The sequence below is a fragment of the Roseiconus lacunae genome, assembly GCF_008312935.1.
In the GTDB taxonomy this organism is placed as follows: Bacteria; Planctomycetota; Planctomycetia; order Pirellulales; family Pirellulaceae; genus Stieleria; species Stieleria lacunae.
In genome coordinates this window covers 57,672-173,014 of sequence record NZ_VSZO01000001.1, presented here as the reverse complement: position 1 = coordinate 173,014, position 115,343 = coordinate 57,672, and the positions used below count along the sequence as shown (strand labels likewise).

73 protein-coding genes, 1 tRNA gene and 1 pseudogene (2 of these 75 cut by a window edge) are annotated in these 115,343 nt (G+C 54.4%); 21 read left to right on the top strand and 54 right to left on the bottom strand.

The genetic code is table 11. The features are described from left to right. Positions 1-642, top strand: partial view of an SGNH/GDSL hydrolase family protein gene (locus FYC48_RS00560; protein ID WP_230627413.1) — the 3' portion only. It extends 93 nt beyond the left edge of the window; the window shows 642 of its 735 coding nt (coding positions 94-735); its start codon lies off the left edge, out of view; it ends in the stop codon at positions 640-642. Positions 643-989: 347 nt separating this feature from the next. On the opposite strand, the gene FYC48_RS00555 is transcribed toward FYC48_RS00560, so the two are convergent. Continuing rightward, on the bottom strand, positions 990-4,724 hold the full coding sequence (locus tag FYC48_RS00555; protein WP_149494763.1) for a CHAT domain-containing tetratricopeptide repeat protein: 3,735 nt from the start codon (positions 4,722-4,724) through the stop codon (positions 990-992). A gap of 741 nt (positions 4,725-5,465) precedes the next feature. Here FYC48_RS00555 and FYC48_RS00550 point away from each other — a divergent pair. After that, positions 5,466-6,023, top strand: coding sequence for an FKBP-type peptidyl-prolyl cis-trans isomerase (locus tag FYC48_RS00550; protein WP_149495761.1), 558 nt, complete (start codon positions 5,466-5,468; stop codon positions 6,021-6,023). 236 nt (positions 6,024-6,259) lie between these two features. On the opposite strand, the gene FYC48_RS00545 is transcribed toward FYC48_RS00550, so the two are convergent. Beyond that, entirely contained in the window at positions 6,260-7,057 is a 798-nt protein-coding gene (locus tag FYC48_RS00545) for a hypothetical protein (protein ID WP_149494762.1), read from the bottom strand. 465 nt (positions 7,058-7,522) lie between these two features. Here FYC48_RS00545 and lpxD point away from each other — a divergent pair, with 465 nt between their 5' ends. Continuing rightward, the gene (gene lpxD / locus FYC48_RS00540; protein ID WP_235034006.1) at positions 7,523-8,563 is read left to right on the top strand and encodes a UDP-3-O-(3-hydroxymyristoyl)glucosamine N-acyltransferase; all 1,041 of its coding nucleotides are present in this window, start codon (positions 7,523-7,525) and stop codon (positions 8,561-8,563) included. Between the two features lie 71 nt (positions 8,564-8,634). Then, positions 8,635-9,528 (top strand): LpxI family protein, encoded by an 894-nt coding sequence (locus FYC48_RS00535; RefSeq protein WP_235034102.1) that lies wholly within the window; start codon positions 8,635-8,637, stop codon positions 9,526-9,528. Positions 9,529-9,828: 300 nt separating this feature from the next. Here the strand turns inward: FYC48_RS00535 and FYC48_RS00530 are convergent, their stop codons facing one another. Next, the gene (locus tag FYC48_RS00530) at positions 9,829-11,028 is read right to left on the bottom strand and encodes a 3-keto-disaccharide hydrolase (RefSeq protein WP_149494759.1); all 1,200 of its coding nucleotides are present in this window, start codon (positions 11,026-11,028) and stop codon (positions 9,829-9,831) included. Positions 11,029-11,332: 304 nt separating this feature from the next. Here FYC48_RS00530 and FYC48_RS00525 point away from each other — a divergent pair, with 304 nt between their 5' ends. Further along, the gene (locus FYC48_RS00525) at positions 11,333-12,919 is read left to right on the top strand and encodes a sulfatase family protein (RefSeq protein WP_235034005.1); all 1,587 of its coding nucleotides are present in this window, start codon (positions 11,333-11,335) and stop codon (positions 12,917-12,919) included. A gap of 248 nt (positions 12,920-13,167) precedes the next feature. Here the strand turns inward: FYC48_RS00525 and FYC48_RS00520 are convergent, their stop codons facing one another. The 10 genes from FYC48_RS00520 to FYC48_RS00470 form a co-directional block, all read right to left on the bottom strand. Further along, positions 13,168-14,628 carry a sulfatase-like hydrolase/transferase gene (locus tag FYC48_RS00520; protein WP_160149248.1) on the bottom strand — a complete coding sequence of 487 codons (1,461 nt, stop codon included), beginning with the start codon at positions 14,626-14,628 and terminating at the stop codon, positions 13,168-13,170. 260 nt (positions 14,629-14,888) lie between these two features. After that, positions 14,889-15,149, bottom strand: coding sequence for a GlsB/YeaQ/YmgE family stress response membrane protein (locus FYC48_RS00515; protein ID WP_149494757.1), 261 nt, complete (start codon positions 15,147-15,149; stop codon positions 14,889-14,891). Positions 15,150-15,679: 530 nt separating this feature from the next. Beyond that, positions 15,680-17,014, bottom strand: coding sequence for a DUF1501 domain-containing protein (locus tag FYC48_RS00505; protein ID WP_149494755.1), 1,335 nt, complete (start codon positions 17,012-17,014; stop codon positions 15,680-15,682). A 14-nt stretch (positions 17,015-17,028) separates the two neighbouring features. After that, positions 17,029-20,715: a DUF1553 domain-containing protein gene (locus tag FYC48_RS00500; protein ID WP_149494754.1), complete on the bottom strand. Its 3,687-nt coding sequence runs from the start codon at positions 20,713-20,715 to the stop codon at positions 17,029-17,031. A 232-nt stretch (positions 20,716-20,947) separates the two neighbouring features. Beyond that, complete coding sequence (locus FYC48_RS00495; protein ID WP_149494753.1) at positions 20,948-22,390, bottom strand: DUF1501 domain-containing protein; 1,443 nt, start codon at positions 22,388-22,390, stop codon at positions 20,948-20,950. Positions 22,391-22,519: 129 nt separating this feature from the next. Further along, a complete protein-coding gene (locus FYC48_RS00490; protein ID WP_149494752.1) occupies positions 22,520-25,795 on the bottom strand; it encodes a PSD1 and planctomycete cytochrome C domain-containing protein in 3,276 nt (1,091 codons plus the stop codon). Between the two features lie 43 nt (positions 25,796-25,838). Beyond that, positions 25,839-27,647 carry a FecR domain-containing protein gene (locus FYC48_RS00485; protein ID WP_149494751.1) on the bottom strand — a complete coding sequence of 603 codons (1,809 nt, stop codon included), beginning with the start codon at positions 27,645-27,647 and terminating at the stop codon, positions 25,839-25,841. Further along, positions 27,644-28,243 carry a sigma-70 family RNA polymerase sigma factor gene (locus FYC48_RS00480; RefSeq protein ID WP_149494750.1) on the bottom strand — a complete coding sequence of 200 codons (600 nt, stop codon included), beginning with the start codon at positions 28,241-28,243 and terminating at the stop codon, positions 27,644-27,646. Before FYC48_RS00480 ends, FYC48_RS00485 begins: the two co-directional genes overlap by 4 nt. Before the next feature lie 148 nt (positions 28,244-28,391). Next, complete coding sequence (locus FYC48_RS00475; RefSeq protein WP_149494749.1) at positions 28,392-29,330, bottom strand: ThuA domain-containing protein; 939 nt, start codon at positions 29,328-29,330, stop codon at positions 28,392-28,394. 387 nt (positions 29,331-29,717) lie between these two features. Next, entirely contained in the window at positions 29,718-30,386 is a 669-nt protein-coding gene (locus FYC48_RS00470; RefSeq protein ID WP_149494748.1) for a GntR family transcriptional regulator, read from the bottom strand. Positions 30,387-30,550: 164 nt separating this feature from the next. Here FYC48_RS00470 and FYC48_RS00465 point away from each other — a divergent pair, with 164 nt between their 5' ends. The 3 genes from FYC48_RS00465 to FYC48_RS00460 all read left to right on the top strand — a co-directional run bounded on the left by FYC48_RS00465 (position 30,551) and on the right by FYC48_RS00460 (position 32,240). Continuing rightward, a complete protein-coding gene (locus tag FYC48_RS00465) occupies positions 30,551-31,846 on the top strand; it encodes a metal-dependent hydrolase family protein (RefSeq protein WP_149494747.1) in 1,296 nt (431 codons plus the stop codon). Positions 31,847-31,934: 88 nt separating this feature from the next. Further along, positions 31,935-32,051: an alpha/beta fold hydrolase gene (locus FYC48_RS28750; protein WP_390622094.1), complete on the top strand. Its 117-nt coding sequence runs from the start codon at positions 31,935-31,937 to the stop codon at positions 32,049-32,051. Between the two features lie 3 nt (positions 32,052-32,054). Next, complete coding sequence (locus tag FYC48_RS00460; RefSeq protein ID WP_149494746.1) at positions 32,055-32,240, top strand: alpha/beta fold hydrolase; 186 nt, start codon at positions 32,055-32,057, stop codon at positions 32,238-32,240. Between the two features lie 158 nt (positions 32,241-32,398). On the opposite strand, the gene ilvB is transcribed toward FYC48_RS00460, so the two are convergent. Next, complete coding sequence (ilvB, locus tag FYC48_RS00455) at positions 32,399-34,177, bottom strand: biosynthetic-type acetolactate synthase large subunit (RefSeq protein ID WP_230627378.1); 1,779 nt, start codon at positions 34,175-34,177, stop codon at positions 32,399-32,401. A 222-nt stretch (positions 34,178-34,399) separates the two neighbouring features. Between ilvB and FYC48_RS00450 the strand changes: the two genes are divergently transcribed. Then, complete coding sequence (locus FYC48_RS00450; protein ID WP_149494745.1) at positions 34,400-34,789, top strand: fluoride efflux transporter FluC; 390 nt, start codon at positions 34,400-34,402, stop codon at positions 34,787-34,789. Next, positions 34,789-37,614, top strand: coding sequence for a hypothetical protein (locus FYC48_RS00445; RefSeq protein ID WP_149494744.1), 2,826 nt, complete (start codon positions 34,789-34,791; stop codon positions 37,612-37,614). The genes FYC48_RS00450 and FYC48_RS00445 overlap by 1 nt, the downstream gene beginning before the upstream one ends. Here the strand turns inward: FYC48_RS00445 and FYC48_RS00440 are convergent. The 14 genes from FYC48_RS00440 to FYC48_RS00375 form a co-directional block, all read right to left on the bottom strand. Next, on the bottom strand, positions 37,608-39,719 hold the full coding sequence (locus FYC48_RS00440; RefSeq protein ID WP_149494743.1) for a tetratricopeptide repeat-containing sulfotransferase family protein: 2,112 nt from the start codon (positions 39,717-39,719) through the stop codon (positions 37,608-37,610). The two genes, FYC48_RS00445 and FYC48_RS00440, sit on opposite strands and share 7 nt — an antisense overlap. Before the next feature lie 187 nt (positions 39,720-39,906). Continuing rightward, positions 39,907-41,946: a matrixin family metalloprotease gene (locus FYC48_RS00435; RefSeq protein ID WP_149494742.1), complete on the bottom strand. Its 2,040-nt coding sequence runs from the start codon at positions 41,944-41,946 to the stop codon at positions 39,907-39,909. A gap of 145 nt (positions 41,947-42,091) precedes the next feature. Further along, a complete protein-coding gene (locus FYC48_RS00430; RefSeq protein WP_149494741.1) occupies positions 42,092-45,160 on the bottom strand; it encodes a serine/threonine-protein kinase in 3,069 nt (1,022 codons plus the stop codon). A 264-nt stretch (positions 45,161-45,424) separates the two neighbouring features. Then, entirely contained in the window at positions 45,425-46,018 is a 594-nt protein-coding gene (locus FYC48_RS00425) for an RNA polymerase sigma factor (RefSeq protein WP_160149247.1), read from the bottom strand. A 621-nt stretch (positions 46,019-46,639) separates the two neighbouring features. Continuing rightward, entirely contained in the window at positions 46,640-47,752 is a 1,113-nt protein-coding gene (locus tag FYC48_RS00420) for an alkene reductase (RefSeq protein ID WP_149494739.1), read from the bottom strand. Positions 47,753-48,610: 858 nt separating this feature from the next. Beyond that, positions 48,611-49,987, bottom strand: a complete 1,377-nt coding sequence (locus tag FYC48_RS00415; protein ID WP_230627366.1) for a sigma-54-dependent transcriptional regulator — start codon at positions 49,985-49,987, stop codon at positions 48,611-48,613. Between the two features lie 84 nt (positions 49,988-50,071). Next, on the bottom strand, positions 50,072-50,476 hold the full coding sequence (locus FYC48_RS00410; protein ID WP_149494738.1) for an ANTAR domain-containing response regulator: 405 nt from the start codon (positions 50,474-50,476) through the stop codon (positions 50,072-50,074). Then, complete coding sequence (locus FYC48_RS00405; protein WP_149494737.1) at positions 50,473-52,362, bottom strand: PAS domain-containing sensor histidine kinase; 1,890 nt, start codon at positions 52,360-52,362, stop codon at positions 50,473-50,475. The genes FYC48_RS00410 and FYC48_RS00405 overlap by 4 nt, the downstream gene beginning before the upstream one ends. A 398-nt stretch (positions 52,363-52,760) precedes the next feature. Further along, complete coding sequence (locus FYC48_RS00400; protein WP_149494736.1) at positions 52,761-54,533, bottom strand: arylsulfatase; 1,773 nt, start codon at positions 54,531-54,533, stop codon at positions 52,761-52,763. Between the two features lie 242 nt (positions 54,534-54,775). After that, positions 54,776-56,278, bottom strand: a complete 1,503-nt coding sequence (locus tag FYC48_RS00395; RefSeq protein ID WP_149494735.1) for a DUF1501 domain-containing protein — start codon at positions 56,276-56,278, stop codon at positions 54,776-54,778. A gap of 64 nt (positions 56,279-56,342) precedes the next feature. Continuing rightward, positions 56,343-59,174, bottom strand: a complete 2,832-nt coding sequence (locus FYC48_RS00390; RefSeq protein ID WP_235034004.1) for a PSD1 and planctomycete cytochrome C domain-containing protein — start codon at positions 59,172-59,174, stop codon at positions 56,343-56,345. 219 nt (positions 59,175-59,393) lie between these two features. Further along, positions 59,394-61,010 carry a sulfatase gene (locus FYC48_RS00385; RefSeq protein WP_149494734.1) on the bottom strand — a complete coding sequence of 539 codons (1,617 nt, stop codon included), beginning with the start codon at positions 61,008-61,010 and terminating at the stop codon, positions 59,394-59,396. Positions 61,011-61,059: 49 nt separating this feature from the next. Further along, a complete protein-coding gene (locus tag FYC48_RS00380; RefSeq protein ID WP_149494733.1) occupies positions 61,060-62,769 on the bottom strand; it encodes a LamG-like jellyroll fold domain-containing protein in 1,710 nt (569 codons plus the stop codon). Next, positions 62,762-63,430, bottom strand: coding sequence for a sigma-70 family RNA polymerase sigma factor (locus FYC48_RS00375; RefSeq protein WP_149494732.1), 669 nt, complete (start codon positions 63,428-63,430; stop codon positions 62,762-62,764). Before FYC48_RS00375 ends, FYC48_RS00380 begins: the two co-directional genes overlap by 8 nt. 160 nt (positions 63,431-63,590) lie before the next feature. Here FYC48_RS00375 and FYC48_RS00370 point away from each other — a divergent pair, with 160 nt between their 5' ends. Then, the gene (locus FYC48_RS00370) at positions 63,591-65,087 is read left to right on the top strand and encodes a hypothetical protein (protein WP_149494731.1); all 1,497 of its coding nucleotides are present in this window, start codon (positions 63,591-63,593) and stop codon (positions 65,085-65,087) included. Between the two features lie 14 nt (positions 65,088-65,101). On the opposite strand, the gene FYC48_RS00365 is transcribed toward FYC48_RS00370, so the two are convergent. The 3 genes from FYC48_RS00365 to FYC48_RS00355 form a co-directional block, all read right to left on the bottom strand. Beyond that, on the bottom strand, positions 65,102-66,673 hold the full coding sequence (locus FYC48_RS00365) for a sulfatase family protein (protein ID WP_149494730.1): 1,572 nt from the start codon (positions 66,671-66,673) through the stop codon (positions 65,102-65,104). 348 nt (positions 66,674-67,021) lie between these two features. Next, a complete protein-coding gene (locus FYC48_RS00360; RefSeq protein ID WP_149494729.1) occupies positions 67,022-68,452 on the bottom strand; it encodes a DUF1501 domain-containing protein in 1,431 nt (476 codons plus the stop codon). A gap of 7 nt (positions 68,453-68,459) precedes the next feature. Next, positions 68,460-71,603 carry a PSD1 and planctomycete cytochrome C domain-containing protein gene (locus FYC48_RS00355; protein WP_200836505.1) on the bottom strand — a complete coding sequence of 1,048 codons (3,144 nt, stop codon included), beginning with the start codon at positions 71,601-71,603 and terminating at the stop codon, positions 68,460-68,462. Positions 71,604-71,891: 288 nt separating this feature from the next. Here FYC48_RS00355 and FYC48_RS00350 point away from each other — a divergent pair, with 288 nt between their 5' ends. After that, positions 71,892-72,644 carry an AraC family transcriptional regulator gene (locus FYC48_RS00350; RefSeq protein ID WP_149494728.1) on the top strand — a complete coding sequence of 251 codons (753 nt, stop codon included), beginning with the start codon at positions 71,892-71,894 and terminating at the stop codon, positions 72,642-72,644. Positions 72,645-72,952: 308 nt separating this feature from the next. Further along, positions 72,953-73,510, top strand: a complete 558-nt coding sequence (fae, locus tag FYC48_RS00345; protein WP_149494727.1) for a formaldehyde-activating enzyme — start codon at positions 72,953-72,955, stop codon at positions 73,508-73,510. Between the two features lie 117 nt (positions 73,511-73,627). On the opposite strand, the gene FYC48_RS00340 is transcribed toward fae, so the two are convergent. The 3 genes from FYC48_RS00340 to FYC48_RS00330 form a co-directional block, all read right to left on the bottom strand. Next, the gene (locus FYC48_RS00340) at positions 73,628-74,860 is read right to left on the bottom strand and encodes an alpha/beta hydrolase family protein (protein WP_200836504.1); all 1,233 of its coding nucleotides are present in this window, start codon (positions 74,858-74,860) and stop codon (positions 73,628-73,630) included. Between the two features lie 323 nt (positions 74,861-75,183). Then, positions 75,184-77,034: a glycerophosphodiester phosphodiesterase family protein gene (locus tag FYC48_RS00335; RefSeq protein ID WP_160149246.1), complete on the bottom strand. Its 1,851-nt coding sequence runs from the start codon at positions 77,032-77,034 to the stop codon at positions 75,184-75,186. Positions 77,035-77,254: 220 nt separating this feature from the next. Beyond that, positions 77,255-78,712 carry a hypothetical protein gene (locus tag FYC48_RS00330; protein ID WP_149494725.1) on the bottom strand — a complete coding sequence of 486 codons (1,458 nt, stop codon included), beginning with the start codon at positions 78,710-78,712 and terminating at the stop codon, positions 77,255-77,257. Positions 78,713-79,022: 310 nt separating this feature from the next. Here FYC48_RS00330 and FYC48_RS00325 point away from each other — a divergent pair, with 310 nt between their 5' ends. Continuing rightward, positions 79,023-80,267 (top strand): DUF4832 domain-containing protein, encoded by a 1,245-nt coding sequence (locus FYC48_RS00325; RefSeq protein WP_149494724.1) that lies wholly within the window; start codon positions 79,023-79,025, stop codon positions 80,265-80,267. A 356-nt stretch (positions 80,268-80,623) separates the two neighbouring features. Continuing rightward, positions 80,624-84,064, top strand: coding sequence for a hypothetical protein (locus FYC48_RS00320; RefSeq protein ID WP_149494723.1), 3,441 nt, complete (start codon positions 80,624-80,626; stop codon positions 84,062-84,064). Between the two features lie 60 nt (positions 84,065-84,124). Here FYC48_RS00320 and FYC48_RS00315 read toward each other — a convergent pair whose 3' ends face one another. Further along, the gene (locus tag FYC48_RS00315) at positions 84,125-85,216 is read right to left on the bottom strand and encodes a coiled-coil domain-containing protein (RefSeq protein WP_149494722.1); all 1,092 of its coding nucleotides are present in this window, start codon (positions 85,214-85,216) and stop codon (positions 84,125-84,127) included. A 230-nt stretch (positions 85,217-85,446) separates the two neighbouring features. On the opposite strand from FYC48_RS00315, the gene FYC48_RS00310 reads away from it, so the two are divergent. Beyond that, positions 85,447-85,520, top strand: a tRNA-Arg gene (locus FYC48_RS00310). Positions 85,521-85,526: 6 nt separating this feature from the next. Here the strand turns inward: FYC48_RS00310 and FYC48_RS00305 are convergent. The 6 genes and pseudogenes from FYC48_RS00305 to FYC48_RS00270 all read right to left on the bottom strand — a co-directional run bounded on the left by FYC48_RS00305 (position 85,527) and on the right by FYC48_RS00270 (position 92,240). After that, positions 85,527-87,017, bottom strand: a complete 1,491-nt coding sequence (locus FYC48_RS00305; RefSeq protein ID WP_149494721.1) for a tyrosine-type recombinase/integrase — start codon at positions 87,015-87,017, stop codon at positions 85,527-85,529. Positions 87,018-87,924: 907 nt separating this feature from the next. Next, positions 87,925-89,856: an ATP-dependent nuclease gene (locus FYC48_RS00295; protein WP_149494720.1), complete on the bottom strand. Its 1,932-nt coding sequence runs from the start codon at positions 89,854-89,856 to the stop codon at positions 87,925-87,927. Continuing rightward, positions 89,853-90,506, bottom strand: coding sequence for a hypothetical protein (locus FYC48_RS28225; protein WP_235034118.1), 654 nt, complete (start codon positions 90,504-90,506; stop codon positions 89,853-89,855). The genes FYC48_RS00295 and FYC48_RS28225 overlap by 4 nt, the downstream gene beginning before the upstream one ends. A gap of 230 nt (positions 90,507-90,736) precedes the next feature. Continuing rightward, positions 90,737-90,913, bottom strand: a pseudogene (locus FYC48_RS28220) (ATP-binding protein); the annotation flags it as partial. Positions 90,914-91,075: 162 nt separating this feature from the next. Next, entirely contained in the window at positions 91,076-91,414 is a 339-nt protein-coding gene (locus FYC48_RS00280) for a hypothetical protein (RefSeq protein ID WP_149494719.1), read from the bottom strand. Between the two features lie 301 nt (positions 91,415-91,715). Next, complete coding sequence (locus FYC48_RS00270; RefSeq protein WP_235034003.1) at positions 91,716-92,240, bottom strand: transposase; 525 nt, start codon at positions 92,238-92,240, stop codon at positions 91,716-91,718. Positions 92,241-92,647: 407 nt separating this feature from the next. Between FYC48_RS00270 and FYC48_RS00265 the strand changes: the two genes are divergently transcribed. Together FYC48_RS00265 and FYC48_RS00260 are read left to right on the top strand one after the other, a co-directional pair. Next, the gene (locus tag FYC48_RS00265) at positions 92,648-93,106 is read left to right on the top strand and encodes a hypothetical protein (protein ID WP_149494717.1); all 459 of its coding nucleotides are present in this window, start codon (positions 92,648-92,650) and stop codon (positions 93,104-93,106) included. A gap of 324 nt (positions 93,107-93,430) precedes the next feature. After that, positions 93,431-95,170 carry an SMP-30/gluconolactonase/LRE family protein gene (locus FYC48_RS00260; protein ID WP_149494716.1) on the top strand — a complete coding sequence of 580 codons (1,740 nt, stop codon included), beginning with the start codon at positions 93,431-93,433 and terminating at the stop codon, positions 95,168-95,170. 120 nt (positions 95,171-95,290) lie between these two features. On the opposite strand, the gene FYC48_RS00255 is transcribed toward FYC48_RS00260, so the two are convergent. The 5 genes from FYC48_RS00255 to FYC48_RS00235 form a co-directional block, all read right to left on the bottom strand. Then, entirely contained in the window at positions 95,291-96,901 is a 1,611-nt protein-coding gene (locus tag FYC48_RS00255; RefSeq protein ID WP_149494715.1) for an alpha-L-fucosidase, read from the bottom strand. Positions 96,902-97,040: 139 nt separating this feature from the next. Beyond that, positions 97,041-98,549: a sugar MFS transporter gene (locus FYC48_RS00250; protein ID WP_200836503.1), complete on the bottom strand. Its 1,509-nt coding sequence runs from the start codon at positions 98,547-98,549 to the stop codon at positions 97,041-97,043. Beyond that, entirely contained in the window at positions 98,546-99,577 is a 1,032-nt protein-coding gene (locus tag FYC48_RS00245) for a zinc-binding alcohol dehydrogenase family protein (protein ID WP_149494714.1), read from the bottom strand. Before FYC48_RS00245 ends, FYC48_RS00250 begins: the two co-directional genes overlap by 4 nt. Before the next feature lie 2 nt (positions 99,578-99,579). Continuing rightward, on the bottom strand, positions 99,580-100,527 hold the full coding sequence (locus FYC48_RS00240) for an aldo/keto reductase (protein ID WP_149494713.1): 948 nt from the start codon (positions 100,525-100,527) through the stop codon (positions 99,580-99,582). 9 nt (positions 100,528-100,536) lie between these two features. Then, positions 100,537-101,784, bottom strand: coding sequence for a tagaturonate epimerase family protein (locus FYC48_RS00235; protein ID WP_149494712.1), 1,248 nt, complete (start codon positions 101,782-101,784; stop codon positions 100,537-100,539). 103 nt (positions 101,785-101,887) lie between these two features. On the opposite strand from FYC48_RS00235, the gene FYC48_RS00230 reads away from it, so the two are divergent. Further along, the gene (locus FYC48_RS00230) at positions 101,888-102,772 is read left to right on the top strand and encodes an AraC family transcriptional regulator (protein ID WP_149494711.1); all 885 of its coding nucleotides are present in this window, start codon (positions 101,888-101,890) and stop codon (positions 102,770-102,772) included. A 109-nt stretch (positions 102,773-102,881) separates the two neighbouring features. Here FYC48_RS00230 and FYC48_RS00225 read toward each other — a convergent pair whose 3' ends face one another. The 5 genes from FYC48_RS00225 to FYC48_RS00205 all read right to left on the bottom strand — a co-directional run bounded on the left by FYC48_RS00225 (position 102,882) and on the right by FYC48_RS00205 (position 107,609). Next, on the bottom strand, positions 102,882-104,006 hold the full coding sequence (locus FYC48_RS00225; RefSeq protein WP_149494710.1) for a hypothetical protein: 1,125 nt from the start codon (positions 104,004-104,006) through the stop codon (positions 102,882-102,884). Positions 104,007-104,099: 93 nt separating this feature from the next. Beyond that, a complete protein-coding gene (locus tag FYC48_RS00220) occupies positions 104,100-104,756 on the bottom strand; it encodes an arsenate-mycothiol transferase ArsC (RefSeq protein ID WP_200836502.1) in 657 nt (218 codons plus the stop codon). A gap of 40 nt (positions 104,757-104,796) precedes the next feature. Then, complete coding sequence (gene arsA / locus FYC48_RS00215; RefSeq protein WP_149494709.1) at positions 104,797-106,620, bottom strand: arsenical pump-driving ATPase; 1,824 nt, start codon at positions 106,618-106,620, stop codon at positions 104,797-104,799. A 46-nt stretch (positions 106,621-106,666) separates the two neighbouring features. After that, on the bottom strand, positions 106,667-107,035 hold the full coding sequence (gene arsD, locus FYC48_RS00210) for an arsenite efflux transporter metallochaperone ArsD (RefSeq protein ID WP_149494708.1): 369 nt from the start codon (positions 107,033-107,035) through the stop codon (positions 106,667-106,669). 247 nt (positions 107,036-107,282) lie between these two features. Further along, entirely contained in the window at positions 107,283-107,609 is a 327-nt protein-coding gene (locus FYC48_RS00205) for an ArsR/SmtB family transcription factor (protein WP_149494707.1), read from the bottom strand. Positions 107,610-107,894: 285 nt separating this feature from the next. On the opposite strand from FYC48_RS00205, the gene FYC48_RS00200 reads away from it, so the two are divergent. Then, entirely contained in the window at positions 107,895-108,683 is a 789-nt protein-coding gene (locus FYC48_RS00200) for an SDR family NAD(P)-dependent oxidoreductase (protein ID WP_149494706.1), read from the top strand. Between the two features lie 9 nt (positions 108,684-108,692). Here the strand turns inward: FYC48_RS00200 and FYC48_RS00195 are convergent, their stop codons facing one another. Together FYC48_RS00195 and FYC48_RS00190 are read right to left on the bottom strand one after the other, a co-directional pair. Then, positions 108,693-110,345 carry a SulP family inorganic anion transporter gene (locus tag FYC48_RS00195; RefSeq protein ID WP_149494705.1) on the bottom strand — a complete coding sequence of 551 codons (1,653 nt, stop codon included), beginning with the start codon at positions 110,343-110,345 and terminating at the stop codon, positions 108,693-108,695. Between the two features lie 253 nt (positions 110,346-110,598). Continuing rightward, entirely contained in the window at positions 110,599-112,500 is a 1,902-nt protein-coding gene (locus FYC48_RS00190; RefSeq protein WP_160149244.1) for a mucoidy inhibitor MuiA family protein, read from the bottom strand. A gap of 385 nt (positions 112,501-112,885) precedes the next feature. Here FYC48_RS00190 and FYC48_RS00185 point away from each other — a divergent pair, with 385 nt between their 5' ends. Beyond that, a complete protein-coding gene (locus tag FYC48_RS00185; protein WP_149494703.1) occupies positions 112,886-113,590 on the top strand; it encodes a hypothetical protein in 705 nt (234 codons plus the stop codon). Here FYC48_RS00185 and FYC48_RS00180 read toward each other — a convergent pair. Continuing rightward, positions 113,584-115,343: the 3' portion of a DUF255 domain-containing protein gene (locus tag FYC48_RS00180; protein ID WP_160149243.1), read on the bottom strand. The gene runs 655 nt beyond the window's last position; 1,760 of the gene's 2,415 nt are visible here — the last part of the coding sequence; its start codon lies off the right edge, out of view; it ends in the stop codon at positions 113,584-113,586. The two genes, FYC48_RS00185 and FYC48_RS00180, sit on opposite strands and share 7 nt — an antisense overlap.

The following is a 115,343-nucleotide window of genomic DNA, read 5'->3' as shown; positions in this document are numbered from 1 at the left end:
CTCAGTAAGGGTGATGTCATTTTGTTTCAAGGCGATTCGATTACCGACGCGGGACGCAATAAGAAGTCGCCCGTCGCAAACGAAGGGCTCGGAAACGGATACCCGAAGTTTATCGCCCAGTCACTTCAGAAAGACTATGCTGATCTGGACCTGCAAATTCATAACCGCGGGATCTCGGGCAACAAAGTCCCCGATCTCGACAAGCGTTGGCAAGACGATTGTATCGCGATCGAACCGAAGATTCTCAGTATCTTGATCGGTGTTAACGATATTTGGCATCGCCTGAACGGTCGTTATGACGGCACCGCAGAAACCTATCGAGATGGTTTCGCGGCACTTTTAAAGCGAACGCGAAAGGCGCTCCCCAAGACGACGTTTGTCATTTGCGAACCGTTCGTCTTGATGAGCGGAACGGTCAAGGATAACGAGGATCGTTGGTTTCCCGAATTTGCCACTCGCCGCGACTATGCCAAGCAGGTTGCGACCGAAGCCGGTGCGATCTGGGTGCCTTTTCAAACGATGTTCGACAAGGCCGTCGCCGACGGCACCGCACCTCAAGACCTCGCACGCGACGGAGTCCATCCGACCCAACAAGGTCATCAATTGATGGCCCAGACCTGGCGCGACGTCGTTGGCATCTAGTATCAAAACCAATCACCGCCCCGCAGCGTCAACGTTGCGGTCGCTTTTAGCATTGAAAGCGGAAACGCAACTGTCGAATTCGCAAGATGAGGTAGGGTAAGTGGAAATACCTTCCGCATCCTAAGATGCTGAGCCTTGGTTAGATCGCTTGGAAATCATGCAACGTCGCAAGCTAAGCAGGTGGTCGGAAGTTTTTGGGTTTGGTAATTTGACGCGAAAGCGAGGAACGAACCGGCGAAAAAAGAGGCCCCTCGCTTACGCATCGGGTTGCCATTTGTCGTAAGATTTCTATCCGCCTACTTACAACAAGTCGCAGTAACAGATTTCAAAAAACAGCAGGCTGCAAATCACTCTTTAATCTGGCCATAGATCACGAAGGGGGCCCACGTCTGAACCGGAAGGCGTTCGGACGGGTATAGCTTTCGATCGGTGTTCCGTCCGCCTTGAAGCATTGCTATTTTTGCAAGTCGCAGTGCCTCCGCCGCATTGTATTTTTCGGTGAGCGCGTAGTGATAGAAATGGTCAATGAGATCAATCGTGGATCGATCGAAGACGGAACTTAGCGTTGTAATGGATGCACCTGCACCCGAAATCGCAAGAGCCCTTTGGATCCCCAGTTGCCCTTCGTTCAAAACGCGAACCCCTGGTGTTGTTTCACACGCAGCTACAAATACGATCTCGGCACTTGTTAAGTCACACATGGCAAGTTCGTCGACCCACATGATCCCTGGGGTGGGATTGGTTCGTGCAAAGACCAAGTTGGCACCGGAAAGGGCAATTCCACTCATCCCGAGCGAAGCGTTCGCCCCAGGGCGATTAGGGGTAGCTCGTGTAGCTAGAGAAAAACCATGAGTATCAAAATGGATATGAGACTTCCCTGAAAGCGAGTTCCCAACGGTCGTCTCGTCTGCATCACCCCCGACGAGCCGCAAGATACTAGCCGATGGATGTCGTTCGCGAAATTTCTGAGCAACTGAGTTGATCGATTGCGGGACGGACGCAAGTGGTGAAAATAAAGGCTCGTGGTCCGCGTTGCCTTTCGATTCCCCGTAATCGATGTCGCTAACGATCAACATCGATTTCGCTTCACTCTTCGCATCCTGCTTAATCGCCGGCGAACCAAGTAGTCGCGGAGCGATCGTATACGAGATCGAAGTTGATTCAAGAAGATATGAGCCTGCCTTTGTACCCGGCAACGCCGAAAAAGGGCAAGCAGCCAGAGGGCCGTCGGGTGAGACAATTAATCGTCGCGGAAGCTCTGATACTGAGACAATCGGATCTAGAACCAACTTCCGAAGGTTGCGTCCAAGTCGCTTTACTTCATGCCGTGTAAGCGCAGCGGATGAACCCCCGTAATCGCTAACCTCTTGATCCAAGGCGTCTAACCATCGTTCTAGTGCCTGCTTGATCCGTTTCGATCCACCTAAGTCGGCGAAACGTACAGAGCCATCGTGCGACAACGCAAACGCACATAGCATGCGATCATTCGATAGAGCAAGAGTGTCGTTTGGATTGGAGTACTCGATGAAATCGACGAGCACTTGGTCCGATTTAAGGCCTCCAACGATCGACGCGAATCGAGCATCCGGCGATTCAGAAATCGGCGGAACTTTGATAGAGATTTGTTTTTGCAGCGTTTTTCGCAATTGCAAAAGGTCGTCTACGGATTGCTCACCTACAGGGACACCTTCCATCAAAATGGAGGTGAGTTGCTGGTTCACACTTCGCAACTCAGCGGCAACCTCGGAAAGTTCCGGGGTCCGTCGTATCAACGCATGCCTTCGTTGATATTCCGTGAGTATTCCCTTAGCCATAATCAGGTTTTTGTAGGCATCTTTGCATTCGATCAAATCATGGCTTAACAATAGAAGGATACGGTTGATCTCATCTCGTTGACTCGCCGAATGGGCAAACTGTTCGGACTGCGAATAGATACCGAAGATCGATTGGTTCCGGAGGTGATCAGATTGACTCAAATCGTTGAGTAACTTTCCTGCTTCGACTCTATTGCCTAAGTATGTTTGGGTCAGGAACTTCGAGTGCTTTACTGCATAGTACGGTCGGCTGAACTCACCATAGATTTCGATAGCAGCTTTTTCTGCTTCATCTAGGGATCTCAAGGCTTGCTCGAATTTCTTATCACGCAACAACTGAATACCCTTTGAAAAGGCGATGTTATACGCCGCACCGCCACCTAGGTTTGATTCTCCAACGCTGGATTCGCTTTGCGCGATCATTCGCCTTGCCTGGGCATCATCGCCGACGGCTTGGTACGCATCGATCAAAGCAGATCGAGTCGCGTTAATTAGACCTGGGTCGCCGAAAGTGCTGGATTCCAGAATTTCCAACGCGTGTTCAAGTTGTTGCCTCGCGCGATCATTTTCTCCATCCTGCTTAAGGTGTCGACCGAAGAGCTGTAGCCCATAGGCATAAGCTTTCGATTTTGTAATCCCAAGGTCGTCGGATGACTTGAGCGCCTTTGTGAACCATCGATCAGCCTCCTCCTTCCTTTCCAGAACACTATAAGCAAATCCCAGGCGAAACATCGTGAGAATAACGCGAGGATCTTCGTTACCAAATTTTTCGATCGATCGTTTCAAAAGGTTTTCAAGGATCTCGGTTGATTCTCCAGCCATTCCCCGGTTTCCAAGTACTATCGCCAGGTTTGACTCAGCCCAAAGGGTTCTTGGATGGTTTGCTCCAAGAAGTTCGAGGCATTTGGTAGCCAGCTTCTCAATGGTTGAATACCCGTCGCTAGAAAGTGATCGAATCTCCAATTCACTCTTCATGCTCAATTGATCGATCTCGATCAACTTTCGCCGACGATTTTCGTCGGCGGTGGAGATATCTTCTGCAAATTGAAATTGTTCAATTTGCTCGTAGTAGTCTCGATCCGCATTTTCGCCATGGCGAAGCCTGAGCAGCTCAATCAGTTGTCTTGCAAGAGCCCCATACGTGTCATAGTTCTTTTCCTCTCTGCACTGCCTTGCATTGAGGAAGAGAATGTTGATGCCCAAGTCGACTCCTTGTCGAGAGTGTTCGCACACACTTCCAGCAATATCCAGCATCTCAGAGAGCGTTTGACGGACCTTCAAAAGGTCAGCCGACTTTGGGTCGAGACGAGCCATGATATCGCTCGCAAGAAGAAACGTGCGAAGCGTTTCGGGGTGCTGCGGGCCCAGCGACTTTGCGAATACACGTTCCGCACGTCGATAGTGCTCAATCGCCTGTTGCGGTTTGGACTGCAAGTCCATGCATGTTGCCAGGTTTTGGAGCACGAGTGCGCTCCCATAGTGGTTCGATCCTTTATTGGCTTCACAAAGCTTGAGTTTCTTTCGTTCGGCATTCTCCCACTCTGAAAGCAAATTTTGTGACCGGTAGCGGGTCGCTTGCGAAGAAAGCTTTGTGAATTCCCTCCAAAACTCTTCGTCTTTCTGGGTGGAATGTACAGGGGTTCCCGACACAGACCAAGTGTTCAAGATGATCGGTGTCTTTGGCTGGGCGACTGCTGCCGCGTGACAATGCGCTCCAAGAATTCCACTAAAAGCAGTCCCGATCGCCTGATTACCAAACGAGACTTTGATCACTCCAAAGTCATAGGCGATTTTCCAAAGTTCGCTGCTTTCTAGAGACTTGAATACCGGGAGTTTCCTAAGCGATACGACCTCAAAAGTCGGAAGGCCTGATTGTGGTCTCAGTTCGATCAGTTCAGGCTGACGCACCCATCCTTCCGACGTGAGTCGCCGGTGTAGAACAACAACGATCTGACGATTGTTGCTAAAAAGCAATTGAATATGCGTGACATGTTGCTGCGACTGCTCAGTGGGTGAGATCTCAACCTCGAATTGAAATTTCGCAGCCGACAACACTTTGCGTAGAATGGATGAACTTGCACCAAGCTTGATCTCACCTGGGGACCACTGAGTTTGGCCAGAAACTTCATTTGCACGTTTGTCATTGATCGAAAAGTCATCGCTGAAAGAGCACTCACGTTCGGCAGGCTTTTCCGCATGACAGAGAGGCGGTCCGCCGTCGATAATACAAAACGTCAAAAAACAGGTGATGAGACCTAATCGATACATACTACGATTCGTTAGACGAATGGGAAAAATCTAAGCAGCTAACCGAAAAGTGACATACGGCAACGCCTGAGCCGACGGCCGTCGCACGTCTCATGGTTTTCGGATGCTGTGATGCAGGCTGGACACCCGTGTATTCGGCTCCTGGTATCGGAAAACCGGGCGACAGACGCTGCAAGTATAGTGCACCCCGCCAACCTGAGTGGTCTGTTGGCGAGTCCATTCCAATAATCGTTGCAACCACGTAGTTCTGTAGCGGTTAACCACCAGGACGCTCGCGGGATCTCTGATAAGCTGAAGTCGCGTGTGCTTTTTCGTGATCTCCAATTTGTCCGGGTAGCTTCCAGTTGACTCGACACGAGGAGAACAGGGGGTAAGAAAAGTCACCGAATTGTGTTAGCATGCCATAGAAATCAATCCGTCTATCCCACAAGGCACGGCTAGGCTACGTGCAAAAGCAGCGAATTGCTGGAATGGAGACAATGTTTCCATTACCAGTGACGCCCGCTCTTTCGAAGTCCAAGAGAAGTGCTCTGTTCCACCTGGTAACTTCACACTGTCAGGAGCGAAAGCGAAGGACAACGAAAGTCCGATCCAGACCTTGCGAGATTGATACATCGACTAGTCGGCAAGACTGTCTTTCGGACGCTGACGGGATTCGCTAGTCTGCCCAAACCGATCGGAGTCGTCTCTTTGACGGTCGATGTATTGAATTGTGGCGGGATGCCAGCCTGGAGTGCGAAGATGGCGGATAAAATAAGTTTGGTATGGTGCTCAGCGGCCTTGATGCTCATCGTCTCGGGGTGTCGTTCGAACGCAAAGCGAAGCCCGGACATCGTTGCCGACATCCCGATGCCAGAAGTCGAAACGCCACCCGCATCGGCATCGCCATGGGAGTCTTTGACGTTCGTCCATCGACCAGAGTTTCAGCAGGGTACCGGGCCAATTGACCCGGGTGACTTGCCAGGCTTCACGGCGACCGATTCCGGACTGAGATATCGTGTCTTAAGACAATCTTCTGGAAAGAAGCCCAGTGCTGACGATACCGTGACAGTCAACTATCGCGGCTGGCTCAATAGTGGAAGGGTGTTTGACAGTTCTTACGAACGCGGCAAACCAACCACATTTCCACTGGGAAGCGTCGTCGCCGGCTGGACCGAAGGACTGCAACTCGTCGGTGAAGGGGGAATGATCGAGCTTTGGATTCCGTCCAAACTTGGCTATGGTGAACGTGGTTCCCCAGGCTCGATTCCTCCCCATTCGCATCTCCACTTCATTGTCGAATTAATTGATGTGGAATAGACGTGCAAGGATGCACGCTTCTAAGAAAATCTCGGCGTTACGGTAGAACGCAATGCGGTTTGTCACCGACCGGGCGTCGGTCGCGGGACCCGCTATCACCAAGCCAAAACCGATGCGAGCATGTTTGACGGTTCACTTGAGATTACCTCTGAGTGGTCGCCCCCGGAGCCGGAAGACGACCAGTCAGGTTACAGCAAGCCAGGACACACCCTGCGATGTGGCCTTCGAGCGGACCTTTACATGCGTTGTAGAATTGCACCGACGATCGCACGACGCAGTTCATCTTTGGCCGACCGTTCGATAGTCGGTGACTTACGAGGATCATGACGTCGTTGCAAGTCGGCTCCGATCCCGTAAGCTGGGTGCGTCCCTGCGCGTCCACTTGGTCGGTGATGATCGTGAGGGTGAGCGACGTTGCCCCTGTGACGGCTGTTCCAATCTCCGAAGTCGTTCCAGTTTCCCGCGGAGTTGGGACCTCGATTCTGGTGAATCGAACCAATGTGAGGAGGCGTTACCGGAGGCTTGGCCAGCGATCGTACCGAGATCGACGGGTTTGAAACGTGAACACTTACCCCGCCGCGGCTGCCGATGTTGCAAGTTCCGATCGGGCGCCCCAGTTGCAATGCATTTAGTTCACGAACAACGCCGGCGAAGTGAAAACTTACCAGGCGCCACGATGCTTCTAGGCGTGGGCAGTACGGGTACCGGCCTTGGTGGAAGAAGACGCTCTCAACTTGACGATGTAGCGACTCTGTTTTCGCAAATTTCTCAAACAAACGATCGATTCGCCGTAGGTCTCTCGATGCCGAACGCAAATGACTGGTGCTGTCTTCCAGGTCGTCGACTAACCGCTCGTCGCAACGCTCGACACCATCCGTTCGCAACACCAATCGTTCAAAATCTTTAACCGCGTCGCGGTAATGGTCTGCCGAGTCGTAAACGAGCGATTCGTGTCCCGCCCGCGCCGGGGTCGAAATGATCATTCCGAGGGCCAGTGAAGCAACAGCGGCAAACGTTTTGGCAATTTGATTCATCCTGGAGTCTCCAGTGCAATGGGGGGCGTGTCTATGCCGCAATCCGGCGGCAATGATTGGTGCCAGTTTCACGACATCTATAAAGCATCCGCTGTGCCAAATTTTCTTTGGAGTCGATAAGTCGCTACCAGCAAAGCACTTAACGAAAACGAAGTGAATTGAACACGCCATCAGCGCCATCGAATCGACACAGCATGTCGCTGCAGCGCAGTCTATTTGACTCGGTCGATGTAGTTCGCGGTGGCTTCCGCAAGGGGCACAACCTCGGGGGGATTCCTTAGGAAACCATGTCACCGGGCCCAACTGTCAGCCCCACAGCAGGGCGAGCACCCGAATCGGGATGGCCGCGAAGGCAGGGGATTCATGGAAAAGCGATTTGGAGCATTTCTCTTGTCATCAAATCGCCGTTGCCGCTATCCTCCAGCGGATCTTCATTTCAGATGCAGCAGCGAAAAGGAAGTCGCCATGGCAATTCGACTGGACGAGCTAAGCCAATTGGTAGGTGGTACCCTCCACGGCGATGGAACTGCGCTATGTCATGGCGCGAATCCGTTGGAGTTGGCCGCCGCTAACGAGATCACCCTGGTTGTCCAACCGACACCGCAGGTTCGTGAGATTGCGGCGTTGGCAATCGTGACCGCCAAATTGATCGAGGAATGCGAGTGTCCTCAATTGCTCGTGGATGATCCTCACGCCGCGTTTGCCCAGATCGTAAGACAATTTCGACCGCCGCTTCCTGTCCAAATTTCGAACGAAGGAACCGCGTCGAACGCTCGCATCGCAGATTCGGCATCGATTCACCCCAGTGCCACCATCGCCGCCGACGTGGTCGTCGGTGAGCGAACATTAGTGATGCCAGGTGTGGTGATCATGAGCGGTTGCACGATCGGATCGGATTGTGTGCTGCATCCGAACGTCACGCTTTACACGCACACTCGAATCGGCGACCGAGTACGGATTCACGCATCTTCGACGCTGGGGGCCGACGGGTTTGGTTATCGATTTGAAGGTGGACGCCACGTCCCAGCATCCCAGCTTGGGTACGTGGAAATTGAATCAGACGTTGATATCGGCGCCGGTGTGACGATTGATCGGGGGACTTATGGCGCGACACGAGTCGGCGAAGGGACAAAGATTGATAACCAAGTCATGATCGCGCACAACTGTCAGATCGGTCGGCACAATCTGATTTGCAGTCAAGTCGGAATCGCAGGTTCGTGCCAAACCGGTGACCATGTGATCCTTGCCGGACAAGTCGGCTTGAAAGATCACATCCGACTCGGTGACGGAGCCATCGTCGGCGCCAAGGCCGGCGTGATGGACAACTGCGACGGCGGCCAGGTTTACTTGGGGGCTCCCGCGATGCCACAGCGTGACCAGATGCAGATCTTCGCATTACAACGCAAGCTTCCGGAAATGCGACGTGAGTTAAAAGCAATGCGAAAACAGATCGCGACGCTACAGGCGGCGTTACCGGAGTCCGGATCCAATGAGCGAGCGGCTTAATGCGACGTCGTAGTTATGGGCGGGATCTCCTTGCCGATGTTTTCTCGCGATGGAAAAGTGACACGTCAAGGATGCCGCCGCCAGTTGGCTTGATCGCCGGCTGGGGATCGTTTCCTGTCGAAGTCGCTCAACAGATCGTGATGTCCGGCGGTCGTGTGTGTTGTATCGCGATTACCGGCCATGCCAGTCCCGAGCTTGAATCGATTTGTGACCATGTGAAGTGGTCTGGGGTCGGAAAGATTGGGGCCCACGTGCGTTACTTTCGCCGGCATGAGGTTCGTGACGTGACGATGGCCGGCAAACTGTTTAAATCGGATCTTCTATTTCAGGGGAGTGTCTGGATCAAGCACTTTCCCGATCTCACGGCGATTCGAACCTTCGGCCCGTGCCTACTGGGAAAACGTCGTGATTCGCGCGACGATAGTTTGTTGTCGGCCGTTACCCGTACCTATGCAAGAAGCTCAATGAATGTCTGCCCGGCAACCGATTTCGCTCCAGACCTGTTGATCAAAGAAGGCTTGCTCACCGGGTCCACTTTGGACGAACACGAACAACAAGACGCTATGGCCGGATGGCAAGTCGCCAAGCAAATGGGCGGCATGGATATTGGCCAATCGATCACGATCAAAGACGCGACGGTGTTGGCCGTCGAAGCTGTCGAAGGAACCGACGCATGTATCGAGCGGACCGGACAGCTTTGCCGTCGCGGTGGCTGGACCCTGGTCAAGGTCAGTAAGCCGAACCAAGACATGCGGTTCGATGTTCCGACCTTTGGACCGCAAACCATTCAGCGTGTTGCCGAGAACGGTGGCAAGACAATTGTCATCGAAGCCAACAAAACGATCCTCGTCGAACGCGAGGAGACGATTCGTTTGGCGAACAAACATGGAATCAAAATCGTCGCGTTCGATGCCGCGACGATCGAAAACCATCTTCCGACGGTGCGGCACATCACGGCCGCATGATCAGAAGGCAGTGCTACTAAGCAATTGAATACGAATAATTCGGCTTAAGTCATTTCACTCTCCCGCTGGGGAGTCGGGCTTTCAGGCCCGGAGGGGGCCCCCTCCCGCAAACGAGAGTGTGTTATCCAAATGCTTAAACCGAAAGACTCATGTTTACCTGCTTAGTGCTTCATTCTGTTTGAGGATACTGGTGCAACCCTTCAGCCGACGGGCATCAGTCCCGGTTGCTGCACCAAAACCGTAGCAAACGCCAATCGGCTAATCCTATAGTCGAACTGGAAAGTAGTGCTGGCGGCAGCGTTACTGGTCACTGCCCGCATCGGAAGATTTCTCTTCCTGCGTAGCTTCTGGTTTGGCGTCCACATCGGACTTCTCTGCCTGCTCGGAATCATCCTCGGCGGCTTCTTCATTCGAAGTTTCGTTCCACTCCAACGCTGCGGCTTCTTTGCGTTCTTTGGGCGAGGTAATGACTGGGAACTCTGCTTGGCTGATCCCACGGTCGACGATCCAAATGTTTCGAAAGCGAACCGGGTCACCGTGATCTTGAATGTTGATTGGCAACAACAAAGGCTCTTCCGCTTTACCAGCACCGGTTTTACTCGGCAGGGCAACGTTATCTTGAACCTTAACGCCGTTGACCCAACTGGTGATGTGGGCGTCACGAATCTTTTTTCCGTCGGATGCCCAGCGTGGTGCGGTAAATGACAAGTCGTACGTTTGCCAAACCAGCGGTGGGAATGCCATGTTTAGATCGGGAGCTTTCATTCGGTAGAGGGCACCAAGGCCGTTGAACATCTTCTCGGTACCGAACGAATCGAGTACTTGGCATTCATACCGGCTTTGCAGGTACAGCCCGCTGTTGCCGCGTTGCTGCCCATCGGCAAGGGGCATGTATGGCAAGCGAAACTCAACGTGCATGTCGAAGTCCTGGAACATTGGCGAAATCAACGCGCCTTCTTTCAGTAGGCCGTTCTCGGTCATTTCGCCTCCGACAAAGTTGTCGACCGATTGGCCATCGAAGATAACCACGGCGTCCTTGGGCGGTTGTGCACCCAGGGTGCGGCTGACGCGATTGACGCGTTTCAAACGCCCGAGCAGTTTTCCGCTAGACGCGACGATGTTGCAGCCCTTGGGGTCGACAAAGATGCCCCACGGGCCGCCCGAAAGCACGACGTTGTCGCCGGAACGCAGTCCGATTAACCGCATCTCTTGGGTTTCGTGGCCGTCTTGACCGGGAAGTCCTCCAAAGAACGCGATCGCTTGGAACTGGTCGCCTTTGATGGGGCGAATTTGAATCGCGAGTGTTTGCCCCTTGTTTTCGCCCTGCTTCAAACGACCGGCAAATTCACCCATTAGGTGGTAGTTGGCATCGTCTTGCGGCGGTTCGGTGTAGGCAGGGCCCTTGCCGTTGTTCTCTTGTGCCGCTGCCATTGAAGCACCGGCGAGAAGAAGAATCGGAAGCGCGGTCCGGATTAATCGAAGCATCGAAAATCGAATCATGGCAGGAAATATCAGGGGGGGACTGTTTTCTAGAAAGGGGCAAGTCTAATTCGCCGTCTCGGTCGGCTCCAGCATCGGAACCCCGATCGTAGCGGTTTCGTGCCCCAATTTGGACGAATATGCCGCTGTCGGATTTCGTCAACGCTCGGTCGGACGCCCAATGAGAGCGAATTTGGAGCACCGCGAAGAATTCGATCCCGAATTTGTCCGCCGGTGCGGCGGCGGGTACGATGTGCCCTCAGTTCCCCGTGTCTGTTCCGAACGGGAATCTCGCCCCTAATTCTCTCACCCATCGACGATCCTTATGCGAATTGCAGGAATTACTGATGCCTGCCGGCAGCTCGCTTGCTTGGCACTGCTCGCTCTTTCCCCACTGGGGATGTTCATTGGCAACGTCCGGCAAGCTCATGCCGCAGACTGTCCGAACATTGTCTTCATTTTCACCGACGATCACTGCACCCAGGCGTTGAGCGCATACGACCCGTCACGAATCTCGACGCCCAACATGGATCGAATCGCTCGCGAAGGCATGCGTTTTGATCGATGCTATGTCACTAACGGAATCTGTGGACCAAGTCGAGCGGTCATCCAAACGGGAAAGTACAGCCATGTGAACGGCTTCATCCGCAATGGCAATCGATTTAATGGTGATCAGCAGACGTTTCCAAAGTTGCTGCAGAAAGCGGGCTATCAAACCGCCGTCATCGGCAAATGGCACCTCGTCACCACGCCTCAAGGCTACGACTACTACGACGTGCTAAAAGGTCAGGGACCGTACTACAATCCACCAATGATCACCGAGGGTGAAAACGGTGAACCGGTCACGCGAAAACACACCGGCTACACCACCGAAATCATCACCAAGAAAACCCTCGATTGGCTGAAGAAAGATCGAGACGATGACAAGCCTTTTATGGTCATGTACCAACATAAGGCGCCGCACCGAAACTGGCGCCCTGCACCGAAGTACCTGAACTGGCTCGATGATGTGACTGTCCCCGAACCAGAAACACTATGGGACGATTACAAGGGCCGTACACAAGCGGCAAGCAAACAACAAATGACCGTTCGTGACCATTTGAACGCGAACGATTTGAAGTTGTCCGGATACGGCAACATGAACGAAGAGCAGAAGAAGGTGTGGGATGCCGCCTACCAACCCAAAAACGAAGCGTTCCTGAAAGCTCGGGACGCGATGACCGAAGAAGAGGTCATCAAGTGGAAATACCAACGTTATGTCAAAGACTATCTTCGCTGCGTCAAAAGCGTTGACGATGGGATTGGCGAGATCCTTGATTATTTGGACGAGTCCGGCTTGGCCGAAAACACCGTCGTGATCTACTCCTCCGATCAAGGTTGGTACCTTGGCGAACACGGTTGGTACGACAAACGCTGGATGTATGAGGAATCACTGCGAACACCGCTACTCGTCCGTTGGCCGAACGTCGTAGAGCCCGGATCGACGAACGACGACATTACTTCCAACTTAGACTTTGCCGAAACGTTTCTTGATCTTGCCGGTGTCAGTGTTCCCGACGATATGCAGGGTCGTTCTTTGGTGCCGCTGCTGAAGGGCAACACACCAGCCGATTGGCGTGACGTGTTTTATTACCACTACTATGAAAATCCTGGGGCCCATAACGTCGCACGGCACTACGGAGTCACCGACGGACGCCACAAGTTGATTCGCTACTACGCGCTCGAGGGAAAGAAGATTGACGACTGGGAACTGTTCGATTTGAAGGCCGATCCGAACGAACTGCAAAGCGTTTATGGCAGCACCGATTATGAGACGGTCCAGCAGCGATTGAAGGATCAGCTTGACGCTGCCCAACAACAATTCGGTGTCCCCGAAGACACTAACCTTGGTCGCCCCCAACGTCGTCGCTAATTGACAAACGTCACTTTTCTTTTTAGGCGAAGTCGCTTCGCGAACGTAACAAGGGCTCCGACTAGACCAAGTGTTCGGATTCGACTCATCAGCCGACGGGTGTTAGCCCGGCTATTAAATGGCAAACGTGGCTAACACCGTTCGGCTAGTCTTTATTTCGGGTGTGGAAGAACAGTCCACGGTTTGTAGATGCGGCGGTTACTGAATTTTGGAATCGACGCTACCGCGTACGGCTCAAATATTGATCCTCAGCGATTCCAACCGCCGGGTTGCTCAGTCGCTGATTGCTGCGTTTCTGCGTACCAAGTCTTGAGCTCTTCGAGCATTCGCTTCGTGCGTTCAGGCTCACGTTTTGCAACGTCGATTTCTTCGGCGGGGTCGTTTCCCAAATGGTATAGCTCGGCATGTTCGTTCTCGAACGTTCCTGGGTCGGCCTTTGGATGCTGAACCACCAACTTCCATGGCCCATGTCGCATCGCTTCACTCCGCTGGCCTCGATTGGAAAGTGATGCCCAAAAGAGTTTTCGGCTCGGCAGTGTTTGTTGTGCAAAAAGGACTGGTGAAAGATCGACTCCGTCGAGTGGGCGACCGCCTTCGGGAGTAACGCCAGCGACGGCGAGTAGGGTCGGCATCACATCTAAGCTGATCAGGCACTCGTCGCTATGCGTCCCCGCTTGAATCCGTCCCGGCCACCAAGCAAACGCGGGGACTTTGTGGCCACCCTCATACACTGTGCCCTTGCCGCCACGCAGATTCGGACTGCCACTGGGAAAGTCGCCGGCTGGGCCATTGTCTGAAAAGAACAACAGAAGCGTATTTTCGGCGATGTCAAGTTCGTTTAATAACCGTCGCAGTCGCCCCATGCCATCATCAATCGGAAGAGTCATTCCCTTGTATTTTGCAATTCGCTCCTCGGGTGAGACCTTTCGCCAGTCCCATCGGTTCCATTCTGATTCGGTGCGTCGGACAGGATCCCCCGGAACTTGGACCGGATTGTGAATTGCTTCGTGGGCGACGTACAAGCAAAACGGTTGCCGTTGGGCTGCGTGCTGTCTGACAAAATCGACTGTCGCATCATTAATCAGGTGCGTCGAATAGCCCTCCATTTTTGTCTCTTCGCGACCGACCCACCAGTCATGACGATTGTGGTCGCCGATGTGACTGACGAAATCAATGTTACCACTGTGATAGCCGATGAAATGGTCGAACCCGTGGTTGTCGGGATGATACTCTTCGGAATTCTGCGGATACCCTTGATGCCATTTACCGATTAGCCCGGTCACATAGCCAGCTGCCTTTAATTTTTCGGCGAATGTCACCTCGCTGATCTGCAAGCCTTTGCGATGCTCCGGATGATCCGAGTGCGGGTGGATCACCGCCTCGATCCCTGCGCGTTGTTGATAGCGCCCTGTCAGTAGTCCTGCGCGGGTTGGTGAACAGACGGTTCCGGAAGAATGAAAGTCGGTCAACCTAATTCCCTCTGCAGCGAATCGGTCGATTTCAGGTGTTTCGAAGTAGGGGTTTCCAAAACAACTGATCCCTTCATACCCCATGTCATCAACCATCACGACAATCAAGTTGGGGCGTTGAGCCGTAACACGATCGTCGGCACACAGATTCAATTTGCTGAGCAATACGACAAGGAACAGACAGCCGAATATCTTGACACAACGCGGCCCTCGGACCAACCGAATGACGGTTGCGGGCATGCGAGGGCGAACTCTAAATCGCGTGGCTGACCGATGGCACGGAGGGACTGTGCCATGGTTCATGCCAAACGCTCGGGCTGGTTGCGCAGAAGACAGTGACCAGCGTGTAGATAAGTGAACCATGAGCGGAAACCGGTTCGAGGAGAATGTATCGGTTTCCGCTGATTGTAAGAAAAAATGGTCTAAACGTGGGCATGCACCGCACGCGTTCGCCGCTAAGCCGAGCGTTCAGATTGCAAATACGCTACATCGTTGTCGTATCAAACCGTTGTGCGTCGACTCGTTCGTTGGGCAATCAGCAGAAGAGCGACGGCACCGATCAACGATCCAATCCAGCCAACCGCTTGGAACGGCGTTCCGCCAAAGATTAGATAGGCGACGAATCCGCCAGTAAACGATCCCGCGACGCCCAATAGCATGGTCATCAACAGTCCCATTGGCTGTGGACCTGGAACCAGCAAACGAGCGACCGCGCCAATCAACAATCCGAATAGCATCCAGCCAATAATTGGAATCAACATCTTTCTATGCCTCACTTTGGTTTTGTGGAACGAACAGCATGGTTCTTCAACAAAACGGCAGTGATGCGAATCGCATGCCAATCCTTTGGCGCCCATAACACGCTTGGTGTTGGCTGATTTTCGATCAATGAGCGAGTGACGATCCGTGCGGAACCTGCCCGATAGCAGTTTCAGAATAAACACTGCCACAGCTTTTACAGACAAACCGGTGTGTTCGGGAGCGACCGATAGGAATCAGTGGAATAAAGAAGAACGTCATGTACTTGGCGATGATGATTCGTCCGCAATCGGTTGATTTCCGACAAGCCGGACACTGGAACTCGCCCACTGATTCCACCGCTTGTTTACTGGTGATCCCAAAGATAATCATGATCGTCGACCTGGTAAGAACGTTGCACTGGTAGCTTGGCGTGGGCAACGCTCGGCTTCGGTATTGGTCATTGCGCATTGGTGCATCAATGACCAAATCTTGTCTCAGCCGTTCGTTGCGACTGGCCGATCATTCATCGCAAACGTTGTACCGAATCAGCTTAGCTGAACAGATCGCTGATCGGTTGACCGCGGTCGGTGATCGGAACCGGGCGATCGCCGGCATAAAGATTTTTCCGGTAATCGACTGAGACGGCGGCACAGAGCGTGGCAAAGAAATCAGGCACGCCGACCGGATCCGCTACGATCTTGCGGGAAAGTTCATCGGTTTGCCCATAGGCACCGCGGTGATTCAACCCACCACCGGCAAGGACGCAGGTAAACGCCGTACCTTGATGACCGCGCCCGCCACCGGAATCGAATCCTGGTGGTCGACCGAATTCAGTCGTGATCACGATCAAGGTCTTGTCCAATAACTTCTTTGAATGCAGGTCCTCGATCAATGTCCCAACCGCCAAGTCCAGTTCTTGAATCAACTGGTGTTGTTGCAGGATGCCCCCGTTGTGAACATCCCAGCCCGAACCGTTCAGGAAATTCAAATTGTGTGATACTTCGATAAATCGCACGCCGCGTTCAATCAATCGTCGGCTGAGTAAACAGCGTTGACCGAACTCGCCACCATATCGATTTCGAAGCGAATCGGGTTCGCGATCAAGTTCGAAGACGCGGTTAAATTCTGGGCCGCTTAATTTTAAGCTCTGTTCGATCGCTTGTTCATAATCCGCGACCGCTTTGTCGATCGCCCCTTCGTTGCCGCGACGAAGAGTGGCAAGGAATCGTTCTCGACGACTTTGCCGTTTGTGAGTCACCCCCTCGGGACGCGATAGACCCGCGGGACCTTTACTGGTGTCGGTCAGATATAAATACCCATCGCGAGCCCCTAAAAAGCCCGGACCACGAGTGACGTTGGGGTATCCGATCAGGACATACGGTGGAGCGGTATCTGAATTGGCACCTCGTTCGTGCGCGATGATGGATCCGATCGAAGGATACGTGATCGTTCCGCTGATCGGACGACCGGTATGCATTCGATTGGTGGCCGCGGCATGTTCGTCGATCATGTCATGATGAACACTGCGAACGGCTGTCACATGTTCCATTAGCCCCGCCATTTTCGACAGGTGTTCACAGACCTGGACGCCCGAGACCGATGTTTCAATCGCATCATAGTAGGCACCGGGACGTTTACTTTTTGGATCCCCCTTGGCCTTCGGGTCAAAGGTATCGATCTGCCCCATGCCACCACCAAGCCAAATCGAGATCACATGATCGGCTTGACCCCGAATCAGCCCCTGATCAGATTGATCGGACTGAATCGATTCCTCACCATCGGTCTTTGTTGAGGTCAGCAACCCACCGCCAAGTATCGCGCCGCGTTGCAGCAAGCGACGACGGTTTAACAAGTTTGCGCTGTAATAATTGGACGATTGATTCATCGGTCGTCGTTCCCTTAGGGCATCCAGACAAATTCACTGTGATTGATCAGACTCCAAACCACATCTTCATAGACCTCGCGCCATAGAGGATCCAAACGAGGATCCGCAGGGGGGCCGGCTTGGACACGTTGTTCGATTTCGAGCTGAATCTCATTGGCGCGAGGACGCAGGTGATTGAACCAATCGACTTGGGGCAACCGCGGTGGTGTTTCGATTGATTTGACCTGATCACCAGGCCGTTGACGCTGCTCGAACCGATCGGACAACGCTCTCCCAAAAACTTCGCGTTCTTGCTCAGTCGGTAAACGGGTTAGGAATCGTAGGAACAACGTCTCGACTAATTCATCTGCCGACGCCGCTTCACAGGCCAGATCGGCGAGCGAGCTTTGATGGGCGGCCCTCGTTAGCGAAACAGACAGCGTCCCGTTAGCCAACACCCCCGGCTGCAACACGTTCGGTTCAAGATCACGTTCATGGATGGGACGTTGTCTCGATCCGGTCCAACCGAATGCTTCCAGTACGTCGGCAACCGCACGGGCCCGAGGCAACGAAAGGCTGGGGCGATCGCGTTCATTTTTCAAGTCACCGAACATCCACGCACGTCGCGGAATCCCCAACGTCTGGCGGGCTCCCAGGGAACGACGTCCGTCATGAACGAAGGTCAGTTCTTCGACGTTGATGCTTTGGCCGGTTGCCACATGCAGGCAATCGACGATTTGTTCGGCACTCATACGTCGTCGATCCGGAGCGGCGAAAAACCTCAATTCAGGTGTCGCCTCCGCATTCTCGCCGACCGCCTTGCGTTGGTACAGCTTCGACGAAACGATCCGTTGGACCAAGTGTCTGAAGTCATAATCATGCGCGACAAAGTCTCGCGCGAGCCATTCGAGCAATTCGGAATGACTGGCTTGCTGCCCTTCCCAGTCATGGACCGGTTCGACGAAGCCAGTCCCAATCAAGCGTTTCCAAACATGGTTGACGATGACTTTAGGAAATCGGTGGTTTTGTGGCGCCGTTAGCAGAACTGCCAAACGCTCTCGACTGTCGTTTGATTTCCGAACCAATGAATCGACGTCGGGACCGTCGGAAACGCCTGTGATGTCGGCGAAGGGCCATGTCGGTTCAACCGCTTGTCCGACGGGCAAAGTTACTTCGATCAGTGACTGGCGTCCTTTCTGGTCGTCAAAGAATGCATCGGGAACACGGCTGGTGGCGGGTACCTTGACGGGTTTTCGACTGAACATCGCAGCCAGCGAATAAAGATCTTCCTGCGTCGTACTGTGATACGGCGAATCATGGCACCGGGCACATTGCAATTCGATTCCTAAGAAAGCCGATGCCACGATATGTCCTTTGGCGGCCATCGGTGAATCGTTCTCACCGGCTAAACCAAAGCCCGCGCTACCACCTTCGGCCGCCCCACCACGCAACATTACCAACTCGGTGGCCATGCGATCGATCGCTTTATTGTCGCGTAGTGAATCGTATAAAAACCAACGAAACGGCCCAGTGCTGTTTAATGACGCGTTCAACAACGAAGGATTCTCGGCTAAGCGATCGAGCCAAAAACTGATCCAATGATCCGCAAAGCGATCGTCACGAAGGAGTTTTTCAGCCAAGTTAGTTCGTTTGCTTGGTGAGGAATCCTCGATGAACGAACGAACCTCATCCGACCCCGGAAGCACACCGATGGTGTCGAGTGAAAGACGTCTCAGATAGGCCGCATCGTCTAAAGTCGGAGCGAGAGAAACTTGCTCCGGGGCGATCGGTGGCGCCGGCCAAGCGGCCCCCTGATCAATCCATCGTTTCATGGTTTCGATTTGCCGGTCTGACAAACCGTTTTCCGTTGGCGGCATGTCACCGGAAACGACTCGGGCGATCAGTTCACTTGCGTCGCTATTTCCTGGTACGACCGCAGGAACCTCCGAATCCCCCGCCGCTAGGGCCGCATCACGGGAATCGAGTTTTAATCCTCCCTGGCTCTTCTCGCCGTGGCATCGGAAACATTGTTCACGCAGCAACGGTAAAACGTCTTCGTGAAACGCCGCCGCTTGTTCGGCGTTTTCGCCACTCGCAGTTTCAATCGCCGCTTGAATTTTTGACTCGATGAAATAGTCGACCGGATGAGTCCCATCGGGCACGACAGGTTGTGCGGACTGCTCTGAAACCCATTGCCGTGCCGACCGGTGTCGATGATCCCAATAGGCTTGCACGGAATTCATCGCATCTCGCCGGCGTTGATCGTCAAAGTCAGCGAGTGCACTTTCGATCGATCGCAATTCAGGTTTTACCGCTGCGTCCGTTAGGGGCACGCGTTCGCTTGCGGGGGCCAAAATGGAATAGCGGTTACCATCGGGTGACAACACCGCCACACAAATTTCGCCGGTCTCGGTACGTCGAGCGTTGCCACCGACGATCACTTCGAACACGACGCGGCAACGTTTGATCGGCTCGTCCGAATCCTCGCCGGCGGCTTCGATCATGACTTGGCCGATCGATTCCTGCTGTCCATACCGATGGGGACGAGTGCCGGCGATCGGTGGTTTGGGCAGTGGCGCGACGGGTTCTTCGCCATCGGGCGGCTTGCGATTACTCGCATCGGTACGCGCGACAAGTTTGCCATCGACCCACAATCGACTTTGTCCGCGAGCTCGAATTAAAAATTGTTGTTGTCCCGGCTGAAGATCGACGTCCCCGATCATCCGAAGCAACAGTGGGGCTTTCCAAGCGTCACGAACACCGACTTCGTCATAATGCAGCGGCAACCTTGGTAACAAAAAAGAGGAACTCTCAAATCGAATTGCTTCATCCGGCCACCGTTCGCCTTCATTGAGCCAACGTTCATCGGAAGGCATCAATTCGCAAACTTGCACCACCACTTGGTTGTCGGCGACGGATGCGATCTCAGGCATGACCTCCGGTTGCGGTTCGATCACACGTCGTTTGCCAATCCTTCGGAATCGCGACAGCATGATTTCGTCAGTCAAAACTTGGCGGTGTATCGCGACGTCATCGAGTCGTCCGATAAAGCGACTTCCCACACGAATCTCGTCATCGTCGACAATCGGAGACTCCTTCGTCGCACCTCCCATGTCCCAGCGACCATCGGTAGCTTGCCCATTAATCCAGCCTCGTACCGTGTCGGGGGCACCGAACCGATAGGCGACGGCAACATGATGCCAGCCCGTCCCCACAGGGAAGCTTTTGGTTGTCGTCCAGCGATGCCAATGTCGATCGCCCGAACTTGGTGGAGTCGCAAAGAGAAAACTAAGGTGTGCTTCGCCTTTGCGGCTGACGATCCGTAAGGCCCAGTTCTGATTGTCGCGGCCGAATCCCGGACGCCCTGTCCGGCCTTTGCCGATCACATACAACGGTTGGCCCTCGGCCGCTTGCGTCGGATTCACCCACGCTTCGATCGTGATCTCATCACCGTTTGAAAAATCAAAGGGGCTGTTCGTTCCGGGGTCTGGCAATGACAAGTACGCATTTGCATCGACTTGCGCGGCGGTGTTCTCTGGCGACATCTCCGGAAATTCGGGCGGTCGAGGTCCGGCGATATCTCGATAAACATTCCCTTTCTGCTGCAGCTTTTCCGCGAAGGGATGTTGCGGGTCTTTGGCGTCAAAGTTCCAACGTACGACCGGTTCGTTTCCCAGCTGCATGATCAACGCGATCAAGACGGTTGCGGCAGTCGATGGCATGGCAATAGGTGTTGATGGTTAACGGTGAGCTAACAGGAATCCGATCGGCGATTTCGATCGAGGAACCTTTTCGGGGTAGGTTTTTAGACGTCCGATTCGATGCGGAACGCGTGACTAACGCTTTTGAAATTAGGATTCGCCGGATGGTGTCAGCCACGGTTTCGGTGCAATAACCGGGGCTAACGCCCGTCGGCTGATGAGCCGAACTCGAACATTTGTTCTAGACGGAGCACTAGCCGTTGGCCAGGATGTCACGGTAGAACTCGCCTTCGTTCAAATCGACTCGTTCGGGACGGCCTTTGTGCATATAGATGACTTCGGTGTGATCCATCCCTAACAATCCCATGATCGTGGCGTGGATGTCATGGACGTGAAGTCGATCTTCGACCGCGTGAAGTCCGATTTCGTCGGTCGCACCAATCGCTTGCCCGGCTTTGACCCCGCCACCCGCCATCCACATGGTAAACCCGGTCGGGTTGTGATCGCGTCCGCTACCTTTTTCGCTCATCGGTGTTCGACCGAATTCGCCACCCCAAATGACTAACGTGTCTTCCAGCATGCCACGTTGCTTAAGATCTCGAATTAGTCCGGCGATCGGTTTGTCGACGTTGCCACACAAACGCGAGTGATTCGATTCGATATTACTGTGGCTATCCCACTTGCTGCCGGCCCCCGAATATAACTGCACAAACCGGACACCGCGTTCGACCAGGCGGCGTGCGAGCAAGCACTGTCTTCCATAGGTCTGTGTTTCTTTTTGGTCTAAGCCATACATCGAACGAATGTGTTCGGGTTCGTCATCAACATCGATTGCGACCGGGGCATCAGCCTGCATTCGCGCCGCCAACTCGTAACTTTGGATGCGTGCCTCCAATTCAGTGTTGGAATTGCGGCCTTCGAAGTGCTGTCGGTTCAGTTGATTGATAAAGTCCAGCTTGCCACGTTGCTGTTTCGACGTCACACCGGCAGGATTATTCAGGTTGCGGAGCGGTTCGGGACCGGTTTCGAACAACACCCCTTGGTGCATTGACGGCATGAATCCTGCCCCCCACGCTCGAACGCCGTTGACGACCATCGATGAACTATCTTTCATCACGACAAACGTCGGCAAACTTTCCGATGGATCGCCCAAACCATAAGAAACCCAGGCCCCCAGCGATGGACGTCCGCCGAATACCGCGCCGGTATTCATCTGGCAAACTCCGCCGGCATGGTTGATCCCATCAGAGACACACGATCGTATCACACATAGTTCGTCTGCAATTTCATGATGGTGTGGTAACCAATCTGAAATCATCAATCCGCTTTCACCACAGCGTTTCCACTGCCGTTTGCATTCCAAGATGGGCGAATTAATTTCGCCCATCGCCAGTACCGGACGCTCGAAACTGTCCGGCAATGATTGACCGGCGAGTTCGTTGACCACCGGTTTGTGGTCAAACAAATCGATGTGACTTGGTCCGCCTTCCATGAACAACCAAATGACATTTTTGGCCTTTCCTAGTCGCGCGGGGATTTTTCTTGCGGCTGAATTTTCGGCGATACCATTGCCGATCGGCGCCCCGACTAGTGGTTCACCGCTGATCGCGGCATAGGCCAACGCACCGAATCCACCTCCGGCGCGAGCGAGGAACTGGCGGCGGGAATCTAGCCGATCAATGTGATTGCAGCTCATCTAATTCTCTGTCGTATAAGGCGGGACACTCGTGCTCGGGATCGATGGCGACCGATTGGGCTGCGGTCCACACACGACCCAACCGTTGTCCGTCAACCGATCAAGCCGACGGATCACCAAAGGAAAGCATCAGTGCAAGTACAGGAACTCGTTTGAATTGAACAACGCATGACAAAAGTCTGTGACTGCCGCATGCATTTTGCTGACGTAAGCATCCGACGATGCTTTGGGTTTCTCTCGTAACCAAGAGGTCTGGGGCGCGGGCAGCTCGCCATCGGAGCCGCCGAATTTCCAGTCGACGAGGGCTTCGTTTGTCGAACCATCATCATGAACCAAAAGTCGATTCGAATCGACGATGCCCGGGCTGATTCGCAAGCGTGCCAGTTGCCCGTCCCACAAATGTCCCTTCGCCAACCGACCGCCAACGACGACGTTCAGTTTCGGGTGCTGGACATGACTGACGACTTCCGTTTCGACCGTGGAAGTTTGCAGCGTTGCATTGGGATCGGATAAATCCTGCATGTAAAACGTGACCGTCCCATGGGTTGGGTTGTCATCGGATGTCGTCGCAGAAACGGCAGCTCCAAGGTACACCGGCTTTCCGAGCGGAAACTTCAGCCCCGAGGCAACCACTTCGTATTTAGGCTCGTCCTGAAAGGTGCGTCCGACTAATTGAACGATGAAATTCTGGGGTGTGTAAGAAGACCCCTTGCTGGTGATCCCGACATTCCATCCTCCGACACTTTTATTCCCATCCCAGCGTGAGGCCAACGTGTTCACGCTTGCGTTGGGATAGACGCGGTCCAAGATTGTGACGGCCTCCACCGTGAATTCGTCCTTGAGCTGGTCCGTCGGTTTCCATTGCAAACGTTCGAAACGACTTTCCGGTTGAATCCAGAGTGCCTTATCTCCGAACGCAATCTGCTTGACCGATCCGAAGTGCTGACCGATCGGCCGCAGTCCGGTCTCATTAGGATATTTCCACGCCGCACTCGGATTCGGCTTCGCCTGACCGACGAGCTTCCGTTGATGCTCAATAAACTGAAGCGCCGACTTGACCTCGTCATCGGACGCCGGGCGTCCATAAACCATTTGATAAGCCGCGCGGACATCATCGGCAGACAATTCGTCTTTACTTCCCAGTAACCGTTTCGCAAAAGCCTTCGATCGTTTTAAGCTCCATTGCCCATTGATCAACAGCAGTGATTGCAGCGGAGTCGTTGTCGATACTCGATCGGGAGCGGATTCGAATCCCAGCGGTGAATCGAACCCGCCCAGCATTTCGTCGGGTTTGTTGCGTAGTTTCTTGACAAACACACTTCGGTTGGGCGAATCGCCGCTGACCGAGGCACCCCCGTCGCGATGTTTTAACTCGCCCGAGATCACCAGCATCGCATCTCGGACCTGTTCGGCATCCAGCCGTTGCGGTGGGAAACGCCAAAGCAAACGATTCGCCGGATCGACCGTCATGTCCGCCGAAGTCGGTTCGTCTGTGGCGGTCTGTTGATAGGTCGCGCTGGTCATAATCAACCGATGGATCGGTTTCAGCTGCCATCCGTTCTCGATCAACCGACGTGTCAACCAGTCAAGTAATTCCGGGTGACTGGGTGGTTCCCCCAGTGTTCCAAAATCGTTTGGCGTCGGAACGATCCCGGTTCCAAAATGTCGCTGCCAAACGCGATTGACAATGACGCGTGTGGATAGTGGGTTATCATCGCTGGCAATCCAATTGGCCAACACCGTCCGTCGACCGGTCGAATTGGCAAGGGGTTCGATCGAGGGCGTTTCCTGGCCGAGCAGTTCCAGAAATGACGGTTCGACCGTCGATTCTGAACTCCGTGACGAAATGTAAGTCGGCGCCGGCTGGCGTCCATGGTCGGTCGCCACAAACGCCGTCGGCAGCGGTTTCGGTTTGAGTGTTTCGAATTCCTTCAAAGCCTCGTTTAGTTCCTGATATCGCTTCAACGCATCCGGGTCGCCTTTGAGTGATTTTTCAAAATTCACTCCACGTGCCGCCCTCGCCGCTTGGCGCTCGACCAGGTAGGACAACTGTTTTTCATAGGTCGTCTTGTCTGCTTCGGGCTTGTAGTAGATCTCTTGGATGTCTTCGGGGAATTGAACTACCGCACCGCGCCGCGTTTTTTCGATCGCCCCGCGAGTGATCGAATCAAGCTCCTCACGAATCGCGACAGTCGCTTTTTCCCATTGACTGAGTTCTGATTGGTAACGTGTGAGTTCTTCTGGCGTGGCCAATGGCTTGTCCATCGGCCAGGCGACCGAAGAAAGAAACGCTTGCAGACCGAAATAATCCTTTTGCAAAATTGGATCAAACTTATGGTCGTGGCACTGGGCGCAGCCGATTCCTAGGCCAAGAAAGGCTTCGCCGGTAACACGGGTCATTTCGTTGATGATGAGGTCCCAATGCATTCGTGCGTCACGTTGATTCCATTCATAAACGCCGTGACGTAGAAACGCGGTTCCGATATAGGCCTCGGGGTCATCCGAAGCGATCTCATCGCCCGCCAAGTGTTCCCGAATCAATTGGTTGAAGGGCTTGTCATTGTTAAACGATCGAATGATGTAATCACGAAATACACTCGCGTCGGGACGAAAAGCATCTTCTCGATAGCCATCGCTTTCGGCGTATCGAATCACATCCAGCCAATGCTGCGCCCAGCGTTCGCCATAGCGGGGGCTTTCCAGAAGTTGGTCAATCAAACGAGGCCAAGCGTCCGAGGTGTCATCGGTGACGAATGCGTCGACTTGCTGGGGAGTTGGCGGAAGGCCATGTAGATCAAAGTAGGCTCGCCGGACCAATTCACGGCGACTTGCCTTCGGAGCTGGCTCCAGCCCAGCAGACCGCAACTTGCGGGCGACGAACTGATCGATCGGATTGACCGCCCAATTGCCGCCCGTGTCAGGCACGACAGGATCTCGGACTGGCTGAATCGCCCACCAATTGCGATCCTCTTCGGTAAACGTTTTTCCCGCCGCGCGAATCGTCGACGCGTCCGTTCGCGGCCAAGGGGCCCCCAGCTTTACCCATCGCGTTAGCACCTCGATTTCTTTGGGACTAAGCTGCTCGTCCGGAGGCATCTCGAACGATTCATAATTGATCGCTTCGATCAGCAAACTTTCATCCGGCTTATGCGGCACAAGGGCGGCACCACTTTCACCGCCTTCGACCATCGCAGTGATTGAATCCAAACGCAGTTCGCCTTGTTGCTTTTCTTCGCCATGACATTGCACACATTTCGATGCAAGCAGCGGGCGAACTTCGGTTTCGAAAAACGTCACGTCTTCCGAACGGATAGCGTCATTCGCAGTGGCAATTGTCCCGGTGACAAACGGAACGATCGCGGTGCATGCGACCGTTTGCAAAAAAAAACGGAAGGTGGGATTCATAGGCGGGATTCCTTCTCGGTAATTGACTGTCGAGCTCGGCGGGCTACCGTCGTGGCGGTAAGCCACCGATCAAAACAGGGTCAACATGATGCTTATCATCTAACGCATCTTGAATGAACAGCTCCTGGACCGTTTCATTCGGGGCATAACCTAAGTCCGTTAAATCGATTCCAACGACCAAGCCGCGAAAGCGAATGGATTGCCGACGTGGTTCGGTCGGTAGTGATTCGAGTTCTTCGAGTGATCGCACGACGGACGGATACATGTGGACGAAAAAGTCTGCCAAGTCACGCGCACCGGGAGACTCCATCGTCAAATCAAACATTTCAACGGTGTACGAACGCAAGCCATCACGAAACTTCATCGGACTGAGGTGGAACGCGTCTCCGTCCGGTGGATTCGCAAACGCTTGCAGATCAAAAATGACCAGATCATCACCGATCCCATTGACGATCGGTTCATCAAATCGAATCGCCATACCTGGTGTGGTGTCATCACCTAACAAGACCGGATCGGATTTCAGAGGTCGCTTGCTTCCGCCCGGATTAATCACCCCTGTTACCAAGCGATCATCGGAAGACCATTCGGCGCGACGGTTGAGCGTGGTCTCATGACCCGCTGCATCAAGCTTGGCCTGGTCGGACTCACCCGAAAACGACCGGGGTCCACACAAGTACCCGCCCCCCTGTGAAGCATTGAAGTAAGTCACGCGGGCCGGAATCAACTGATCTGCGTCGATGGTTTCGATCATTCCATCGCGTTGAAGCGTCAACCGTAACAACCGATCAGCGTAACCCGCGTCGTTACTTGTCGCCTCATAAGCGATCACTCGATCCGGCAGCCCGCGGCGATAGAGGTTCGGATCGTAAGGAATGGAATCGGAAGCAAGCGACGAGGTCACGGCAAATCGTTGTGCCTGACCATCGGTCAATCGAACTTGTGTTTTTGGGGTTACGTCGACATTCGTGTTGATTGTTTGGTCGACCGGCGAGTCTTCGTTTTCGTAAATGTCCGCCGCTCCTTCGACGACGTGGACTTCGGTTTCGCTGGTTTCAGCGACATTGACAGTGAAGCGAGTGCCACGATCGACGACCCGCATCATCGGAGTCTCGATACGAAACCCTTCCGCACCGTCGGGGGCATGCACGCTGCATTTTCCAATGTCCATCCCCAGGCAATCGTCGGAAACGACGCGGAAGACTGCCGGGCCTTCGATGATCGCCGACGCACCGGCCGGAAATCGGACTTCGGCCAGCCCCTTCATCAGGACGTAATCCCGTTGCGGCTTCAAGGGTGAATCAACCGGTGGTTGCAACTCCCCAAAGAATTTGGCGTGAGCAAGATTCGCGAATCGAACGCCGTCTCCTCTCGAACGTTTCGGTGATTGCGATTCAGCGATTTCCGAAGAGAGATCGTTTACGTCAAGGCCACGGTTTTGCTGATAAATCGCCGCCGAAACGATGGCAAGTAGTACCACTGCTGCGGCGACCATGATGCCGGTCGCCGGTCGAAGCGGTGGCCTTTGTTGACCTGCTTGGTCGATCTGCGTCGGCAACGTCTTCGTCGGTTTCGGCGCGGCAAGTAATTCGACGTCCGCCATCACGTCACCGACGAACCGCTCAGACGTTCGCGGTAATCGTTGCATCACGCGATCAACAAATTCACGCTGTCTTCCTGGACGATGTTCGGCGGCCAACGTCAACAACCGATGTGTCTGATACAGGTCGACGGCATGGCGCAATCGCTGCTCATCGTCGGCCAATAGCTCTCGTAACTCGGCAAGTGAACTCTCTTGCAACTCGCCTTCGAGATAATCCGTCCACAGGACGGCAAAACGTTCTTCCGGTGTCATGCAAAATCCCCCTCTTCACCGGATATCGAACGACGCTCCACACATTGCTGAAGCCGCTGACGAATCTGCCAAAGTTGCTTTTTGACTGCGGCGACGGAACGGTCACTTCGCTGAGCCATTTCTTCGAGCGGAATCTCTTCGTCGTATCGCCAACGGATGAAGCGTTGAAGATGCTCGGCCAGTGAATCGACGCAGCCTTGAAGCACTTCTAAACGGTTCGATTGAAACTCGGTCGGCTCATTCGCCCGACGATCAAGTTCACGCTGTAATAAATCTGGTGCGTAACGTGCGTGATAGTCAGCGATTCGCCGCAATCGCGTGGTTTCGGTTTTTAATTGATAGCGGGCGATCGTGTACAACCAAGCTTCAAAGCAAGTATTAGGAGAGTAATCGCTTAGTCGCGAGTAGGCCGCAACAAACGTTCGCTGGGCAAGGTCATCGACATCGATTCCTGGTGGGCCTTGGCCGGCCAGCCAGGCGCGGAGGGGAGTTTCGAAGCGGCATACGACGCATTCGTAAGCCCGCGTTTCACCGCATTGAGCGCGTCGAATCGCGTCTTCTAGGGGCTGATCGGTCGTGGGTTCTTGCTCCGCCATCGCCCTACTATGGCAGCTAAAGCGGTAAGGTTACCCCTTGGTGGAGAAAAAAACGCCAAATTCAGAAATTCATGTCGCGATCGCGAATCTGCGACCTGACGGCCTAGCGGCGGAGTCCTTCGGCGCCTCCCCATCGTCGCGGTCGGTGTTAGACAGCCTGTGGATCAAAGTCGGCTAGGTTTGGCGTCTGGGTTGCCACACCACCACTCGGAACTTCGATCTTCGCGCTCCACACAATGCCGTTGAGGATCAAGCGTCGCAGGTCTTCGTCGCGCCAATTCTTGTAATAGTGGGGCATGACGACGGCGAAGCCACGGCCGCCGTCGCTTCGCTCGGTACACCAAGCGACTGTCTCGGGCTTGGGGGCTTCCGGTGGAAGCATCGAGGTCGCGATGGCGGTTACGGACGAGGCTTGCTCGTTTCCATCGCCACCGAAGTAATTATTAAAGTACGGCTCGTCCCGAAGCGTGAACTCATTCCAACCACGCGCGATCGGATGGCCTGGCTCGGCGGGAGCAATCGTGGCTTTTGGGAATACCCTGGCGAACGATTCATGATGCGGACAAGAACGATTGGCAAAGTAGCCACCCATCCAACGTAGCAGCGGGTGATCGCCATCAGGCTTGACGTCTTTGCCCAGTAAACCCGTTGCGTAGTGAATGCACACGATGCCCACGCCACGCCCCATCATCTCATCCAGGTCAATAAGGTTCTGCTGCGGGTTCGGAAGCCGGTTTGGAGGAAACAGATCGCCAATGAAAACGATCGTCGATGCCGAGTCACGGGAAGTTTTTGAGGGCCAGCCTTCGACCACATCTGTCTGCACGCCAGGCAGATTCTCCATGTGCTCTAGGGAGTGCTTCATCAGTCGACCGCCGGCTGCAACTTCATGGGTGCCCGGCGGATGTCCGCTGGGGCCGACCACAATCAGCACACGCTTTGGGCTATCGATCGAATCACCCGACCGCACGTCCTTCTGGGGAACCGCCGCCCCCGCGGCAACAAATCCCGTGGTTGTCTTTATGAAATTTCTACGAGACGAACCTTTCGATCCATCGCCAACCGTTCCGCTGGGTTTGTTTATCATCTCGGCAAGTGCTCCGGGGCTACGAATTACCTAATACGAATTTCATTGATTAAACGCGGTCGTGACGCGTTGGTTTTTACGGCGGGCTGGGCAAGGCCGAAACACTCGAGATGGACCTAGAGCTTCGTTCCATTTGAAAACATGGGTTAGAGTTATCAACCGACCGGCGTTCGTCCCGGTTGTTACACCGAAGCCGTGGCTAACTCCATGCGGCTAATCCTAAGATCGAGTCGGAGCGAAACGCTGGAGCCCGAGGCGAGAATTCAGTTTCTAAGCCGCAGATGGCCATTCCTTCTGGGCAATCAAGCCATTGGCAATCAATGCGAAGAAATGTTTGATGGGGCACCGCAATGTCACCGAATCTGTCATCAGCCCTAGTCATTAGCATTAGGATTTGACCTGCTCGGCGGTGGCCTTGAGCCTCGCCAGTATGTGCGACTCCATCGCCTTGCGTGCTCGCGATGGCTTCCGGCTGGCGAGTGCATCGAGAATGAGGATGTGCTCATTAAGCGCCTGCTCGAGGATTGCTTCACGCCCGGTTAGCAAGCAGAAGCTACGTACAAGCAAGCGGTAGCGGTTTATCTCATCGCCAAGTCGGGAATTATCTGCGGCTTGCGCGATTGCGGCGTGAAATCGAATGTCATAGTCGATCGCCTTTGCCGCCCAATCAACGTCACTACGGCTGTCACGCAATCGTTCCGCTTCGAAACGCAAGGCCCGTAAAGCGTCGTCAGAAATTCGAGTGGCGGCTCTTTCGGCGGCCTTCGACTCCAGTGCCAGCCGCACCTCGTAGATCTCACGAATTTCGACCGGCGAGAACTTTGCCACCTGCGCCTTATGGTTGCTTTCCTGACGGAGCAATCCGTCACGGACAAGCAATCGAATGGATTCTTTGACCGGCGTTCGACTGACGCCAAGCTGTTCGGCAATGGCTACAGAATTGACAATCGTCCCCGGTGCCAATTGCCCGGAAACGATCGCTTCGACGATCGTCTGGTAGACCGACTCAACCAGCGAAACCTTTTTAACGGGGGTGTTGAATTGAACTGATTCCATCACGCGATTGGCTTGCTAGATGAAGCGTCCGTTGACGCGAGCTCGGACGGTTTATATCTTGGATTCTGGATCCAGTATCCATGTTACCGGGCGGGCGATGCAACGTCAACGTCCGGAATCGAAAGCAGACCTGCGGCCACAGACGCCAAACCCAAGGACCCTCAATGAAGACGGCCACCGGCACGATGCTCATTCACAACGGGCAAATCTTGGACGGCACTGGCTCCGATCGCATCAAGGATGGTGCCGTCGTGGTTGAGTCAGGCGTCATCCGTTTTGTGGGCCCAGCTCGCGAGATGCCTCCCGTCGCGGAAGACGCCGTGCGGGTCGACGCAAATGGCGGAACGATCATGCCTGGCCTAGTGGAGGCGCATTTTCATGCCACGTACTTCAATATCCGGACACTCGAAGATCTCGATATCAAGTATCCCGTCGAGTACGTATCGCTCCTGGCATCGGTCAACTGTCGCTTGGCCCTGGAGTGTGGTTACACGGCAGCGCGTTCCGGCGGATGCCTGTTCAACGTTGATTTCTGGTTGAAAAAGGCAATCAACGAAGACTTGATCCCGGGGCCAAGGCTCGCAGCGAGCGGCCGCGAAATTTGTTCCTCCGGCGGGCTGATGGACTGGAATCCGGAGTTCCGTAAGATCGGAATGGAAGGGCTGGTGTTCATTATCAATGGCCAGGACGATGCCCGAAAAGCCGTTCGTGCTCTCGTCAAGGATGGTATCGAATGGGTCAAAACCTATCCCACCGGAGACGCCGCGTCACCGGACATCAATGACCATCACACGCTCTGCATGACGTTTGATGAGATGAATGCGGTGGTTGCGACGGCGCACAACCACGGGCTTAAAGTGACCGGCCACTGCCGTGCGACCGAAGGTATAAAAAACGCGTTGCGCGCAGGTTACGACTGCATCGAGCACGGGACCTTTATCGACGACGAGACACTGGAGCTGCTTCTCGAACGCGACGTCCCCTGTGTTCCGGCGCTTTACTTTGAAAAAGCCAGCGTCGAACTTGGCAAAGACTTCGGGCTATCCCAGCGGGTCATTGACGGCCATCAGGAAACACTTGATGGTGGAATCGAAAGTGCCCGCCGAATCCTGCGGGCGGGAGGGCGATTGGGAATGGGCGGCGATTATGGATTCGGCTGGAACCCCCACGGAGACTACGCCCGCGAACTAACGTTCTTTGTAAAAGATGCCGGACTGGCGCCGCTTGAAGTGATCACTTGCGCGACAAAGACAGGTGCCGAGATCATGGGATGCGGCGACGAGATAGGCACGCTGGAAACCGGAAAGCTGGCGGACGTGCTCGTCGTTGACGGCGACGTGATCGAAGACATCGCGATCTTAGAGGATCGATCGCGGTTCATCGCCGTCATGCAAGGCGGGGTTATCAAGGCCGGCCGTATGGCACCGAAAGAATTGACGAATGTAACGGTCAACGGATAACCAAGCCGTTCGTCGCTTCGCCCCAACAAAAGGACCGAAGGCTCGCCCGGTAACAAATCGCAAATCGCTACGACTGAGCTTCGATTCGATGTCCATTCATTTTGTTGAATACCCCTGCGATGGACCGACGTTGCTATTGCTGCATGGCCTGACGCGTTGCGGGCGTGACTGGGGAACGCTTGTTTCTGGACTGAGCGGTCGATAACACGTGGTCGTGATCGATCACTACTTGGGGCACGGGCAATCGGCGATAGGGCACGAGGGCTACCGTGTTGTCGATCACGCGCGGGCAACAGCAGGTTTTCTACGCAAGGAACTCGCCGATCAGACACTGACGATGATGGGGCACTCGCTCGGAGCAATGGTCGCACTCTCTCGACCGTCCGTGCCTTGAGCAAGATTCGCTGCGACGGCGTTACGCGTTCATACGGAGCTGAAGTCTTAAGGCGTTTGCGTCCTGCATGCATGCAGGTCGCAAGCGCCGGTGAATCGCAAAGCCATCCACCCTCCTGGCTTGGAAGGCGGGTACTTGAATATGAACCGACCAGGCGGCTACTGCATGATCATATCGTCGACGGTCATGCCGCCTGGGATCATTGGCAGGACGTGCTCCTGGTAAGGCACCTCGATGTCAAGCAAGTACGGCCCTTTGTGCTCGATCATTTCACGGATCGCGCCTTCCAGGTCTGACTTTTTGCGGATCGTTGCCGCGCCACATCCGTAGCCCTTGGCGATTTCGACGAAGTTGGGATAGCGTTTGTCGGCATAAGTGAATCGCTCGGCGGTGCTATTGCCGCTCGCTTCTTCGTGGCTGATTGGCCCTAGGTAGGTGTGAGCCCGGTTTCGGTCCATGAAGCGATCCTCCCACTGAACCACCATTCCCAGGTGTTGGTTGTTCAACAAGAACACCTTGACCGGCAGTTCTTCGCAGAAGCAGGTCGCCAGTTCCTGGATGTTCATTTGGAAGCTACCGTCGCCGTCGATATCAATCACCAGCGAACCGGGAAGCGCCGCTTGGATCCCCATCGCGGCGGGCAATCCGAAGCCCATCGTTCCGAGGCCACTGCTGCTGTGCCATGTGCGAGGACGGCGGAACTTAAAGAACTGCGCGGCCCACATTTGGTGTTGCCCCACACCGACGGTCACTTGCGGGTTCATTTCGGCGGTGATATCGCTCAGCGTGCGAATCGCATGCTGTTGCAAGATCCCGTCGAACTCGGTGTCGTAGCTGAACGGGTACTTCTCTTTCAGTTCGGTGCAATGCTTTCGCCAGGGATCGATATCGCATCGCGTGACAGTCTTGTTCAGTTCGGTCAGGGCCTGCTTGACGTCGCCACGCACGGGGATGTGAGCTTCCTTGTTCTTATTCAGCTCTGACCCATCGATGTCGATGTGGATGATTTTAGCGTCCTTGGCAAACGCCTCGACCTTACCGGTGACCCGATCATCAAACCGAACGCCGAGTGCGATCAACAAGTCGCAATCGCGAACGGCGTAGTTGGCGTACGCGGCGCCGTGCATTCCCAACCAATCGAGCGAGTGCTCGTTGTCGGGGGGCACAGAACCGATCCCCATGATCGTCGTGACCGTCGGGATGCCTGTCTTGTTGATAAATTCTCGCAGTTCTTCGCTGGCGTTACCGAGGATGACGCCACCACCGGAATAAATGATTGGGCGACGAGCCAGTTTGATCGCAGCGGTGATCTGGCGGATCGTTTCCGCGGGAACGGCCGGAGGCATCGGCTCGTAGCCGGGCAGGTCCATCGGTGGATCAAGATCAACCTGGGTGACATCGGATAGCTGGACGTCTTTGGGCAAATCGACGAGAACCGGCCCGGGACGTCCGGACGCGGCAACGTGGAAGGCTTCCTTCATCACACGAGGCAACTCGTCGATCGAAGTGACGAGGTAGTGATGCTTGGTAATTCCGCGGCAGACTTCCACCATCGGTGTTTCTTGAAAGGCATCCGATCCGATCGCTTTGGTCGGAACCTGTGCGGTCAAGCAGACCATCGGAATGCTGTCCAATTTTGCGTCGGCAATCGCGGTGACCAAGTTGGTCGCCCCGGGGCCACTGGTCGCCATCACCACGCCAACCCGACCGGTCGCCCGTGCGTAACCTTGAGCGGCAAACCCGCCGCCCTGTTCGTGTCGAGGCAAGATGGTCCGAATCGAGTCACCAAATCGCGTCAATGCTTGGTGCATCGGCATGCTGCAACCGCCCGGATATGCGAAGAGCACGTCGACGCCATGATCTACCAAAGACTTGACAACAATGTCGGCTCCGGTCATCACGCGATTATCAGTGTTTGCAGCTTCAGCAGTGCTCATGGCAGGGGAGATGTCTAGCGAAAAATAGGGAGAAACAGGTTACTTCGACGGGCGCTTTATGAACGCCTCCGAGTCTCGTGCGACACGGTTTGTCCCGCCCCGGTTCACCTGTCAGTCCCAAGGGGGAAAAAAACTGACATTTACGCAGGCGGCAGAACTTCCGAATCTAAACGCTAACGTAAGTGGGGGCCCAAACTTAGGCAATGCGTAAAACCTGCGGACATGATGACTACTTGCTTCAATCTGGCGGCAATCGCGATAGCTGGCGCAACCGGTTCGCTTTGCCGATACGGCATCACAGCCGCGGCCGCCGCCATTCCGGGTGGCTCAAGTCTGTACGGAACCACACTCGCCAATGTGCTTGGATGCGCCCTCTTAGGCGCGATAACGGCCCTTCATTTGGGTGATTCTGAGGCAATGGAGCGCGTTACGCTCGCCTTGCGTGTTGGTTTTCTGGGCTCGCTGACGACCTTTTCAACCTTCGCGTCGGAGTCGGCGACGCTGGCCGGAGAGGGACAATGGGGCCCAACCACCACTTATGTGCTAGCAAACCTGGTTATCGGCTGGACCGCCTTTGTGGTGGTCTCTGGATGGGTCAAAGGATGGGCCTGATGAAAAAACAAATTTGCCGCGTGAAATCTCGATCGACCACCCGCCACCTCCCAGTGGTGGCTTTGACCGGTCCAACGTCGCTGTTCAGACGAGTGCCCTGTCAGTTGTTTGGACTGCTAGTCTGCTTGCTGCTTGGGGCAGGCGGCGAAGCCCAGGCACAGCCGGCGCCCCCAGTCGGTGGCGGCTTGTGGCCGATGAAAGACACCCCGTTCCTAGAGGCGATCGCGGTCCGTGGCGAGGCACCAACCGAACTGGATGCCCCGGCAGCGCTCGCTGCGCCTTACTACTGTGACACCGAGACGTTGCGGCCGACCGCTACGATTCATTGCCTCCGTTTCAGTCAGCGGCAACACGGCGTCGCGGTCGGAGATCACGGCCTAACCCTGCATACCGGCGACGGCGGCAAAACTTGGCAGCCCACAATCAGTGGGGTTGAGTGTGCACTCAGTGACATTTTCTGGATCGATGATCAACGCGTCTTAGCGGTAGGCGGCGGTACCGATCCGATTACCAAAATCACGCGTTGCGTCGTGATCCGAAGTGGCGATGGTGGGTTGAGTTGGAGCCGAGCGGCGACAGAAGACTTGCCGCGATTCTGGACCATCGAATCAGAAGCCGAGTATTTCGATCGCAATGACGACTCCCATCCACGGCGTGCTCGCTCCATTGTCGCCCTCGGTGACGTTGATCCGGTCACGGGGAATCACGTCTACTTGTCGCAAGACGGCGGCAAGACTTGGCAGGGGATCGAACCGAATCCGCGAAAGCCCACCCGTCCGTCCGATCGCTTCGCCCACCTCACCGTTGCGCGTTGCCAACGCTGGAGAGACATCATCGGCGAACCATGCGTGGTTCGAATGTCATGCAAGCTTGATAAACAGACCTACGTATGTGCGGGCGACCACGGATGTATCTTTCGCTCCGAGGACGGAGGCCGAACTTGGGGGCAAGTCTATGATGGGGGGCGATGTGGCATCCTGGTGATCGCGCAAGATCTGGAAAGCGTCCCTTGGTCATTAGTTGGTCGCCAAACCTTGGAACAACGTCTGCGCTGCAACGTGCTAATCGGAACAACCGGCGAACCGATTGCCCCGGCGGTGCGTCAAGCGGCGATGAACCTAGGAGTCAGTTCGATCGAACGCTTTGACCCGATTGGCGACTTAAACGAAGGTTCGCTGTCCGACTTACTTTCCATTTATGACGCACCGATCATCGCGGTCGATACTAAGCTGGACGAAAATGCTCGCCGACGGATTCGCGTGACGGCAGCACAAGGCGAAACCGACAAAGTCGTCGAATTTTCGACCGATGGTGCCGGCGAAACGCTTTTGCACCGGAACGCATTGCTTTCCGACAGCGGAACCCTGGCGAGTGATTTCGATGTCGATAGTTTGTTATGGATCGACACTTGCTCGCAACTTCACGAGCAAGCACGTCTCGGCCAAGGTGTTTACATCAACACCGTCTACAGTTCGGGCAGTCAACACACACGAAGCGACGATCTTTCGGCTGGAATGTCGATGACCGATCAATGCCGACTTCCCCAACGCCGAACCACCGCGAGTCGGCGCCGCCAACAAGTCGTCCAGGGGCGACTTCGCCAACACGCGATGGCAAGCGAATTGATCAATGGCTCGCGGTCCCAGCCAAAAACTTTCGCGTCGTCGATGACTGCTTTGCTGGATCAGACGAGTCGGCTTGACCGGTATCGGCTTGCCTGGACATTGGCAGCCAAAATGCGTTCGCACCCACAACTAACCGACCTGTGGATGGCGATCAACGACCGATACCCGGAGATGTCTTCGGCACAGCTTGCCGGTCTTTACGCGAAGACGCGGACGACAAGCGTGGAATGGAGTCGATGGAAATCGAAAGGTACCGTCTCACGACTTCCTTCGCCTCAAATTTCAAAGCTTGATTCGGACGAGCGTGAACTCCTTCCCGGCCGATCCGGCCATGCGAGTATCGTCTCGCCATTCCAGGACGTTCAGTCGTCAACTGTGACGCCGCCATCGAAAGTCATGCAAACGTCGGCGTTGCTTCCGCTGGATGAAACGACCGAGCAAAGTCACACCAATCAAAGACTTGATCTGGTCTGGCAAATGCATCCGGTCAAACGAATCACCGAAGACGCCATCACCCGTTTTATCAACGAACAAGCGTCTGATGAGGATACGCCAAGGCCTCAAACGTCACCGCTACAGGCGGCGGCTCTTCGGCAAATCGCCGGCCAAACGACCGCTTGGTCGCCGCTTCTGCAAAATCGATCTGAACAAGTCACTCTCGCCGTACGAACCGACCAGCCGCCAAGACTAGACGGAAACATCAACGAACCGATGTGGGAGCCAACCTGGGCCGGTGCGGCACAGACGCGACACGAGTTGCCGATCAGCCTGGCGGCAGCCTACGACGACGAATTCCTTTTCATTGCCATTAAGGTAGCTCAATCAAGTTTTCGCCCCGGCGAACGAGTCGGTGATCTTCGTTACCGGGACGCCGACTTAGAATCGGTCGACCGCTTTAAGCTAAGTTTAGACTGCGATCGCGACTTACTGACGTCAATGAATCTTTGCTTCAGCCATGACGGGCGGACGCGAGATGATCTGGACGGCGTTACGGCCTGGAACCCAACCTGGTACTTGGCGACCGACCAACAAGGCGACGATGTCGTTTGTGAAATCGCGATCGAACTACAAAGCCTCTGCGGTCCGATCCGATCGGGCGATGCTTGGTTCATCGAACTGCAAACCATCACCGCTGGTCACGAAGACCGCCTTCGCTGGATGCCGCGACCTGAGGGTCGGGTCCGAATCGATTTTCAGTAGGCAAGATGATTTTCAGTAGGGAGAGCGTCTTTCGCTTCCGCTTTCAGTTCCAAGAAAACGCGTTCGGCGATTGCCTGTAGAGGCCGCTCAAACTTCCGCCACTTTTCGACCGAGGACTGGTAAACCGGTTGGCGAACCTGCCATTTACTAGGAGTATGAACGGCACGGTCATTGGCGTGGAACGACAAACATGAATCAGACCACTCAAGCCCACAGTGGCGAATCAATCGATGCGACTGACCAACCGGATCACCAACTAAGTCCTCGTATTGGCTATGGAACATTCGCATCGGCAGCACGCATTCCCAATGCCGCATGATCTTTCGATAGCAGCGATGGTAATCAAGCATCTGATCGAAATCACAGAAAGGCGGATTCAAATTCTGGCAGAAGCACGAAACCATCACATCCATCGGATTGCGACGGCAATGGATGATCGTCGCGTTGGGAAATAGAACGGCGATCAAGCCAAGATGCCAAAAGTTGGTTGGCATCTTGTCGGTCACGTAGGTCGCACCATCGCGAAAATCATCCAGTTCATCTAGGTACTCGCGACCTAGCCTTCGAACGTCGTTCCCATCAATTAAATCCAGGCAACGCGGGTACGCCTGGACGGCATCGGTCAATCGATCCGTCTTCGGCGAACGCCCCGGATTCATATGCGAAAGCTGGTACCGTATCTGGTGAATGAAACCGAGTTCTCCCGCCCCGGCGATGTCGGGATGACTGCTGACGATTTGTTCGGTCAACGTCGTTCCTGAACGAGGCATCCCGACGATAAAAATTGGCGAACAACTAGGATCGGACAGGTGTGACAAACGCCGAAACGTTTCCTTGCTGAAAAAGCCAATCATGCGATCTGTCATCGCCGCGGTGGAACACTCATCATCGGTATCGGGATGAAAACGCTGTCCCTTGTTTTGACGATCGACCTTGATTTTGTTCGCCCGTTGATAATGCCGCCATGCCTGATCGTATTTCCCGATGTCGTCCAATACCTTTGCCAAGGCAAAATTCAAACTGATTTGTCGATGACTTTGTGGTTTGGCGGTTTCGATCAATCGGGTAAGCGTCTCGGTGTACTGCCGCGTTTTCTTGCTTGGCTGAAACTTCTTAGCTCGTGAGTATCGAAAGTGAGTTTCTGCTCGCTGAGGGTCTTTCTCGATCGCGTATTCAAATTGTTCGATCGCCGTCTCCAGATCGCCGAAATCAACATTCGCACTCGCGAGATAGCTCAATGGGATGGGGGATTCCGGGTCCAACCCCACCGCTTTGGCGAAACTGTCTCGGGCCGGTTCAAATTGATGCAACAACTGCTGCAGACGGCCTTGCAAGACCAACGTTTGTCGATCAGGTTCCCGCGCATTCAGGATTTTGTAACTTTCCAATGCCTCTAAACGCAGCTTCCTCGCGGCACGATAACGGTTGAAGCGAATCAGATTGCCCGCACGCTTCTCCAAGAGCGGGGCGAGAGCACGATGCAGAATTGCCGAGCGGGCATCTCGAATTAGGCTGACCCGCAAGACATGGATCGCATCGCCGAGTCGACGTTGTCGGTGATGCAAATCAGATAACGCCAACGTCGACCGAAACGCCTCGTCGTCAAAAAACGATCCACGCTCGTAATACTTGATCGCCGCACTTTCGTCGCCACTTGATTCGGCGAAACGGTGCTCGGCAATTTGCCCCATACGGAACCAACAATCGGGCTGATGGGGATCCACTCGTACCGATCGGTCAAACGCCTCCAACGCATTCGAAAAGTCCTTGGTTGCCATCGCCGCATAGCCATACAACCGAGAAGTCGCGGCGTCGGATTGGGAAGGATCATGCTGACACAATAGCGTGATCGCGTCCTGCCCCCGCCGATCGTTTAACAAAGACGCGGCAACCGCCTGAACCGACGACATCGCAATGGGGTGGTCAGATCGCTGATGTTGACGCAGTTCATGTTTGCAGCGACGAACGACGTCTTCCACCGACTTCTCACTGGCAAGATTAGCGGACGTTCCCAGGGAGCGCAGCATCACGTCAAGCGGTGGCGGAGCACACCACGTCGCATCGTCACCGAAGTGTTCGCGATTGTCCGATGGAAATCGAGTCATGTCTTGCCCGTGTCGCTAAACTCTTCGAATCGTGAGCATGCCGCTTCCTGCACCCACGCCAAATTCGAATCCGCCCCAACTACGGAGCGGCTTTGCCATTAAATTGTCGGTGGATTACGACCGACAATTCGGGCAGGGTGACTTGCCGAATTCCCCGTCACGGCCCCCGGCAATGAGTTGGTCGACATCAGCCGCCATAGCCGCTGCCACCGCCGTAGTACGTGTAATAGTAGTAATCACTAGACGAATACGAGTACATGTCGGAATAGTTGTAGCTTTCGTTGTACTGGTAATCGTAGGGATCGTACCCCGGATCATCACCGTCGTAGGGATCGTCGTCTTGGTCATCGGACAGTCCATCGATACCAAGTGAGTAATCGACCGTTTGGACCGATGCCCCTTCGTTCGCGATCGCCGTGAACTGCAAGATGTACTCACCTTCTTGCAACCAGCCCATCGCCATACGCGTGGTCGACGCCTCGGCCCGGACGATGAGTTTAATCTCGCGTGTGTGCGCGTCGTAAATCGTCAGGCGAACACCTTGAGATGCGTCTGGGGAATCAGCCGATAAGGCAAAACGGAACAATTTCGTCTTCGATGCTTCCCAGCGAACGAATCGATCGGCGTCCGCCTCGACGGTTCCACTGGTCAATTGATGCATCGATGCGGCCGACTGGTCAAATTCAGCCACCGCGACGTAATTGCCGAGACCGACGTTCGAATTTGGGTCGACACTCACTTGAATAAAGTATTCCTGCGATGCCTGGGGTGCCGCGACTTCGACGGTGAACGTACCGTTGGCGCGAGCCACTCCGCTTGTCCCAACCGGCTGTCCGGTCGCATCGACCACACGAAGATTCAGCGACGGTGCGTCCGACCCGACACCGGCGACATGCACCATTAGTCTGCCGGGGGCTCCCGACGGTGCTTTGATCTTGTAGACATCAACGTCGTCGATCGAGTTCGTGGACGCCACGAACTCGAAGCGATCTTCGTTGATCGCCACGCCACCGTTCTGATGGTCCATCCCAAGCGTTGTCGCATCAGCGAGTGTATCGTTCGAGCCGACTTCAAAATCGGCCAAATCGAAGCCGGTAAACAGCGCGTCTGCACCGGATTGATACGACCCCGGTGATAGATCGGCGGCACGGGATGTTTCGTCTCGATAATCAACTTCGACAAAGTAGTCGCCGACTGAATAGATATCGTCGCTGTCTGCGGCCGATACACGAAGATAAATTTCGTTTCGCCCGTCGAGCCCGTCGACCGTGATTTCGACGTTGTTATCGAAAACGGATTCGGACACGTCACTCTCAAGAACGTGGCCTGTGGCATCTACGAGTTCCAAATTCGACTGCAATAGGCTGACCCCCTCGGTACGAACACGCAGCGTTATTGTGTCGCAACCGATTAGCGGCGTGACCTTGTAGACATCGACATCGGCGGGGGCACTCAAACTACCGCGCAAACGCAAGACACTTGTCGCCGGATCGAATCCGTTCGGCGTCTCGACCACCGTCGCCGAAAGCACTTGTCCGTTGTCGACAGATTCATAGGGGTCGTCTCGCTCACCATAGAGCGATTGGATCGCGTCGATGTCTTCTTCGGTTAGTACGCCTTTGGGAACGGTGTACTGTGCGAACATCACCGACGAGGGAGAATAGTTGTCCTCAATCCCAAGGGTGTTCCCTGCTTCGTGCAGAAACAGGCTAAAGAGGTCACGCTCGTTGGGAGCGATTGTCTCGGGGGCGGGCCCCAAATCTTGATCCCAATCATGAAAGGTAAACTGCTCATTCGAATTGAGCAGTAGGTCGCCTGAGTGCGTCCCCGCAGTTGCTTGAAACGGCACGCTGCTTGCAACCAAGCCAGTTTGGGGGAACGCCCCGATTCGAAATTCACCAAACCTGGGGTCGCCCACGGTCAACCCGGGGGTTCCAAATCGCAGGTCATAGTCGTTGCGCAACCCGACGTTGAATCCGGAATGAATCGACCAAGTCTGATAAGCCCTTAGCAGCAACTCCTGCCATTCTTGGCGGGATGCAATTTGATCGAGCATCGAGGAAAGTTCGTTTTCCTCTTTTCCGATCGCAACCCCATCTGCCGGAAAGCTGATCGTCAGCTCCCGTTCGTTAGGCCACGCTTCGCCAAAGGTCGTCAACAGTCGACGCTGTTCTAGCGTCTCCAAATCGACTTTCGTTTTGACAGGGCTACGCCGAGCGCGAGACATAGTGAGTTCCTAAATCGTTAGTTGCGAAACAAGTTGTGGGGTGTGGGGCGTCGGGTGACTGAATCGATCGTGTTTCGAAGACGCTCGCCGCGGGCAGATTTCACCGATAGTCCACGGTGCCCTCGTTGATACCGGCATGGTCCAGCTAAAGACGTCGCTTTCGTTGATTGGATGTATCGAGGAATTTCTTGATCGCCCGGAATTCATCGGTGTCACGGATGGAATCAAGGTCTTCGTCGGTATCAATCGCGTTGGCGTGGTAACCGTTGCGGATTGATTCGGCCAGTAGCGTTGTCGCGCGCAGCCGGTTTGATGAACGTCCGACAACGGCATGAACGCAGGCCGCCTGGTAGATCGTTCTTGGCGAATTCGGTTCTTCCATCGCCTCTTGGGTGTAACCAAGGGCCAAGCTGATTTTTCCCTGCCTTAAATAAGCGAGGGCCAAGCTGATTAACGTATTTTCATCGTAAGGCCGAACCTCCAAGATCATCTTGTAGTTCTCAATCGCTTCGTCGTAGCGATGAAGGTGTGTGGCCTGAGCCCAAGCGAGCTCAAGCAGCAGGTGGGCGCTGTCGGGGCTTAAACGAGTCGCCGCGCTTAAATCTTCTGTCGCCAAGTCGTACTGCTTGCGTTTAAGTCGTGCGAGAGCACGATGATAATAATTCTCCGAATCGGCGCACTTCATCGTGAACGCTTTTTGCATCCAACGCTCGGCGTCGGCGTCTTGCTCGAGCAGTTGAAATGCGCGTCCGACTTGCAAGGCCAGGTGGATGCGATCGGGAGCAAGCTCGGCCGCCTTTTGGAAGCTTTGCAAAGACGCTTCGTATTCACCTTTGGAACGTTGAATGTAGCCGAGGTAATACCAGGGGGCCGCTCGCTTAGGAGAGAGTTCGGTCGCCCGGCGAAAGTCCTGTTCTGCGGCAAACCGTTGCCCCAGCTTTTGATGACAACGCCCACGCAAGACACGCAGAGCCGGTGAAAGCGGCGCCCGTTCGATCGACTGAGTGAACGACAACTTCGCTTGATCAAAACGGTCTTCTTGGAATTGCGATCGCCCCAGCATCGTCCAACGTAACGCCGACGGCACGGTTCCCCGATCGGCGAGCGACTCTAACAATTCGCTCGACGTTCGATAATCACCGACCGAAAGCAATCGAACTGCCTCCAGATACGTTTCGACATCCGATTCCATCGATGCAGAATCGGCGTCGCTCTCAAGTGCGACGTGCCGCTCCGCGTCGCCTTGCAACCGAGCGAATTGCGCCTGCAGATGCATTCGCGCCTTGGAGTCCTGCTCTTTATCAAGAAAACTCGCGAGCTCCACCAAGCGTTTGAATCGACGGACAGAATCACCGTCAAGCGACTTCGTCTCCTTTTGCTCCCAGAGCCGAGCGTGCTCCAGGATCCCCAGATGAACGACGTGAATAAACAGCCCCTCCTCCGCTTGCGATGCCCGGTCTTCCGATAGGGCGTCAAGCATTCGCGCGGCCTGATCGACGTCGGAAACGCCAAATTCTTCGATCAACTGGAAACCGCGATCGACTTGCCGTGGCTCATGCCGACCGGGGTCCGCCATCATCGCGGCAAGGTAGTCACTGGACCCCTGCGAAAAATTGGTCCAACGCTGCTGGGCATCCAACCGTCGGACTTCGCGTGTGCTGTGTAACAATCCTGTGGCGATCGGAATCAACAGAGCCAACAAGAGAGTGGCAACCACACTCGCCGATACGAATCGAGGGTGCCGCCGATTCCACTTCTTTAACTTCCAGCGAAGTGGTTCGTCGGCATGAATGATCGATCGATGGTCCTGTTCTCGCAACAGATCGGCCTGCAGCTGATCGGCCGTTTGGTAACGATGCTCAGGTTCAAACTGAAGGCAATGATTAATGATCGCCCTTAACCCGGGACTGACGCTGTCATCGGGTGACCAAGCTGGTGATTCCTGACGCGCAGCAAGAGCCGGGGCGAGATCAATCTCGGCAATCGATTTGGCAGCCGGATACGGAAGACGCCCGGTGGTGAATTCGAAAAGCATCACGCCGAGTGAATACAGATCTGACGTCGGTTCCGTTTGCTCCGGGGCGCCAAGCAATGCCCGCAGCATTTCAGGCGACATGTATGGCAACGTCCCACCGACCCGCCGTGGACTCGGTTGCCCCATCGATTGGGCCAAGTTGAAATCCAACAGCGCCGGCTCACCGTCGTTGCGAATCAGTACGTTGCTGGGCTTGAGGTCGTTGTGAAGTAGACCTCGAACATGAGCGTGTGACAGCGCGGCGGCCAGTCGTGAAAAAATCGAAACGGCGAGCGCGTCACAATCGAGTCGCTTGAATCGTTCGAGAGGCCGCAATACGGCGTGGTCGTCGGCCGCGGGAATGCGTGACGGGGCCTCCAGTATTGCCTCGTGCGTGGAAGCATCGTTGACCATCACCTTCGTGTCTTCGATTCGTGCCTCCACCGTTCCGATCAAGCTTTCTCCGCTTCGCTCGGCGACCCCTGGTCGGCCATTGAGAAAATCGGCCAAGGTGACGCTGCCGGCATAGGGCATGCAAATCACGGTTCGCGAAAGCACCCGATGGCTCGAATAGATCGGAACGATATTGGTGTGCTGTAACGTTGCCATCCGCTCCGGTTCGGCCAACGTTTCGTTGACAATTTTCAGAACAACGAAGCGATCGGCGAGCTCGAGCTGGTTTGCCAAGAAAACGTGACTGAACGCACCGCTACCGATCGGCTGAACGAGCTGAAATCCGACCGCGGCGAGCTCGACTTGAAATCCCGCGTCCTCGCTAGGATCCGATCGCAACTCTGCGATCCGCTCTTGCGTCTGCCGACGACGAGAAGCCTTGGCAAGATCCTGATACCAAGACTCGCGACGCACCCCAGGAAGGTCTTTCCAACGCGCGTGCGAGATCGCATAGCCAAGCGCCGATCGCGCGCGGTAGTCCTCAAATGCGATCCCGGCGATGCAATCCGGTCGGTCATGCAAAATTTCGAAGCGATCTAAATACTGGGTCAGCTCCAAAGGCTGGCCGCTTTCATATCGCAACTCAATATCAATGCGGATTAATTCGGCGATCGCGGACTGGTCGCTGGCAAGACCGTGACGCTCAAGAAGCGATTCGATAGAAGAAGCCTTCGCGTCACATGACCACGACGCTTCGAACTCGTCGATTGCTTCATCGAGCCGGTCGAAGGTGCTTCGATCAATCATCCAATGAACCTAATCAATTTCGAGTGTATCCGGCCCGAATGGTGAAATTCGGACTCTGACGTCCTTTGATCGGAGGAGCATCGATCCGCAGACCTGCCCGCCATGTTTTTTTGCAAAATCGATACGATTGACCGCAGATTTCAATGGAACAGTGTTCCAAGAAACCACACGCACACCAGTCCCCGCCTTCGGACCACAGGCGGGCATCCGAAAGGGTGTTCTGCGGTCCCCGCCAAGCTGGCGGCTCGCTTAGAAAGCGACTCGCTACTCGGACAGAAGCAATCCGGCAAGCACTTCACGACTTCGCTGCAAACTGCGCTCAATCGTCCGGCGGCTACGCCCGACTTTACGGTGGATCTCCTCCACGCTATGGCCGGCGATTCGCAATGTCAAAATATCGCGATCAACCGAACGAAGCTGCTCAAGCGATTCACGAATGCAGATCCCCAAGAATTCGATGGAGGCTTGGTCGATTGCACCGGCCAGGTTTTCTTCAGCCGCACCGAGTGAGACGTTGCGACTGACGTCTCGCCGCTTCCGTGTATGATGATTCGCTTGATTGGTTAGTTTGCGGACCGCGATCACCGCTAGCAGATTCCAGAGCGTCGATCCGGGCGGTGCATCGTAATTGCCCGACTGCATGCCGCGAAAAACGCTCTTAAAGACCGATTGAACAATGTCCTCAGGCTCGGTCACCTTCCCCAGCTTTGCCCCTAGCTGCGACCGGACCAACCCGAAAACTCGCCTCGCGTAACGTTCGTACAGTAGCGACGCGGCCTGCTCATCACCATCACGGACGGCGACCACAAGTGATCGGTCCGTTGGTGATGAGTCGGCAGAGTTTAGCCCTGTATCCACGATGGTCACCGCGAGTCAGCGAATGATTGACGCCAGTGAAAGACGATACCTTTCATTGTGATTGCCTCAAGCAAACCACCCGCCAATTTTCTCTCGGTGAACGACTTTTTACTGAAATTTGCGCCCGCCACGTCGACGACCAGCCGATTGGCTCGCATCGCCATTGCAAAAGACAAATCGCCGGACACGCCCGCGAAAGCTCTACTCTCGAGTAAAGCTGCCCCATCACGATCCGTGCCCGGCGAAAAATGCTGTAAAAGGCAGGTGTAAAGATGTGGAGCAATGTTCGCCCGCGTCGTCCGCCACCAAAACGAACTTTCTAGGCAATCTTTCTTCTTGCGGACGCCCCCCCGCTAAACGAATCGACTGACAATTCCTGTCAGTCATCCCGCGTACTCCGTAGCGCAACGCGCCGACGGCTTGTTGATTTAACCGAATTGAGCGACTCAACAATCAGCCGACGTGCACCGGCCCAGATTAGCGCTGAAGAACCGCACGCTATCGCGATTGCGGCTGATTGAATCGACAAACCGCCGAGCGCTTCGGTGATGATCCATCAACCGCTTAAGACACCCCCGGGCGTGATGCCGGCCGAAAGCCTCGGCGACTTCCGCTACGGCGCTATGCTTGCACGGCGGTCTCTCGGTAGGGCGGAAAGTCGGTATAGCCATGTGCCCCAGACGAGTACCACAAGCTCATGTCCGCAGGTTCCGCAAGCGGCCAACCATTTTCGAAGCGTTCGACCAAATCAGGGTTGCTGATGTAGGGCCGTCCGAACGCGATCAAATCAGCATTCTCGTTGGTAATAGCGGCGTCGGCTGATTCACGCGTGTATTCCACGTTTCCCATGAGTGGCCCTGAGAAGACGTTGCGAAAATCTCGAAGTGTCATCGCCGGTCCGAGATTGTGAAAGCCAAACCCCGTTCCATCCATCACGTGAAGGTATGCCAGTCCGTATTGATCCAGACGACGGGCGGTGTAAAGGAACTGTTCCCGGTAGTCGGGTGATCCCATGTCGTTGAACGATCCGTTCGGTGCGATGCGAATGCCGACGCGATTGGCAGGCCAAACCGACGTCACCGCATCGACCACTTCGCCGAGCAGACGATAACGGTTTTCGACACTACCGCCATAGCTATCAGTTCGATGATTCGTTTTCGATTGAAGGAACTGATCGAGCAGATAACCATTGGCTGAGTGAATTTCTACGCCATCGAATCCGGCAGTTCGGGCATTTTCGGCGGCACGTTTGTAGCTAGAGACAACACCGACGAGTTCATTAAGTTCGAGCGCTCGCGGAGTCTCGTAGGCTTTCTTTCCAGAAGGCGTGTGGATGCCATCGCCTTCGATTGCGATTGCCGATGGAGCAACAGGAAGTTCCCCACCATGAAAGTCGGAGTGGGAGGCACGACCGGTATGCCAGAGTTGCAAGAATACGCGTCCGCCTTCATTGTGAATGGCGTCCACGACAGCCTTCCAGCCGGCGGTCATTTCATCGCTGTAAATCCCGGGCGTGTTGGCCCAGCCGATCCCTTGCCGGGAAACGACGGTGGCTTCGGTAATGATCAGCCCGGCCGACGCACGTTGGGCGTAGTACTCGGCCATCAAGTCGTTCGGAACGCGTCGTTCGCCAGCACGAGCCCGCGTCAGCGGTGCCATGACAATGCGGTTGGGCAGCGTTAGGCTACCAAGGTCAAGTGGGGACAGGAGCAGATTAGGAATTGGGTTGCTCATGATGATCTCGTTGAGGTGCAAAGAGCTGTTCAACGAGCAATAAACCACTGGCGATGGTGCACACGGGATGCAGCTCTCGTCAAACCATCCCGAACGTGCGAGACCGAAACTGACGAGTTGCTAAGACAGTGCTTGATTGCCCGTTTTGAAAACAGGTGACAAGGAGTTCGACTAGTGTTACTGCGAATCAAGCGACATCTTTCAAGCGATCAAAAAACTTCTCCGTTAGAGGTTTCCACGACGCGGCAAAGCCAGTGTCAAAGTTCAGACTGAGATGAAAATCAAGTTGCTGTCGCCAACCTCGATGCCGGGACTTGTTGCCCCGAGTGAATGGCCCCGGCATCGAGATCAGCAATTTTCTATGGCGATAGTGGACGCTACGAGTGCTTCATTCCAATTCGATTTTTGGATTAGCCCCATGGCGTTGGCCACGGTTTCAGTGCCTCAACCGGGGCGAACGCCGGTCGGCTGATGACTGTATTCCGTAGTTTCAAATGGAACGGAGCACTAGGCCCATGCGACTGCGTGAGAAGCGAACAAAAAACGATTCATGACGCTCCACCCTCTGCGAAACAGTTGCCCCACATGTCCCATCGTCGGGTGAAGCGTCGCCGTGGCGGGTTTCATGGTTTACACCGTGTGACCGGCTATGCGTTGACCGGCAGCCCACCACGTTCAATGAACCGTGATGCGTCGCCAAGATGCAACTTTGGTACCAATCGCGAAAACTTGCCGGAATGCGTGAATCGAAGGGCGGACACTCATCGAGTGTGAACAAACGATGCGCCGAACGTTGGCATGCTTTGCCAGAACCGCGCGCTCGGGAGACACCAGCATCGGTCAGTGACATCCGCGAGTTCATTTCGACGGGGGCGTCACCTGGGTCGGCAAATCATATTTGTCAAGCAACCGATAGAGGGTTCGTCGGCTTACCCCAAGCCGTCGAGCGACACGTGCCTTGTTACCCTGTTCACGGGTCATCAACTCAGCAATGTGCGCTTTCTGGATTGAATTCAAGTCGTCGCCTTCGATCGCATCGGGGCCATCAAGTCGAACCTGCGGTGCATCGGCACAGTGTGCCACCGGATCGGGAAGATTGCGCAGTTGAATGACTTCTTGGTCGGCAAGAATGCGAGCCCTTTCGATCGCGTTGATCAGTTGCCGAATGTTGCCGGGCCAACTGTATTGCCGTATGGCTTGCATCGCTTCCGGTTCGATTTCCCAGTCCTCACCGGCGAAAAAACTGGCTAGTTGGCTGACGTCATCGTCGCGTTCTCGAAGCGGTGGTAAACGCAGCGTTAATACGTCGATGCGGTAGTACAGATCTTCCCGGAATCGCCCCTCATTGACTTCGCGTTCCATATCGCGATTGGTGGCACTGATAATCCTAACTTTGACTTTCCTTTCTTTGGTCGAACCAAGTCGTCGCAGTGTTCCGTCCTCAAGAACTCGCAAGAATTTCGCTTGCAGTGAGGGTGCCAACTCGCCGATTTCATCGACAAACAGGGTGCCACCGTCGGCAACTTCGAATAGGCCTGGCTTGGCATTTGTCGCGCCCGTGAAGGCGCCTTTTTCGTGGCCAAAGAGTTCGCTTTCAAGTAGGTTTTCGGGGAGTGCGGCACAGTTGATCACGACCATCGGTTTGTCGGCAACTTGACTGGCCTGGTGCAATGCGTGTGCGACCAATTCTTTTCCCGTACCGCTTTCACCTTGAATCAAAATCGGCTTGTCGGTCGGCCCGGCGCGATCGATCAGTCTCAATACCTCCTGCATTCCAGAGGATCGTCCGATCATCTCAAAATTAGGGCGAGTCCGTTCGAGGGCGACGCGCAGACGCTCGTTTTCTTTCCGCAGTTGGCTCTGTTGATACGCTTTATCGATGACGACGCGCAGTTCGTCCATCTCGATCGGCTTGCTAAGGTAATCGTGTGCGCCGAGCTTCATCGCATCGACAGCGGTCCGGACGGTCGCGTCGCCCGTCAGCATCACCGTTTCTGTTTCCGGGGACCGTTCACAGATCTGGCGTAAGACGTCCAGTCCGGACATGCCAGGCATCGAAAGGTCTATCACCGCGACATCAAAGCTGGTTTTCTCAAACGCGCTGATCGCTGTTTCGCCCGATTCGAAATCCGTGACCGTGTAGCCAAATTTTCGCAACGTTCGAGCCGTCATCGAACGGAAATCGTTGTCGTCATCGACGAGGGCGATCGACAGATCGACAGCTAAATCAGTCACGGTGGACCGCTCCAAAGTATTGATGATCGGATCGCCTGGAGACGCACTGAGCCGTCGATGACGTTCACGTCCAGACGACTAACCTTACGTTTCGGACTGATCGGACGGGCTCTCATTTCCCTGCGTCTTGGTCAGCAAAATCGCTTTTTCGATTGCCTCCTCGATCGCCTCACGCTCGACCGGTTTGACCAACTGGGAAACGATCAATCGATGAACGGGGGCACTGGGAGGGTCGTGCGAGGAAACAATAATCACGGGGGCTGGGAATTCATCACCGATCTGGGCGACCGCTGAACTACCATCCAGCAACGGCATCGCCAAATCGGTGATCACCAAATCGGGGAGCACCGACCTCCAAAGATTGACTAATTGTTGCCCATCTCCTGCCTCGCCGACAACCTGATGTCCTAACCGTGGCAAAAAACGTCGGAAAAAATCTCGAATCTCTGGCTCGTCGTCGGCAATTAAAATTCGTAAAGGCTTTGTCACAGCAAGATCCGAGGAATCGTCAACACAAACTCCGCTCCACCGCCTTCGGGATCACGAACCTCAATCGTTCCCTGGTGAGCTTCAACGATTCGCTTAGCAATTGCCATGCCTAGTCCGGTGCCGTTGTGCTTTGTCGTATAGAAAGGCTCAAAGATCTTACTCTTCTGTTCGTCTGTTATTCCCGGTCCGTTATCCCGAAGCACGACACCGATTGCCGGGCGACCCTCAATTTGTGATTCACGACAGGTCATGTCTAATTTGACGGGATCGGGGCAGGCACCGAGGGCGTTTTCAAACAGGTTGCGAAATACTTGTTCGATCCGAAACGCATCAACGTTGAGAACCGAGTCGACTTCGGAATCGCAATCGTTTAATACGACCTCACGAGGATGCCAAAGTGGCTCAAGATGCATCCATGCTTTCTTCCAGATCTCGGATAAGTCACAGTCCGAACGTTGCAGATTCATCGGTCCGGCAAAGGACCGCATCTCATTGTATAGCCGCTGAAGGTCTTCACGAGCGCCGGCAATGCGACGGAGGTCTTCGTACGATTCGGAAGCTTCGTCGAATTCAAATTTCAGCATTTCCACTCCCGACTGAATCCGCTGCAGGGCGTTTCGGCTCTCATGGGCAAGCACCGAAAACATTCGCCCCATCGCCGCGAGCCGTTCGCTTTGCAGTAGCTCTTGCTTCATCCGCTCCATCTCGGTGATGTCGGTCATGAAGCCTTCGATCGCTTCGATATTGCCGTCGGCGTCATATACCCCTCGTCCTTTTTCCCAGATCGAGTGTTCGCTACCGTCGCGATGCCGGATGCGATAAACCAATTGAAATGATTGCAGCTTCTCTATGCTGGATTGAACTTCTTCCCATACTCGTTCTTCTTCTCCCGACGCGAGGATCGTTCCAATCGAAGGCGTGTTCGCGATGAGCTCCGCGGGCGAGTATCCGGTGATAGCACGGCAGCCTTCGCTGATAAACTCCAATGTCCAGTTGCGATCGTTCTTACACCGATAGGCGGCACCGGGGAGGTTACTAAGAAGCGTTGACAGTTGACGTTCACGCTGGCGAACCGCCTCTTCGGCACGCTTCCGTTCGGTGACATCGTGGATTACCCAAACCTCGCCGTGGGCATCGTTGTAGACCGCGATTTCGACAATCTTCTTGTTACCGTCCTTACAAACAAGTTCGAGTTCCTTGCTTACGGTTGTCCTTTCATTCCGAGCCGACTCGAACATGCCACGCATCTTTGGCGCACGATCACGGAACAAACTGTCGAAGCACTGTTGGACGGTTGTGACAGACGTCGCCGAATAGCCAAGCAATTTCTCGGCCGCTCGATTGAAGAAGACTCTCTCGCCTTCGATGCAAATCGCACTGACGGGGAGCTCTTCTACCATTCGACGCAGCCGTGCTAGGCTAGCTTGGATTGCTTTCTCAGCATCTTGTTCGATCGTTGTGTCGCGGGTGATTGCAAGGATCCCAGTGATTTCACCCGACGCATCAGAGAGTGGCAGCGCTCTCGTGTCGGCACTGCGTCGCCCCCCTTTCTTTCCTAGTATCTCATAATGGACCGACCCACATTCTCCCTTCATCACACGTTTTAGAAGCGCTTCAAGTGCCGGGCGATATTCCGGTGCTACGCAATATTTGGCGGGGGTCCCTTGAACCTCCTCGAACGAATCGACTTCGATCATCTCAAGCCCCGCACGGTTCATCACCAGAAAGTTTCCATCTGGATCGAACACTTTCACGCATTCGGGGACGTTTTCAAAGATTGCTTGAAGCAAGACATCGTGGCCGTATGAATCAACAAGTCGCTTGTTCTTTAAAACAACATCGCTTGAGTGCTCTCCATCTGGCCGTCGCATTTCGTCAGCTGACATCGATCAGCACCATGGGGATGGACTAACAAGGAGTGGGGCATCATAAGACTTTGGAACCCGCAGTCTGAAGCATGAACGTTAGTCATCATACCCCAATTGGGAAGTGTACAAGCTCTAATACCGGTTCCGCTGCGCGACTGCGAAACTCATTCCCTAACCGGTTGCGTTGGTGCGAATCTTGCGCGGCGGATAAGCGCCTTTTCTTGAGAGATTGGAAGTTGAGCTATTCGAACGGAGCGGTAATATGATCACAGTGACTCCGTTCTCCCGTCGTTTCCTACCATTGCCTCATGGCTCACCTGACATGAGGCAATGGTAGGCGCGATTGACGACTTCTCATGCAAGCCGATGCCGGGCATCTTTCTTCCCACATGGGGCGAAGATTGACGACTTCGCGATTATTGCCGCGTCAAGACGACTTGGTGTGGGCCAACCGTCGCCTCTCCGAGGACCACATCGACACTGAGCTTGAATTTTCCTTTCGGCAGTTCCATGGTCGTCAGATGCCCACGGCGCTGGTCGGCGGCAATGCTAACTTCGCCCGTCGCCGGGCCGGCCTTGATCGTCGCCTTGGCCGCCGGTTGCCCACGATGCACGATTACCTCGACGGAGTAACGACCTGCTTGCGGGGCTTCTAACAGCCAAAACCCATTGGAGTCTTTTCCCCACGGTCGCCCCTGAGCGTGACGCCAATCCTGACGCGTTAACACAGTCTCTCTTTCATGGTCAGTCCCAATCACGATTCGTGGTGGGGCGTAGTTTTCAGGGCGAGTCGAGCTGACGTCATCGAACCACGCTTCGTAATCACGTTTCAAGCGTTCGACAACCTCGGGCTTTCGAGCGGCGAGGTTGTTTTGTTGTTGAGGATCTTGGCTCAGGTTATACAGTTCCAGTCGCGGCTCACCCTCGAAGGTTTCTTTGCCAAAGCCGCTCGGATGGACGAGTTTCCATGGGGGTGAGTGCAACGCAAAGTGATGAAACTTTTGTGGAACATTACCTCGGTGGGATTGCAGCACGACTTGGCGATCCGGCAAGTGATCTTGTTCGCCGGTCAGCAACGGCAGGAAACTACGACCGTCAATCGTTCGGTCGTCTGGAACTGCGACATCGCAAGCGTCGAGCAACGTCGGCATTAAATCAATATGCGCGCACAAAGAATCGCTCGTCGTCATTTCAGAGACCTTCGCCGGCCAATGAAAAATTAAAGGTGAGCGGATTCCGCCGTCGTCGACATTAGATTTCATACCACGCATGTCGCCGACATAACGCATCGTGTTGGGACCGTTGTCATTAAGGTACACGACGATCGTATTCTCACGAACCTGCAACGCATCCAGTTTTCTGAAAAGCTTGCCGACGTTCTGATCGATGTTGGTAATCATAGCCGCGATTCTTGCCAATTTGTCCATTTCGGATTTCAAGCGGCGAGGGTTAGGCTGGTTGACTAAGATCGGTGAAAAATCAACTTCGAGATATTCTTGATACAATTCTTCGGGAACATCGTGAAACGGTCCATGCGGTGCGTTGGTTGCAATGTAGGTAAAAAAGTTCTCGCCATCGGCAACCGATTCTTCGATCAGTTCGATCGCCGCGTCGAAATACAGATCCGTGCAGTAACCTTGCATCGGTGTTTCGATACCGTTCTTAAACAGTGTCGGGTTGGTGTACTTACCCTCCGCACCGATCGGGTCGGACGGTTGGCCGATCCCGCCACCGCGGTGAATCAAGCTATCTTGAAAACCTTGATCCATCGGTCGCATTGGGTAGTTGTCACCCAAATGCCATTTGCCATAGATGCCAGTTCGATAGCCGGCATCGCGTAGAGATTCGGCGATCGTGACTTCATTCGGATCCATCATCGCTCGCCCGACATAAGTGTCGATACAACGCGTCCGATAGTTATAGCGGCCCGTCATCAAACTGGCTCGTGTCGGGGCACACACGGGGCTAACATAGAATTGGCTGAGCACCCCACTTTGACCGGCCATCGCATCGAGTTCCGGTGTCCGAATCACTTCGTTGCCAAGGAAGCCATAGTCGCCGCCACCCTGATCATCGCTCATGATCACGATCACATTGGGGCGCGCCGCAATTAAAGAACTGGTATCAAAATACAGCAGTCCAATGAACGCTAACGCGAATGAAAACGACAGGATTCGGCGGTGGGGCATGATTCTGCGCGTCGACTGACGAAGTTGGCGGGGAAGGGGGAGCAAACGCGTCGACAGTCAATGATCGACGACGTGAGTACTATAGCAACCTCACCTGCGGACTTCAGTATTGCTGCAACTTCCGTATTTCCGCGGAAGTTCTCACGACGTCCGCGGCCATATTCATAAGCGATCGAATCGAAGACGCTGCCCAGCATCCGGCAGTGCGTTTCATGCCAATGCCCTGCTTATGCCAGGACCGCTCACGCCAGGACTTCGTGAACGACGTGACCGTGTACGTTTGTTAGACGGCGTTCCAGCCCGTTGTGATAGAAGGTCAATCGTTCGTGATCGAGGCCCATCAGGTGCAGCAATGTCGCGTTGAAATCGTAGACACTTAACTTGTCGACGGAAGCCTTAAAACCGAACTCGTCGCTTTCGCCATAGCTGAACCCTTTTTTGACCCCCGCACCGGCCAGAAAGCAGGTAAACGCATCGGGGTTGTGATCCCGCCCCGTCCCGTTGGCTTGCAAGAATGGCATACGACCGAACTCGGTCGCCCAAACAACCAATGTGTTATCCAGTAAACCACGTTGCTTCATGTCCGCGATCAGGGCCGCGGTCGGCTGGTCCATGATCTCCGCTTGCATCGCATGGGTTTTGAAAATGTCGGAGTGTGAGTCCCAGTTCGTGATGCCGTTGCCACCCGACGGATCACTGCCGTTGAATAGCTGGACGACGCGGACGCCCTTTTCGATCAGACGACGGGCGAGAAGACAGTTCTTAGCGTACTCCCGACGCAACTCGCTGCCCTGGTCGACACCATAGGCCGACAGTGTCGCGGCAGTTTCTCCTGAGAGGTCCATCACATCTGGGACAGACGTTTGCATCCGCCCGGCAAGTTCATAGCTGGCGATCCGCCCGGCAAGATTGGCATCTCCGGGGTAGCGTTCCAAGTGTGATGCGTTCAATCGCTGAAGCAATTCCACCGTTTGGCGATCAGCATCGCCGCTCAGTTGCTCGGGGCGACGAAGGTTGTTGGGAGGGTGTTTGGCATTGAAGTCAGTGCCCTGGAATGCGGCTGGCAGGAATCCGTTTCCGAAGTTGTTTTTACCGCTGCGCGCCAATCCCCGGGGATCATTGATTGCGACGAAGGCTGGCAATTCTTGGTTTTCTGTTCCGAGCGCGTAGGTCACCCAGGCACCGAACGACGGAAAGCCTTCCATGGTGAACCCAGTATTCATGAAGTTTTCGCCTTGCGGATGCGCGCTGGTGTCGGTCGTCAACGAGTGTAAAAAGCAAAAGTCGTCGACTTGTTCGGCCAAGTTCGGAAGCAAGTCAGACACCATCTTTCCGGACTCACCACGCGGCTTGAAGTCCCAGAAGGGTTTGGCAATGTTCCCGCTGGGGCCTTCAAACGTCACCGCAGGAAGTCCCGGCGGCTTCTGTCCATGAAGCTTGACGAGGGCCGGCTTGTAGTCGAACGTGTCGACATGGCTGACCGCACCGGGAAGGTAGATGACCAACACCTGTTTCGCCGGCGCGTCGAAATGAGGCGTTCGAGCGGCATAGGGTTGATTGGGATCGATTTCGGGACGAATCGGTGCGCTACCACTGACCGTTCGCGATTCCTCCGCCAACAATCCATCGTTGGCTAAGAGACTCGCAAGCCCAAGGCCGGCAGCGGAGAGTCCGGCGGTCGCCAGGAATCCGCGGCGATCGAGCAGGTGGCGTCCGTGTGGTGAAAGTCGTTCGGGGTTGGTCATGATTGTCGTTTTTACGATGGGAGCTTTGTACGAGTGGGAGGCCGGGCTGAGATGTCTATTCGCGTTACTGCAAAAACGCGAATTCGTTCGAATTGATGATCGCTCGGCAAAGCAGCGGTACATCTCCGGACTTCAACAATTCCTTACAGTTCTGTTGCTCCGCGGCGGAGGCATTGCGACCGAGCAACAACTGAAAACAACGATTGACGATCTCGGCGGGGGCATCACCGACTTCTGAAGTCGCTCGATCGGCGATCCGTTTTGATTGATCGATTACGAAATCACTGTTCATCAGATTTAACGCCTGAAGTGGCGTGGTCGAAACCGGACGTTTCGCGCGGACTTGTCCACAATCTGGAAAGTCAAACGCGGTAAACATTTGGTCGTCGACACGACGCATTCGTTCCTGGTAAATCATCCGACGCCAAGTCTCTGCCCCATAGTTGTCGACGACTTCCCATTGGGCGTACGTCTCCTTTACATTGTGGATCCGGTAGCTGCGCCCACCGAGCGTTCGGTCCAAAGTCCCGGACGCCTGCAAAATCGTGTCACGGATCACTTCCGCTTCGACACGCTTGGGTGGAAAACGCCACAACCACTGGGCTCCGCCGTCGATCGCGATCGCTTCTTCGCGGGGGTGGCTCGACTGACGGAATGCATCCGACGTCACCAACAGACGCACCACATGTTTGACCGACCAGGATTTTGGTTCGGACCCAGATTTTGTCGGCGCGACGAATTCTGCCGCCAGCCAATCGAGCAATTCCGGATGAGTTGGCCTGGCGCCCGCATTCCCAAAGTCACTGGTCGTTGTGACCAACCCGCTACCGAAAATATGGTGCCAGATTCGGTTGACCATCACGCGGGCCGTCAATGGGTTGTCAGGGCTGGCGATCCAGTCAGCGAACGCTCGGCGACGTTTCGGGCCAGGATCATCGAACGTTAGTTGCAAGTCACCGGCGAGAGCTTTCGGGCCGCTCGCAGCGACTTCATCACGAGGGCTTTCGGGGCTACCGCGAAGCAGCACATGCGTCGGAGCCGGTTCGATCAATCGTCCGACAAAACTAGGGCGCGGGCCTTCTTCGGCAAGCTGTTCGATCAGTCCTTGGATCTCCTTGGTGAGCTTTCGCCGCTCCGGATGTTCTTGGTTCAGTTTCTTATTGACCACCCAGGTGCCCACCCAAGGCTGCCACTGGCCATCCTCGGTCCGTATGTCGACGTCGTATTCGTAGCGAGGAAGATGCGGTTTTCGCGTCAGATAATCCGTTTCGTAAAAGTACTCACGGTTGTTGCTCAATCGCAATCGATTGATCGTTTCTGGTTTCGAAAAATCAAATTGAACCCAAGGTTGTTCGTCACCCTTTTCGACCTTGGCTCTCCAAATCATGGTGCCGTACTCGCCGTCGTTGACACGATTGATGGGGTTTCTCGATTGAAAGCCTTTCTCTGGAAATCCAGACACCTTGGTGCCACGACTGGCCAGTGCAAGGTTGTCGTGCAGTCCTTCGTTGCCCAACACCTCAATCTCGTCAACGAACAGGTTCTTCATTTTGAATCGAAGGCGGATTGCGGTCGTTGTAACGGGATTGAAGTGAAGCTCCCGATAAGCGCCCCAGTCTTCTTCCCAACCGCCGGTGGCGCGAAGCTCTTTACGACGTTCGGCGATCGACTTCCAAATCTCCGCGCCTCGCTGACGGACGGGGTGTTCTGGTGAGTATTCGGGATGCCGGCTACCGAATTCGATATCTTCGAATACGGCGGTCATCGAGTAGTAATCATGAATCGAGATCGGGTCGAATTTGTGATTGTGACATCGGGCACAGCCCATCGTCACACCCATGACTGACGCGCCGACAGTTTGTATCACTTCATCTAGCCGATCGGCACGCGCTTGGCGAATCGCGCTGGGTTCACGCCCGACCGTTGCCGCCGGTACGTGAGGCCCGGCGACAAGGAATCCCATCGCTTCTCCGACACCGACGGAATCACCGGCAATTTGCTCGCGCAGAAACTGATCGTAGGGTTTGTCTTCGTTGAACGATCGGATGACGTAGTCACGGTACACCCAGGCGTTTTTGCGATACAGATTGGCTTCTGAACCATTCGTTTCAGCCCACCGGATGACGTCCAACCAATGTTGCGCCCAGCGTTCTCCGAAGTGTGGCGACTTCAGCAAGCGGTCGACGGCGTCGGCATACGCTCGTTCTGGATCCTTTGCTTCTGCGACCAAGTAGGCTTCGATCTCTTCCGCGGTCGGTGGCAATCCGGTCAATATGATTGAAAGTCTTCGCAGTAAGATCCGTGGGTCGGCGCGATCCGACATCGTCAAGTTGTGATTGAAAAGTTTCTCTCGCAGAAACGCATCAATCGGGTGAACAGCGCTTTGGACGTCTACCGAATTCGTCGCGTCAACGGCTGGCACCGTAGGACGCTTCACCGGTTGGAACGACCACAGGTCCACAGAGTCTTCGATCACATCGTCCATTTGGTCAGGCCAAGTCGCACCTTGCTCCACCCAACGCTGCAGGACTTCAATTTCTTCGGCCGGCAGTTTGTCGTCGTCCGGTGGCATCTTGACATCGGGATCAAGATGCTTGATCACATCGATCAAGTAGCTATTCGAGGGTTTTCCGGGGACAACCGCGGCCAAACCCGAGTCACCTCCTTTGATCATGAAGGCGCGTCGATCGAGCCGAAGACCGGACTCTTGCTCGTCTTCGCCGTGACAATACAGGCAACGATCCTCCAAGATCGGCAGGACATGCTCGTCGAAATCCACGGGCGCCGAAACCGTTTTCGGATCAACGGTTTCTCTTCCTAGGCTCTGGTCGACGACTTGCCCCATCGCAAAGCCAAGTACGACCGTCGTGGCAAGCCAACTACGTTTGAAGTGCATAGAACTGAATCGGTTTCGAAGATGAGTGATCAATTTCGTTGGGGAACATTTTTGCTGGGGAACAATCGAGTGCTTCGTCAACCTTTGAAATTAGGATTCGCCGCATGGCGTTAGTCACGATTTCGGTGCAATAGCCGGGGCCAACGCCCGTCGGCTGATGAGCCGAATCCGAGGATTGGGGCTAGACAAAGCATTAGAACTGAGAGCAGTCAAGTGTTGCTAAAGTGACGCCGCATAGCCGGATTCCAGTTGACGCAGAAGCGTTTGCACAAGGTCTGGTTGCCGCTTGGCGATGTTATTTGTTTCCTGAGGATCATCGTGATGATCGAATAGCTCGATAAACACTGGCTTGGCTTCTCGATCGCGATGATCACGCCAAACCACCAATCGATAGCGGTCGGTTCTCATCGTGTAGCCCATCAGATGTTGTTCGAATAAGTCACGATCCCAGCGATCACCTTGTTGCTCGATGATTCGCTGTTCCACTTGCTCGATTAACGGCCCGAACCAAGTTTCACGCATGCCTTGCGACAACGGGTTTGCGGCCCATTCACGCAGTGCCGGATTGGGGTACTGACTGAAGGCGGCTTTCTTCCATTCGCGGTGGGGATCCGACAACAACGGTGCAAAGCTATGGCCTTCCAGATGGCCTGGTTTGGGAATGCCCACCAACTCACAAAGCGTTGGGAACAAGTCGACCAATTCTACGAGTGCTTTCGTCGTTTCACCTCGGACTTCCATTTCGGGAGTCCAGATCATCAGCGGAACCCGTGTCGCGATCTCGTAGTTTGTCGCTTTGCCCCAGACGCCCATGTCGCCGAGATGCCACCCGTGGTCTCCCCACACGACGATGATGGTGTTTTGACGTAGGCCGGATTGTTCGAGCGAATCGAGTAATAGGCCGATTTGCGCATCGACGTAGCTGGTGCTGGCCAAGTAAGCGTGCTTAAGGGTTCGCGAAAGTGTTCGATCGATCGGTCCTGATTTGGGGATTCCCGAGCGAGTTCGCAGTTCAAACGAAGCATGCAATCCCATCGCCGCTCCACCCTGCGGCGCATCAACTTGATCGGACAACGGGATTTCTGCCGGGTCGTACAAATCCCAGTACTTTTTCGGTGCACACCAATTGAGGTGCGGCAGGTGATAGCCCATGCCAAGGAAAAACGGTTTCTCGCCGTCCGCCAATTGTTGCATCGTTTTAATCGCAAGTCGGGTGTTGTAACCGTCGACGTAGGCATGATCGGGGACATCGGCACTCTCATAGGCTGGCCCGCTGGCCAAGCCTCGGCGAGCTGCTTCACCGTATTTGGCAAACATCGCATTGAAGTTCTCTTGGCGAAGCTTGACGTTTTCGGGAAGTCGATAGGGGCCTTTGGGGCGTTCGATGTCTTTCAACCAATTGGCTGATTTGCGGCTCCACGACCGGTCATCGTCGGTGTCACCGTGATGGAAAATCTTTCCGACATAGGCCGTTTCATATCCCTCCGCGACGAAGTGTTCCGGCATCGTCAAAATATCAGGCTGCAATTCACGCAACGAAACATAGTTGTGGAACAGTCCGGTCGTTTCGGGTCTCGTCCCCGTCATCAAGCTGGCTCGCGAAGGCCGACAAATCGCTTGTTGACAATACGCTCGATCGAACAACAGCCCGTCGGACGCCAAGGCGTCCAAGTGGGGCGTGATAGCGATCTCTGAACCGTAGCAGCCGAGTTCCGGACGAAGGTCATCAACGGCGATGAACAACACGTTCGGTCGATCCGCTGCGGAAACAACGCCGACACTCCACGGCAAAAAATTGCCTAGGAAAACGAACGCTGCCGTAAACAATCGATTCATTCACTTGCTCCAAAACATGACGATGCGGCCTTCACCGCGGGGGGCGTTCTTAATATCCGACCGGCTTACCGGACTCATAGATTTGCCGAAGCTCTTCGCCGGAGAGCGCGGCGTCGAAGATGGCCATTTCGTCGATCGCGCCGTTGAAGTTTCGAACGGCAAACCAAGGTGTTTTTCGGAACGGTTGCCCCCAGTTGCCGATTTCTGCGGCACCGATGTGAAGCTCGTCCACATAAAACTTCTCGGCGATGGTTTCCGAAGCGATCGGTGTACCGTTGACGTACTGGATGACTTTCCGATTGGCCGGGTCATAGACGGCGGCCAAATGGAACCACTGTCCGCTCTGAGACAAATCCCAGAATGTGTCGCTGTAGTAGACGCGGTGGAGACCTGCTTGAGTCACCATTTTGTTGTCTTGCGGACTGAAGTGTTGCGTCTTTTGGGTATCGTCGACCATCACCGAAAACATCAATCGGCCGTCATCGCGAATTTGCCAGTGCAGCTCTCCGTTTTCATAGCCGTCCGACATGAACAGTGCGTTGTAGCGATGCTTGAGGCTGTCAATCTTGGCCCAGCAGGCAAACGTGAAGGCACGAAATGTCCCGTCGATGCGTGTTCTGACTCGCGCACCGGTGCGATCGAATTCCAATCCGTACGATCCGTCACCGAAACGGCCGTCCGCTGACGTAACCGGGCCAACGATTCGCCCATTCGATTGTTGCCCAGACGCGGCAACGTCTGGAACGACACGTCCCAGCAAGCCACTCTGCAAGCCATCCTGCAAGCCACTCGCGATCGGGAAATAAGCGATCAGACGCCTGTCCAGACTTAACTGGTTGGCAAACGTTTTCCAGCGTTCAAACGATCGCTCATCCGCGATTCGTCGCTGTTGCTGAAGATCAGAAACGGTGCTGATCGATGCGGGCGATGGCATCGCGGCCGCATCGCCTTTTAAGGAGACACCTTCACCGGTAAGCAAGTGCTGCCCGTCGTGCGCACCGCCACGTAATTCCACTTCACCGTCAATCACATCCACGCGTACGTTTTGCGAGTCAACTTCGAGAACAAACTCGGTGCCCAAGTCAATGATCTCCGAATCTGCCGCACGGACGACAAAGCCACGTGCGACGGGTGGAACGTTCGCCCTCAGACGCCCTTGGGTGACCGCGACGGACCAGTCCGATTCGATGTCAAATGACGCTGGGCCTTCAACGATCAATGTCGCCCCACAGAAAAAATCGATTTCGGCAGTTCCTTCTTCAAATGCCAACAACCCATTGGGCAGGACATCGCCCTCGCGGTGCCGTGTCGCCCCGGAAGGCCACTTGAGCGCGACGCCTCGACGAAGCGTCGCGTGTCCGGCGATCTGTGTTTCAGCCGATGAAAGCGGTGGCATCTCTTCGCTCAAGGACTCAGTCAACCGTGAGCCGAGTCGAAGTCTGTTGTCCTGGCGTCCCAGTCGGTAAGCACCCACGCTGACCGCGATCAACAATGTCGCCGCAAGGCCGAGAAGTCTCCAGTCAAACCGGCGGTCGGTAGCGGTCGCATCGGTGACAATCGTTGTTAGGACCGATGTCGAATCCGGCACGGACGTGTCCTGAGCGATCTCACCAAGTTGCTCACAAAGCGTCAACGATTTCAGGTAAGCCTGTCGTACTTCAGCGTCCGACTCGATCGCGTCTTGCAGACGCTGAAAATCGGCGGGAGAGATCGTTTGATCGATGGCTTGAAAGATCAATTTTTCGAAGCGCTTATCCATTGCCGAGTTCCCCCGTCAGTTGGCGTTCGACACATCGCAGCAATGCGGATCGCAGCATGTTCACCTTGCTGTAAAGCTGACGGGGCTTCACGCCGGATTCCTTGGCGATCTGCGCGACGGATTCGCCGGGCATGTGGACGCTTAAAACCAAGCGGCGGTGGTTGACCGATAGCTGATCTAGGCACGTCTCGATCGCTTGCCGTCGATGTTCGCTTTGTTCGATCAATTCGACCGCCGAACCGGCCAGATGTTCGATCACCGATTCGCGAAACACGAGTCGATCTCGCGATCGATTGCGTTGCCAACTCATCGCTTTGTAACGGGCGATCACACATGCCCAGCGAACAAATTCGTCATTCGCTGAATCGTCGACTCCGTTGGCTTGCTCTCGGCCGGACAGGAAGTCATCGAACTTCCTCCAACACTCCAACGCCGTTTCTTGGATCACGTCGTCAACGCCATCGGTCGAAGGCATCAAGTAGCGAACGAAACGACGGATAGCGAGGTCGTGCCGTGCCAACAATGCCACGAATCGGTCGTATTGGACTTCGCGTTCCGCTGCCCTCGAATGTCGTTCCGGTTGACATTCAGACGTGATTTCCGCAGGCGAATCGCTTGCCGGACGCGGCGAATGGTCATCGTTTTGAGCGGGATTTGTCATGCGGTGAACGTGAGCTTGGGGGAGAGTGAATAGAGATTCCGGCAAATCCAAGATTTACCGCTTTGACCGAAAAGTTTTTTTGAAATGGGCGTTCCCGTATAATCAGTGATCGGGAAAAACGCCGATTTCGCTTTGAAGTTCATCTCACACGGGGTCAGTCATGCAAGATCGAAGACAATTCGTTCGCCGCTCAATTACCGCAGCCGCAGGTGGCTTGACCGGACTCTCGTGCCTGCCGGCATTGTCCGCGGAAGATTTGACGGTAGGCCCCGACCGCGTGCAATTTGGATCCGGAATCGAGCCGCTGGTTCAGTTGCTTGAGACGACGCCGCGAAAGCAAATTGTCGATCGTGTGTTCGCCGAGATTCATCAAGGTCGCAGCTATCAGGACTTACTGGCGGCGTTGTTGCTCGCAGGGATCCGCAACGTCCAGCCTCGGCCTTCGGTCGGTTTCAAGTTCCACAGCGTGCTGGTGGTTTATTCGGCACACCAAGCATCACTGGCGGCCGCCGATGAACATCGCTGGACGCCGCTGTTATGGAGTGTGGATTATTTTAAGCGAGCCCAACAGTCGGACGTAAGTGAAGGCGATTGGACGATGGCCCCGCCGCCGACCGGTGACCTGCCCGAACCTGAAAAAGCGCTGCACGCCCTCGATCAAGCCCTCGCCGGTTGGGATGTCGAAGCGGCCGATGCGGCAGCCACGGTCGCGGCCAGAACCGCCACTGCAGGCCAGATCCTGAATTTATTGGCGAAGCATGCCGCCCGCGACTATCGCAGTATCGGTCACAAATCGATCTACCTCGCCAACGCCTATCGGACGCTGGGCGTGATCGGATGGCAGCACGCCGAACCGGTGGTTCGATCGCTGTGTTATGCGATCCTGAATCATACCGGCGACCCCAACCCAGCCACCTCCGATTTGGATGCCGATCGTGTCGGACGCAGCAACTGGAAACGCTTGGATCAACTCAGCGGTCATTGGTATTCCACCAAGCGAAAACAGGTCGAATCGGCGACCGTCGCAAAAGCTCTCCGCACGGCCAGCCCAGAACAGGCCGCCGAGTTGGTCGTCGAGTTAGTGCAATCGGGGACTCATCCCGATAGCGTTTACGACGGAGTGATGCTCGCCGCCGCCGAGATGGTTTCGCGTCAACCGGCGATCGTTCCGCTCCATGCGGTCACGACCTCCAACGCGATGCGGTACCTCTATCGCAGCGTCCAAGATGATCGTACTCGGCAGTGGCTGCTGCTGCAGAATGCCGCCTTCATTCCTCACTTCCGGAACTCAGCCGAATCACGGAATAAGCTGCGTGACATCGATCTGCTGGAACTTGAACCGACCACAGCAACGGCGCCCAGTCTCGAAGATTTGTTCGCACAAATTGGAAGCGACTCCGACACGGCCGCCGAATCCGTGCTCGCATTTACCCAGAACGGGAACCAGGCGGTTGATCTCATTCGTCGCGCCCGTGAGATGGTGTTCCTTAAAGGCAACGATGCACACGACTATAAGTTTAGCTCCGCGGCACTCGAAGACTACCACGCGATCGATCCGGCTTGGCGTTCACGTTACCTCGCCGGCTGTTCGTATCTGCTTCACGGTGACAAAGCGCCCACAACGGCACTCGCCAAACGGGTGTTGCAGCAATCGTAGCGACGCTCGCCCGTTTACTTTTTCGGGCTGACTTTGGGCTTGCGCGTATGTGGGATTACCGGTCGCTTTTGTTTGCTGCCGGGATCTCGGAAAACCCACGGCTCCCATATTTCACGAGCCTTTTTCCACTGTTCAAGTGATCGCGTGGGATACCAAGGTGGCATGCCGTTGAGTTTGAAGTCGTAGTCCGTTGCGTTTGCCAACACCCACTCGCCAACCGTCGCTGAGGGACGCGTTGGCGGAAAGACATCGATCGCACGAAAGTCTGCCGAAACCCCTTGGTCGTTGATGACTTCGCTTCGCCATCGATTCAGTTCGGTAAGCAGTTCTGACTGAATATTCGCATAAGCGGGATCGCCGGCAACGTTGTGAATTTCATGCGGGTCGTTTCGCAAATCGAACAATTCGACCGGCGGTTTTTGCGGTGCTAAAAACGCCGCTTGCTCCGGCGTCAATTTGCCTTGCAGGTTCAGTACGTTCAGTTCTGCTAGCGGTGGATACGATCCTTCTTTATAGGAACTGTACTGGCAGTAAGCTCGTTCTGGCATCAGGTTCAAAATTAACTTGTAATCTTTCGAGCGAATACTTCGCATCGCGTCGTGTGTTTCTCCCATTTTGTCTCGTGCCGCAAACGTGTACTTGCGGTCGGACGTGCCTTTTCCCAGCAAGCTCGCACCGTGAAGTGGAATCGGCGCGGTCACCTTGGCAACGTCCAATACCGTCGCACACAGGTCGATGGCCATCACCAAGTCACCGTTGGACTGACCGGCCGGTAGTTTACCGGGCCAGCGGAGGATCATTGGAATTCGAGTTCCCTCGTCATAAAGAAACTGCTTGCCGCGAATGTGACAGCGGCCGTGATCACCGATGAAAATCACAAGTGTGTCGTCGGCCAGCCCTTCGTCGTCAAGACGCTTAAGAAGCGTTCCGACTTCCCGATCGACCAGTTGCATTTGCTCCAAGCCATTCGCCCAATCACGCCGAATGAACGGTGTGTCCGGATAGTACGGTGGTAATTCAACATCGTCGATCGCGATCGGGCGTTCGGGGTCGCGTTTCCAAGGTCGGTGTGTGCCTTCCAAAGTAATCCGTGCAAAGAACGGTTGGCCGTCGGCACGATCCTTCCAGTCAACTCCGTCGAATAACGCTTGCTTGGTGTCAGGCAAAAAGTTGCAATCGACCTTTCGGCTCATCAAGCACGTGTAATAACCGGCGTCGGCGAGCAGATGTGGGATCGGCCGAATCCCATGCGGCAATGGCTTTTTGGTTTCGGTGCGGTGCTGATGGGCACCAAGATAATTCTGATGAAAACCGGTCATCATCGCCGAGCGAGATGTCGAACAAACCGGTGACGTCGTGAACGCACGTTCGTAGCGAACGCCTTCGGATGCGAGCTGATCAACGTGTGGGGTATAAATTCCCTTGGTGCCATAGCAGGAAAGGTCGGGACTCCAATCTTCGATCGTAATCCAAAGAATATTCGGCCGTTCGTCGGCGTGAACGCTCGATTCAATGGCGAGCGAAAGAGACGCACCGATGAGAAACAGACACGCGATTTTCAAAGCGTCAAGAAAGTTGCGGGGCATGGATGTTTGCATTCCATTCGTCAGCCCAACGCGGGCATCGGAAAGTGAAGGGGGGGCGGTAGGTTGGAAAGACGCGATTATAGATCGGTCTCTGCCCCATGCTTCGTGGCAACAAAAAATTCGGGCCTGATCGATCGGTCGTCGGAGTTCAGCCGCACTGATCGCGGCACAACCGCGGCGAACGACATTCCGCTAATGCTCCGACGAACCAGGCCGGAAAAGCCGAACTCGCTAGCGTCGGGGCAAGACAGCAAACTTGGTTCCGCATCGGTCAATCTTAAATCAAAATTCGGCCTGCACCGGTTTCAAGTTTGCTCGCGATTTCGAACATCGCTTCTGCCGATTGCCTCACACCAAAATGTCCCGCACGACTTTCGAAGACTCGACCCCGGTCAGCTTGAAATCCAGTCCCTGATAACGATAGGTCAGTCGTTCATGGTCGATGCCCAGTTGATGCAATGCGGTCGCATGAAGGTCACGCACATGAACGGGGTTTTCGGCAACGTTGTAACTGAAATCATCCGTTGCCCCGTAGCTAAATCCCGGTTTGATGCCTGCCCCAGCCATCCAAACGGTGAAGCAACGTGGATGGTGATCGCGTCCGGCCAGTGGGGAATCCCATTGACCTTGGCCCGCCACGCCGCGTCCAAATTCGCCGCCCCAAATGACAAGCGTGTCACTCAACAGTCCGCAGCGCTTTAAGTCCTTGATCAATGCCGCACTCGGTTGATCGGTATCAATACAGCGGGAAACGCACCATGAACTCAATCGTGAGTGATGATCCCAATCGGGGTGAAACAGTTGGATGAACCGTACATCACGTTCGGCCAAACGCCGGGCGAGAATACAGTTGGCGGCATAACTGCCGGGACGCCGAGAGTCGGGACCATACAACTCAAACGTCGATTCGGGTTCGTCGCTAAGGTCCGTTAACTCGGGAACGCTCGATTGCATTCGGAACGCCATTTCGTACTGCTGGATCCGAGTTTCAATTTCCGGATCAAGAGTCGTCGCATGATGCTGGCGGTTCAATGAAGCCAGTCCGTCGAGCATTTCTCGGCGCAGTTCTCGCGGGAACCCTTCCGGGTCGTTGAGGTACAACACCGGATCTTTTGCGCTGCGCAGTTTGACCCCTTGATGCTTTGATGGCAAGAAACCGCTGCCCCAGTAATGGTTATACAGAGGCTGGTCACTTCCCCGTTTCATCCGCGAAATCAAGACAACATAGTCAGGTAAGTTTTTATTGACGGAACCGAGTCCATAGCTCGCCCAACATCCAAAACTCGGTCGACCGGGAAGTTGGTGTCCGGTCAGGAACTTCGTCATCGCCGGGGCATGGTTAATCTGGTCGGTGACCATCGATTTGACAAAACACAGGTCATCGGCGATCGAGCCGATGTGTGGCAACCATTCACCGACCAGTGTTCCAGACTGACCGTGCGGATTGAACTTTGCAATCGACGGAAGGACCAGCTGCGGTTTACCTTTCGTCATGCCGGTCAAACGCTGGCCTTGCCGAACGCTTTCGGGGAGTTCTGTTCCGGCCAGCTTTTCGAGATTTGGCTTGTAGTCAAAAAGTTCGATTTGAGATGGGCCACCGGATTGGGTCAGAAAAATCACTCGCTTCGCCTGCGGGGCAAAGTGCGGTAGAGCATCTTGCAGTTCCGATGCGGCAAGTTCGTCGCCCAGCATCGCACTGACCGCTAAGGCACCGAAGTTGAACCCAGTTTGCCCCAAGAAACATCGTCGACCGATTCGTTGTCGTGTGGATTCGTCCATTGGGTAATTATTCACGCGTGATGGCCTCATCCAAATTTAAGATCAAGTTTGCGATCGTCATCCATGCTGCCGTTGGTGCAGCGAGCGACGCGGCGGGGATTTCTTGTTGACCGACACAACAAAATTCGAGTGCCGATGCGGTTTCGTTTTGATAGACCTCCATGACCGATGACCAAACACGTTTCAGTTCGTCCAGTTCATCCGAAGTCAGCTCTCGCGATAAAACGCGATGCGAAATCATTTGTAGTTGCATGTCCGACCATTCATTGGGCTCAGTGCCGATGTTCATCGCCAAGTCCGCAAGCGCGCGCGATGCTTCTAACATTGTTTGATCGTTCATCAGGGTAAGGGCATGAAGTGGCGTATTGGTACGACGCACACCGACCTCGCAAACCCGGCGCTGGGCACTGTCGAACAGAAACGTCGGTGCACTGCTGCGACGCCAAAAGGCATAGATGGTCCGGCGGTACTGTGCCGGTCCCAGGCTGGGCTGATAATCGAATCGTCCCATCGTGATTTCCGCCCAAACACCTTCCGGTTGGTACGGCTTGACCGGCGGCCCACCGACGGCCGAGTTGATGAGCCCTGAAACCTGTAACGCGTTATCGCGGATCATCCATGCCGGTAATCGGAATCGAGGGGATCGGGCCAACAAACGGTTCTCCGGATCAAGGCTGAGTAACTTTTCGGTCGTGACACTGCTTTGACGATAAGTCTTGCTTGTCACGATGACACGAATGATGTGTTGGATGTCCCAATCGTTTTCGATGAATTCGATGGCCAACCAGTCGAGCAATTTGGGATGGGTGGGCAGTTCGCCTTGCAATCCAAAATCTTCTGGCGTCCGAACAAGACCTTGCCCAAACAGTAGTTGCCAAACTTGATTGACAATCACACGAGCGGTCAGCGGGTTGTCGCGATCGACGATCCATTGGGCGAGATCAAGACGCGTTTGTGTTTTCTCGGCAGGCCATTCGAGGACGCTCGGCAAGACCGCACGCTCGACGACGTCGCCTTTGGCATCCCAGACACCGCGCAAAAGAATGTGTGTTTCGCGAGGTTTGTCACGCTCTTTGAGCACCATCACCTTCCGTGGATCGGTCTCTTTCTTCAGTTGTGAAAGCTGCCGCTCAGCCGCCGAAAGACGGGTCGCATCCGCTTGGTACTCCGGATCGCTTAGCAAGTATTGGTCCAGCAAACGCTTTCGAAGTTTGTCGTCAAGGTCCGTCTGGTTGTTTCGAAGCAATGCTGCGATCGGTGAATCGCCATCGGTACGTCGCACCGTTTCACCCCGTTCTTCGGTCAGTGAGATGCGGAACCTTCCGATGTTGGCGTCACCATGAGTGGACCGATGACGCAGTTTGATGATGAATCGATCGCCTTGGCTGACTTGCCATGGTTTGCGCAATTCATAGACACCGGTGTGTGGTTCGATCGATTCGGCTCCCTCAGTCGTCCATCCATCGCGGGCGTCATCGTTAAGTGTTTCACGGATATTAGCGTAGCGCGTGTCCCATTCGGTCTTTCGTTTTTTGTCAGCTTGGTAATCGGCAACCGCACCTGCGAATTCCAGCTGTTGCTCGGACGGGCTGCCGGCTTCACGTACCATTGCCAAGACATTGGTGAGTGTGAATTCACCATTGCCGCTTCGGGTGAACCGCTGCTCGACATGGGATTCGTGTGGCAAGACCTCTAGTCGAATTCCACTGATTTGCTTTACCCCGGCGGGAATGCGAACCTCGACACGGTAATCATCTTGGCTCGGTTTCGGACCGTGAGTTTGAATCGTGCCATCGTCTTCGATCTGAAACAACGTCCCTTCGCTGCTGGTTACCTGCGGGAAGATCGGCCACCAAACCCGATAGTCGCTTGCCGCTTGTTCGCGGGCCTGGGCGAGCCATCGTTCGAACCGCTTTTCCGCTCGTTTTAGCTCGGCCGATTTCTGTTTGCGGCACTGGTCGACGAAATGCGATAGTTCTTCAACCCTCGCGTCAACATTCGGTGAGGTGTATGACAAGTACGGCGTGGCATTCATCCCCGCCTTGCCGTTTTCGTCGATACTATTGAAGAAAGCCGAGAACGAATAATAGTCTTGATGGGAGATCGGATCGAACTTGTGTGAATGGCACTGGACGCAGCCAAGGGTGAGCCCTAGCCAAACGGTGCCGGTCGTGTTAACTCGGTCGATGACATAATCGACACGCGATTCCTCTGGGTCTCGGCCGCCTTCGCCGTTGGTCATATGATTGCGGTGAAAGCACGTCGCGAGTTGCTGCTCCTCGGTCGCATCGGGCAGCAAGTCACCGGCGAACTGTTCGATCGTGAACTCTCGGAACGATTTATTCTCTTGAAATTGCCGAATCACCCAGTCACGCCAAGGCCAGTTTTGGCGGGTCGCGTCTTGCTGGTATCCGTCGGAGTCGGAATATCGGGAGGCATCGAGCCACCACATCGCCATTCGTTCGGCATAGCTGGGTGATTGAAAGATCGCGTCGAGCGTTTTCCCCAAGGCTTCTTTAGATCCGTCAAAGGCATCGACTTGTTCGGGCGTTGGTGCGAGTCCGGTCAAGTCAAACGACAAACGACGAAGCTGGGTATGCGGCGGGGCAAGACGGTTGAGCTCCAGATCTTCGCTCGCGAGTTTCGCTTGAACAAATGCGTCGACCGGATGAACGTCGGTTGATGGAGGCGTTGGTCGAGTGATCTTTTCAAACGACCAATGCTTCCCCCATTTTGCACCCGAAACTATCCAGCGGCGGATCGCTTCGCGCTCGGGGTCGGTCAGTGGCTTGCGGTGTGAATCACTCGGCGGCATCACTTCGCCTTCGTCGTTCGATGTGATCCGGCGCCAAATCTCGCTCTCTTCCAAATTGCCAGGAGTGACAGCGGCGTATCCACCGAGGTCTTCCTTGGCGTTCTCTTCGACATCCAATCGCAAGTCAGCTTCCCGATGAGTTGCGTCGGGCCCATGGCAGTGAAAGCAGCGATCGGAAAGTACGGGCAAAACGTCGCGTGAAAATGAAATGTCATCTGCTTTGAGGGCGGTGTCGCTCGAGGGTGCGATCACCGTGAACAAGACCATGATGGGCGTGATGACTGGCATACGCCGAGTCGCCCAGCCTGTCGTCGATGGGGAGGTAATCGTTGACATGGTTTTCTCTTGCCGCCTTCGTTGAACTCGTCGGATCCTGCACTAAGTCCGCAGATCCCGTTGCGCCATCTACTCTTCGAATGAAGCAACACTTGATATTGCGATTAACCGCGCCGCATCAGACGCGGTTTCGGCGTGACCGCGGGTGCCATCACCGGGGCCAACACACGTCGGCTGATAAGCCGAACCCAAACGTTTGATTTAGATGGAACGCTAAACAACAGATCCTAGTCCGCAGCGGTAAAGCGCGTCTTGAACAAGCCCGCTTTGTTTTGGTATGATTTGACCATGCCAGAATCCACCCCCGGCGATTTCCAGGCGGCGTTTTTCCAACGCAATCCCCAAGCGGAATCCGTGATCGCGTTGTTTGATGCGTTGCCTCAGACCTATTTTTACGCGAAGGACACCGAAAGCCGGTTCGTGAAAGTGAATCGACTTTTTCTTGAAAACCATGGTTTGAAAGAAGAAGCGGACGCGATCGGCAAGTCCGATTACGATTTTCACCCCCCGCTGATGGCGGAGGCCTACATTAGCGAAGACCGCCGTGTGATGGCGGGTCGAAAACCGGTGCCCGGTCAAGTCTGGCTGGTATTGCATCGCCGGAGTGTTCCTCGCTGGTATGTTTCCACCAAGACTCCGTTGTTTGATTCGAATCATCGCGTGATCGGAATCGCGGGGGCGATGTACCGTATCGAACAGCAAGAGGAGTTGATGCAGTACCTGCAAGAACTTTTGCCGGTCGCCCGTTACATCGAGAAACATTACGCCGAGCAGATTTCAATGACAGCGATGGCAGGCCTGGCCGGCCTTTCATCGACCCATTTCAATCGGCGCTTTCGGCAATTACTTCGCGTGACCCCGACTGATTATCTGCGCTCGGTTCGCGTCCAGGCGGCCCAGCAACTGCTCGCAACCACGTCCCGAACGCTCGCTGAAATCGCGTTTGAAGTCGGCTTTACGGATCAGAGCCATTTGACCCGACGTTTTCGAGAGGTCACCGGGATGACGCCGGCGGCTTGGCGGAAACGATTCGTCAAATGAGGGAAGGATCGAAGCATCGCTTCAGTGCTTCGTTCCATTTGAAAATACGGGTTCGGGTCATCCGCCGACGGGTGTTAGCCGCGGTGATTACACCGAAACCGTGGCTAACGCCATGCGGCGAATCCTAAATCGAGTTGGAACGGAGCACTCGAGATTGCTTTCGAGCGGTCGCCGGTTTGTGGGGCGATCAAGACACTACTTCTTGCCGTCCGAGAAAGTCACTGCGTACCGGGCGGTGAATGATTTGCCGTCGTACGCTATGTTACCGGCTTTCCACACTTTCAAATTCGTCTTCAACAAAACGAGTTATGAGCGAACGAATCATCATGCGAACCGGTGAGTGCTTGATTGCCGGTGGCCCGCCGTTCACCGCCGCTGAACCAGAAGTCGTCATCGGTGAGCTCGACGGCCCCGTCGGAACCGCGATCGCAACCTTGACCGGAAATCAATCCGCGGGACACTCGAAGGTATTCGCGATCATGGACACCGATATCCAGGTGCGTCCTGTCACATTGATGGTCAGTAAAGTGACCGTCAAGAGTTCGGATTACACGAATATCTTGATGGGAACCGTTCAAGGGGCGATCGCCAACGGTGTGCTTGATGCCGTCCGAGCCGGTGATATCCCGAAGGAAAAGGCGAATGACTTAGGGATCATCTGCTCCGTCTGGTTGAATCCCGGCGCCGCAAAAGAAAAAGACCTCGATCATGAGGCTTTGTTCAATATTCATCGCAAGGCTATGGCGCAGGCGATCCGCAAAGCGATGTCGAACGAACCTTCGATCGACTGGCTGCTGGAAAATCAAGACAAGGTGACGCACAAGTACTATCAGCGCGCCCTCGATGCAAAGAAGGCTCAGGGTTAGGCGACCCTCAGGGCACCACTGATCACTCGCTTCGCTCCCGGGCGGAAGGCCGCGCGGGAGCATTGATTTTGGCACCCAGGTGCTGCTTACATACAGGTGCTGCAATGTTAAGGGCGTTCAGAACGTGATCTTGCTACCTGGTTTGAGTGCCCCTTTGGGCAACTGTTCTGCAGAGGCAAAGACTCGCATTGTCTCAATTGTTTCGATGGTGTTTGCCGATTCATCAAAGCGACCGGATGTGGGATCGATCACGCCTTTGGCATCGAGTTTCAAATGTTTGACTAGAAACGGGTACATCGCCTGTCGCTTGGGAAGTTCGTAGCCGTGGTCTTCATCGGGGAAGTGTTGGTTTTCGACCAGCGATTCCTTATCAAACAGACGGTAGACCTTCCGAAGATAAGGATACTCGACGTCGGGCGTATTCTTCGTCCAGTCGCCGCCGACGGAAACCAGCAGTGTCGGTCGCGGTGCGCAGCAAGCTGCAATTTCCACGTTGTTGGTCTCCAGGCTAGGTGTCTTGTGAATCGGTTTTCCACTTTCGCAATCACAACCACCGAAGAAATGAGCCGAGACCATCACGACCGGGACTGAAACATCGATTCGTTCATCGATCGCGGTTAGGAGAAACGACTGAGTCCCGCCTCCAGACGCGCCGGTGACAGCCAACCGTTCTGAATCGACGTTGCCAAGTGATTCCAGGAAATCGATCGCTCGGATACTGGACCAGGTTTGCAACGCCATGACTTGGGGATGATCATGGCTCCAGCCCAGGAATTCCGAATCGCCGAATCCGACCATGTCATACGACAGAACAGTGGCACCCATCCTGGCGAGCGTTGCGCATCGTTGTTGATGATCCGGGCGCAAGCGGCCTCCGCGTGGTCCACGGGCATGACCGTGAGGGCAAAGAATTCCCGCCTGAAGATCTGGTCCATCGATCGGACGGTACAAGCTGCCGTAGACCAGAAAACCGGGACGTGATTCAAACGCCACCGATTCGACGGTGTAACCTTCGTAGGATCGCTTATTACTGATGGTCGCGTTTAACGGCGTTCTTCGAGGAAGTGGATCCAGTCTCATCCCCCGTAAGATCTGAGTACGGATTTTATCGGCCCGCCGTTGCCATTGCTCGGCATTGTCGTAGGTGCGCGCAAAACGCTTCAGTTGCTCGCGTGCCTCTTGCTCTGTTTGCCAGTAACTCTGGCACAGTGTCACGTCGCTTTCAGTGGCTTGATCAAAACCTTGTTTTCCCGATGACGTTTCCTGAGCGGATAATCCCGACGGATTTCCGAACGCCATCGACAATACTCCACAAGCAATGATCGCCGTTCGAGTTAACAGAGTTCTCATGAGTCACGTTCCGCTAGCGTGGGTTGTAGAAAGATTTTAGCCTTCCGATGCGTTCACCGAGGCACGGTTCGCATTCTAGTTTCCAAGCCGACGGTTCTGGCGGCGGGCACCATATTTTGCATGGGGACAGCGGCTCGATGCATCATTCCATTTGCTCATCGGCGTGTGGTCGATGAACCGGCATTTGCTTGCCTCGATAGTCGCCGCTCGACCGCTGCAAACGCGATTCGGTTCACCCCAGAACCAAGTTATTGGACCGCTCCGTATCTTTCGCGGACGTATTCGTAAAACGATTTGGACAGGGGTTAAACGTTCGTCGCCTGTCAAAGCCCCAGCCAAACCGATATCTCTGCTAACAGCCGTTCGGAACTGCTCAATTCGGCTCGCTGGCGAATCACATCGCGAGCGATATCCGGACGGTTGGTCAGGATTCCATCGATATTCCGGTTCATGAGCATCGACATCTTGGCGGGATCGTCGACGGTCCAAACATAAACTTCTTTGCCGGCGCGGTGTGCCCGTTTCACGAACGCGCGACTTGCAAATTCCGCGTTCACGGCAAGAAAGTCTGTGTCGATCTTATTGAGGTTGCCAACATAAACCGAAAGCAGCAAACCATATTTCCAATCTGGGCGAAGTGCTTTTGTTTTAGCGACGCCCTGCGGTTTTAGCGACATCACCATCACTTGATCGTCCATCCCTTCGGCTTCAACGATACTCACCACACGCTCTTCAAGATGTTGGTCGTGACCGTAGTACTTCAGCTCGATGTTCACGCCAATTTGATCCTTGCACAGACGCAGGACGTCGGTCAGCGTTGCCACGCGTTCGGCAGAAAACTTCGCGTCTAGATGACTCCCGATGTCGATCGATGAAAGTTGATCAAACGAAGATTCCCAGATTTTGATCGGATTACCGGCCAGCTTCATCAGGTCTTTATCGTGGACGACGACGACACGTCCGTCAGCCGTTTCTTGGACATCGATTTCAATCCAATCCGCACCGTCGTCGATCGCCCGCCTGTAAGCGGCCATGGTATTTTCCGGCGCTAAGATTGACGCGCCACGATGGGCCATGATTTCGACATCGTCAGCCATCCGAACGGCGGTGATCAGGACATAGCCGCTGACCGTCGTCAGCACCGCGACAACCGAACCTGCGGTTAGGAGTCGGCGGCTCGTCACGTGCCGTAGGAACGATCGACGAAGCATATCTGGTGAACTTGAATGGTCGATCGCATCGGATGCCTTTTCCGATAACGCGAGGTAGCTTTGTAGCATCGTGCCGGTCACACCGATCACCGCCAGCAGTTGTACGATCAGTCCTACCAGAAAGGAAGCCAAGAGCATCGATCCGACTCGCGCCGCAAGGAATGCCAAAGAACCCACCGAGGAAGGAATCAGCAGTCGCCCAAGTAAACCGATGGTAAAGGTTGCGATCGAATTTGCGATCAACACCATACCAACCAAAATGACGATCGAAATGACAATGTGTTTTCGATGGCCATCGACAAGTCGCTGGCTTTCTACAAGCGCATTCTGAGGAGGTGTTTGTTCGAAAAGCACTAAGGGTAACGCCAAGAACCACCCCGAAAGCAGACGCAATAGAATAGATACGAGCAGCACTGAGAGCGCGCCGCCAACTGCCACCGCCGTCCAAAATTCAGATGGCCGCGCGGTCAGATAAAAGTTGATGTCAAAGTCTGTTAGCAGCCATCGATACGTCAGCGCCGCGACGACTAGGAATGGTGCAAACACCAGTGCAAGGCGTGTCACCAAACGCACCGTCACCCGCAGCACACCGGGAGCTTGTTCCGCCGCGAATCGCAACGCGTCAAGCATATGCGCACGCTCGCCGCGTTGGCGTTGAACAAGAATCCACATCAGCGATGCTTGCTCAAACGCGAGGATCGCGAGCCAAACCGCAGCGATCGCGATGCCGCAGAACCATCCAAACGGACCAAGTAAAAAGTGGGCGATATCAAGGTCCGAAAGTACTTCGTTGCCCGATAACCGCAGCAGCAATCGGAACAGAAGGACAAACAGGGGTGTGATCAAGATGTAAGCCAGTAACTTGTACGTCACATCCGTCGCAACCAAGCTTTGTTTCGACGCCGCAATCATCTTCCACGTGTCTTCAACCGCTTCTCGCCAAGAACCAAATTCCTTCGCCAATGTTTTCTATTCCCGTCGCGATTGGGATCGATGGAGCGTCGCCGCCGCCTTCAGCGGCACACGTTTCGATGCAATGTGAGATTGTCAGTTGAAGGGATCGGCAAATTCTTGTCCACACCGTGAGCGACAAGACGCTCTCCGCCGGTCCAAAATCATTGAGCGTCAACCACGAAATCACCTGACCCGACACTTTTGAAAGACTGCGTCAAATGCCCCGTTGCTATTCCGGCGTAGCAACCAGGATCGCAACCATGTTGCCTTTGCCTGGGGGATGCAGACGTGAGGATACGGGGGCCTCGTCGAATTCACCAAGACGGTTTCCTCGATCGATGTCAATCCAGATCCGGCGGTACCGTCCGGCTGGTCGATCCACATTTAATGCAATGTCACGGTCTAGGCTTGGCTTTGTCTCGGCGGGAAAGTAAACGACCAGTGTGGTTCGATCCTTGTTAGCGGCGAGGTAAGCTTCGTTATCCGATCGAAATCTCATCAGTTCATTCGCTGGTTCCAAATCCCATACCCGAACTTCGTTTTCCAACAAACGTGCCGCGCGGATGCACGCGAAGGCTTTGTCGTTGATCCCCAATCCTGAGTCGGGGCGGTGGAAACGAATCGATGCCGCTCCGGCCAACAGGTGTCGCCAAAATCGCTCGATCGCGTCTTGGTCGGAATGTCCAAACTTGTTCCCATCGGCCCCATACGTTTTCGTTGTATTCATTGGACGCGGATGGTCGGCCAGATATTGTCTAACGAACAAGAAGTTGTCCCAGTGTTTCTCTCCTTGATTCTGGTTGTTTTGCGATACATCGACGTAGTCATAAAGCTCTGGATGATCAAACGTACGGCGATGTCGTTCGGCTTTCAGATCCCAATCATCCCACATCTCTGTGACCATGACGGTTCGATTGGCCTCTCGCGCACGCGCTTTAATCTGCCGCGCCCAATGCTCCGCCCATTCCTTTTCGGCTTTGGTTTCGTTGTCGATGCAATACAAAACGTGATCGTACTTCAGCGAATGCGAAAGCAACTTGTCGACAAATTTGGCCTGGTATTTCAGGACCGTTTGATTGTTCTTTTGTAGCGGTGTCGTAAAAAAGAACGGTTGCTTGTTGGCACCGGGGTGATCGGGATATCGCGTTTCAAACCCTGATTCCTCGAACGTATAGTTCACGTTGTTGCGCGGGTTGTAGGGATGCTTTTTCTCCCAGCGATACGGATCATTCTTGCGGACGTCGGTGAGATCGAATCGATCCCAAACTTCGATCTGTACGACGATTTTGCGTTGAGCGGTTTCTCGCAACAATGTCTCAAATCGCCCCCAGTACTCGGGGTTCCATTGCTCCAGGTCGTACTTGCCATTGTCAAGTTGACGAAACGGATACACTTCAAACCCGCCATCTTGACGATCACTCATCGTATTGCGGATGACGTTGCCACCCGCCGCGACGATCCGATCGAGTTGCGGGATCAGTTTTTCCTTGGGCCACTGGAATAGGTTGTCGTCGTCGCTACCACCGAGAAGCAAAACCGGTTCGCCGCCCAGAGACCAGTACCACGGATTCTTGCCCCATGGTCGCAAGGACGGTTCGTCAGAAAACGCAGGTGGGGCGAAAAACCCCAGGCAAACGATGCTGCGAAAAAGCCAGTCGAATACACCGTGTTTGATCGTTCGATTCATCGGTTGAGGTGTCTCCTATACCCGCGAACTCGTGCATGAGAATAGAAACCAGTTTAACGAGTCCGGTCCAAAGCCGTGATACAATCCATATCTATCCGAAGACGGTCAGGGTGAACGCGTTGGCGTCGATCCCCGATCACAAGTTGGCGCCGTTCAGCTTCTGGATAACCGCTACCGGAAATTCTTCAATTTTGAACCAATGCCATCAGTGTCCATCGACTACGAGAAAAGCATGTCATTCAGTCCGCTTCAAAGGCGTCTATTCAGATCGTTTCCTCTGAAAACTGTGCTTTGGTCAGTTGTTCTTTGCATGTGGGTAGCACATGGTGTCATTTCACCTGCCATTGCCCAACAAACTCGCGTGATTTCCTTGCAGTCAAAAATCACCGGCGTGCAACCGATGACGGGGATTGCTTTGTGGGCGGATAATCCGATCGCCGAGCGACATCCGGAGGCGGTCTCATTGGAATACCGTTACTGTGGCTACGACGAAATTGTCGATGCCCAAGGCCGCTATGACTGGACTTCTCTTGAATCGGTATTGGACGAGATCGCATCGCGAAACCACCAAGCGATCTTGCGTTTCAATTTTGTCTACGTTGGAAAGAAAACCACCGTGCCCGGTTGGATCCGCCAACGCAATGATTATCACGAAACCGTTGGCAAAAGCGAAGGAAAGGAAACTTGGTTTTGCGATTGGGGAAACAAATCGCTGCAAGAATTTATGCTTGATTTCTACAGAAAGCTGGCCGATCGGTATGACCGTGATCCACGCATCGCGTTCCTGCAAACGGGATTCGGGCTTTGGGCTGAATACCACATTTACGACGGCCCGAGAAAGCTAGGCAAGACGTTTCCCGACAAATCGTTCCAAGAGGTTTTCCTGCGTCATATGGATGCACAGTTCGATACATTGCCGTGGTCAATCAGTATCGATGCCGCCGATGAAACCTACTCACCGCTGGAAGACAATGCTGATTTGTTAGCTCTCGATTTCGGTGTTTTTGATGACTCGTTTCTCTGCAAGCCACACTCAAAAGAAAATGCGGTCAACTGGAGAATCCTTGGACCAGATCGCTGGAAACGGCAACCCGGCGGAGGCGAGTTTAGTTACTACAACAACAAGGACCAGCGCCAGGCGCTTTCCAAAGAAGGCCCCAACGGTGTGCCGTTCGAAGTCGCCGCGAAACAGTTTCATCTCAGCTACATCATCGGGAATGATCAACCGCGTTTTCAGTCGATCGAACGGATCAAGTCAGCCAGTCGAGCAATCGGCTATCGCTTTCGTGTGACCGCGGCAGCGGTGAAAGGCAACGAATTGCGTTTGAGGGTTACAAACGAAGGGATCGCTCCCATTTATCGAGATGCCTATTTCGCGGCCGGAAAGAAGCGATCAACAAAGACGCTCAAAGGCTTGTTGCCCGGCGAGAGTTGTGTTTGCTCGGTATCGGGGGTCAGCGAAAACGATCTTCGCCAGATCACAATCGTATGCGATAGCGTGCTACCAACCCAATCGATCCAGTTCGATGCCAATCTTCAAGTTCAGTGGCAGTAGCTTCAGATGCGGAAGCCGTCGAGGCTATAGGTCTGCGATGTGAAAGCTGGCGGCATGTCGACTTCACGCTGATTGTTCTCATTTCTTCCGAAATCTGCTTTGACAGCAAAATACCTGCGGTACTATCCTGGTACCCCTTGGTGGGCTGGGTGGTTCTTCCGGTGTTCATGATCGCAGTCCGAACCAAGATGTATCGGAACCGCGCGACCCGATGTTGCTAGATTCTCGCATCGCCTCGACTCCGAGCTCAGCCATCACTGGGCATTGTCCTCCGAGTCTTGGCGCGACAGGGGAAACGATCTCGGGCTGGTTCTGTGGCAGTTGCATGTCGGTGAACCAAACTCTTGGCCTTGAAAATGAGCGAAGACACTTCGGCAAAAGAAGGCGTTTCCTGGACCCTTCCAATTCTCCTGCTCGTCGCCGTTTTATTTGGCGGCCGTCTTTCGTTTTTAAGTTCCCCGGCACCAGAACCGGAAACAAAATCGGAAGAAGTGTCAGGAGCGATTGAGGCCAATTCGATTCCCTCTGGTGATGGGATCGTTAGCCAGCGATCCCAACTCTGGATCGATCCGTTGAAGGGGCTCGAGAAAATCAAGCCCGAACTTGACGCGGAAAAACGTGCCGAAAGATTCCAGAATCTGCTCGCGGATCTGACACCTCGACCCAGGATCGAGTCGATCGTCGAAGGCAATCCTGTTTACGCGGTTGATTCGCCGCGTCGTAGCGGGTTGTTGATGATGCCGGTGTTGCTGAGCGGTGGGAACGGTGAAGACGCCATCAAGCGTAGAAAGAATACACGCGAGGCAGTCGTGCAGTCGTTGATGAGTCAAGGTTATCGGCTGCAATACCCTGATCGCCTTAGCTACATGCAGTTGCCTTTTCAGATCGGTCTTGGTGCAGGTAGGAATAGGTTTCACCACGTCGTCGTTCCTTTCAAGCTTTACACTTATCGGCCGGGTACCGAAGACCAAGGCGCCAGGACGACGAACGGCTATGAAAAAGTATTGGTTCTCTATCTCGATCAGAGCCAGCTTGGGAACGATCCGCTTTGTGCGTTGGCGCAGCTTTGCACCGGAGTCTTTCTGCCGTTGAAAGATCAGACGGAGGTGGAAACCGTATTCGGCTCCACTTTTTCCCGACCGCCGGGGAGCGATAGGAAAACGGAGAACTCAGCAGATCAAGCGAATATCGCCAGAAGAATACTAAATAAACATTTGAAATTTGGTCAATCGCGTGACGCCAACGATGATATGTTCGAGCCGATTAAGCGCAAGGTCGGTCTAGCGGCGATCGGACCGGCGACTTCGGACGGATTGTTTGCGATGCTGCGCGACGATGCCCGCTGGGACCGTCTGAACAATTTGGTCACTGAGAAAATCGAGGAGCGGTATCCATCCGAAAAAACCCCTTTTGGTCTTCAAGAAACCATTGATGAGGAAATCCAGCGAGAAAAGAACTTTGGTTTCATCTTGCGTTCTGAGTTCTTTTCGAAGGTATACAATTCTGCCGCGCTCTTTTCGGCTCGTTCGACGATTGATCGCTCGACGATCATTCTTCAAAACGACCGAACTTTGTCGAGCGAGGTTCGCAACAATGGTAATTTTCAGTTTCATGATTGCGGTCTCCGTATCGCACACATGATCGGCACCGATCATGATCTCGCGATTGCAATCCAACGAGAATTACAATTGCGTTTTTCTTGGCCATCGATCGAACGCGGGCGACTGCTCCTAATCACCGAACGTGATACTCTGTATGGAACCTACGTTGTCAAACCCTTTCAAAAGCTCGGACTTCCTGCCGATCGAATTCACTGCGTTCGCTATCTGAAAAGCAACATCGACCGAAGCGATTTAAGTGATCGCTCGATCCAGAGTCAGCTCGACAGTGAAATCGACTTGATTCGGCAGAACAGCGGTATCGAAAACGATCGTTCGCGTTACCTGGCCATCGGAGTCTTTGGGTCGAGTACCGAATCGAAAATCGAGATTCTAAAGTGCGTGCGAGACCTGTTTCCTTCGGCTGTGCTATTCACGACGGATGTCGAGAACTCACTGCTCTATCGTCGTGATCCGAGCTTGCAAAATGTATTGGTCGCGGGGCACTATGGACTCTCTCTGAATCCGCGATTGCAGTTACAGGTCCCCGGTTTTCGTACCGGCTACCAGACCTCGACGTTTCTCTCCTGTTTGGCAGCACTGCGTAGCCGAGTGATCGACGAAGCGTTTCCTGTCCGGGCCAAAGACATCGATCACTCCATTCGTAGCAAGCTTGATCCGTGGGGCCGTAGTGAAGAAATGGAACCGGTGTTGCACCCGGTGGTCTTCGAAGTCGGTCGGTTTCAACCTTATCAGTTCGCACCCACGAAAAGCCAGTTCGCCGCTATCGCAGGGCCACTAACAACATCAGTTCAAACCGTCGCAGCAGAACGTCTTTCCGATCGTTGGGATGCATGGTTGTGGCTTTTTATGCTTCTGTTTGCATGTGTTCTATTCACCGCACTGATTGCCCAACTTGACCACAGCGTCGCAAGGAAGTTGGAAATGTCTGGGAGAACGATCGGCCAGTGGATGGAAACGTGGAATAGGATTGTGTCCATCAGACGTGGGGCGGGCGGTTCATACAAACCCAAGAAATTTTCAGGAATGGAGAACAGTGTTTTCTGCGTCTTGGGGTTACTTGCGGGACTATTTGTCCTGATGATTTTGAGTGATCAAAGCACCAACGGTGAACCAATCGGGATTGGGAATGGCATTAGTATTTGGCCATCCGTTTGGATTCTAGCTTTTTGTGGTGCGGTCGCCGCAATCCTGGTTCCTTGGACTCGCCAGCGAATCGCTGATGAGAAAGAGACAGTCAGAGCAGTCGCTGTGAAGGTGGGAAGTGCATTCGATCATCAGCCCAAGAGTGAGGATCGGAATTCAGAAAACACACCGGACGACAAACCGGATGACGAAGGACTTAAAGAGTCGATGGAAGAATACTATCGGCAACTTGGGAAGGGGAATTACGGAAAGGTGTTCTTTACAAGCTTTCTCCTCTCATCGTTCGCCATTATCGCTTCTTGGATTTTGGATGTGGACTTGTCTCCTCCCGCGAGAGGATTGATCGCTGTGCTGACCGCTTGGGGAGTCCAATTGCTGGTGGCGTTTACGACGATCACGTTTGTCTGCCAAGCATGCTTTACCGTTTCAAACGCAAGGGAGGCAACGACCAAGTGGTTGAAAAAGATCGATGGCGAGCTTCATCAAACTTGCAACAAAATCATTTCGATGCAATCGAAATCAGATATGTCAGAAAGGGGACGGAAAGATCTCTGGGATCAAGCGATTGCTCAAGTTCGGACGTCCTGGGAGTTAGTCAATTTGGTCGGAAACCATTCTCAGATTGTGAGTCGCCCTGTGGAGTCGGCCTCCATCATCGTGCTGATTTTTGGAGTCTCTCGAACTCGTCTCTTTGACGCTTGGGCTGCGAGCACTGCGATGCTCGCACTGCTGTTAGTCGTGCTGGGGATTTGCATCGTGTTTTCAGTCTACTTGCGATCGGATCTTCGAAAGAAGCGTTTGGATATTCTTTCGACCATTAAAAAGATGTCTCTTTCGGCAGAGCTTTCCGGTAGGGCCGCTGATGAAAAGCATGCGGATGACTTGAAGACTTACGAGAAGGCGATTTCTTCAGTCAGTAAGGGGGCGTTCCAGTCCAACATCACGAATCCGGTGCTCCGGGCTGCAGTCTATGCCGTCGCCGGATTTTCAACCGCACTGTCGCAATGGATTTCTGTCAGCTTATTCCGATAGCGATTCCGCTTCGAACGTTTACCAAAACCTTGCGCCGAATCGGAATGCGGACGTTCACGATCAACGCTTCGACGCCGGTTCAACAATGTTCTGGATGGGCGTACGGGCCGCTTCGACGGCGGTTGCGATGCGTTGCGGTTCGCCTTGGATGTGTTGGCGAGCCTCGGTGACTTCGGTTTCAAGTTGCTCGATTCGTCGTTCCAGTCGAGTCACTTGGTCAGCTGCCGCTTGCTGACGATACTGCAGCGCCGTGACGTCAAAGGGCTCGGATCCAGAGATGTTGAACTCACGTCGGAACCGCTCTCGGGCTTCCGATTCGGCGACTTCGACGGCTTGATCGCCCTTCGCACGCAGCGCATCGAGTTCGGCTTGCATGCTGTCGAGTCGCCCCTGTTCGATCGCCGACAGTCCCAACCCTTCAAGGATGCGGTCGGCGGTTTCGCGTTCGAGCAGCAAGACATGTTTGTTGTGCTCGTGTTTAAGTCTCGCGAGTTCGAGTTCTTGTGTCTGCTCGACTTCTTTCACCCGTTTGGTTCGTTGGAAGTGCAGCGCCGCGACTTCATCGTCAAGTTGCTGAGTTTGTTGATCGAAGGTGGCTTGTTTCGACGCGATCGTCGCTTCGACTTCGGCCAGTGCTTCCACGTTGACTTCGATGTCGGTCAGCCGTTGAATCTGTTCGACCAGTTCATCGCGGCGGGCGGTCAGTTGCTCAACTTCGCCTTGAAGCTGTTCGCGTTGTTCCCCGAACTCGTGTTCCAGTCGTTCAAGTTTCAAGCGATGTTCGCGAGTGGAGCGTTCGAGATTGATGGCGAGCGATTCTTCGCTGCTTCGGATGCGATCGACGACGTCTTTGAGCTCTTGACGGACGGCGTCGGCGGCTGAATTAGATTCGGCTGTTTGTGCTCGGTACTTTTCCAGTTCGAGTTCCAGCTGGCGAAGTTCACGCTCGTGTTCGCGTTGTTGTTGGGCATCTTCTTTTTCGGCCTGTCGCAGCTTCAGTTCAAACTCCAGTTCAAGCATCTGGACTTCACCGGGGGAGATGGGACCTTGCTCTTTGGTGTCGAGAGCGTGGAGCAATTCGACGGCCAGATCCTTGGCCTCCTGTGCTTTGAGGGACTGAATATCTGTCTCGGTCCAATCTTGGTAGCTCATTTTATCCGTCTCCGAAGGCGGCTAGGCGAAGGTGCCCAATCCGCCTGTTTTGCCTGGCTTGGAATTAATGGCAGGATTATACCACTGGTATGCAGTCGGTCATCGGCGGCGGCAGTACCTGCCGGTGGGGCGGGGGAAGGAGAGGCAGTGGACACGCAAAGTGCATTCACGAAAAGATCAGACGGAGCTAGACAGGCAAGCATCGTGCCGTTAAAACAACGCCCTGCACCGCACCCGTAGCTCAACTGGATAGAGCATCGGTCTTCGGAACCGAGGGTTGGGGGTTCGAATCCCTCCGGGTGTATTTTTGCTAAATGCCGTTCAGTAAACGCTTTAGCGTCGATAACTCCGCAGCCGATAGCTGTGGAGTTTTTTCTTGTCCCCCCACTAATGCATCCGAAGTTGCATCGGTGGAGAGTTTCTGACGGACTTCCGATGCAGCGGCTTGAGCCGAACGCACTGGCTTCGGTAACGCTGAGCCGTAGTACTTCTCCGTCGTCGCGAAATCTGCGTGACGCATGACGACCATCAACGTCTCCGCAGAGACGCCGGCATTGATCAGACGCTGCGCGCAGCCTCGCCTGATGTCGTGAGCACTCGCGAACTTGGTTCTGGTGCCCGTTCGCTCATCTTCTTGACGAACTACGATCCCGGCTTCTTCTCCGATCGCCGCAATGGTCCTGCCGACACGTTCCTTGGTCAGTCGCTCGGTAATTGGAACCTGCACCGCACCGGTTCGGCGCTTTGCACGGCTCTCAACATCCTGGACGACCGCCTCCGGGATCGTTCCCGTGTCGACCTTGAACTCTCGGCTTCGCCGAAAACCTTGCTTCTTCAGCCACTTCCGCACCGCCGCATCGGACACCCCGCAAGCCGCCGCAATCGACAGATTGCTGTACTGCTTTGCCAGGGCGATCAAATCATCGGGTGCAGGTTGGAACCACTTGCAGCCAGGCTTCACCGTTGACGTGACCGCCAAAGGATTGACGATCCAACCGGTGCGTTTGGCCTTGGGCACTTCCAACAAAAAGGCTTCCAATTCGGGCAGCATCGGGATCTCCTGAAGCTTGCCGTTTTTCTGGGAGGAGGGGACAGTGATCGTTGGGTGGACGTCGCTACGACTCGGCCAGACAGGCCGGATGTGACGTTCGTCTTCCCAATAAAAATCCATCAAATCACCCACCCGAAACCCGCTGTACCACAGCACTCGCAAGGCAAAGTGCCAGGACGGGGCTTCGTTCTTGCCGACCACACGCGATGTTGCCTCGATCATGCGATCAAACTCTTCGCCCGTAATCGGGCGACCCTTCATCACATCATCGACGCTCAGCGAATCGAGGTCAGGCACTTTGACGATCCAATCACGCTTGGCGCAAAACCGCACAAACGCCATCACGGCACCCATCGAGCTGTTGACGGTGTTCGGCGACCGATGGTCATACCGAGACTCGTCACTTTCGAGCAATCGCTCTTGAAGGTACTCCAGCATGTCGAGTGTCATGACGTCTTGGACCATCACTTCGCCTTCGATCCCATGGTCAGCCATGTCTCCCAGAAAGATTCGTTCGGCGACACTGAGCCGCGAGGCCGAGTGCTCGAACGATTTTTTTCGTATCCGCAGTAACTTGTACGAGCGGTACTTCTGATAGCACTCCTCCCAGGTCGGACCGCGATCGGATTTGGTTCGATGGGACTGGGAAAAAAAGCTTGCACTGGAGCCGGCATGATGTCGACTTCGTGCTCGGCGGTGATGGCACCGCCCGAACCGACGTAGTTTCCGTCGAGCAATCGCTGTTGGCATTCCCGCAAGATCCGCCGTGCTTCGCGTCGATCACGAGTGCCGCAGTTCTTGCGGACGCGTGTCTCACGGATCGGGCAATAGAATTTGAGGGCAAAGCCGTTGCGGTCGGTCTTTTTGAGCGGCCGGTCCGGATAGAGTTGAATGTTGCCAATTTCGGGCCTTCTCGGCATGGCAATCTCCTGTTTGGTTTCAGTTTTGGTGTTGGTTGCATTCGCGTTTCCTCTCTGCGTTCGCTCGCGAGGTGTTCGATCAGGGCACGCCCCGTCACCCACCGTGAGTGAGCGACATTCGTGTAGGGCAGCCCACCACCTGAGCAGTTGACCCAGAACTTCTGTGAGATTCCAAGTCTTTGCAGTACCATCTGCTTGCTGTACGCCTCATCCACCCGGATCAAGCCCGTATCAATCTGCGGCATCGTTCGCCTCGCACCATGAAAAAAGAAAAATCGGACAACCACCCAAGCCGACAGAGATTCCAAACTCGGCCCAAGCACACCGAATTGATTTCAGGCAAAAAAGAGCGAGGCAAACGTCGCTAAAGAGCCAACAAAGCGAACAAGAAAAACCGGCGATTCCAGTCAATGAAGTCGCCCCGCGGAGGTCGAATCGTTCAAGATTCGTCGCGTGGTTTAAAAGAAATGCCGAAGCGCGTACCTCAATTACGATGCGATGACGCTACGCTCGATCACAGGAAATTCCACGTGATCACGAAGCAAAAAAGAGCAAGCTCAAAGCCCGACAACAAAAAGGCCGTCGACGGACCTCTTAAATCGAAGCAAAAAGCTCTTATGCGACGAGCATGAAGCTACGTATCCAACGCAGTCCGCGTCACTGGCCATTGGAACAACGCACAGCAGGAAGAAAACAGAACACTGCTGCACGATAGACACTTGGTCGTCAGCCGGAAGCTACACATTCGTGTTCAACAATCGGTTGAAAACGTCGGCAAATTCCTTGGGAATTAAGGACGGGATATCACGAAAGACATGGTTAATCACGTGCACCTTGAGATCCCCTTCGTGACTTGAAAACTTACGGAGCTCAGGAAAATGATCGACAATTTTGCTTTCAAGAGTGTGACCCTGCATCCGGTTGTATGACTCAAGTACCTCTAGTGATATAGAATCGTATGAGTTCGTTTCCCTCGGACCCGGTGTCTCAAAACCCAAAGCGTTCTCCACCTTGCACACGATAGATTGCTGTCTCGCATGATCCATTTCTGGAATTGACAAATGGCCTTCGTCATTACCTAAGCCAATGGTGGTCAACCTGCTGCGAACATCGCGTGCGATAAGAGCGGCAACAATCAACGGGTCGAACAGGAGATTCTCGATCGCATAGTGCTTTCCATGCGAAAGCACAAATACTCGATCACCTGGAGTGTTGCCAAGATCCCAGTCGAGAAGACCAAAGACACTCTTATTTCCCGATCCAGCAAGTCGCTTTACAATATCCTTAACTTTGTCACACCCACCTCCGGTCTCATGCCCAATCGCGATGAAGGACAGACTTCGTGACGACCTTAACTGCGGTTTAAGAACCTCATACAAGGCACTGTAAGCTTTCGCATCGTGTTGACTTTCAACGAATACTTGCCTTCTGCCGTCAAATGAAATTGAGATTGTGGGCACGCCATCCGTGAGCACCGAGAGCGCCTCTTCCTTCGATACTTTTTCGATTTGCTGCGGATTGGCCTTCATCACGTGAACTGCTTCCTCAGGCGCCAATGCAACTGTAGAAGGCGAGTGTGTTGTCATTAAAACCTTTATGCCATGATTGCCCACCAACGTTTTCGTGGTCGCATCGAGCAATGTTTTTGACATCGAAGGATGTAATGGGGCATCGACTTCGTCGAGTAGCAGAACTTTCGGGTAGGTTGCTAGTTGCCGTTTGTCTTTGGTGTAGTAAAGACACAACGCAAAGGACATCAGCACTTTCTCGCCCGATGACAAGTCCGCGAACGAAACCTCCGCACCTGTGTCTGTTTTCGTTAGGCGAGGGACATACGGCAAGTCGCGATAGGGATCTGGGCTGTCTATCGTAAATTCGAGTCTTGCATTCTTCAGCGTGTCGTTCACAAACTCCCACGGCGGAATTCCATACCTGTCCACAAATGCCTCGTTAGAGAGCGGGTTAGCCTCCGTATCACCATCACTTGCACACAATCTTCGAAGGTCGTTTTCCCGTTTTCTGTCACGATAGGAGACGAATAGACTCGCAAAAGACTGTTGGAATGCGGACACTTGATCCCAAATCAAGGGCAAGTCTTCGTAAAACTTTTTTTCACTGAGCGAAATGAGTGAATTTGGGTTCTTGTTAAAAAGCTGATTGCACCAATGGGGATTGCGATTTCTGCCAACGAGCTTTTCCCGTATCCCTGATGAGGCTTTGCGCAACGATTTCTGTAGTTGTTCATATTTCGCCGCTGCTGTTTCCGGCCCAAAGAGCTCCGTGCAATCGTCCTGTGGAACCGATGCAAGTCTTTCAAAATCGTTCAGAAAATCACTTGGAAAACCAAGATTTCGTGCCGTATTTACCACCTGCGTCCTAAATGAAGCCTGATGCCGTTCGAATCCCCTCCATGCTTCCAACTTTTGCTTCCCAATCTGGTGCGCAGAAGACTCTTTCGCGTTGTTGGGAAATAGGTTTGTCCAATCAAAATAGCGAATATCAGATTTGAAATCTGCTGCAATATCGACGCCGACCTTGCCTACCTCGATTGCTCGTAGCAAATGCGTTTTACCAACCCCGTTTACACCCGTGAGTAGCGTGAAATCAGGAAGCGTCGTCTCCGGTAAATTAATGATGGACAAGTGTACGTCTTTCTGTTTTAGTTTCATGGCGATCGTGGTTCATTCTCCCTTAATGTTTCATAGAGTTTCGACGGCCCGATCAAGATGTCTCGGAGGCCTTCCTGGACTGATTGCGAATTGAGGGCTTGGGCGCTCATCTCGGTGTGGGCGTCTAACGCTTGCATCACGGCGGTGAGGATTTCGGTTTTCAAATCGGGTGAATTGGCGAATTGTTCTTTGGTGTTGTTTCTGGCTTGTTGCTGGAGCGTTTCGGATTCTAGCAGCTTGCCCTTCAGGACATCGTTGACGTAGACCAGTTTGTCGTTTTCGGTCAGTTCGTCTTCGAAAAGGTCGTTCACCTTCTCGATGATCTCGGACAGGTAGGCAGTTTGCTTCTCGCGGACTTGTCCCGAGCCGGCGGCGGACAGCGGGTCCAGCTGTGGCGTCTTGCCTTCGCGGAGATTCATCTTTTGCTTGCCACGGTTCTTGAGATTGTGGTGCGTCAACCGAACCTCCGAGAGATCGACGTCTTGTCGCTCACGTCCAAACTTCAGCAAACGTGTGAGGTGCTTGTAAAAGATCGCCCGTTTTTCGAGTTCGCTGTTTCCGTAGTCAAAAATCTGAGAGAGAAATGTATACACACGGATGTAGCTGGCCCCCACATCTTCCAGCAATTGAGCATCGTCGAGTGACCGCACACGCGAGCCTGTTCCTGGTCTTCTGCTTTTTCGGCCTTGGCGATCCAACGCTCGCGAAAATTCTCGATGGCTAAACCATCGAGATCGCCTGGCGTTACACTCGCACAAACATCCGCCGAGAAATCGTGCCCGCTCTCGGAGTAGATACGTCGCAAGCGATCATCGCACATCTCGACAAGGCTGTCTTCTTTACGAACCCAACGATGCCCATCGTGTTGAATGGCCACGCCCACGGGGCGTGATGGAACCGAAAAGACGAGTACCCGGCTGTTCGGGGCACAGTCGGGGTGGTCGATTTCTTCAAAGTCAATTCCCAAGGGAATTCGTTCGCATAGTCCCTTCCGAGTGCGTTCGGGCTGTTGAAACGCCTTCGAGCCGACGATCTGCCGAGGGCGTTCATCGGTCACGCCGAGAATGATTTTCCCGCCGCCTTCATTGACCAACGCGACACAGTACTTTGTCAGCTCTTCAAAGTGAAAGTTGGATCAACGGCATGATTCTCCAGTGTGATGGCACTCTGCCAAACCATTTAACACCAGAGTTCTGATACGAGTCGTATTCTAGAAAACTCAACGTGGACCCTCCGTCGATGGTTCCGCTTCTTCGTCGAGCCACATGTTGCGGTAGGCGAGAACGTAGGTTGCCGTCGCTTCCGGATTGATTGTCCAGTAGTACTTGCAGAGCCGCCGGAACAGTTCGAGCCCGACTGGATGGGCCGCGGCGTCGAGCAGATGGTCGAGTGAACGTTCAATTGCCGCGATATCTTGGCTTTGCGCTCGAATCAATCGTTCTACGATCGAACGCTGTGATTCCGCGAGTTGTAGATGTAGTTCGCTGATCTGTCCCGCTAGGCCGCTGACCGTTTGCATGAATTGCTCGTAGGTCATGTTGCTTGCGTCAGATCGCATTGGTTCAAAATGCTCTGTCACTGAGACAACTCCCCGATGATTTGAGCGATCCGGTCCGTGACGCCTTTCAGATTTGCATCGAGACGACATGTGTTTGTTTTACCGGCGGCTAGCGCCTTGCCGCTCACAACAACGAATATCAAAAGAACCAAGAGCGGCGAGGCACTAGCCGCCGGTCCAAACCTGAACGTTCCACGCACGACATCGCTCACCGCCGGTGAGCATGCAGACCTGAGCGGCGAGGCGCTAGCCGCCGGTGAGATTGTTGCCCATGCCTGATTGCGCTTTCGAATCAATCTCATTACTTTCCTCGCTCCATTCGATCTTGAGCTTCCGTGACATAGACCACGACCTGCTCAAGATCTTCATCGGTATCGATGAATTCCATGTCGCCTCCTTTCGTCCAGACCTTTTGCTGCGAAATTGCGTCAGGCATTCGCCGCAATGCTGTAGTCGCGTTGGCTTTTAATTGATCTCGCACCGTTTTAGGCGCGGCACACGAAGTGGCAACTACATGTACGTGATTCGACCGAACGGAGACCGCGTGTAATTCCCAGCCGCGAATGTTCGCATGGCGACGAATAACCTGCTCAACTTCTCTGCGTTGGGCTTGATTCAGAATGACAGGCTTTTCCTTTAACCTGTCCCGGCACCAATCCGCCAGCAACGGTTGCGGCGGTTGATCCCCGGCTTTTTGCTTCCTCCATCCACGTGAATCGCCAGGAAGCCAGGTTCCGTAGGTGGTCCAGGTAATGAACACTGTGATAGGGTCGGTTGGTTTGGGGGTACCGGCGGCTAGCGCCTTGCCGCTCATGGAATCGGTCATGACCATTAAAAGGGGAAAAGGGTTTTAGATGAGTCCGTTCGGTCTTTTCTTTCCCATCGCCCTGCTTGCTGGACTCGTTGAAGTCCGGGAAATCGGGCCGGTCGAGCTGATCATTTGCGGCCACCGGTGGCGCGACGATCTTCTTGTTGATCTGATCCCCGATATTCGTTTTGCTCTTCAACTGAGTCAGGTCCCCAAAGCTGCTGCCTTCGGGGATGGTGATCGGAACGAAGGGTTGGCTGGCGTACAGCGGGTTGCGACACACTGTCGATCTATGACCGCGAAGCAAGTCAAATCATGACTTAGTTTTGTCTCTTTACCGGGCCTCTTAAAAAAAATTGTCACATCGTGATACCTCGCTCGCTTTGGTTGGCACACGAGCTTCATCACTAACCGGTAGCCAAATCATGTCTTTTTCTTTCCGCAACGCTGTGCTTTCCGCCGCCTTCACGCTCGCTGCCGTATGGGCCCCCGCCAACAGTTTCGCAGAATTGAAGGTTGCCGTGGGCAGCCCTCTTCCGAACACAGGGATTCAGCTCAGCTCGGAAGAAACCGATAGACCTTCGTTTTCGATCGACGACAAGATGTTTTCGGAGCTACTTCAGCAAATCTTGTCGGAAGCAATCGCTGAGTATCAGTTTCTGCAGAGCCTTTTGGCCGAAGAAATGCAAAATGCGCCGCAGCAAGCGTCGTTCGGGTCGAAAGCCGAATACGCCGAAGCATTGCAAGAGTGGGCGAGGGCCGTTGCTGAGCTACAAGCGGAACTTGATCGCCTTGAGCAGGAGATCAACTCACTCATCATTTTGACAACGAATTCAGATCTCCTGACACTTCCTTCAGGGACAGGTTTGGGAAACAGCCGCTAATGGCAACTCAACAGGCCCCTAGGCGAAGCGACCGCGAAATTGAAGCAACGTGTCAGGGGTTTCGAGTGCGGCGTGTCCGCGGGGAATCCACCTTCACGGATCTCCGGTTGTGTCGACAGTTGACGTCCCGACGGCAGTCGCACTGGATCCGATTCTGCCTATCACGGAATGCGCCAAGAATGCCGTTAGTCGTGTTGCATTTAGGCGATGTGGTCTTGGGGGCGTTGACGAAAGGCATGAGGCAACGAACGCCGGACTATAATCGTTCGACCCCGAGAGTTGTTCCTGTCTTTTGAAGCCGATTCGAAATCGAACGAGACCCGTATGCCCCTATCTATTCGCTCGCTTGCTCTAGCGTTCCTTCTGATCTCCGGCGTCGTCCACGCTGAGGAAACTTATCCGGTTCACCCCGACACCCAGGTCAAGGACGGTGTGCCGCGTGGCAAGGTCACGGCACATCAATTCTCCGATAGCAAGGTCTTTCCCGGCACGCAGCGTGATTACTTTCTGTACGTTCCGGCTCAATACGATCCGATGAAACCTGCGGCGCTGATGGTTTTTCAGGATGGCCAAAAGTATGTGCGAGAAAACAGTACCTGGCGCGTTCCCACGGTGTTTGACAATTTGATCCACGAAGGAGCGATGCCGGTTACGATCGCGCTGTGTATCAACCCCGGGGTTGTTCCCGGCGGTGATCAAGCACAAAACCGTTTTAACCGCAGTTTCGAATACGACACCGTCAGCGATCGATACGCGAGTTTTCTGGTGGACGAGATGATCCCCGAAGTCCGTAAGAGTTACAACATTACCGACGATCCCAACATGCGAGCGATCGGCGGCAGCAGTAGCGGTGCGATTGCGGCGTTCGGTGTGGCATGGCACCGGCCCGATCAATTTCGCCGCGTCTTTAGCACGGTCGGCACTTACGTTGGCTTGCGAGGCGGAAACGAGTACCCGACGTTGGTGCGAAAGTCGGAGCCAAAACCGATTCGTGTGTTCCTTCAAGACGGTCGGAATGACTTGAACATTTATGGCGGCAGCTGGTGGCATGCGAACACTTCGATGTTGTCGGCTTTACGATGGGCGGGCTACCAAGTGAACCACGCCTGGGGCGATGGTGGTCACAACGGCAAACACGGCAGCGCGATCATGCCGGACGCAATGCGATGGCTGTGGCAAGATTTTGAAAAGCCTATCGAGGCACCGTTTGGTGATCATCCTGAACTGACAGCCCGTCTGATCGACGGCGAAGGCTGGCAGCTGGTGAGCACGGGGCATCGTTATACCGAAGGCCCGGCCGTGTCTCCCGAAGGCGGCGTGTTCTTCGTGGACGGACCGAAAGGTGAGATCTGGAAAGTAGATGCCGATGCATCCTCGGCGACGAAGTTTCTGGACATGCCGAGCGTTAGCGCATTGATGTTCGACGCAAAGGGCAGACTTTACTGTGCGAGGAACAAAGCGAAAACGCTGACACGGGTCGACGCAGACGGAACCCAAACCGACCTGATGACCGGTAAGAGCTGCAACGACCTAGTTGTCCTTGACCACGGCGTTTATTTTACCGGGCCGGACGAACAAGCGATCTGGTACCTACCCCATGGCGCCGACAAGCCGATCAAGGCGGGGACCGGCCCCGAAAAACCAAACGGCTTGATTGTCACTCCTGATCGCAGGTTCCTGCTGGTCGTTGATTCCCTGGGCCGGTACGTATGGTCGTACTTGATCGGCGCAGACGGGACGCTACGTTTCGGTCAGCCGTACGGTTATCTTCATTCATCACAGGACGAAGTCCGCACGGCCGGCGATGGTTGTACGATGGCAGAAGACGGTTCGCTTTTGGTGGCCACAAAACTGGGCATTCAAATTTTTGACCAGCCCGGCCGAGTCCATCTAATCACGTCGCGCCCCACCGGAGTTCAGCGGTTCTCCAATTGCGTGTTGGCTGGTCCAGAGATGACAACCCTGTACGTGACCTGCGGTAAGCACGTTTATCGGCGAGAAACGAAGATCAAGGGGATTGCTCCCTGGCAGCCGGCGGTCAAGCCGGAAAAACCACGGTTATAGGAAAGCATTGGTCGTTGATTTCATGTCTCACGGCCTGCAAAAGATGCTGACGCAAGGCCAGCGGTTGACCGCCGCTCTACGAATTAGCTTGCGGGTCGGATCACGAATTTGAGAAAGGTTCTAACGCAACTTGAGTGTGTAGGCGTAATCACACGGCCGATCCGCAGGCAGTTTGATGTGCAGGCCATTGGAATCACGGGTCCAGCTGATTTCGGCATCGCTTCCGAGTAATTCGATCGAGGAAATCTTTGGCAAGTGAGGATTCGAGTCGGTGAGCGTCTTGATTGTCACCTGCTGCGATTCTGGCCAGTCCAGTAGGATCGCATATAGCGCGTCGTCTTTGGTGGTGAAGCGAATGTCCCTGGCGGTAAACGGCTGATCCTTGTGCTCGGCCAAGTGCCCGGTCGTGGTTTTCGTGGGGCCTTCGCCGTAGGTTTTCCAGTAGTTCGTTGCGTAGATTGCTTCACCGTTGACACGAAGCCATTCGCCGATGCTGAGCAGGATGTCGCGATCCTTTTGGGGAATCGTGCCGTCGGCGCGAGGCCCGACGTTGAGCAACAAACAACCATTCTTGGAAACGATATCGACGAGGTCATCGACCAAACGGCCTGCCGATTTGTATTTTTGGTTTTCGGTATAGCCCCAGGAGCTACTGCTGATAGCTGTGTCGGTTTGCCAAAAAGGGACACGGATCGCGTCCATTTTGGAGCGTTCCAAATCGAGTACCGCGGCACCTTCGGGGAAGGCTTGCCACTTGTAGTTGACAATCCCAAGCGGCCTTTCTTGTTTGGACGTTTGGTTGTAGTAGTACGCCGCGAATCGCTGTAGGTAGGGTGAGAAATGGTTTGCGGTGAAGGTCGTTTCTTGGCTGTTGGTGATTCCAAAATCGAACCAGACCAAATCCGGATCGTACTTGTCGACGATTTCGCATGTCCGGGCCAACCAGTCCTCTTTAAACTGTTCGTCTTGCGGTTCGAATCGCTTTTTGTAATCCGCCGCATCGTCCTTAAATAGAAATGGCATCGGTCGACCGTACAAACGCGAGTACTTGGGGTCTGCGTTGTCGAAGTTGGGGCTCCGCACGAAATACTTCCAGTTGAAGGCCCGATGGCTGCTTAGTCCAAGCTTCATCCCGTGGGCACGAATCGCCGTGCCAAGCTCCGCGATAATGTCTCGCTTGGGGCCCATTTCGGTTGCGTCCCATTCGGTAAAGCTGCAGTCATACATTGGGAACCCGTCGTGGTGCTCCGCTACCGGCACCACGTATCGGGCACCCGCTTGCTGGAACAACGCTGCCCATTCATCCGGATTGAAATGTTCTGCTCTGAATTTCGGAATGAAGTCTTTGTAGCCAAATTCTGAATGCGGGCCGTACTTTTCGACGTGATGGTGAAAGAAGTTGTCGCCTCTGCGTTCGGTATCGATATACATCTGACGCGGATACCACTCGCTACCAAATGCGGGCACGCTATAGACGCCCCAATGAATGAAGATCCCAAACTTAGCGTCCTTATACCACTGTGGGATTTCATAGGTTTCCAGTGACTTCCATGTCGGTTGGAAGGGACCGTTGCTGACCACCTGATCGATCTGCTTGATCGCCGCAGCGACATTCGGATGCGGGGCCAGTGGATCGTCCGCAGAGCTCGGAGCGATGTCGAACCAACCAAGGGCAATCAGGGTCAGTACTACGAACTGTGATACGGTGTGTTTTGGCTTCGGTCGATACATCGAATGTCTGATTTGAATCGTAGTTTTTAAAGCTTGTCTGGAAAACGGAAATACCGACGGGATCGCGTCGTACAGTTCGGGAAAGCGAGTGTCATCGTTGGCCTGTGTGCCGGCCTACACCGGTTCTAAGGTCGATTCGTCATGATATTGTTCCGGTTTCCGATTCGAACTTTGTAAAGGTTCGAATGCCGTACAGTGCGATCAGGACGAAGCAGGCCGCCGGCAACCAGAATGAAGTGCGAACGGAGTACGCGTCGATCAAGCCTCCTTGAGCTTTCGTCAGCACCGCCCCTCCGACGATCGCCATGATGAGAAATGCGGATCCAAGCTTAGACTCTTCTTCCGTCAGCGAATTTAGCGCGATCCCGTAGATCGTCGGGAACATCAATGACATGCAACCCGAGACCAGAACCAGACTGATCAGTCCCGTTTTTCCCGGAAGGTAGATCGCACCGACAGTGAATACGAACGCTCCGCAGGCAAATCCGGTTAGCATTCTGCCCGGGCTAAAGAAACGTAGCAGCGCCGTACAAACCCAACGGCTGCACAGGAATATCACCATCGCCACGATGTTGTATGACTGTGCCTCGGCCAGCGATAACCCGACTTGTTCCATGCCGTAGTGGACGATGAATGTCCAGCACATGATTTGCCCGCCGACGTAAAATCCCTGAGCCGCGACGCCTTCGCGAAATCGAGCTTGACCGAAGATATTGCGGACCGTTTCTCCGAAGGCCACATCACCACGTTCTTTGGAAAACTTCGGCATCTTGGTCATCGCATAGGTGACGAGGAACAAAGTCACAATCACGGCGATCACGATGTAAGGCATCTTGACCGCATCCAGATCGGAACGCTGCATGGCAGCGAAGCCATCGGGATCGTTCGCCCGGAAGCCCTTAAGCGCGTCGGGTACCGCGGCGTCCAAGGTGCCGACTTCGCTACGAAAATCAGGCAGTTCCGAGTAAACGGCGACCGTCGAACCGTCAGCTAGTTGAGTGCTCGGCGCCGCCGCCGAGGGATCGACGATCAAGTACTGGGTCACCGCGGGATCGCGGTCGCCCAGCTTCTCGCGAAACTCACCGGTTTGAAGTTGGGGTGCGAGAACAAGCGTTGCGACGCTCATGCCGATCAACGATCCGACTGGGTTAAACGCCTGAGCCAGATTCAATCGTTGCGTCGCCGTTTCACGAGGCCCCATCGCCAGGATATACGGGTTACACGCGGTTTCTAAAAATGCCAATCCATACGTCAACACGTACGAGCCCAACAGAAACAGTCCGAACGTGGCCGTCGATGCTGCCGGCACGGCCAACAGGGCACCGAGTGCATAGAAGCCGAAACCGACCATGATGGCGGCCTTGTATGAGAACCGCCGGATAAACAGTGACGCCGGCAGAGCCATGCAAAAGTAGCCGGTGTAAAACGCGAATTGCAGCCACGACGCCTGCGACGTCGTGATGATGAAGACGTTCTCGTAGACCTTGACCAAGGGATTGGTAAAGTCGTTGGCGAATCCCCAAAGTGCGAAACAGGTGGTGGTCAACGCAAAGGGAAGCAAGTATTGCCGGGGGACCACGGCAGGCGTTTGAGATTCCGACATTTCCGGCGACGAAACCTCACTTTCAATGCTTTGCGGTGACGTCATGCTGTGACCTCGATCATCGCCTTGATGACCCCCGAATCAGGCGCGATCCATTGATCGAATACGTCCGGCACATCGTCGAACGAGGCATGATGTGTGATCCAAGGATCGGTGTTGATTTTTCCTTCTTCGATCAGGCGGATGATTCGTGAAAAATCAGTTGGCAAAGCGTTGCGGCTGGCCATCAAGGTCAACTCGCGGCGGTGGAAGACAGGGGCGTGGGGAAAATGCAAGTCGTTTTGAGTGATGCCGACGTAGACCACACGAGCGGCGAACGCGGCAAACTCGAACGCCCGCACCATGCTGTGATGATTTCCGGTCGCATCCACGATCACATCAGCAAGTCGTCCGCCGCCAAGCCGCCGAATCGCATCGATGTCTTGATCGGTTCCGTTGAGGAGCACCGTCTTGTCGACGCCCATTGATTCGGACACAAAATCCAAGCGTTGTTGGTTGATGTCAGCGACGATTACGTTCGCATCGGCGAGCCGAGCGAATTCCAAGGCGGATAAGCCTATCGGGCCCGCGCCAAGGATCAGCGCGTTTTCGCTCGCCTTTGGCGCCCCACGATCGACGGCGTGGCAGCCAATGGCCAACGTCTCGACCAGTGCCGCTTGTTCGTAGCTCAGCGAACCAGCCTGATGCAATTTTCGCGCGGGAAGGATGACTTGATCTGTTAGTCCTCCGTCACACATCACGCCAAACGTTTGGTTGTGCTCACAACAGTTGGTATGCCCACGTCGGCAGGAATCGCACTCGCCGCAGTTCAGGTACGGCTCGACGCAGCAACGATCACCGGGCTTGACATTCTTGACGCCGTCACCGACCGCGATGACTTCGACGCCGAGCTCGTGCCCGGGAATTCGTGGGAACGCGAAGAAAGGAAACTTTCCGAGATAGCAACCAACATCTGTACCGCAGACGCCCATCCGATGAACGCGAACGAGTGCTTCACCGGCCCCAGGGGCGCCTGGTTCTGGAATGTCGATTCGCTTCCACGTTTTGATCTCACTGATCTGCAAAGCTTTCATCGCTAGTTGTTCTCCGGAAGCCCTTCGGTGTGGCTGATGTTGTGAACCGGTTCGAGGACTTTCAGTACATCGCCGAGCAGTTCTTCGTCGATCGGTTCGCTGATCCATTCGGCCCATTTGCGAATGTTGTTCGGGTTCGCGCTCCCGGAGACCGTCGTTGCGAGGTCGGGATGATTGCATGAGAACTGAAGTGCCAGCTTGGCGATGTCGACACCACGACTTTGACAAAGTTCAGCGGCCGAGCGTGCCGCCTGCTTCACTTCGGTCGAGTCCTTGTGCCAGCTCGGAAGTTCTGCATTGGTTAGCAAACGCGCCGCAAAAGGGCCGGCATTCATCACGCCGACGCCTTTGGGTTTGAGATGCGGTAACACGTCGTCGACCAACCGAGTGTTTTGCAATGTGTACTGGTTGTACGACATGACGCAATCGAGGTCGGTTTGCGAAGCGACTTCGTTGAACACCTTCATCGGATAGCCGCTAATGCCAATCGCGCGAACTTTGCCGGCTTGCTTGGCTGCTTTGACGGCCGGAATCGTTTCTTCGATGATTTGCGCCAGCGGCACGAATTCGATGTCGTGGCAAAGGACGATGTCGAGGTGATCGGTTCCTAAGCGATGCAAACTGACGTCGATACTTTCGGCAACGCGTTTGGCCGAAAAATCGAAATGCTGGACGTCGTAACGGCCCAGCTTGGTGCAAAGCATGTATTGGTCGCGTGGGACGTTTTTAAGTGCGACCCCTAGCAGGACTTCTGACATGCCGCGCCCGTAGTAAGGCGAGGTGTCGATCAGATTCATCCCAAGCTCCAGTGCGGCGTGCACACTGGCGAACACTTCTGACATTTCGACGTTGCGAAACTCGGCACCTAACGACGACGCGCCAAAGCTAAGGATCGGTAGATCGAGGCCGGTATTGCCCAGCGGCCGGGTGGGTAGTGTGGTGATGCTCATGAGGCTCCCTTATCCGATAAACAATGGTTTCATATGGCGATCAAAGAGGTTCTGCGTGACCTGTTCGCCGACGATCGCTTCGTTCGCTTTGAGCAGATCGAGGTACCGATCTCCGGTTTTCGCGGCGACCTTGAACGCGACGTGCAGTAGCTGGCGAACGTTCGGGTTGAACTGTGGGTCATGGGGGATGTGCCGAAGCGTTGATGCCAACTTGGGGCCGTCCCACCCGTTAACCTCGTCGACCGATGGCAGCGCCGACGGGTCGATATCGATCACACTGGCGTATGGCGAGCAAAGCTCGTCGATGTGCCCGAGCGAATATGCATAAATCTCTTTCGCCAATTCAAACCCATCTCCGCCCGCTTCGGACAACCCGATCAACTCTTCCAACCAAGTGGTCCCGGCCGTCTTCACATGGATGCCAATGTTCTTGTTTTGGATCGCTTCGCGGATGACGGGATAAATGCTGAACTTATCGCTGCCGCTATGAACACTCAGTTTCAAGTTCTCTGGTAATTGATACCGTCGGATCGCTTCGGCGATGACTGCCAGGTCCTCGTTGAATTCCCGATCGAACTGTTGGACGTCTCCGACATAGTCAACGCCTTTGTTGAATCGTCCGGTGAATTTGGGGGCGATGGTTTGCAAGCGAATTTTCTGGTCGGCCAGGGCCGCCAGGATCACCATTAACTCGGGAGGAGTTTGTGGCGAATCCGTTTCGTCCATCGAAACTTCGGCGATGAAGTTGTCTTCTCCTTTAGCGTCAGCGATGTAGCGATAGATGTCGCCGGCAGCTTGGCAGGCGCCTAAGTACTGCCGTGCGACTCGTGTCACGAATTCACGGTCGACGCTGTAGGCCGCCTGCATGCCTGGCAAATTCAGTTCGCCGATCAATTCGCCATGGGCGTCGACGAATCGCGTGATTGCTTCTTCGTCGATCGCATTTCCGATGAAATCGGCAACGTCGATCGTGAAAAAGTCGCTGCAATTCAAGTACGGATCGACGGTCGAACGTTGAATATGGTCGGCATCCACATACCAGCTTTTGCTCCAGCCCAAATCGTTGACGGCCACTTGCGCCGCGGCTTTCACGCTGGCCGGCTCGGATCCGACGAACTGGTGTTCCCGATTGGATTTGTTCCAAACCGGGACCACGTCCACGCCGGAATCCGCCGCTTGTTGGAATGCGCGTAATTGCGCTGCTGCCTGATGGGCAAATCGATCGCCCACGCCAAAGGTAAGTTTTTCAAGTTGCATGTAATTCGCCTCCTAATTGGTTTTGGGGTATCATTTTGGCCTTCAGCCGCGGACTCTCCATAGCCAAATCCGAACTTCGCATGCCTTTTCTTAACCTGATTCGATGACCGTTGAACCCGATTTTGTCTCTCGTCAAACCCATGACGCGAGACGTTTTTACCTGAACCTGCAGCCGCAGGATGGGCAACCGCTGTCGCTGGTATGCGGCGGGGTCGAACGGATGGACCCCGACTATGTCGTTGAACGAAGCGACTTTGCGTATTACGTGGTCGAGTGGGTCAGCGAGGGGCGTGGCGTGTTGACGATGGGAGGGAAGGAGCATGATTTGGCAACCGGTTCGTTGTTTGCTTATGGTCCCGGCGTCCCCCATCGAATTGTTAATCTGCCGCCGGACAACATGCGGAAGTACTACCTCGACCTGGCGGGGACAGAGGCGGCCGATTCGCTAGCGAGGCTGGGCTTGCTTAACGGTCGCCCGGTCACGGTCGCACGTCCCCACGAGCTTGTCGAGTTATGGAACCTGATTGACCGCGAAGTGCGTGATGTCGCCGATCACTCACACGCCATTTGCGAGATGCTCGTACGGGTCTTCCTGCAAAAGATTCAGCAGCGGATGGTTTCTTCGCGAGCCGGCGAATCCTCCGAAGCTTTCCAAACTTTCGAGATGACCCGGCGACTGATCGAGGAACATTTTCTTGAATTTCGGACGGTCGAAGAAGTCGCCTCCGAGATCGGGTTTTCACCGATCTATCTTTCGAGGCTGTTCAAACGCTTCGCAGGATCCGGCGCTTATCGTTATCTATTGCGTTTGCGGATGAACTATGCGGCGGAGCTAATCCTTGAACGTGGATTAAAGGTCAGTGCCGTAGCAGATCGGCTTCAATACTCAGACGCGTTCCAGTTTTCACGCGCATTCAAGCGAGTCTACGGGGTCCCTCCGAGTTCGCTTTCGAAGACTTTTTTGATCGATGGCGGTGGGACGCATTGATTGAAGCCGCGCATGACCCTTCGATTCACGTTTGTGGGGGTAGCGGCACGCACCGCGGCTTTCATGGCGTAAAAGGCGACTATAGCTATAGCAAAAAAACGTCCGGGTTTTAGCCGCTTGATGGAATTGCCGGTGTAATAGACATTGAAGAGGCAAGCTTTTGACAACGATTGCATAACGTCTCCCAATCGGCTTCGCTTTCGAAGTGAATGCGCATGAGGTAGTAAGATCCACCGCTTTGGCTAGATAGCACGATGACTTCGTCAAGGATTTCGACACGTTCGATTTCGCTCAGGGAAATCCGGATTCCGACAGAGGTCCACTGGATCGCTAATTCTTCACCGCTCGTCCATCCGCGCTGATTCCATGTTTGCTGACGCGTTCCTTTGTAATAAAACCAGGCGGATCGGATGCCATTAAATAATGCGAAAACACCGTACCCGACCATAAAGTAGTCCGACCAACTACTAAAGAAACTCGTGTCTGTTCCCGCGATACTCAGCAACGCCGCGGCGCCAACTAAATTGGCAATTAGCAATACGAGCGTTCTTGGCGTCCGTGTCGACTGCTGCATGGTGACCGCACCGTGAAAGTGAATCGCATCGCCGGGCGGCGGGTTCACTTCATCCCACATCGATGGAACATCATCGGATGGATCGCGAGCATACTCGAACCATCGCTCTCTCAACCCTTTGGCAGTCTTGACGCTGTAGTGATCAAAAATCCGTTCGGTCATCGCGAGGAAACGATAGGGATCATCGGTTAATGGAATCCGAATTCCGGCCGGTGAAATAACCGCGGTGACCAACTGCCGTGGTGAAAACCAGTGGTGACGCACTCCGTCGTCGAGCGTCATCCCCGCGGCTGTTAAACGTCCCCGGACGATCCCGAGTAGATCGGGGTGTTTTTCGATCGATCGCATGACACGACGATCCGAGTGAAAAAAATATCGGTAGACCGCGACTGCGATTGCTCCGAAGACGAGGGAAAACAGGATGACCGGCAGCAGTATCTCGGTATCTCGTCGCCAAATCGAGATGCTAGCGACCAAGACGAGCGGAGCGATTGCGGTAAAGCCGAGCAGCGAAATCAAAACGATCACCAAGGCTCGCTCTGGATGGCTGCGCCGGAGCATTCTTTGGTAGTCTTCCAATTCGATGATCGAGTCAAACGTCAGTTCGGTTGGCCCATCGTCTTCGACGACCGTATTCGCATAAGGATTGACGTCGGTCACGCGAACGAATCACTAGGGCATGAGTAAGTTGTTTCACCGAGAATGACAAGATCGGAAAAGCAATATAGCAACTTACCATGGCACATGGACGGGTTACCGGACGGCCATCATGACCGCCAACATCTCGCGTCCAATTTGTTTTGATCGGTCATCGTAGACTTCTGCTTCCCGTTCAGAGTCGTCGGCGACTTTGGGATCTTCGTAGCGGATCGGCAAACGCAAATCGCACCCCGGAACGATCGGGCATGCATCGTCGGCGCTCGAACAGGTCATGATAGCCGCGTAGTCAGTACTCGGATTCGGTGGATCGCTGTAAACTTTGGAGAAACAATCCATGGGCTCAGCCTGTTCCGAGTACCGTATCCGATAAACGGGATTCTCAGCTTCCGCTTCGTCTGTTTCGACCAGTAATCCCGATCGCCGCAACGAAGCGACGACCCGCAAGTTCATCGCGGTTGCTTCGGTGCCTCCCGAATACGTCTCTACGCCTTCAAGGCCGCACGCGTCCGCGGCGACCTTGGCCCAAATCTGCGATAAGTGGCTACGCCGAGAATTGTGAGTGCAAACGAAAGTTAGCTTTGCCGTCCCCGAACGATCGAGACTCTGCCGAACATAGTCTGCAAGTTGCGAAAGCTCCGCGCGGCGTGATGCGGGGATTAGCCCCTGTTCGATATCACGGTCACGAAGCCATCGGATGATCGGTTCGAAACACTGAACCTTGGAACGAGTCGATAGCGAATCAAAAGTCATATTTTATTCTTGAAGGTTTAGATGAATCCCTGATCTCTCATTAACTGATTGAAACAGTGGTGTCTTCCTGTTTTAGTTTCACTTGAGCGACGAAACGACGAAGCCCTGCGATCCCCGTCGGCTGAACAGGGTGCCAAGGGACCAACACCGTTCGTTTGGAATGCAACGATCGAACTTCATTAAGATACGACTGCTCGTTACGCTGACGACCCACCAGCGTCGGATCACGAAGCGGGAGGGGACTGAGCGACTGATTGATCACCCATGCATATGGTTCAATGTCGGCGCGTCTGAGGTCTCTTTGTAGCGATGCCGCTTCGTGCACCGGCGTCGACTCTGGCAGAGTCACCACTAAGATTCGAGTGAAGTCAGGATCACGAAGCCGCGGCAACAACTCTTCGACACTCTCCGGCATCTGGGATGACTGGCGTGTGACTTCGCGGTGATAAGCCAAGGCCGAATCAAGCAGGAGCACGGTGTGTCCGGTCGGAGCGGTATCGAGCACCACGATGCCGTCTTTTCCTTCTGCGATCGATTCGGCAAAGGCCCGAAAAACGGCAATCTCTTCGGTGCACGGTGATCGCAAATCTTCGTCCAGCAGCGCCTTGCCCTGTTCGTCCAAATCAGCTCCCGCGGTTTGCATCACTTCACGACGGTATCGGTTGGTGACCTCCGCCGGATCGATCCGGCTGATCGAAAGGCCATCGAGGCCTTCGTCTGCCAGGGCAGACTGCAAATGGGCGGCCGGATCGGTTGTCGACAGATGAACCTTCAGCCCACGTTCGGCCAAGGCGACCGCAACCGCAGCGGCCACGCTCGTTTTCCCGACCCCGCCTTTGCCCATGGTCATGATCACACCATGCCTCTGCTCGGCAAACTGGTCTACTAAGGAACGGAGCGATGTGAATCCATCCATCGAAAACATTGGTCCCGACGAAACCTTTACTTCATCGGAAGGAGCGGTGTCGTTCTCGGCATCGATACCGAGACCACGAATCTGCCGCAGCGCATTGATTCCGATCAATCCCCCCGATGCCAAACGCACCGACGTTTGCTCAAGCGAAACCAGTCCTTTCGGTAGGTTGTCGATCGCCTCAGCACATCGGAGCTGCATCGCAATGGCAATCGGATCGGAGGGGTCAGTTGCCTTGAAGGTTCCGTTGATCACCAAGTGCTGGTTATTGACGCCCAGCGAACGCAGTTCCTCACTGGTGCGCTGGGCTTCTTGAAGTGCCGATGGCTCTGGCCGCGTGACCAAGACCAAGGTGGTTTCCGCGGCGTCACCGAGTCGCTGTTTGGTGGCCTGATAGATCCGCTGCTGCTCTTGCAAGCCAGCCAACGGGCCGATGCATGACGTCCCCGAGGTATTCGATTCGATGTAGCCAGACCAAGCCGATGGCAGGGTCAGAAGCCGTAAGGTGTGACCGGTAGGAGCCGTGTCAAAAACGATGTGATCAAAATCACTTGTTGTGGCTTCGTCGCCGAGCAATTTTGCAAATTCGTCGAAGGCTGCGATTTCCAGCGTACATGATCCCGAGAACTGTTCTTCCATGTTCTCGATCGCAGCTTCCGGCAATACGCCACGGTAAGGTCCAACCATCCGTTCACGGTAATCGGCGGCGGCCTGTTCCGGATCAATGTTCATTGCCCAGAGATGATCGACACCCCTGACCGGCGTGGGCTTGCCCGAAAGCGTCGTCCCCAGCACTTCATCCAAATTCGATGCCGGATCGGTGGAAACCAAAAGGACACGTCGACCGGCATCCGCCAGCGAGACGGCGCTGGCGCACGACATCGAGGTCTTTCCGACACCACCTTTGCCGGTAAAAAAAAGATGCCGAGTGGGATGTTCAAGAAATCGCATGAGTCTCTCTCTCAAAAATATCGAGCGTTTGCGGCAAAGACCCGCCCTAACAGCACCCCGAACCGCCGCTGCATCCGCCGTCGGCCATCGGAAGCATGTTCTTCACAGGGAGCTTCGTCTCGGTCCAAAGGGCAAGGTTTTCACGAGTCGGGTACTCATTGCGACTGACAACCTTGCCGTCAACAAAAATCAGAGGCAAGCAGTCCACCCCTTCCGCTTCGAGCATCTTTTGGACCGTCGAGTTTGCTGCGTATTGGGCCGCGTCTTGCGCCAAATTGAAGCGATCAACTTGATGCCCTTCCCGTTCAAGCCACTCCAAGTCGGCGGCGAACTTTGGTAATACCGGATCGACCTGAGGTCCACAGACGCCGGTACTGCAGCACATCGCTCGGTCATAAATCTGCACATGACTCATGGTTCAACTCTCCATTCAGTTCGAATCAAATAATCGCCCATCGCCGATGCGCGATTGGACGGGGTGAAAAATATCGGCCACATGACAATGTCGCTCAGTTCTCCGAGCTGATAGTGCGATAAGAAACCGCGAACGGCTCGGAGCGCCGAGCGACAATCATTGATCGCTCGTTGCTCAGCCGCGCTTGCTACAACAGGATGGTGGCTAACCTTAACGTCGAACTGGAACGAAGTGCTCGCCACCAACACTAAAGCTTGCCGACCAGAGTTTTCAATTTGGTCAATTGAGCTTCGTTGATACAGTAACAAACCTTCGGCCCATCGACCTCGCCCTGAATTAAGCCCGATTCCTTCAAGATTTTGAGGTGCTGGGATACCGTCGATTGGGCAAGTGGAAGTGAACTGACAATTTCGCCACATACACACGCATCACGTCGCAACAGGAGTTGTACGATCTGAACGCGGGCCGGATGGGCGATCGCCCACGCCAGTTTGGCTAATTGATCCGCTGCCGGATCCGGCGTCAGCTTCGCCGGCGACGGATCGCACTTCTTCGTCGTTTTCTTTTTTGCCACGTGTCTTTTGCCTGATCATCGCCGGTACGGCTTGCCACCGTGCAACACACATCATCGACCAACACTATGTTTATCGTCAATCTACGATCAACAATAAAGCAGTTTTCTGCTTCGGTCAAGGAAAAAACAATCCCAGATTCATTTGGCAATCGGTCGAAGCTCACCGTCTGCGGCGAGATCGCTGGAATTCTTGAAAGAACACTCGGGCCCGGCGGTATCAGACCAGACATTGACCGATCAAGAAAGTTCCCTACACCAAGCAAGCAAGCTCAAGCGGAGAAAACGATGGAATTGAACCTCAAAGGAAAAACGGCACTGGTGACGGCATCAAGTGGCGGAATCGGGAAGGCAATTGCGACGCGTTTGGCCCAGGAAGGAGCCACTACGGTCATCAATGGACGCAGCGAAGATTCGGTGAATCGAGCGATCGAGGAGATTTTAGAGGACAACCCCGGCGCCACACTCCAGGGGCTGGCCGCCGATAACGGGACGGTCGCAGGCATCGAGAAAACCATCGAGCGATTCCCCGAGGTGGACATTTTGGTGAACAACCTGGGAATCTTCGCGGCCGTCGATTTCTTCGACATCACGGATGATCAGTGGCGCGAAATCTTTGATGTCAACGTGATGAGCGGAATCCGGCTCTCGCGTCACTACCTCAAGCGAATGCTTGACCAAAACAGCGGTCGCATCATTTTTATCAGCAGCGAATCGGGTGTGCTGCCGGCCCCAGAGATGGCGCATTACGCGATGACCAAGACGGCTCAACTCACGCTTTCGCGCAGTCTTGCGGAATTAACCAAAGGAACCAAAGTCACGGTCAATTCGGTCCTACCGGGTTCGACCGTCACTCCCGGCGTTCGAGAATTCGTCAAGGGGCTCTATCCTGACGAGTCATTCGAATCAGCCGAGAAAAACTTTGTATCCGAAAACCGCCCGACCTCTTTGATCCAGCGGCTGATCAATCCGGAAGAAATCGCCAACTTGGTCGCCTTCGTCGCCAGCCCTTTGGCATCGGCAATCAACGGCGCCGCCCTACGAAGCGATGGCGGTATCGTTCCAACGATTATCTGACACTCGCCCCTATGCCAAACGATCGGTTGCGACGTGATACTGCGGGTCTTCCGAGAGATTGACTTCGACCAGCTCACCCGCCCGATCGAGCAGTGTACGGCATTCTTCGCTGAGGTGTGTCAGGTGCAGACGCTTGTTTGCCGCTTGGTATTTCTCCGTCAACGTCCGAATCGCTTCCATTCCCGATTGGTCGTAGACGCGGGTGTAATAGAAATCGATCACAACGTCTTCGGGGTCATTCTGAACGTCGAAGAGTTCCTTGAAGGAAGACGCCGAAGCAAAGAAAAGCGGGCCATGCAATTGATAGACCTTGCTTCCCTCTTCGTTAATTTTTGTATCCGCACCTAGGTGAGTCGCGTGTTTCCAAGCGAATACGCAAGCCGAAACGACGACACCCAAGATGACGGCGGTCGCGAGGTCGTGCATGACGACGGTGTAGCCCGCGACCAAGACCATCACAAAGTAGTCCGAGGGAGGAATCCGGCTGATCATCTTTATCGAGGCCCACTCGAACGTCCCGATGACGACCATGAACATCACTCCGACAAGAGCTGCCATCGGGATCATTTCGATCCACGGAGCGACGAACAAGATAAACAGCATCAAACAACAAGCTGCCGTGATGCCGCTTAAACGTCCCCGACCTCCCGAATTCACGTTGATCAATGATTGACCGATCATCGCGCAGCCACCCATGCCGCCGAACAAACCACACACCAAGTTTGCGACACCCTGGCCGACACATTCGCGATTACCGCGTCCCCGCGTTTCGGTGATCTCGTCAATCAAGGTCAACGTCATCAGTGATTCGATCAACCCGACACCGGCAAGCGTAAGGGCGAACGGAAAGATGATCTTCAAGGTTTCGAAGCTGAACTCCGGAACCAAGTATTCCATGAAAAACAGCTTCGGAAGTCCACCGCCGATCGATGCCTCGACGGGGACGATCTCCTGGCCATTGGCGAGTTGTTCGCTGGCGGTTGCCGCTGTCGCATGCGTTGCCAACATGTCACCCACGGTAGCGATCGCGTTCGAAGAAATCCCGTCGCCGGCGATTTGCCCGCTTCGATTGATTCCAACTGAAATCATCGTGACGACCAAGATCGCGGCTAACGACGCGGGAATAGCTTTGGTGAAACGCGGCAATCCGACAATGATTAGCATCGTCAATCCGACCAGGCCAAGCATCAACCACAGGCGAATACCGCTGAGATAAACCATCTCCCCGGCGTCGAGATCAAGGATCTTGAAACTGCCCAGTTGAGCCATCCCAATCACAATCGCCAACCCATTGACAAAGCCGAGCATGACTGAGTGCGGGACCATGCGGATCAGCTTTCCAAGCCGAGCAAATCCGATCGCGATCTGAATCAATCCGCACAGAATCACGGCAGGAAACATGTACTCGATCCCGTGAATCGTGACCAAGCCAACCACGACGACTGCCATCGCCCCGGTCGCTCCGGAGATCATCCCGGGACGACCACCCAGGACAGCGGTGATCAACCCGATAAACACGGCGCTGTAAAGACCGATCAACGGCGACACGCCGGCGACAAACGCAAACGCGACCGCTTCGGGCACTAACGCCAAGGCTACGGTCAAGCCAGAGAGAACATCATCCTTAGTGTTGGCAGTCTGCCGACGAAAGAAATTCAGCATTAGAGGTGGGTCGCGAAACTGGTTGAAGATTAATCGATTAGCCGCGAATCGTAGTAGCCCTCCGGAGCAGGTCAACCGCTCTAACCACAATGCGGCCACCTCGGCAACAGGGGGTCAAACCACCGAATTGCCGGATGTGAATTTCAGCCACCTTCCGGCGAAACAAGGAAGCCGTCTGGCAACGTAACCCGCCGTGAAAGCCGATGAAATTCTGATGGAATTTTCTAGACGGCTTTCCCGAATCGCCCCTCAGTCATCGCGCACCTCCGCCACCGGCGCCTCCCATCCCACCCCCCATGCCCCCACCGTTGAAACGCTGGAATTGTAAGTCCTGGTTGATTTGCCGCTGCAAATCCGTTCCTGTGATCGTCTTCGTACGGTCCATTTCGATTGTGAATTGATAATGGTGGTCGTAGGCGTCGCTACCGAATCGCTTAGCGGGAACTTGCAAATCCCAACGAAGAATCCCTGTCGGCCGCACCAATCGAAGGTATTTCGCGTCATCGGATAACGTGCCGAGTGACGTTTCGTCGGCGATCAGATCAATGGCGGTTTCGCTGTCACTGATGGGCAAGCGATCGAACAAATGGACGTCAACCGCTTGATCGTGAAAATTGGAAATCACCAAGCGATACTTCAGCGTTGTCAGGCGATTGCCGCCTTTAGGCTCGACAGTTCGTTCGAGTAATTCGCGGCGGGTGCGGACTTGCCGATCCGCGCCGAATCCCAGTAACAACTCGCCACCGGCGGCCGTCGGAGGAACAGTTGTCCTGCCAACAAACCGACCATCCAAGAAGACCATCGCATCGCCGCCGACTAAGTTTTCTCCCGATCGGTTTTCGACCTCAACTTCGCGATAAGCAAAACTACTCAGCAGCGGAACCACGACCCGATAGATGTCGCCCTTCACGGTCGATTGCAAAACCGTTACCGATTGCTTGATCGCTCGATGGGGGACGTCTACTTCACGCTCAATCACGTAGGTTTCATCGGAGACGTTTTGCCCTGCGTCACTCGCAAGATCACGTTGCACCGATGCAGGTTGATTGATCTCCTGAACCTGCTTGGTCGACGCGTCGGCATTGAGTCGCAAGTTGGTTTGCCATTCGCCAGGATCAACCCATGCGGGAATCGATTGATCGCCTCCCAATCCTGGTGAATCGAATTTTGAACTCGCACCATCGACTGTGACACGCAACGGTGCCAGGACCGGACCGTCCGCTTTGACGTCTGGCACGCCGGTGCAAAGTACCAACTTGACGCCCTTCCAGTCCTCACCGCTACTCTGGGAAACGTGACCGTCAAGTTGAATCATAATTTCGTCTTCAACATCAACATTCGATGTGGCGCGAATCGTATAGCTCGGTTGCCAAGAAACGTCATCCACCCAGTAGCTCAGTCGTAACGGCCCGCCCTCCGTTGCATCCACTCGGATGATCGCGTCAAATGTCTGCTCGGTATCCGAATCAGTCTCTTCCGAGATCTCCGCGATTATCCCTTCAAGCTCCTGTTGCTTTGCACGCAATGCATGCTGTGCCTTCAACAACTCCTTCGCGAGCGCGCGTCGCCGCTGCATCACGAAATCCGCTATTTCGGTAATCGATTCGGCATCCAACGTTGCTTGGCGGAGGTCATGATTTGCTTGTTTGGCCGAAAACTGCACCAAGTTTTCGATCGTCATCAAGTCCCGCTCAATCGCCGCGACGTTTTGCTGAGCTTCCTCGATCGCCTGCTGTGTCTGTGCGATCGATGCGTTTTGCTGTTCCTCCTGTTTCCGATCGCGGACTTCCACATGCGAAAGCACGCGCACCGATCGGACATTGATGGTCGGACTTGGTTCGCAGCGGATGGAATGTATCCGCATTGCTTGCGGCAGGCCGCTGACCCGCAGGGTCTGCATCGAAGTGGACGGGGCGACTTGAATCTCGCGAATGACGTTTGCTTCCTGCCGAAAGACCGTGACGGATTCGATCGAACTGGCGACATCAATGGCATCGTGATCGATCACCGACGGTTGAGCATCCGCGACCGGAAAGTCGACCGCGACGATGATTACAACGGTTGCGATCCACCGAACCAATCTTCCGGCACGATGCATGTGGGCATGGTTACGGATCTCGAACAATCTCTGTTTACACGATCGGGTTACCCGCATCGATTCACTCCTTGCAGTCATCTCGAGACAAAAGCAGGACTGTTGCATCATTCAACTGCTACGTATCAATTCGCCTTGCGAGATACAACAACGAAGGCCTGCTAGCTTGTAAAACGTTGTGATTCGCATGCGGCATACCAATTGCTCAAGGCAACTGACTACCAAAGGCTTCAAGCACTAGGAGAGTGATTAGATGCGTTGCTTGATTCATCGTCGACTACGATTAACGATCGTCATACTATTCGTATTCTTCGTCAGGAATCCGGGATGGGGACAAGGACGATCACCGGACCCGTTCGTAATGATGTTTCAATCGGGGGTCGATCGAACCGCTGAGGTCCAATCAAGTCCGGGCTCGAAGATCGCTTCTTTTCCCTGTGATCCCATGATGACACCTCCACAGGAGGCTCAGGTTCTTGCGTTGCTTAACCAACCAACCTCGTTCGCTTGGGAGAGCGACTTGACAATCGCCACACTAGCCCATGATTTGGGAAGCGTCGTTCCGGTGGTCATCGACACTCGATCTCTCGAAGAACTAGGGATTGATTTGAATGAGCAAATTGAAAACGGGACCCAAATTTGGCGCCCCCAATCTGCCGTCGAAATCAACGCGCCGGACGCTAGCGATTTAGCTCGACCGTGGTGGACACGATCCGTGCAAATACAGAATCCGGCATTCGGATCGCCTTCTTTGCTCGTTGACATTACCGAACGCTTACGGACGCTCGATCTAGAGGTTTTAATTCGTCACGGACGAGTAATCATCACGACATCGGAAACTGCCGAAGAAGCGGAAATCGTCCGACTCTACGATGTGACGCCGCTTATCGGCGACGCCGACAAAGTGGAGTCCAACGTGACTTCACACGGTCCATGGCAACGTCAGGATCACCGATACGATCAAATTGTCGACACGATCGAGACGATGGTCAGGCCTTCTATGTGGGCAAGGTTGGGGGGCGAGTCCGAAATTTCTCCGATTACGATTCGAGATCGGCACTGGTTGGCGATCTCAACGTCAACGTTGGTTCACTTAGAAATTCAACGTCTCCTCGATCGATTCAACCAAGACGGTTCGCGTCGTTACTGAATATCAATCCGCAAAGTCCCCGAAAGCGTTTGCGGCTGAAGACACCGCATGTCATCGCAGGCCTGAAACTGCAACTCCAACTGAATCGACTCTGCCGAACCAGCCGCGACCGGTTCGATCGAGAATGGGATTTCGATTTCGAGCGTCCCCGAGTAGATTGCCAGTTCCCTCCCTAAAACAGGGTCGTTTTTTTTCGTAGCGGCGGGCATCACTATCGATTGCATTCGAATGGCCGGGCCAGGCTTTGCGGTCAGTCTGACCGGACGAACCAAAACGGGGGCATCGCTAGAGCGTTTGTCACCGGCTTCACCATAGAGGTGAAAACCGGGATCGATTTTCACCGTCACCACCAGACGATTCGACTTCGCTTGCGCTGATTCGGTTTGATCGGATGACGCGACCCTCGCCTCCATCGTGACGGGACTACCGCGGACGATCAGTCGACGATCGTCGGCTGTTGGCTTTGCGTCAAGCGTTGGTATCACCCACGTTTCGATCGCTTTCAATAGATCTTCGTTCGTATGAGCTTGCCGATCGATCGCGACGGCGAAGGCGTTCAATGTTTTTACCGCGGATCGACGAAGCGCCGGATCATTGAATTCTTCTGACAATTCGAACATCAATTCCGCGGCGATCCCGTTTGCATTGGGTAAGTTACCGCCGGAACCAAGGAACTTCGATCGCACGAGTAGCTCTTGGTGTGTCTTGCCGGTTTGAAAGAACCCACCTTCTTCGGCATCTTCAAATTCGTTTCGCAGGTGATCGATCAAACGTTTTGCTTGAAATATATAGTCATCTTCACCAGTTGCCTTAGCCAACTCAGACAGACCTGCGGCTAAGAATACATGATCATCGAGGAAGCCTGGTTGTTTCGCTTGACCGTTCCGAAAAGATCTCATTGCGCCTTCATCGGTCATCATCGCTTTGACTAAAAAGTCAGCTGCTTTCTTAGCAGACTGAAGATAGGCAGGCTCGTCGAGCAAACGTCCCGCCTTGGCCAAGGATTTGATCATCAACCCATTCCAACTGGTCAGGATTTTGTCGTCCTTGTGTGGCTGGGGCCAATGAAGTCGTTCTTCCAAGAGAGCATCTCGGATGGCATGCATACGGCGTCGAAAGTCCTTGGGGTCTTCACCATATTGTTGTGCAATTTCATCGAGAGACTGCACCCGATAAGGAATGTTCTTCCCAATGCGCTCGCCACTCGCTTCCTCCCGAAAGTTGCCTTCGTTACTGAATTGGTACACTTCGGAAAAAAGATCTGCGTCTTCTTGATTGAGAGGTTTCTCCAGTTGTTCGGTCGACCAAATGAGCGACTCGCCTTCCTTGCCGACTTCGCCTGAATCGATGGCGGAATAAAACCCGCCTTCCGGAGAAGTCATTTCTCGGTTCACCCATCGATAGATGTCCGCGACCGCTTCTCGGTATCGGGGCTTTTGAGTCAGTGCATAAGCTTCGGCATAAGCATCCATCAGCTGCGCGTTGTCGTAAAGCATTTTCTCGAAGTGGGGCAGCAACCACTTGCGATCCGTCGAGTAGCGATGAAAGCCGCCACCAATGTGATCATGAAATCCTCCCAACCACATCGCATCGAGCGTTCTGGTCACCGCTTGAAGAATCTTGGGATTCTCTGTCGTGCGGTATCGCTGCATCAGAAACGATAGTGTGCCGTGGGGCGGGAATTTTGGCGCACCACCGAAGCCACCGTGAACGTCGTCAAACTGTGAGAGAAACTCGTCGGTTGCCTGCTCGA

Coding starts and splice junctions, on each gene's coding strand:
- FYC48_RS00555 (WP_149494763.1), bottom strand. CDS start 4,724: ATGTATCGATTAGGTCTCATCACCTGTTTTTTGACGTTTTGTATTATC.
- FYC48_RS00550 (WP_149495761.1), top strand. CDS start 5,466: ATGGCGGATAAAATAAGTTTGGTATGGTGCTCAGCGGCCTTGATGCTC.
- FYC48_RS00545 (WP_149494762.1), bottom strand. CDS start 7,057: ATGAATCAAATTGCCAAAACGTTTGCCGCTGTTGCTTCACTGGCCCTC.
- lpxD (WP_235034006.1), top strand. CDS start 7,523: ATGGCAATTCGACTGGACGAGCTAAGCCAATTGGTAGGTGGTACCCTC.
- FYC48_RS00535 (WP_235034102.1), top strand. CDS start 8,635: ATGCCGCCGCCAGTTGGCTTGATCGCCGGCTGGGGATCGTTTCCTGTC.
- FYC48_RS00530 (WP_149494759.1), bottom strand. CDS start 11,028: ATGATTCGATTTTCGATGCTTCGATTAATCCGGACCGCGCTTCCGATT.
- FYC48_RS00525 (WP_235034005.1), top strand. CDS start 11,333: ATGCGAATTGCAGGAATTACTGATGCCTGCCGGCAGCTCGCTTGCTTG.
- FYC48_RS00520 (WP_160149248.1), bottom strand. CDS start 14,628: ATGCCCGCAACCGTCATTCGGTTGGTCCGAGGGCCGCGTTGTGTCAAG.
- FYC48_RS00515 (WP_149494757.1), bottom strand. CDS start 15,149: ATGTTGATTCCAATTATTGGCTGGATGCTATTCGGATTGTTGATTGGC.
- FYC48_RS00505 (WP_149494755.1), bottom strand. CDS start 17,014: ATGAATCAATCGTCCAATTATTACAGCGCAAACTTGTTAAACCGTCGT.
- FYC48_RS00500 (WP_149494754.1), bottom strand. CDS start 20,715: ATGCCATCGACTGCCGCAACCGTCTTGATCGCGTTGATCATGCAGCTG.
- FYC48_RS00495 (WP_149494753.1), bottom strand. CDS start 22,390: ATGAGCTGCAATCACATTGATCGGCTAGATTCCCGCCGCCAGTTCCTC.
- FYC48_RS00490 (WP_149494752.1), bottom strand. CDS start 25,795: ATGAATCCCACCTTCCGTTTTTTTTTGCAAACGGTCGCATGCACCGCG.
- FYC48_RS00485 (WP_149494751.1), bottom strand. CDS start 27,647: ATGACACCGGAAGAACGTTTTGCCGTCCTGTGGACGGATTATCTCGAA.
- FYC48_RS00480 (WP_149494750.1), bottom strand. CDS start 28,243: ATGGCGGAGCAAGAACCCACGACCGATCAGCCCCTAGAAGACGCGATT.
- FYC48_RS00475 (WP_149494749.1), bottom strand. CDS start 29,330: ATGATAAACAAACCCAGCGGAACGGTTGGCGATGGATCGAAAGGTTCG.
- FYC48_RS00470 (WP_149494748.1), bottom strand. CDS start 30,386: ATGGAATCAGTTCAATTCAACACCCCCGTTAAAAAGGTTTCGCTGGTT.
- FYC48_RS00465 (WP_149494747.1), top strand. CDS start 30,551: ATGAAGACGGCCACCGGCACGATGCTCATTCACAACGGGCAAATCTTG.
- FYC48_RS28750 (WP_390622094.1), top strand. CDS start 31,935: ATGTCCATTCATTTTGTTGAATACCCCTGCGATGGACCGACGTTGCTA.
- ilvB (WP_230627378.1), bottom strand. CDS start 34,177: ATGAGCACTGCTGAAGCTGCAAACACTGATAATCGCGTGATGACCGGA.
- FYC48_RS00450 (WP_149494745.1), top strand. CDS start 34,400: ATGATGACTACTTGCTTCAATCTGGCGGCAATCGCGATAGCTGGCGCA.
- FYC48_RS00445 (WP_149494744.1), top strand. CDS start 34,789: ATGAAAAAACAAATTTGCCGCGTGAAATCTCGATCGACCACCCGCCAC.
- FYC48_RS00440 (WP_149494743.1), bottom strand. CDS start 39,719: ATGACTCGATTTCCATCGGACAATCGCGAACACTTCGGTGACGATGCG.
- FYC48_RS00435 (WP_149494742.1), bottom strand. CDS start 41,946: ATGTCTCGCGCTCGGCGTAGCCCTGTCAAAACGAAAGTCGATTTGGAG.
- FYC48_RS00430 (WP_149494741.1), bottom strand. CDS start 45,160: ATGATTGATCGAAGCACCTTCGACCGGCTCGATGAAGCAATCGACGAG.
- FYC48_RS00420 (WP_149494739.1), bottom strand. CDS start 47,752: ATGAGCAACCCAATTCCTAATCTGCTCCTGTCCCCACTTGACCTTGGT.
- FYC48_RS00405 (WP_149494737.1), bottom strand. CDS start 52,362: ATGTCAGCTGACGAAATGCGACGGCCAGATGGAGAGCACTCAAGCGAT.
- FYC48_RS00400 (WP_149494736.1), bottom strand. CDS start 54,533: ATGCCCCACCGCCGAATCCTGTCGTTTTCATTCGCGTTAGCGTTCATT.
- FYC48_RS00395 (WP_149494735.1), bottom strand. CDS start 56,278: ATGACCAACCCCGAACGACTTTCACCACACGGACGCCACCTGCTCGAT.
- FYC48_RS00390 (WP_235034004.1), bottom strand. CDS start 59,174: ATGCACTTCAAACGTAGTTGGCTTGCCACGACGGTCGTACTTGGCTTT.
- FYC48_RS00385 (WP_149494734.1), bottom strand. CDS start 61,010: ATGAATCGATTGTTTACGGCAGCGTTCGTTTTCCTAGGCAATTTTTTG.
- FYC48_RS00380 (WP_149494733.1), bottom strand. CDS start 62,769: ATGGATAAGCGCTTCGAAAAATTGATCTTTCAAGCCATCGATCAAACG.
- FYC48_RS00375 (WP_149494732.1), bottom strand. CDS start 63,430: ATGACAAATCCCGCTCAAAACGATGACCATTCGCCGCGTCCGGCAAGC.
- FYC48_RS00370 (WP_149494731.1), top strand. CDS start 63,591: ATGCAAGATCGAAGACAATTCGTTCGCCGCTCAATTACCGCAGCCGCA.
- FYC48_RS00365 (WP_149494730.1), bottom strand. CDS start 66,673: ATGCCCCGCAACTTTCTTGACGCTTTGAAAATCGCGTGTCTGTTTCTC.
- FYC48_RS00360 (WP_149494729.1), bottom strand. CDS start 68,452: ATGGACGAATCCACACGACAACGAATCGGTCGACGATGTTTCTTGGGG.
- FYC48_RS00355 (WP_200836505.1), bottom strand. CDS start 71,603: ATGTCAACGATTACCTCCCCATCGACGACAGGCTGGGCGACTCGGCGT.
- FYC48_RS00350 (WP_149494728.1), top strand. CDS start 71,892: ATGCCAGAATCCACCCCCGGCGATTTCCAGGCGGCGTTTTTCCAACGC.
- fae (WP_149494727.1), top strand. CDS start 72,953: ATGAGCGAACGAATCATCATGCGAACCGGTGAGTGCTTGATTGCCGGT.
- FYC48_RS00340 (WP_200836504.1), bottom strand. CDS start 74,860: ATGAGAACTCTGTTAACTCGAACGGCGATCATTGCTTGTGGAGTATTG.
- FYC48_RS00330 (WP_149494725.1), bottom strand. CDS start 78,712: ATGAATCGAACGATCAAACACGGTGTATTCGACTGGCTTTTTCGCAGC.
- FYC48_RS00325 (WP_149494724.1), top strand. CDS start 79,023: ATGTGGGTAGCACATGGTGTCATTTCACCTGCCATTGCCCAACAAACT.
- FYC48_RS00320 (WP_149494723.1), top strand. CDS start 80,624: ATGAGCGAAGACACTTCGGCAAAAGAAGGCGTTTCCTGGACCCTTCCA.
- FYC48_RS00315 (WP_149494722.1), bottom strand. CDS start 85,216: ATGAGCTACCAAGATTGGACCGAGACAGATATTCAGTCCCTCAAAGCA.
- FYC48_RS00305 (WP_149494721.1), bottom strand. CDS start 87,017: ATGCCAACAGCGATTGCTCGACGGAAACTACGTCGGTTCGGGCGGTGC.
- FYC48_RS00295 (WP_149494720.1), bottom strand. CDS start 89,856: ATGAAACTAAAACAGAAAGACGTACACTTGTCCATCATTAATTTACCG.
- FYC48_RS00280 (WP_149494719.1), bottom strand. CDS start 91,414: ATGCGATCTGACGCAAGCAACATGACCTACGAGCAATTCATGCAAACG.
- FYC48_RS00270 (WP_235034003.1), bottom strand. CDS start 92,240: ATGACCGATTCCATGAGCGGCAAGGCGCTAGCCGCCGGTACCCCCAAA.
- FYC48_RS00265 (WP_149494717.1), top strand. CDS start 92,648: ATGTCTTTTTCTTTCCGCAACGCTGTGCTTTCCGCCGCCTTCACGCTC.
- FYC48_RS00260 (WP_149494716.1), top strand. CDS start 93,431: ATGCCCCTATCTATTCGCTCGCTTGCTCTAGCGTTCCTTCTGATCTCC.
- FYC48_RS00255 (WP_149494715.1), bottom strand. CDS start 96,901: ATGTATCGACCGAAGCCAAAACACACCGTATCACAGTTCGTAGTACTG.
- FYC48_RS00250 (WP_200836503.1), bottom strand. CDS start 98,549: ATGACGTCACCGCAAAGCATTGAAAGTGAGGTTTCGTCGCCGGAAATG.
- FYC48_RS00245 (WP_149494714.1), bottom strand. CDS start 99,577: ATGAAAGCTTTGCAGATCAGTGAGATCAAAACGTGGAAGCGAATCGAC.
- FYC48_RS00240 (WP_149494713.1), bottom strand. CDS start 100,527: ATGAGCATCACCACACTACCCACCCGGCCGCTGGGCAATACCGGCCTC.
- FYC48_RS00235 (WP_149494712.1), bottom strand. CDS start 101,784: ATGCAACTTGAAAAACTTACCTTTGGCGTGGGCGATCGATTTGCCCAT.
- FYC48_RS00230 (WP_149494711.1), top strand. CDS start 101,888: ATGACCGTTGAACCCGATTTTGTCTCTCGTCAAACCCATGACGCGAGA.
- FYC48_RS00220 (WP_200836502.1), bottom strand. CDS start 104,756: ATGACTTTTGATTCGCTATCGACTCGTTCCAAGGTTCAGTGTTTCGAA.
- arsA (WP_149494709.1), bottom strand. CDS start 106,620: ATGCGATTTCTTGAACATCCCACTCGGCATCTTTTTTTTACCGGCAAA.
- arsD (WP_149494708.1), bottom strand. CDS start 107,035: ATGAGTCATGTGCAGATTTATGACCGAGCGATGTGCTGCAGTACCGGC.
- FYC48_RS00200 (WP_149494706.1), top strand. CDS start 107,895: ATGGAATTGAACCTCAAAGGAAAAACGGCACTGGTGACGGCATCAAGT.
- FYC48_RS00195 (WP_149494705.1), bottom strand. CDS start 110,345: ATGCTGAATTTCTTTCGTCGGCAGACTGCCAACACTAAGGATGATGTT.
- FYC48_RS00190 (WP_160149244.1), bottom strand. CDS start 112,500: ATGCGGGTAACCCGATCGTGTAAACAGAGATTGTTCGAGATCCGTAAC.
- FYC48_RS00185 (WP_149494703.1), top strand. CDS start 112,886: ATGATGACACCTCCACAGGAGGCTCAGGTTCTTGCGTTGCTTAACCAA.